Raw genomic sequence first — 84,430 nt, 5'->3', positions numbered from 1 at the left:
GAACAGGACCGTGAAACGCCTTAGCGCCGATGATAGTGTGGCATTCGCCATGTGAAAGTAGGACACCGCCAGACGCCTCATACGATAGCGCCGAGTCCATGCGACTCGGCGCTTCGCTTCGAGAGAAGCGAATCCAGAATTACGCGACAGCGTTCACGTTTTTTCTGGCGACCATAGCGAGATGGTCCCACGCCTTCCCATCCCGAACAGGACCGTGAAACATCTTAGCGCCGATGATAGTGTGGCATTCGCCATGTGAAAGTAGGACATCGCCAGATTCCCGATAAAAAGCCCCAGGCATTAGCCTGGGGCTTTTTGCGTTTCTTGCTCCGGGCTGGGCCGGAGGTGAAATTTTTTGTCGCATCCTGCTGCTGTATATTAATCTGATCTATGAAATGCAGACAGTATTCGATTGCTATCAAATCTGAAATCCGTGTCGGTTTGGCGCGATATCGGTGCGGTAAATCGGGAGAGGCTGCAGGCGGGAAGTTGGTTTGATCATGCCTTTCGGGTGGCGGCGCGCGTGGTTTGATCCGCTTGGAAAGCCTTGCGCTGACTGATTTTGATAGCGTTTAAGTGCTAAAGAATATTTTATATTGTCAAACAAAACTGTCATCTCTTGTATACAATAGACGGTTCACCCGGACGCGAGGCCGGGGCTGCAAACAATATCGGAGAAACCCATGCAATTCGAATCCTTTGCTCATCAGCAGTCCGCTCTGCGCGACGCCATCACCGCCGCTTATCGGCGCGATGAACGCGAATGCGTACAGGCGCTGTTGTCGCAGGCGGCGATGAGTCCCGAGCAGGTCGCATCAGTACAGGACTTGGCACGCAGGCTGGTGACCGAGGTGCGCCGTGAGCGTACCCGCTCCAGCGGCGTGGACGCGCTGATGCACGAGTTCTCGTTGGACAGCAGCGAAGGGATCGCCCTGATGTGTCTGGCGGAGGCGCTGCTGCGCATCCCGGACCGCGAGACAGCCGACAAACTGATCCGCGACAAGATTTCCCGCGGCGACTGGAAGGCCCACCTGGGCAACAGTTCGTCGTTGTTCGTCAACGCCGCGGCCTGGGGCCTGCTGGTGACCGGCAAGCTGGTTTCCTCGCACAGCGCCAATGGTCTGTCGGCCGCGATGACGCGCCTGATCGCCAAGGGCGGCGAGCCGCTGATCCGCAAGGGCGTCGATATGGCGATGCGCATGCTGGGCAAGCAGTTCGTCACCGGCGAAACGATTGAAGAGGCGCTGGCCAACGGCCGCGAGCGCGAAGCGCGCGGCTACCGCTTCAGCTACGATATGCTGGGCGAGGCGGCGATGACTGAGGCTGATGCCCAGCGTTACCTGAAGGACTACGTCACCGCCATCCACGCGATCGGCAAAGAGTCGAACGGCCGCGGCATTTACGACGGCCCCGGCATCTCGGTGAAGCTGTCCGCCATCCACCCGCGCTACAGCCGACTGAAGCATGAGCGGATGATGACCGAGCTGCTGCCGCGCTTGAAGGCGCTGTTCCTGCTGGCCAAGCAGTACAACATCGGCCTGAACATCGATGCGGAAGAGGCCGACCGCCTGGAAATCTCGATGGATCTGGTCGAGGCGCTGGCCAACGATTCGGATCTGAACGGCTTCGAAGGCATCGGCATCGTGGTGCAGGCCTACCAGAAACGCTGTCCGTTCGTGATCGACTTCCTGATCGACCTCGCGCGCCGCACCGGCCATCGCTTCATGGTGCGCCTGGTGAAGGGCGCTTATTGGGACGCCGAGATCAAACGCGCCCAAGTGGACGGCTTGCCTGGCTATCCGGTGTATACGCGCAAGGTGTACACCGACGTGTCTTATCTCGCCTGCGCCAAGAAGTTGCTGGCCGCCCAGGACGCGATCTATCCGCAGTTCGCCACCCACAACGCCTACAGCCTGGCCGCGGTCTACAATCTGGCCGCCGGCAAGGATTACGAATTCCAGTGCCTGCACGGCATGGGCGAGACCCTGTACGACCAGGTGGTGGGCAAGGACAAGCTGGGCAAGGCCTGCCGCATCTACGCGCCGGTGGGTTCGCATGAGACGCTGCTGGCCTACCTGGTGCGCCGCTTGCTGGAAAACGGCGCCAACTCCTCCTTCGTCAACCGCATCGTCGACGAGAGCGTATCCCTTGACGAACTGGTGACCGATCCGGTGGCCGAAGCGGCCGCCTCCGCTGGCATGCCGCACAGCAAGATTTCGCTGCCGGAGGCGCTGTATGGCGACGGCCGCCGCAATTCCAAGGGCCTGGATCTGTCCAGCGAGCACGTGCTGGCCACGTTGCAGCTGGGCCTGCAGACGTCGGAACAGCAGCGCTGGGCGGCGTTCCCGATGCTGGGCGACGGCGATGTCACCGACGGCGAACTGCTGGAAGTGCGCAATCCGGCCGACCATGCCGATGTGGTGGGCAAGGTGTTGGAGGCCACCGCCGCCGATGTGGACCGCGCGCTCGCGCAGTCGGCGGGCATCGCCGCTGCCTGGGCCGCCACGCCGGTGGCCGAGCGGGCCGCCAGCATCCGCCGCATGGCCGATCTGATGGAAACGAATATGCCGGCTCTGATGGGCCTGGCTGTGCGCGAGGCGGGCAAGACGCTGAACAACGCCATCGCCGAAGTGCGCGAGGCGGTGGACTTCTGCCGCTACTACGCGGCGCAGATCGTTTCCGAGTTCGACAACGCCAGCCACCAGCCGCTGGGGCCGGTGGTGTGCATCAGCCCGTGGAACTTCCCGTTGGCGATCTTCATCGGCGAAGTCGTCGCGTCCTTGGCCGCCGGCAACACCGTGCTGGCCAAACCGGCCGAGCAGACCAGCCTGATCGCCGCCTACGCGATTCGCCTGCTGCACGAAGCCGGCATTCCGCGCGCCGCGCTGCAGTTCCTGCCGGGCCGCGGCGAGGTGGTCGGCGCAGCGTTGACCGGCGACGCGCGCATCCAGGGCGTGATCTTCACCGGCTCCACCGAAGTGGCGCAGATCATCAACCGCACGCTGGCCAAGCGCCATGACGATCCGGTGCTGGTGGCGGAAACCGGCGGCATGAACGCGATGATCGTCGACAGCTCGGCGCTGCCGGAGCAGGTGGTCACCGACGTGCTGAGCTCGGCTTTCGATTCCGCCGGCCAGCGCTGTTCCGCGCTGCGGGTGCTGTATTTGCAGCACGACATCGCCGACAAGGTGGTCGCGATGATCAAGGGCGCGATGGACGAGCTGAAAGTCGGCAATCCCGCCAAGATCACCACCGACGTCGGCCCGGTGATCGACGCCGAAGCCCAGGCCGGCCTGCTGGCCCACATCGCCAGGATGAAGAACTCCGCCCGCGCGATGCACCAGACCAAGCTGTCCGCCGAGTGCGAGCAGGGCACTTTCGTCGCGCCGACGCTGTTCGAGATCGACAACCTCAGCGAGCTGAAGCGCGAAGTGTTCGGCCCGGTGCTGCATGTGCTGCGCTACGCAGCGTCGGATCTGGACAAGGTGGTGGCCGAGATCAACGCCACCGGCTACGGCCTGACCCACGGCATTCACAGCCGAATCGACGAAACCATCGCCGACATCTGCGGCAAGATCAAGGTGGGCAACATCTACGTCAACCGCAACATCGTCGGCGCGGTGGTGGGCGTGCAGCCGTTCGGCGGCGAGGGCAAGTCCGGCACCGGCCCCAAGGCCGGCGGTCCGTACTACCTGTACCGTCTGACCCGCGCCGCCTGGCAGCCCAAGCTGGCGGCCGCGCATCAGGCCGCCGATCTGTCCGCGCTGGATGCGCTGGCCGCCGCGGCGAAGGCGCAGGGTCTGTCGCTGGACGGCGTCATCGCCGCCGCGCGCAAGGAAAGCCCGCTGGCGCATAATGTAATCTTGCCGGGTCCGACCGGCGAGAACAATGTCTTGTCCTTCGCCGGACGAGGCCGTGTCGGCTGCGTGGCTGACGACGCGCAGGCGCTGGCCGAGCAATTGGCCGCCGTTTTCGCCGCGGGCAACCGCGCGGTGGTCGCCGATGGCGAACTGGGCCGTCGATTCGCCTCCGCCCTGAACGGTCATGTATCTCTTGTGGCCGATGTGCTGGAAGCGGACGTCGAGGCGGTGTTGTACGCCGGCGCAAAGGCTGAGGAGGCCCGGCGCGAGCTGGCCGCCCGCGACGGCGCGCTGGTTCCGCTGATCCTGCGCGGCGAAAATGGCTACAATGTGCATCGGCTGGTGGTGGAGCGCGCGCTCAGCGTCAATACCACGGCGGCAGGCGGCAATGCCAGCCTGATGAGCATGACCGAATGATCAACTTGCCAGCCTCTGGCCGCGTTGGAATAATGCGGCCAGAGTTTTTACTTTAAGAGCAAGACTGGGATCCGGCCCCAAGCCGGTTGTGTAGAAGCGCGAAGTTGAAGCAACAAGGAAGAGGAACGAAGAGATGCAAGTATCCAAGCTGTCCACCCTGACCCTGGCGGTTGCAGCCGCTGTCGCCCTGTCCGCCTGCGGCAAGAAGGAAGAAGCCGCGCCCGCGGCCGGCGCCTCGGCTCCGGCCCAGGCCAGCGCCGGCGGCGACGTGATCAAGATCGGCTTTGCCGCTCCGCTGACCGGCCCGCAGTCGCACTACGGCGAGGAATACAAGAATGGCGTGACCCTGGCCATCGAAGACGCCAACGCCGCCAAGCCGACCATCGCCGGCAAACCGGTGACCTTCGAGCTCAATGCCCAGGACGACCAGGCCGATCCGAAAACCGCCACCCAGCTGGCGCAGAAGTTCGTCGACGAGAAAGTCGCCGGCATCATCGGCCACTTCAACTCCGGCACCGCCATCCCGGCTTCCAAGATCTATTCCGATGCCGGCATCCCGATGATCGCGATGGCCACCTCGCCGGTGTTCACCTCGCAGGGCTTCAAGAACACCTTCCGCTCGATGACCTCCGACACCCAGCAGGGCAGCGTGATGGGCAAGTTCGCGGTTGAGAAGCTGCACGCCAAGAAGATCGTCATCGTCGACGACCGCACCGCTTATGGCCAGGGCCTGGCCGACGAGTTCGAAAAGGCGGCCCGCGCCTCCGGCGGCGATGTGGTAAAGCGCGAGTTCACCAACGACAAGGCCACCGACTTCACCGCCATCCTGACCTCCATCAAGGGCGCGAATCCGGACGTCGTGTTCTACGGCGGCGCCGACGCGCAGTCCGCGCCGATGGTCAAGCAGATGAAGCGCCTGGGCCTCAAGGCTCCGCTGATCTCCGGCGAAATGACCAAGACCCCGACCTTCCTGCAACTGGCCGGCAAGGAAGCCGACGGCACCATCGCCTCGCTGGCGGGCCTGCCGCTGGAGCAGATGCCGGGCGGCAAGGACTACGAGACCCGCTACAAGGCCCGCTTCAAGGCCGACGTGGCAACTTACTCGCCGTACGGCTACGATGCCACCCGCGCGCTGATCCAGGCGATGGAGCAGGCCAACTCAGCCGATCCGAAGGCCTACCTGCCGGTGCTGGCCAAGATCACCCACCAGGGCGTGACGTCCAGCAACTGGACCTATGACGACAAGGGCGATCTGAAGGATGGCGGCATCACCGTCTACAAGGTCCAGAACGGCCAGTGGACCGTGATGGAAACCGTGGGCGGCGGCGCGGCGGCCAAGGACGCTTCCGCAGCCAAGTAAGCGGATTCGCTTCACGGCAAACGGCGCGGATATCCGCGCCGTTTTTGTTTGCGCGGACAAGCGGCGAGGCGCGCGCTAATATCGTCAACGACACATTCAAAGGGAGGGGCGCATGAAACGGGCAAGCATGGAAACGCCGCCGCCGTCGCCCTGTATTGGCGTATGCCGTCTGGACGACAGCGGGCAGATCTGCACCGGCTGCCGCCGTACGCTGGACGAGATCGCCAGCTGGTCCAGCTACGGCAAGGAACAGAAGGAACAGGTTTGGCAGCGGTTGTTGAAGCTGCCGATGCCGGTGCAGGCCAAGACCTGTCCGCAATGCGGCAATGGCTTCACTTGCGGCGCGGGCGGAGAGAGCGGCGGCTGCTGGTGCGCGGATCTGCCGCTGGAGCTGTCGCCAAGCGGCGCGGACAGCGACTGTCTATGCCCGGTCTGTTTGCAGAAGCGGTTGATATCCGGCAGTTGACGCAAGTTCCATGCGGCGCTTTCTTTGTTATCTCTCGTGTTTTTGCGGCGGCGCGTGCTGTTTGGGCTTGCCATGGATGCGGCGCGCGGATTTAAATGCCATTGTGCTTGATGCGATGTTTCAGAATGGCATGATCGGCTGATCGCAACGGAGATCCCACCATGAAAGCAAGCGGAGCGGAAGCGGGGGCGGCTTGGCCGTCCAGCTTGGAGGCGGCGTTGGATGACAGGCTGGCGATGTTGAGGCGGCAAATACGGGAGCGGGCGCAGGAGATTTCCAGCGCCCAGTCCGGAGGCGGCCCGGCCGCGGTCGAGATGGATGTCAGCGCGCTGGGCCAGGCGGTGGACGAGCTGCTGCAAGGGCGCTCGGTGGCGGAGCGGCCCGGCTTCTTTGATCTGTTTCCCCCTTTTACCTGCGTATGCGCGCTGCTGTGCCTGGCTTTCGCCAGCTTCGGACTGTTGTTTCCGCTGTTCGCCGATTCGGTGGCCGGCGCAGGCAAGGGCTCGGCGCTGGTGGCCGGTTTTCTGGACATCGCCAAGATCTTCGCCGGCGCGATCGTCGGCTCCACTTCTTCCGTTGTGCTTTCGGCTTCGCGCGCGCGCCGTTCCGGCTGATTTCGCTTGGGAAAAAATATGGCTTATCAAGTGTTGGTTTCGGGCGAGCATCGCGCGCTGGAATGGCGTGGCGAGTTGAACGACGCGTCCCAGGCGGTCGAGCTGGTTTCCGCCTGCATCGGCGAAGGCTGCGAACGCTTGCTGATTTCGCATGAGGTTTTGCCAGCGGCTTTTTTTCAGCTGAGCAGCCGCTTCGCCGGCGAATTCCTGCAGAAGCTGCAGAACTATCGACTACAGACCGCGGTGGTGATAGACGCGGAGCGGGACTATGGCGAGCGTTTCGGCGAATACTTGCGCGAAGCCAGGCGCGGACGTTTCTCGCGGCTGTTCCTGAGCCGGGAGGAGGCGCTGGACTGGCTGGCGGCGAGCTGACAGTCGCCGCCGCGCTGCCGATAGATTGGCGCGGGCGCCCGCAAGCTTCGCCGGCGGTTGATTCGAGGCGGGTTGCGCCTGTTCGGCGTGGACGAGCCCGGCGGTTCGGAAGGCTCGATCTTACAACTTGATGCCGCGCCCTGGCGGCGCGGCAGGCACGGAGGCGGGATGCTGGAACGGGATGTGGTGCGCAGCAAGGCGGAGGGCGGCATCGCGCGGCTGGAGCTGAACCGGCCAGACTGTCTGAACGCGATGAACCGCCAGCTGCTGCGGCAGCTGCTGGCCGCGCTGGAATGGGCTGCGGCCGACGACGCGGTGAGGGCGGTGATCATCACCGGCCATGGCCGGGTGTTTTCCGCGGGTGCCGACATCCGCTATCTGAACCGGGCGCCGGCGGCCGAAGTGCGGGAGCTGGCCAGGCTGGCGGTGGCGGTCACCGGCCGGATCGAGACGCTGGGCAAGCCGGTGCTGGCCGCGATCAACGGCGACGCGCTGGGCGGCGGCCTGGAGATTTCTGAGGCATGCGCTTTGCGGGTGGCGGCCTCGCACGCCCGCTTCGGCCATCCGGAAGTGAAGATAGGCGCGGTGGCCGGTTTCGGCGGCACGACCCGCTTGCCCAGGCTGATCGGCAAGGGCAGGGCGGCGGAGATGTTGCTGACCGGCAGGCTGATAGACGCCGACGAGGCCTGTCGGCTGGGCCTGGTCAACCGGGTGGTGGCGGCCGAAGCGCTGATGGCCGAGTCGGAGGCGCTGCTGGGCGAGGTGCTGGCCCAATCGCCGCTGGCGGTGAGGCTGAGCTGGGAAGCGATGCATCGCGGCTTGTCCTTGTCCGAGGACGAATCGGCGCGGCTGGGCGCAGACTACTTCGGCCTGGCGGCGCAGAGCGAGGACTTCCGCATCGGCACCCGCGCTTTTCTGGACAAACGGACGCCCAAGTTCAAGGGGCGGTGAGGAGGCGATCATGAAGCCGCGCATCACCTTGCTGACGCTGGGCGTCGATGATCTGGAACGCTCGTTGGCGTTCTATCGCGATGGGCTGGGGTGGCCGAGCGAAGGCATCGTCGGCGCAGAGTTCGAGCACGGCGCGGTCGTTTTTTTCGAGCTGGAAGGCGGGCTGAGGCTGGCGCTGTTTCCGCGGGATAGCCTGGCGCGCGACGCCGGCCTGCCGCGGCAGCCGGCCAGCGCCACCGAGTTGACGATAGGCCACAATGTCGCTTCCCGCGCGGAGGTGGACGCGGTAATGGCGCAGGCCAGCATGGCCGGCGCGGCCATCGTCAAGCCGGCCCAGGATACGTTCTGGGGCGGCTACGCCGGGTATTTCCAGGACCCCGACGGCCATCTGTGGGAGGTGGCGTGGAATCCGGAATGGAGCGTGCCGGAGTGATCGTCGCTCAGGCTTCGGGCCAGCGGTCCTGGTAAACCAGATCGTCCAGCTTCTGCCGCCGCGCCCAGTTTTCCTGTTCCAGCATCGGTTTCTCGTAAAAGGCCTCGACATGGCCGATGCACAATATCGCCACCGGCCGCGCGCCATCCGGCATGGCCAGCAGGGCGGCGAGCTTGTCCGGGTCGAAGATCGACACCCATCCCAGGCCCAGCCCCTCGGCGCGGGCGGCCAGCCACATGTTTTGGATCGCGCAGGCCACTGAGGCCAGGTCCATTTCCGGCAAGGTGCGGCGGCCGAACACATGGCGCTCGCGGCCGTCCATCAGCGCCGCCACCAGCACTTCGCCGCATTCGAGCAAGCCTTCCACCTTCAGCCTCATGAATTCTTCTTCGCGCTCGCCGAGCGCGCGGGCGGTCTGGATGCGCTCCTCTTCCACCAAGGCATGCAACTGGCGGCGCAGCTCCGCGCCGCGGATGCGGATGAAGCGCCAAGGCTGCATGAAGCCGACGCTGGGCGCCAGATGGGAGGCGGCCAGCAGCCGTTGCAAGGTGTCGGGGTCGACCGGGTCCGGCTTGAAGTGGCGCATGTCGCGGCGTTCGCGGATGGCGCGGTAGACGGCGTCGATGTCGGATTGCGGATAACGGTGAGGATTCATTGCAGAAACAAGCTCGCGGCGGCTAGGGGATTGGACGGAAAGTAGGCGTGAAAATAGCTGGCCAGCAAGCTGCCGCGGCGGTACAGCGCCTCGCCGCTTCCGGCGCCGCTGGCGCGGGCCGCGCGGGCGATAGGCTCCAGCGCCGTCTCCAGCCGGGTGTAGTGAAAAGTGTGGCCGCGCAGCGCGCCGCCGGGGAAGGACATTTTCTGCAATCCCAGCCCGCATAGCCTGTCTTGAAGGACCGCTTGGCCGGGCAGCAGTTCCAGCATCGCCGCGCTGGCGCCGTCGCGCTTGGTCAACCGGTCCAGCAGATAGAGCATGCCGCCGCACTCGGCGTACAGCGGCTTGCCGGCTTTGACGTGTCCATGCAGATCCGCTTTCAGCGCCGTGTTGGCGGACAGCGTTTCAAGATGCAGCTCCGGGTAGCCGCCGGGCAGGTAGACCGCGTCGCAGTCGGGCAGCGCGGCGTCGGCCAGCGGTGAGAAGAAGGCTAGCTCCGCGCCCAACTGGGCCAGCATCTCAAGATTAGCCGGGTAGACGAAGGCGAAGGCGGCGTCGCGGGCGATGGCGATGCGTTGGCCGGCCAGCAGCTTCGGCACGTCGGCTGGCACAGCAGCGGGAAACGCCACCGCTGGCGGCAGCGCGGCCAGCGCGGTGCCGGCGATTTGCGCCGCGGCGCGGTCCAGCCTGGCGTCGAGATCGGCGATTTCCGGCGCCTGAACCAGGCCCAGATGGCGCTCCGGCAGCCGCACGGCCTCGTCGCGGCGCAGCGCGGCCAGCAGCGGCGGATGGGGGGGCAGCTGCTGCGCCAGCATTTCGGCGTGGCGCTCGCTGGCGACATGGTTGGCGATGAAGCCGTGAAAGGCCAGGCTGGGACGGAAGCTGGCCAGGCCATGGGCGACGGCGGCGAAGGTCTGCGCCATGCCGGCGGCGTCTATCACTGCCGCCAGCGGGATGTCGAGCAGGGCGGCCAGATCGGCGCTGCTGGGCGTGCCGTCGAACAGGCCCATGCTGCCTTCCACCAGGATCAAATCGGCGTCGTCGGCGGCCTGATGCAGGCGGGCGCGGCAATCGTCCTCGCCGTTCATCCACAGATCCAGGCCGTAGACGGTATGGCCGCTGGCCCGCTCCAGGATGTAGGGATCGAGGAAGTCCGGCCCGGTTTTGAACACTCTCACCCGGCGTCCCAAATTGCGGTGGTGGCGGGCCAGCGCCGCCGTCACCGTGGTCTTGCCCTGGTGGGAGGCGGGCGCGGTCAGAAACAACGCCGGGCAGGACCGCGGCGTCATCAGAACTCCACCCCGCGCTGCGCCTTGATGCCCTGCTCGCGGTAGGGGTGCTTGACCAGCCGCATCTCGGTGACCAGGTCGGCGGCCTCCAGCAAGGCTTCCGGCGCGTGGCGGCCGGTGACGACCACATGCTGCATCGCCGGCCGGGCGGCGAAGGCGGCCAGCACTTCGTCCAGCGGCAGGTATTCGTATTTCAGCACCACGTTCAATTCGTCCAGGATCACCATGTCGTAATCGTCGCTTTCCATCATCGCCAGCGCCTGCTCCCAGCCCTTGCGCGCGGTGGCGATGTCGGCTTCGCGATCCTGGGTGTTCCAGGTATAGCCTTCGCCCATGGTGTGGAAGTCGCAGTTGTCGAAACCGCCCAGCAGGTCGCGTTCGGCGGTGTGCAGCGCGCCCTTGATGAATTGCACCACGCCCAGGCGCATGCCGTGGCCGACGGCGCGCAGGCCCATGCCGAAGGCGGCGCTGCTCTTGCCCTTGCCGGTGCCGGTATTGACGATGAGCAGGCCTTTCTCGCCGGTGGCGGCGGCTTTTTTCTTCTCGAAGCCCGCCTTGCGCTTTTCGGTCATGCGCTGATGGGAGGCCGGATCGGTTTTCATAGTGTCGTCCTTGTGTGGGGCCGGCGCCGTCAGCGGCGCAGCAGCCAGATGAAGAAGGCGCCGCCGACGGCGGCGGTGCCGACGCCGACCGGGATGTCCTCCGGCGCGATCAGCGTTCGCGCGGCGGCGTCCACCCAGATCAGGAACAGCGCGCCCAACAGCGCGCAGGCCGGCAGCAGGCGGCGGTGGTCGGCGCCGACGCAGCGGCGGGCGATGTGCGGAATCATCAGGCCGACGAAGCCTATCGCCCCGCTGACCGCGACCATGGTGCCGGTCAGCAGCGAGGAGGCGGCGAACACCGCCAGCCGCAGCCGGGTCACGCGTATGCCCAGCGTGACTGCGGTCTGCTCGCCGGCCATCAGCGCGTTCAGCGGCCGCGCCACCGCCAGCAGCGCGATCAGCCCCAGGCACAGCGCGGCCAGCGGCGCCGGCAGCAGCTCCCAGCGCGCCTGGCCCAGGCCGCCCAGCATCCAGAACAGCACCGCCGAGGCCGAGCGATGGTCGCCCAGATACAGCATCAGATTGGCCAGCGCCATCAGCAGGAAAGACACGGCCACGCCGGCCAGCAGCAGCCGTTCGGCTTGCAAGCGGCGCTGGCGCACGGCGATGCCGGTGACCAGCAGGGTAGCCAGCAAGGCGCCGGTGAAGGCGGCCAGCGGCAACGTGGCGCCGCCCAGCACATTGCCGCTGAACAGCAACACCGTCACCGCGCCCAGCGTGGCGCCGGAGCTGACGCCCAGCAGGTGCGGGTCGGCCAGCTGGTTGCGGGTGGTGGCCTGCAGCGCCGCGCCCACCAACGCCAGGCCGGCGCCGACCATGCCGCCCAGCAGCACGCGCGGCAGCCTAAGCTGCCAGATGATCAGGTCCTGGCCCGGCTGCCAGGCCGGCGCCACCGGCAGGCCCAGTTGGTGCAGCAGCACATTGGAGCTGACGGCGAACTCGACCGGCGCGGCGCCCAGGCCGGAAGCCAGCGGCAGCGACAGCGCGAGCAGGGCCAGCAAGGCGCCCAGCAGCGGCCAGGCCGGCGGACGGTTGACGGCGGCGCGGATCACTTGGCGAAGGCCTCCGGGTGCAGGCCGCGCGCCAGCGCGATGATTGCGTCGGCATTGGCGATGCCGGGCGTGGCGCTGTCGTAGGGCAGCACGATGAAGCGCTTGTCGCGCACCGCCGCCATCTTGTTCAGCGCCGGATGGTTTTGCAGGAAGGCGATCTTCTGCTGAGCGGTGACCTTGCCGTAATCGATGATCACGACGACTTGCGGATTGCGCGCCACCACGGTTTCCCAGTCGACGCGGGTCCAGCTGGCGTTGACGTCGTTCAGGATGTTGCGGCCGCCGGCGGCGCGGATCAGCGCGTCGGGCATCGCCAGCCGGCCGGCGCTGAAGGGGCGGTCCTCGCCGCTGTCGTAGACGAAGACCGACGGCGTGGCCTTGCGCTTGGCGACGCGGGCGGCGACGCCGTCCACCTTGGCGCGGATGTCGGTCACCACTTTCTGCGCGCGCGGCTCCACGTCGAAGATGCGGCCGAGGTTGCCGATGTCGCGGTAGACGTCGTCCAGGCTGGCCGCCGGGCGCTTCATCACGTGGGCGCATGATTCGCTGAGCTCGTAGACATTGATGCCCAAGGGCGCCAGCGAGGCCGGCGTCACCGGGCCGCCGACGCGCAGGCCGTAGTTCCAGCCGGCGAAGAAGAAGTCGGCGTTGCGCGCCAGCAGCGCTTCCGACGACGGATAGTCGCCCGCCAGCTCCGGCAGCTTGCCCAGCGCTTGTTTCAACGGCGCGTTCAGCTTGTTCCAGGCGCTGATGCCGGTATAGCCGGCCATGCGGTTCTGCAGGCCCAGTGCCACCATCATCTCGGTCAGGTTGATGTCGTGGCTGACGGCGCGCTGCGGCGCGCGCTGAAAGGTGACCTTGCGGTTGCAGCTGTCTATGGTCAGCGGGTAGGCGGTGGCGTGGGCCTGGGAGGCCAGCAGCGCGGCCAGGCCGCAGGCGATGAGCAAAGGCGGGTTCAGTTTCATGCGTTTTCTTCTTCCAACAGGGTGATGCGGGGATGGCCGGCTTGCGGGTGGCGGTCCACCAGCGCGCGCACGCCGAACACCTCGGCCAAAAGCCGGGGCGTCAATACGGTTTCCGGTGCGCCGCTGGCGACGATGCGGCCGTCCTTGAGCGCGTACAGGCGGTGGCAGAAGGCGGCGGCCAGGTTGAGGTCGTGCAGCGTGGCGACGGCGGAGATGCCCAGCCGGCGCACCAGGCGCAGCAGCGACAATTGGTGGCGCAGGTCCAGATGGTTGGTGGGCTCGTCCAGGATCAGCAGCTGGGGTTGCTGCGCCAGCGCCCGCGCCAGCAGCGCGCGCTGTTTTTCGCCGCCTGACAGCGTGGCGAAGGGCTGGTGCTGCTGCGCCGCCAGGCCCACCTGGACCAGAGCGTCATCGACGATGGCGTGGTCGGCGGCCGATCCGCCGCGCAACAGCGACTGGTGCGGGATGCGGCCCATGTCCGCCACCTCGCGCACGGTCAGGCCGAAGTCCTCCGGAAATTCCTGCAGCACCACCGCCACGCGGCGGGCGAAGGAGGCGGCGGACTGGGACCAGATGTCGGCGCCGTCCAGCCTGGCCTCGCCAGCCAGCGGTTTGTTGAAGCGGAAGGCGCAGCGCAATGTGCTGGTCTTGCCGCTGCCGTTGGGGCCGATGACGCCGACGAACTCGCCGGGCCGGACTGTCAGCGCGATGTCGCGCAGCAGCCTTGCCTCGGGTGCTGTCGCGGCGTCGGGCGACCAGTCCAGGCCGTAGAGTTCCAATGCGCTCACCGCCTAGCTCCAGTGCGCGCCGGTGATGTCGCGCAGCAAGGCCACCACGCGCGGGCGGCTGGGGTGGTAGCCGATGAAGATAAGTTGCGCCTGGCGCGGCGCGGCCAGCGCCTCGTCGAGGCTCAACTCGATGCGGTTGCGCACGCCCTGGGCCAGCAGCCGGCCTGGGCCGTCGGCGCAGGCGGCGAAGCCCTTGATGCGCAGCAGCGGCTCCTCGCGGGCGATGGCCTCCAGCGCGGCGGCCAGCTTGTCGGCGCGCTGCGCCTCTTTGCTGCGGATCATGAACGATTGCCAGCCCGGGTCCTGCTCGTGGAAATGCTTGTGGGTGGACAGCCCGTGGCTGTGCGCGGCCTGGCCGCCGTGGCTGTGGCCGTCCAGCAGCGTCTGGTTGGCCAGCGGCCGCATGGCGAGGCCCGGCATGCTGGCCACCGGGCCGTAGTGGCGGTGGGCTGCCGGCGCGGCTTCGTGCAGATGCAGGCCCAGCGTCAGCCGGGTGTCCAGCTTGGCTTGATAAGCCAGCTCGATGAAGCGGATCGACGGCGCCTGGCGGCGCACGGCTTCCTCCGCCGCCAGCAGTTGATCGGCGGACAGCGCGTCTATCTTGTTCAGCACCACGATGTCGGCGTGGCCCAGTTGCTGGTCGAACAGCTCCGCCACCGCATCGGCCTTGCCCTGGTCTCCCGCCGGCGCGAAATGGCCGGCCAGCAGCAGCGGGGTGTCGACCACCGCCAGCGTGGCGTCCAGCACGAAATAGGGCGCCAGCGCCTCGCTTTGCAGCTGGGCCATCACCGCGCTGGGCAGCGCCAGGCCCGAGGTTTCGATCAGTACGTGGTCTATCTGCTGGCGGCGCTGCCACAGCGCCAGCATGGTGGGCAGGAAGTCGGCGTCGTCGTCGTAGGCGACCAGGCCGTTGGCGAGGTCGTGGATTTCCACGCCGCCGGCGTCGGCGTCGCGCAGCAGGCCGCCGTCTATCGACACCTCGCCGAACTCGTTGACCAGGATGGCCAGCCGGCGCTGCTTGTTGTTCTCCAGCAGCTTGGACAGCAGCGTGGTCTTGCCGGCGCCGAGGAAACCGGTCAATACGGTGACGGGAAGGCGCGGCGCGCTCATGGCTGGCCTCCCTGCGGCAGGGCCGCCAGCACGGCGTCAAAGTCGCTGAAGGTCTGCGGATAGTCCAGCTGAGGCCTATCGATGACGATGAACGGGATGCCCAGCGCGGCGGCGGCCGCGGCCTTGGCGTCGAAGCCGCCGGCCTCGCCGCCGTCCTTGCTGATCACGCAGTCTATGCCCCAGTCGCGCCACAGCGCCTCGTTGGCGGCCTGCGAGAACGGGCCCTGCATCGCGCAGATGCGCGAGCGCGGGATGCCCAGGTCCAGCGCCCGCTGCAAATGCTGCGGGTCCGGGGCCAAACGGACAAACCATTGCTGTTGTTTCTCGGCATCGGCGGCGAGGAAGCGATGCAGCTCCTTGCTGCCGGTGGCGAGGAAGACGCGGCGTCCTTTAGTCATCGCCAGCCTGGCGGCCGCGTCGCTGTCGGCGCAGCGGATGACTGGATGCGCGCTGCCGCTTGCCGGGCGCTCGTAGCGCAGATAGGGCAGGGCCAGCTCCTCGGCCAGCGCCATCAGCTGCTGCGACATTTCGCTGGCGTAGGGGTGGGTGGCGTCGACGATGGCGCTGGCCCGGCTGCCGCTTAGCAGTTCGCGGCGGCGCTCCACGCCCAGCCGGCCGCTGATGGTGGCCACGCCGGGCGCCGCCTGCTGCGCCTGCTCGTTGCCGTAATCGCTGGCGCTGCTGACCACCACCGCGCGGCCGGTTTCGGCGATGGCGCGCGACAGCGCGTTGCCGTCGCTGGTGCCGGAAAACACCCAGGCCGCGCCCGCGGGCAGCGTGTCGGCCTTCACCGTGTCGCTGGTGTTGTCCCAGTTGAAGTAGCCGCGCGGGGTGAACATCCAGTTGCGCTTGCGGCGGGTAAAGCGGTTGCCGATGACGATGCTGGTCAGCATGTCGAAGCGGCGGGTTCGCAGCTCGGCCAGCGTGACGATTTCCACCGCCTGGTCTTCGCGGTAGGCGTTGCGGACGATGCCGCACAGCGTTTCCGGCTTCTTGTGCTCCAGCATGATGTCCAGGATGCGGTAGACGCCTTCCTGGCGCTGGCGGCTTTGCACGTTGTAGAACACCACCGCCAGGTCGGCCTGGGCGATGTGGCGGGCGCGGGTTTCGATCCACTCCCACGGACACAGCAGGTCGGACAGGCTCAGCGTGGCGAAGTCGTGCGACAGCGGCGCGCCGAGCAAGGACGCGCAGGAGTTGGCCGATGTGATGCCGGGGATCAGCTGCACGTCGAAAACATCGTCCTCGCGCATGTCTTCGTAGGCCAGCGTGGCCATCGCATAGACGCCGATGTCGCCGCTGGATAGCAGGGCGACGGTCTTGCCGGCGCGGGCCTCTTCCAGCGCCAGCTGGGCCCGCTCGCGCTCCTGGGTCAGCGGCAGGGTGCGGATGTCTTTGCCGGCGATCCAGGGTTGCACCCAGGTCAGGTAGAGGTCGTAGGAGACGATTACGTCGCTCGCGGCCAGCGCCTGGCGGGCGAGGTCGGGGATCAGTTCGGCGCGGCCGGGGCCGACCGAGACGAGGTAGAGTTTGCCGGTCATGGATGTGTTCTCTTGATTTTGCATTCTGTAATTGTTTTGGCGCTGTTGATGTGTGGTTCCGCCCGGCGGGCGGGTAAGGGGGCTGCGCGGCCAGCCCCCTTACAACCCCAGGCCGCCCCTGCGTCGCGCGAATTCCCGGCAAACATCAGGCTGGCAAGGCGCTGCCGAACTCGCCGTGCGCTAGCGTCGCACGGCTCAAACAAGCGGCAGCTTAAAACCTTGCCAGCCTGATTTTTACCGGCGCGCGACAAAGGGGAGTGGGGGCGCGTCGCCCGTGTTTTATCTTCCGAAATAAAGAGCGCTCTTATGGCATCGGTGGCCATCGTCATGCTCATGCGAGCCATTCCATCCCGTCCTCCACCACTGCCACCGTCACGCCATCCACAGCGGTCTTGGGCACGATCAACCGCCCCCGCGGGCTGGCGATCAACGCGCACGGCTCGCATACGCCGTCGACGCCGACGTTCTGCCGCACCCAGTCCGACGGCGCGCCGGTCCAGCCGCGGGCGGCGACGTCTTCGCGGGCGATGACGCGTAGCGGCAGCGCGTGATGGCGGCAGAATTCCAGCAGGCCGGCTTCGTCGGCCTTCAGGTCTATCGTCGCCACTTCGCGCACGTCGGACAGCGGCCGGCCAGCCAGCGCTTGCAGCACCGCTTGTGCTATGGCCTCGGCGCTTTTGCCGCGGCGGCAGCCTATGCCTAAGGTCAGCGGCTTGATCGCCTCCGTAGCGGTGGTGATAGTCGGCACCGCGCCGGTCAGCCGCGCCGCTTCGTAAGCCAGCGCATTGGCGCCGCCTTCGTGGCCGGACAACAGCGGGATGGCGAAGCGGGCGGCTTCGTCCATCACCACCACCGCCGGGTCGCTGTATTTGCTTTGTGGCAGGCCGTCCAGGTAGCGGACGGCGATGCCGCTGGCCATCACCAGTATCCAGTGGCTGTGCAGGTGGAAGGCGGCGCGGAATTGTTCGCGGCCGCTGGCGTCCGCATCCAGCCACGGCTGGTATAGCTGGGCGTCCAGCGCCGATGCCAGCTTTTGGCCCAAGGGCAGTGCCTCGGCGCGCACCAGCCACACGGCGCGGCTCATGCCTGGTTTTCTTTCTGCAGGCTGGCCCGCTTGGTTTTGCGGTCGTCGCCGTCGCGGAAGATGTGGGTGAAGCCGGCCGCGTACAGGCTGGATTCGACGCCGCCTTCGCGCGACAGAGCCTCGCCGACCAACAGCAGCGTGGTCAGCAGCCAGTCCTTTTGTTTCACCTCGTCCAGCATCTTGCCCAGCGTGCTGCGGTGGACGGATTGGTCCGGCCAGCTGGCGCGGCGCACCAGCGCCACCGGGGTGGCGGGCGGGTAGTGCAGCGCCAGGTCGGCGACGGTTTGTTTCAGCCGCTGGCCGGACAGGAAGATGCACATCGTCGCGCGGTGGGCGGCGAAGCTGGCGATGGACTCCGTCTCCGGCACCGCGCTGGCGCGGCCGCTGGTGCGGGTCAGGATGATGGATTGCGACACTTCGGGCCGGGTCAGCTCGCTGCCCAATGCGGCGGCAGCGGCGGTGAACGAGGACACGCCGGGCACCACTTCGTAGGCGATGCCCAGCGCTTCCAGCCGGCGCATCTGCTCGTTGGTGGCGCCGTAGATCGCCGGATCGCCGGAGTGCAGCCGCGCCACGTCCTTGTCTTCGGCCTGGGCGCGGCGGTACAGCGCTTCCTGCTGGTCCAGGTTCAGCTCGGCGGTGTCGTGGATCTCCGCGTCCGGGCGGCAGTGGCTGAGCATCTCGGCCGGCACCAGCGAGCCGGCGTACAGCACCATGGGGGCTGTGCCCAACAGGCGGCTGCCGCGCAGCGTGATCAGGTCGGCGGCGCCGGGGCCGGCGCCGATGAAATAGACTTTCATGAGTGGCGTCTTTCTCTGGCTGTCTTGCGGATCAGCATGGTGGCGAGGTAGCCGCTGGCGTCGGCGTCCAATTGCGAGACGTCGGCGCACAGCACTTCGCCGGGCAGGCCGATGCGGCGGGCAAAGGCGCACAGTTGGGCGATGCCCATCTGGTTCAATAGCGCCAGCACGTCCGGCAGCCGCTTGCCTATCTTCATCAGCACGATGAGGTCGTGGCTGTCGATGTCGGCTCGCAGCGCTTCCATATCGTCGGGGCAGGGCAGGATCAGGATGCGTTCCTTGCCTTCGCCCAGCGGCCAGGACAGCGCCGACGCGGTGGCGGCGAAGCTGGTGACGCCGGGGAAGGTCTGCGTTTCCAGTTCCGGCAGCATTTCGCGCAGCGCCGCCAGCAGGTAGCCGTAAGTGGAGTAGGTCATCGAGTCGCCTATGGTCAGATAGGCGACGTTGCGGCCGGTTTTCAATTCGGCGGCCAGTTGTTCGGCCAGCGCGCCGTAGTGGCGCGATAACGCGCCGCGGTCCGGATTCATCTCGAACTCGATCTCGCGGAAGCGGCTTTCGTCCAGCTCCAGCCCGGCCAGGCATTGGCGGGCGACCGACACTTCGCTGGAGGTGGCGCGCGGCAGGTAGACGATGTCTGCCTCGCGCAGCGCGGCCAGCGCCGCCACCGGGATCAAGCCGGCCGGGCCGGGGCCGACGCCTATGCCTATCAATCGTCCCAACTTCATGCGGCCTCTCCCAGCGGGGTGCCGTCCATGCTGAACAGCCGCACCGCCACCTGCCGCACGCTGGGCACCTTGGTCGCCATCAGCGCGGCGGTGCGGCGTTCTATCTCCATCCAGTAGCCGCGCGGGTCTGGCTGGCTGCTCATGATCTGCACTACGTTCTCCACGGTATTCGCTTGTTTGATTTGCGCCACCAATTCGGGCGGGTAGCCCAGGTCGGCGGCGACGCCGGCGACGGCGTCCATCGCCATGCCGCTCTTGCCGGAGTGGGTGTCCCAGACGCCGTCCAGCAGCTTGGCGATCTTGCCCGGGTGGCCCAGCACCCACAGCGTGTCGAGGATGCGGCCCTGCTCGATCAGCACCGATTCGGCGAAGTCCAGCGAGTCGCCGACGAAGTTGGCGATCTGCACCACCTGTTTCTTCTGCAGCCCCAGCGTGTCGGCGGCGTAGCCGCGGCCTATCTTGCCGGGGGTGAAGGCGATGGACGTCGGCAGCTCGCCCAGCGCCACCCGCACATAGACTTCGATCGACGCGATCCACGCCGCCTGCGACATCGGCTCGACGATGCCGCTGGTGCCCAGTATCGAGATGCCGCCGACGATGCCCAGCATCGGGTTGAAGGTGCGCTTGGCGATCTTGTCGCCGTCGACGCAGCCTATCGCCAGGTCGAAGCCGGGGTCGGGCCGGCCGGCCAGCGCTTCCTCCACCGCCATCCGCATCATCTGCCTGGGCACCGGATTGATCGCCGGCTCGCCGGGCGGGATGCGCAGGCCAGGCTGGGTGACCATGCCGACGCCGGGCGCGGCCAGAAAGCGCAGCGCGCCGCTGCCGTTGAGCTTTACCTCGGCGAAGATCGTCGCGCCGTCGGTGTTGTCCGGGTCGTCGCCGGCGTACTTCAGCACCTCGGCGCGGACGGTGTCCGCGTCCAGCCAGGCCACGTTTTGCACCGGCACCGCCAGGTAAAAGTCCGGGTCCGGCAAGCTGATGAAGACCTCGTCGGCGTCCACGCCGTCCAGCAGCATCAGCAGCGCCGCCTTGGCGGCGGCGGTGGCGCAGCTGCCGGTGGTGCGGCCGCGGCGCATGCCGTTGGGGGCCGGGGCGGCGAGGTCGTAAGGCTGACGCACCGGGTTCAGACTTCCTGCTGTTGCTGCTGATGGACGTGTTCGATCGCGTCTATCATCAGCGCGTTGACCACGGTGGCCGCCCACGGCGAGCCGCCGCGGGTGCCGCGGTTGGTGATGCGCGGCACTTGCAGCAGCGCGCGCAGCTCTTCCTTGCATTCGCGGGTGCCGACAAAGCCCACCGGCAGGCCCACCACCAGCTGCGGCCGCCAGCCGTGATCGCGCACCAGCCGCACCACCTCGCGGATGGCGGTCGGCGCGTCGCCTATCGCCACCACGCAGTCGTTGCCGAACTTCTGCCAGGCGCGGCGGATGCCGGCGGCGGAGCGGGTGAGGCCGCTGGCTTCGGCCAGCAGCCGGGTTTCCTCGTCGTGCACGCCGCACCAGGTTTCCACTTCCAGCTGGCGCAGCACTTCGCGCTTCAGGCCGGTTTCCACCATGGTGACGTCGGTGACCACGCGGCGGCAGCGCAGTAGCGCGCGCATGCCGGTTTCGCAGGCGCCGGCCGAGAAGAACAGGTCGTCCACGCTGTTGAAGTCGCCGGTGGTATGCACCAGCCGCATCAGCGCGGTGCGCTGCTCGGCGGGGAAGGCCGACCAGTCGCGGCCCTCGTCGATGATGCGCATGCTTTCCGCTTCGATCGGATGCGGGGTGTAGCGCTTCCAGGCCGGCGGCTGATTGGCGGCAGGCTCGCGCTCCAGCAGGCCGCGCACCTTGCCGTGGTGGCCGCGCTGCGGCTCGCCCACCTGCTGTTCGAAGCCGACTATCTGCACCCGGTATTTGCACAGCGCGCAGTTCATCGCGGCGCGGCCTTCCACGCCTTCCTGCGCGCGCTCCAGGAACACTTCGGCCACTTGCGGGTCCGGGCCCAGGTAAGCGGTGCTGAGTACCTCGATTTCCGGATGGCGCGCCGCCAGGTCCGTCGCCGCGCCGTAGATGCGCTTGACCAGCACGCCGTCGAACAGGAAGTAGGGCAGCACCACGATGCGGCGGTAGCCCAGCATGGCGGCGGCGCGCAGGCCGTCGGCCACCAGCGGCTTGGCGGTGCCGGAATAGCAAGTGAAAGACGCGGCGAAGCCCAGGCCTTCCTCCAGCATGCGCGCGAGTTTGGAGATTTCGGAGTTGGCGTCCGGGTCAGAGGTGCCGCGGCCCACCACCACCAGACAGGTGTCGTTGCGCGACACGGTGTGCGGCGACGCGGCTTCGGCCTCGACGATGCGCTGGCGGCACAGCGCCAACAGCCGCGGATGCAGGTCCAGCGCCGCGCCGAAGTGGAAAGTTACGCCCGGATGCGCCTGCTGCAAGGCCAGCAGCTCGCTGGGCATGTCGTTCTTGGCGTGGGTGGCGGCCAGCAGCACGCCAGGCACCATCACCACGGTCTTGGCGCCGGCGGCGATCACCTGGTCCACCGCCTCGTCTATGGTCGGGCGGGCGAATTCCAGAAAGCCGTGGGCGACGGGGCGCTCGCCGGCGCGCGCCTTCAGCGCGTCCACCAGCTGCATGAACTCGTTGACCCCGTCCGGGTCGCGGCTGCCGTGGCCGGCCAGCACGATGGCGTAGTCTGGCTGGCTCATTTGTGGGTCGGCTCGATCTGGCTGTCCATAGGCGCGAGCGTGCGGATCAGCATGATGCTCATGTCGGAGAAGCGCTGCTCGGCGCACTCGGCCAGCGTGCCGCGCCATTCCGCCTCGTTGCGGGTCAGGTTTTCCCACACTTCCACTTGCTGGCCGGCCGGGATGCCGTTTTCCAGCAGATAGGCGGCGATATGCCAGGGCATGAAGGAGCGCGCTTCGTCCCAGGGGCAGGGGATCACGATGGCGTTGCGGCCATCCTGCAGCACGTGCACCAGGTGGCGCTTGAACGGGGTCAGGTCGCCGCGGCGGTGGAAGGTGATGAAGCTGGTCTCGTCGAAGCACACCTTGCCGCGCGAGGCCAGGATCTGCGCCGAGGAGATGCCGGGTATCGTTTCCACCGGGTGGCCGCAGGCGCGCTCTACCCGCTCCAGGTACTGGAAGCCGCTGAAGTGGATGTCGCCCATGAACACCACCACGCACTTCTTGCCGGCATGGTGGCGCTCGGCGACGATGTCCAGCTGGGCCACCTGGTCGCGGTAGCCCATCTGTATCACTTCGGCGCTGTCCGGGATCAGCGGGCGCACCACGTCCACCACCGCGTTGAAGCCGGCCACCACGTCGGCCTCGCGTATCAGTTGGGCCGAGCGCTGCGGCAGGTAGCCGATGTCGCCGGGGCCGGCGCCTATGCAGATGATCATGCGTATTCCTTTGGCTGCAATGTAGTCATTCGATTTTGTTCTACAGGACCCGGCAAAGCCGGGCCTCTTCACTGTGCGAGTTCAGTCGGCAGCCATTTGGGTTCATTCCCAATCCCCCCGCCCTTGCCCTGCAAGGGAGCCTCGCTGCGCTCGAGCGCTGAGGGACTACAGGACGCCAGCGCCACCGTCGGTCCGATGACGATCAGCGCCGGGCTGTGGATGCCGGCCGCGCTCATGTCTTGTTCCAAAGCGCCCAGGGTGCTCAGCACCTGGCGCTGCTGCGGCAGGGTGCCGTTTTCTATCGCCGCCGCAGGGGTGTCGGCTGCGAGGCCGTGGCGCAGCAGCTCGGCGCGGATCAGCGGCAGCCGTTTGACGCCCATATAGATCACCAGCGTCATGCCGCTTTGCGCCAGCGCCTGCCAGTTGGGCTCGTCGCCGTCCTGATGCGGGTGGCCGGAGACGAAGGTGACGCCGTGGACGAAGCTGCGGTGGGTCAGCGGAATGCCCAGCGTGGCCGGCACCGCCAAGCCGGCGCTGAGACCGTTGACGATCTCCACCTCGATGCCGGCCGCTTGCAGCGTCAGCATTTCCTCGCCGCCGCGGCCGAAGACGAAGGGATCGCCGCCCTTGAGGCGCGCCACCGTCTTGCCGGCGCGGGCTTCGTCGATCATCCGCTGCTCGATGGCGGCTTGCGGCGTCGACGGACAACCGCCGCGCTTGCCCACCGGCACGATTTCGGCGTCCGGCCGCAGCATGGCGCGAATGTCCGGATGCACCAGATCATCCACCAGCGCCACGTCGGCCAGTTTCAGGCAGCGCGCGGCCTTCAGCGTCAGCATGTCCAGGTCGCCGGGGCCGGCGCCTATCAGATAAACCTTGCCTGTCATCTCAGCGGCCCAGTCTTTGTTGTATCGTCAATGTCAGCTGCTCGCCGGTGAGGGCGTCGCAAGCCAGGTATTCCGCGCCCAGCGCTTCGGCCAGCTCGCGGGCGCGGCCCAGGCGGACGAAGTCCTGCTCGGTATCCAGCACCAGCGCCGGCGCGCCGGCCAACTGGCCGGCCAGGTCGAGCGCCTGCCGCCACGGGTCGCCATCTCCGTCCAGCGCCACATTGGCGCGGCCGTCGCTGAGGACAACCAACAGCGGCGCGGGGCCGCCTAGCTGGCGGGACAGCGTGTCGGCCGCCAACGCCAGCGCGTGGGCCAGCGGCGTGCGGCCGCCGGTGGGCAGCTCGCGCAGCGCCAGCTCGGCCTGTTCGACGCGGTTGCACGGCGGCAGCAGCAACTCGGCCTTCTGGCCGCGGAAGGCGATCAGCGCCACCTGGTCGCGGCGGCGGTAGGCGTCTTCCAGCAGGCTCAGCACCGTGCCCTTGACCTGTTCCATCCGCTGGCGCGCCGCCATCGAGCCCGAGGCGTCCACCACCAGCAGAATCAAGTTGCCCTGCTTGGCGACGCGGACCTTGTCGTGCAGGTCGGCGCGGGTCACGGCGAAATGGTCCGGATCGCGCAAGATCGCGTGGCGCAGCGTGGCATCCACCGCCAGCTGGGCCGGCTGCGGGTTGGCCTCGGCGCGCACGTAATGGCCGCGCTGGCGGCTGGCGCCGTCGCTGCGGCGGCCGGCTGCGTCGCCAGCCGATGGCGCCTGGACGCGGATGCGGGCGATGTCGCCGGCCGGCGCGGCGGCGAAAATCTGCTCGGCGGCGTGGCCGGGGGGAGTCTGTTCCTGTTCGCCGTCGGCGTCCGGCGGCGGCTGCGTGGCGTCGCCTTGGTCCTGCGTTGGCGGAGGAGGCGGGTTGGACGCCTGCTGCGTCATCTGCTCCAGCTTGTCCTGGTCCAGCCCGCTCTGCTCGAAGGGTTTGCGGCGGCGGCGGTGCGGCAGCACCAGCCGGGCGGCGTCGCGGATGTCCTCGGCGGTGGCGTCGGCGCGGCCGTCCAGCGCGGCTAGCGCGCGGGCGGCCTTGTTCAGCACGATGTCGGCGCGCAGGCTGGTGACGTCGAATTCGCAGCACAGCTCGCTGACGAAGTGGAACAGCTGGTCGCTGAGCCGGGTTTGCGGCAGCAGCGCGCGCGCGGCGGCGATGTTCTCGCGCAGCGCCTCGCTGTCGGTTTGCCACTGGGCGGCAAAGCCGGCCGGGTCGGCCTCGAAGGCCAGGCGGCGGCGCACCACTTCGGCGCGCAGGCTAGGCTCGCGCGGCGCGGCCACGTCCACCATCAGGCCGAAGCGGTCCAGCAACTGCGGCCGCAGATCGCCTTCTTCCTGATTCATGGTGCCGAGCAGCGTCACCCGCGCCGGGTGGCTGACCGTCAGCCCCTCGCGCTCGACGGTGTTGACGCCCATCGCGGCGGCGTCCAGCAGCACGTCCACCAGATGGTCGGCCAGCAGGTTCACTTCGTCGATATACAGCATGCCGCGGTGGGCTCCAGCCAGCAGGCCGGGCTTGAACGCCTGTTTGCCGTCCTGCAGCGCCTTTTCGAAGTCCAGGCTGCCCAGCACCCGGTCTTCGGTGGCGCCGAGCGGCAGGTTGATGAAGGGCACAGGGCCGTCATGCAGCTCGCGCGCGCCGCCGGAACACACCGGGCACAGCGGCAGCGGGTGTTCCGGCTCGCAGTTGTAGCTGCAGCCGGCGGCGCGGCGGATAGGCGGCAGCACGGCGGCCAGGCCGCGCGCGGCGGTGCTCTTGGCGCTGCCCTTGTCGCCGCGCACCAGCACGCCGCCGACGGTGGGGTCCACCGCGCAGATCAGCAGCGCCTGCTTCAGTTGCTCTTGGCCGACGATGGCGGCGAAGGGGTAGATCGGCGTCATGCTTGGTTTTCTCCGCGCGCTTCCAGCAGCGCTTCGCTATCCAGGTGCAGCTGCTTGAGCGCGGCCAGGGTGTCGGGGTCCGGCTCCGCCCACAGCTGGCGCTGGGCGGCTTCCAGCAGGCGGTCGGTGATGGCGTTCAGCGCCCACGGGTTGCTGTCGGCGAAGAACTGCTGCATCGCCGGGTCCAGCGCGTAGCTTTGCGCCAGCTGCTCGTACACCCAGTCGTCCACCACCTGGGCGGTGGCGTCGTAGCCGAACAGGTAGTCGACGGTGGCGGTCAGTTCCAGCGCGCCCTTGTAGCCGTGCTTCTGGATGCCGGCGATCCACTTCGGATTGGCCACCCGCGAGCGGAACACCCGCAGCACTTCCTCCTTCAGCCCGCGCACCGCAGGCGCCTCCGGATTGTGGCTGTCGCCGAAGAAGGCGCGCGGCTGGCGGCCGCTGAGGCTGCGTATCGTCGCGATCATCCCGCCGTGGTATTGCAGGTAGTCGTCGCTGTCGAAGATGTCGTGCTCGCGGTTGTCCTGGTTGTGCAGCGCCACCTCGACGCCGGCCAGCCGGTGGCGCAAGGCGTCGCGCGCGTCGGCGCCGTTGGCCTCGCGGCCGTAGGCGTAGCCGCCCCAGTTGACGTAGGCGGTGGCGAAGTCGGCGTCGTTCTGCCAGTTCTGCTCGTTGATCAGCGGCAGGATGCCGGCGCCGTAGCTGCCCGGCTTGGCGCCGAACACGCGGTACAGCGATTGCGCGTCGGCGTCGGGCAGCTTGCCCAGCAGTTCGTTCTTCAGATCGGCCAGGTAGTGCTTGCGCAGGAAGTTCTGCTCGACAGGCTCGTCCAGCCGCGCCACGGTGTGTACCGCTTCGTCCACCAGCGAAATCAGGTGGGGGAAGGCGTCGCGGAAGAAGCCGCTGATGCGCACGGTGACATCGATGCGCGGCCGGCCCAGCTCGGCCAAGGGGATCACTTCCAGGCCCTGCACGCGGCGGCTTTCCTGCTGCCAGCGCGGCTTGACGCCGAGCAGCGACAGGATTTCGGCGATGTCGTCACCGTGGGTGCGCATCGCGCTGGTGCCCCACACACTGATGGCCACCGATTCCGGATATTGGCCGGTTTCCTTCAGATGGCGGGCCAGCATCTCGCGCGCCAGGCCATCGCCTATGCGCCAGGCGGCGTTGGACGGCAGGCTGCGCGGGTCCACCGAATAGAAATTGCGGCCGGTGGGCAGGATGTGGGCCATGCCGCGCGTCGGCGCGCCGCTGGGGCCTGCCGGCACGTAGCCGCCTTCCAGGCCGCGCAGCAGATTGTCTATCTCCTCGGCGGTGCGGGCGAGCTTGAGGCACAGCTCGGCGCAGACGAAGTTCAGCACCCGTTCCAGATCGGCGTGTGGTTCGATGCCGGGCAGGATGTTTTCTACGGCGGCCGGGATGGCGGCGGCGCCGTAGCCGCGCGCGGCCAGCTCGGCGATCAGCGCGCGCGCCAGCTTCAGCACCGCGTCGTGCGCGTCGGCGCGGGTGATCAGAGCCTGGCCGGCCAGCGCTTGCAAGGTTGTGGGGGCTTCGGCCAGGCGTTTGCCCTGGTCCTGCTGCCACAGTGCCCAATCGCCGCCGCAGGCCGCCGCCACGCTGGCGGGCAGGCCGGGTATGGCCAGATTGGGCAGCCGGGTCAGCGCCAGCAGCATGTCGATCAGCGCCTCGCCTTGCGGGGCGTTGCCCAGCACGTGCAGGCCGTCGCGGATCTGCGCCGCGCCGAGCTCGCACAGGTAGCCGTCTATGTCCTCGATCAGGTGGGCGACGTCCACGCCGTCCATCTTGGCCAGGCTCAGCGGCACGCCGTCTGCGTTCAGCGTGTCGTCCCAGTCGTGGTCATGGTCGTGGTGATCGTGGCTGTGGCCGTGATGATGGTGGTCATGCTGGCCGTGGTGATGGCCATGGTGGTCATGATCGTGGTGGTGGTGCCCATGGTCGTGGCCGGCCTTGGCCGGGCGGTATTTCGCCGCGGCGGCGGCAGGCTTGGCCACCATCGCCGGCTTGGCGGCCTGCGGCCGGTACTTGCCGTGGACGGCGGCCGGCGCGTGCGGGTGGCCGCCATGCGGATGGGCATGATCATGATGATGCTCGTGCTCGTGCTCATGCTCGTGCTCATGCTCATGCCCGTGATCGTGATCGTGGTCATGCTTGAGCATCGCCGCCAGGTCGGTGTCGAGCTTGGCTTCCTTGATCAGGTCCCAGATCTGCTGCTGCAGCAGCGGCAGCTTGTTCGGGTCCAGCAGCTCCACCTGGTAATACTCGTCCACCAGCTGGGTCAGTTGCGCCAGCGGGCCGTAGCTGTCGGCGGTGGTCATCGCCGGCGTCAGGTGGTCGATGATCACCGCGTGGCCGCGGCGCTTGGCTTGCGAGCCTTCGCCCGGATCGTTGACGATGAAGGGGTAGAACAGCGGCATGTCGCCCAAGAGCGCATCCGGGAAGCAGTGCTGCGACAGGCCCACGCCCTTGCCCGGCAGCCATTCCAGCGTGCCGTGCTTGCCGACGTGGACGATGGCGTCGGCCTGCCAGTCATCGCGCAGCCAGCGGTACAGCGCGTAGTAGTGGTGGGTGGGCGGCAGGTCCGGCGTGTGGTAGATGGCGTCCGGATCCATGCCGTAGCCGCGCGGCGGCTGCAGGGCGACGAAGACATTGCCGTAATCCAGGCCGGAAAACACCAGCTCGTCGCCGTCGACGTAGGCACCGCCCGGCGGCTGGCCCCAGCGCTGCAGCATCTTGTCGCGCAGCGCGTCCGGCAGCTCGTCGAACCAGGCTTGATAACGTTGGGCCGGCACGCGGGCGGCGGCGTTCTTCATCTGCTCGGCGGTCAGGTAGTCCTGGTCGTAAGCGCCGCGGTCTATCAGCTCGTGCATCAGCGCGTCGCTGTTCGGCGGCAGCTCCGCCATTTGGTAGCCGCGCGCCTGCATGCCATGCAGCATCGCGTAAAGCGACGCCGGCGAGTCCAGGCCCACCGCGTTGCCTATCTGCGAGGCCTTGCTGTTGGAGTTGGTGAAGATGAAGGCGATGCGCTTGTCGGTATTGGGCACATGGCGCAGCCGCGCCAAGCGCGCGGCGATGCCGGCCAGGCGGCGGGCGCGGTCCGGCAGCGGCGCGTATTGTTCGGCCTGGCCGGCCTTCGCCGGCTGTTTGAAGCTCAGCGGCACGCCTATGATGCGGCCGTCGAACTCCGGCAGCGCCACGTTCATCGCGGTGTCCAGCGGGTTGAAGCCGCGGTCGGACGCTTCCCATTGTTCGCGGGTCATGCTGCTGGTGATGGCCTGCAGCACCGGCAGGTCCAGCTGGTCCGACGCCTCCACCGCCCAGCCGGGCTGGGTGGGGCCGTCGTTGTTGATGTCGCCCATCGCGAACGAGGTGGTGTTGATCAGCAGCGAAACATTCGCGCGCGGATCGGCCAATAGCGCCAGCGCCGCCGGCAGGCCATTTTTTTCTATCGTCCGCAAGGACGAGGTGAACACCGGCAGCGCGTTGACGCTGCGTTCGGCCAGGCAATCCACCAGCAGGTCGATGAAGCGGGTGTTGCCGGACAGCCAATGGGCGCGGTAGAAGCACAGGCCCACGCTAGGCCAGTCCGGATTGCGGATTTCAAGCCAATCGTCCAGCGAGCAGGGCGCGGCCAGCTCCGGGTGGTAGATGCCGTGCTCGGGCAGCGGCTGCGGCGCTTGGTAGCCGAAGCCGGTCAGCAGCAGCCGGTCGGCCAGGCAGCGCATCATCTCGCCCAGGTTGGCGCTGCCGCCGGCTTGCAGGTAGGCGTGGACGTCTTGCTGCAAGGATACCGGCGCGCTGCACAGCGCTTGCAGCTCCGGGTCCGGCTCGCCGGTGCCGCTGACGACGATGACCGCGGCCTGCAGGCGGCGGGCGTGGGCCAGCAGCCTTTCCAGGCCGGGGATGGCGTCGGCGCGGCCCAGCACGCGCAGCACGATGGTGCGGGCGTCGGCCAGTTGGCCGTCCAGCAGCGCCTGCATCGCGGTCTCGTCGGCGATGCCTTGCAGCGCGATGCCGGCGACGGCGGGAAAGTCTTCCGGCCAGCGCGCGCGCGACAGCGCGGCGAGGTCGGTGCCGGCGTGGCTCAATAGGGCGATTTCGGCGCTCATGCTTGTGCCTCCGTTTCGATATCGCCGATGCCGGTTTTATGGAACACCAATTCCTCGACCGGGACGCCATCGCGCAAATGTTGGCAGACGATGCGCTCGATATCGGTTTCGCTCACCTTGCGGTACCAGACGCCGTCCGGGTAGACCACCATCACCGGGCCTTCCTTGCATACGGCGAAGCAGTGGCTGCGGGTGCGCTTGGCGCGCAGGCCTTCGCAGGCGTCTATGGTGCGGCCCAGGTGCAGGAACATCGCCTCGGAGCCCTGGCCGCCCGGCGTGCAGCGCGGGCCGGTGCACATCAGCACGTGTTTGTCGTGGGTTCTCATCGCGCCTCCGGCGTCAGTTGGTCGAAGCGCTTCCATTTGTAGATGCCGGCGGAGGCGAGCCAGGTGAACAGGAAGACGGCGACGATGAAGTAGCCGAAGTGAGCCAGGTCGTCATTCAATGCCGAGATCAGGTCCCAGAAACCGCCGGACAGCTGCAGCTTGTCCGCCAGCAGTCCCAGGCCTTCCAGCCCGCCGATGCCGACGGCGACGACGACGGAGACGAAGGTGATGGTCAGGTTGTACCAGAGCTTGCGCACCGGATTGACGAAAGCCCAGCCATAGACCTCCACCATCATCATGCTGTCCAGCGTGTCCACCAGCGCCATGCCGGCGGTGAACAGCGCCGGGAACACCATGATGTGCCACAGCGCCACGCCGTTGGCGCTTTGCGAGGTGGCGATGGCGAACAGGCCGATCTCGGTGGCGGTGTCGAAGCCCAGGCCGAACAGGAGGCCGATGGGCAGCATATGCCAGCTCTTGGTCACCATGCGGAACAGCGGCTTGAGCAGGCGCGCGATCAGGCCGCGGTTGTTCAGCAGCAGGTCCAGTTGCTCGTCGCAGATGGGTTCGCCGGCGCGGGCGCGGCGGAAGGCCCCCCATACGGCGCGCAGGGACGACAGATTGATCAGCGCCAGGGTCAACAGGAAGAAGGCCGACACGCTGGTGCCGATGACGCCGCCGATCTCCTTGAAGCCGGTGACGCGGCTTTGCAGCGCGCTGGCGGCGAACACGATCAGGGCGACGGCGATGACGACCACCGTCGAGTGGCCCAAGGAAAAGAACAGGCCCACGGCGGACGGCCGGCGGCCTTCCTGCATCAGCTTGCGCACGGTGTTGTCGATGGCGGCGATGTGGTCGGCGTCCACCGCGTGGCGCAGGCCGAAAAGATAAGCGAGCAGGGCGGTGGCGAGCTGGGCCGGATGGTCGGCGAAGGCGGCGAACGCCCAGGCCCAGGCCAGGAGGTTGGCCAGGACCAGCCCGGCGATGATGGGCGCGTGGCGCGCCAGACGGCGTCCGGCGGACGGCGCGGTGGATGGATGCATGGTGCCCTCGAAGACGATTCTCGTCGCGCAAGCGAGGGCACAGTCCGCTGGTTTTCCATGGGCGGCGCATGTGCGTATCCCCCGGTACACCCCGCCCGGTTTCTGCTTGCGTCGACACGTATGACGGCCGGTCTCCTGGCTCGCGCGTCGTCGTCCGGCGCCGCCTTCCCGACCTTGCTAGGGGCCAGTGGCGTCAGGCGTGGACTCTGCGCTTACAGTTGCGGGGGCAGCCGCGGTTTCGCACCGCGTTCCCGTTTCACCCATCAAGGGGCACCGTCATTGATTGGACTGGATCATACGTGACAACGCCGATGCTGTGAACAAGGCGCGGGGTGGATGGCCGATGGCCGGATCGGGGGCGGAGGGCGCTAAGGCATTGGCGGATTTGGCGTTTTGTCCGGGAGTGGGGTATGATCCGGGTCCGCGTCCGCGTCCAGTCCATTTGGCGCGCTTTCCCATCAGAATTACGTTCGCAGGCAAAGGCTTTGTATGTTGGAGATTGCAATCACCCGATAAGTTGACCCGCCCCCGTGGCTGGCTGCTTATCCGTACGCCCATCGTTTCGCATGCCCCTAAGCGGCGCATGCGGTATCGCGTATTGATTTGCCGTTTCCGACAATATGAATCTATCCAAGCCAGAGCAACGGACGCTCCACGTCCTCGCCAAGGGCGGCCGCATTGCGCAGATGCGCGATGACGCCGGCCGAATCCGTTCCGTCGAATGCTATACCCGCGAAGGGTATTTGTTGTCTGACTGCAGCTACCTCGTTTTCACCAAGCTGAAGAGCAAGCGGCTGATCCAGTCGCGCAATGGCCAACCTTACCTGATCAACCGGGCAGGCCTTAGAGCCTGTTTGCGATCTTTTTACGAGCATCGCAGCTCAGCCAGCGGGCCAGATGTAAGGCGGAGGGCGTAGGCCTTGGTTATTCCAAGGCCTAGCCCGACAACGCCGCAGATGGCCTGCTGGCTGGGCTGCCCTTCGGGGCCATTTTCTGCCGGCGCATGGCTTTGTCAAACGTCCCTGGCAGTGAGCGACACTGCGGCGGGCCGTTTTCCGCGCTCTGCATCCGGCAGAAAATGGCCGATGCCGCAAAAAGATCGTAAACAGGCTCTTAGCGCGGTGCGCGCCCAACTCGACAACCGTTAACCCCCGGCCCGCGCCACCGGCGGGTTGCCGCGGCGCGGCCGTTCTCAAGGAACAATCGCATGACCATCATCATTCGCAAGGAACAAACCGCCGACATCGGCGCCATTTTCACGCTGACCGAGGCGGCCTTCCGCGACGAGGCCCATTCCAGCCATACCGAGCAGTTCATCGTCGACGCGCTGCGCCGGCGCGGCCAGCTGACCGTTTCCCTGGTGGCCGACGAAGGCGGCGGCATCGTCGGCCACGTCGCCGTCTCGCCGGTGGCGGTGTCTTCCGGCGCGGCTGGCTGGTATGGGCTGGGGCCGATCTCGGTTTCCCCCGAGCGGCAAAAGCGCGGCATAGGCGGCCAACTGATGCGCGAGGCGCTGCGGCTTCTGCGCGAGCAGGGCGCGCAAGGCTGCGTGGTGCTGGGCGATCCGGCTTACTATGGCCGCTTCGGCTTTCGCGCGCATCCCGGCCTGACCTTGCCGGGCATTCCGGCAGAATATTTCCAGGCGCTGGCTTTCGGCGCGGAAACGCCGGTTGGAGAGGTGGCTTACGATGAGGCGTTCAATGCCGCCGCCTAAGCGCCGTTAACAAAAATCCTGATGCTGCGTTGCGCCGACTTGCCGTACTGCTTGTACTGTCTGCGTCGGCGCGCCTTGCCTCAGGCGTGAAACAGAATTTTGTTAGCAGCTCTAAAGTCTTGAGGCAGGCGGCGCGTCGGTTCAATCGCGGACGGCGTGCCGCCGCCAGTCGCCCAGTGCCTGTTCCAGCCGCACCCAGTCGGCGTCGGTCTTGGGCAGGCCGAAGCGCAGGCTGGGGATGGCTTCGAAATGGCGGGTCAGGATGCCGCGGCCAGCCAGATAGCGGTGCAGCGGCAGGCTGCCTGCGCCCGGCACCCACTGGAACAGCTCGCAGCCGCCGGCGGGCGGCAGGCCGTGCCGCTCCAGGCAGCGCTGCAGCCGCGCGCTGTCGCGTTGCAGCTTGCTGGCCATGGCCCGTTGCCATTCCGCATCCCGCAGCGCCAGCTTCACCGCCTCCCGCGCCGGGCCGGCCACCGTCCATGGCCCCAGCTCCTCGGCCAGCGCCCGCAGCAACTCCGGCCAGGCAAAGACGAAACCGGCGCGCGCGCCGGCCAGACCGAAGAACTTGCCGATGGAGCGCAGCACGATCAGTCCCGGCTTGCCGGCATGCGGCAGCATGCTGTCTTGCGGCGCCGCGTCCAGAAACGCCTCGTCCACCACCAGCCAGCCGCCGCGCGCGGCCAGCCGCTGGCGCCAGTTTTCCAGCAGCGCCGCATCGAAGCGGTCGCCGGTGGGGTTGTTGGGGTTGCACAGCAGCACCACGTCCAGCTGGTCGATGCCGGCGGCTAGTTCATCGGGCGACAAGCGGAGCAACTGGTGTCCGCGTTTCTGCCAGTGGTGCGGGTGCTCGGCGTAGCACAGCGCCAGCATGCCGACGCGGCAGGGCGCGCGCAGCCTGGGCAGCAACTGGATCGCCGGCTGGGAGCCGGCCACGGCCAGCAGTTTGTCGCTGCCGTAATAGTCCGCCGCCGCCGCCTCCAGCCCGTCATGGTTTTGCGGCAGGCGCAGCCAGCTGTCGGCCGGCAGCTGCGGCACCGGCCAGCCGTTGGGATTGACGCCAGTGGACAGGTCCAGCCAGTCGCCGGCGGGAATGCCGTATTCCGCGGCCGCGCGCAGCAGGCCGCCTCCGTGTTCAAGCATGGATCGCTCCGATCAAGATGGCGGCCGCGAACGACAGGCTCGCCCACAGCCACATGCCGCGGTTGACCAGCCGCACCGCGCGGCCGATGTCCTCATGCGTGGGAGTGGGACCGCAACCCAGCGGCGGACGTTCCTTCCACTGGCCGTGATAGCGCGCGCCGCCGCCCAGCGACACGCCCAGCGCGCCGGCGCCAGCGGCCATCACCGGGCCGGCGTTGGGGCTGTACCAGGTCGGGGCCTGGGTTCGCCAGCAGCGCCAGCCGTCGGCGGCCTTGCCCAGCAGCAGGTAGGTGACGGCGGTAAGCCGCGCCGGGAGGTAATTCAGCACGTCGTCGAAGCGGGCGGCGGCCCAGCCGAAGTGCAGGTAGCGGTCGTTCTTGTAGCCCCACATCGCGTCCAGCGTATTGGACAGCCGGTACAGCACCGCGCCGGGCGCGCCGAGGATCAGAAACCAGAACAGCGCGGCGAAGACGGCGTCGCTGCCGTTTTCCAGCACCGATTCGATCGCCGCGCGGGCGACGCCGGCTTCGTCCAGCTCGCTGGTGTCGCGGCTGACGATCCAGCCGACGCGCTCGCGGGCCAGGGCCAGGTCACCGTCGGCCAGGGCTTTTCGCACCACCTCGGCGTGCTGGGCCAGGCTTTGTGCGCCGACGGCCAAGTAGAGCAGGATGACCGGAACGATGATTTCCAGCAGCGGCAGTCTCGCCAGCGCCCAGGCGATCAGCGTGGGTGGGATCAACAGCAGCGCGATGGCCGCCGCGCCGCGCAAGCGCATCCGCCAGACCGGCTCCGCCTGCGGCGCGGCCGGGTAGACCAGCCGCTCCATGGCCTTGACCAGTCGGCCGAAGCCGACCAGCGGATGCCAGCGCGGCGGTTCGCCCAGCAGACGGTCCAGCAATAGCGCGATCGGCAGAAACAGTGCGGAATTCAACGAACAGCCCTATATAATGGCCGGCCGCCGCCTGGAATTATCCAATGCGCAAGTTTATCGCGCCGCTGGCGGCCGGAATGAATCAAGCCGCCATTCTAAGCGTTGTTCGCCATCCATGCGCAGGGAGATCGCCATGACCGCCAAAACCATCATGATCCAGGGCGCCACGTCCGATGCCGGCAAGAGCGCGCTGGCCACCGGCCTGTGCCGGCTGCTGGCCCGGCGCGGCGTGCGGGTGGCGCCGTTCAAGCCGCAGAACATGGCGCTCAACAGCGCGGTGACGGCCGACGGCGGCGAGATCGGCCGCTCGCAGGCGGTGCAGGCGCTGGCCTGCGGCGTGGAGCCGCATACCGACATGAATCCGGTGCTGCTCAAGCCCAATAGCCACACCGGCTCGCAGGTGATCATCCAGGGCCGCGCCATCGGCAATATGGAGGCGCGCGGCTACCACGGCTACAAGCCCATCGCGATGCAGGCGGTGCTGGAGTCGCACGCCAGGCTGGCGGAGCAGTATCAATGCATTGTCGCCGAGGGCGCCGGCAGCCCGGCCGAGATCAATCTGCGCGACGGCGATATCGCCAATATGGGCTTCGCCGAGGCGGTGGACTGCCCGGTGATCCTGGTGGCCGACATCGAGCGCGGCGGCGTGTTCGCCCACCTGGCCGGCACGCTGGCGCTGCTGTCCGAATCCGAGCGCGCCCGCGTCGTCGGCCTGGTGATCAACCGCTTCCGCGGCGATCCGAGCCTGCTCAAGACCGGCATCGACTGGCTGGAGCAGCACACCGGCAAGCCGGTGCTGGGCGTGCTGCCCTATCTGTACGACCTGCACCTGGAGGCCGAGGACAGCATGGGCCTGGACAAGCCGGGCGGCGCTGCGGGTGATGGCGACAAGCTGCGGGTGGCGGCGCCGGCCGCGCCGCGCGTCAGCAATCACACCGATTTCGACCCGCTGCGCCTGCACCCGCAGGTGGAGTTCACGCTGGTGCGCGCCGGCCAAGCCATCCCGCCGGCCGACCTGATCGTGCTGCCCGGCAGCAAGAACGTGCTGGCGGACCTGGCCTGGCTGCGCGAGCAGGGCTGGGAAGAGGCGATACGCCGCCATCTGCGCTACGGTGGCAAGGTGCTGGGCATTTGCGGCGGCCTGCAGATGCTGGGCAAGAAGCTGCACGACCCGGACGGACTGGAAGGCGAGCCGGGCAGCGGCGACGGTCTGGGTTGGCTGGACATGGAAACCACGCTGGCGCCGGAGAAGCGGCTGACGCGGATGCGTGGCCGGCTGACGCTTGATGAGGCCGAGGCTGGCGGTTACGAAATCCATATGGGCATCAGCCAGGGGCCGGCGCTGGCGCATCCGGCTGTCAGGTTTGACGATGGTTCGGTGGATGGCGCGCGCTCGGACGACGGCCAGATCTTCGCCACCTATCTGCACGGCGTGTTGGACGAACCGGCCGCCTGCCAGGCCATCCTGCGCTGGGCCGGGTTGGCGGAGCCGGAGGCGCTGGACTACCCAGGGCTGCGAGAGGCCAATATCGACAAGCTGGCGGACATGCTGGAGAAGCATCTCAATCTGGAACCGATTCGACGCTGGTTGCCTGAGATCGGCTGATAGAAGCAGTTTCAGGGCCGCGTTTGATTGACGGCCTGTGTCGGCGTATTTTGCCTAGGCGCGCAGCGAGTTTGGGACTGTATTTAATCGCCTGGAGTCCGCTCAGCCGCTATCGCCGCCAGCAGCGTCTCCGCCAGCTCCGGCCGGCAGATCAGCAGGTCCGGCATCTTCACGTCCGCCTGGTTGAACGCGCAGGGCGAGCCGTCTATCCGCGAGGCGTGGAGGCCGGCGGCCAGCGCCGCGCCCACCGGCGCGCAGGTGTCCCATTCGTTCATGCCGCCGGCGTGCAGATAGGCATGGGCCTCGCCGCGCAGCACCGCCATCGCCTTGGCGCCGGCCGAGCCCATCGGGACTAGCTCGGCATCCAGCCGGGCGGCGACGCGTTCGGCCAGCGCCGGCGGGCGGCTGCGGCTGACCAGGATTTTCAGCCGGCCTTCCGGCGCGGCGGCAAGCAGGGGGGTGGGCGTGGAGAACAGCTCGCCGCGGGCAGGCAGCGCCACGGCGGAGGCGGCGGGCGCGCCGTCCACCGCCAGCGCGACGTGCACCGCCCAGTCGTCGCGGCCCGGCTCGCAATATTCGCGGGTGCCGTCCAGCGGGTCGACGATCCAGACTCTGCGCTTTTCCAGGCGCCCCGCGTCGGGCGCTGATTCTTCTGACAATATGCCGTCGTCCGGGCGCGCCGCGCGCAGCAGCTCAAGGATCAAGGCGTTGGATTCGGCGTCGCCGCGCGCGCCCAGCGCCTTGCCACCTTCCAGGTGGCGGCTGCGCAGGTCCAGCAGCAATCGGGCGGCCGCGGCGGCGGCGTGGGCGGCGAGTCGATGGTCGTCCGGCATGAGGGGCTCCTGGCGTTGATGCCGGAGTGATACACCGTATCGGCGGACGCGGCAATGGCTGGGGTCAGAAGTATTCCACGCCGGGCTGCGGCTTGGCGTCTGCCTGGCGCAGGATGAAGGCTTCCACCTCGGCGGCCGGCAGCGGCTTGCACAGCAGATAGCCTTGCACCACGTCGACATGGATGCTGGTCAGGAAGGTCAGCTGCTGCTGGGTTTCCACGCCTTCGGCCACCACCTGCAGGCCCATGCGGTGGGCGAGGTAGGCGATGGTGTCGCACAGCGCGCTGCCTTTTTCGTCATTGTTGATATTGCGGATGAAGGACTGGTCTATCTTCAGCGTGTCCACCGGGAAGCGGGTCAGGTAGGCCAGCGCGGAATGGCCGGTGCCGAAATCGTCTATCGAGCTGTGTATGCCCATCGCGCGGAATTGCTCCATCATGGTGATGGACTGCTGCGGCGACAGCATGGTGCAGGATTCGGTGATTTCCAGCTCCAGGTGGCGGGCCGCCACCCCGGTTTCCTTCAGCACGTCGGCGACGAATTCCGGCAGCTCGTGGTCGGTGAATTGCGCGACGCTTAGGTTCACCGCCATTCTCAGGTCGTCCCGGCCCTTGCTCTGCCAGACTTTCAGCTGGCGGCAGGCTTCGCGCAGCACCCAGCGTCCCAGCGGCAGGATCAGGCCCGATTGCTCGGCGATGGGGATGAACTGCATCGGCGAGATCATGCCTTTCTTCGGGTGCTGCCAGCGCACCAGCGCCTCGACGCCCACCACGCGGCCGGTGGACAGCTCGACTTGCGGCTGGTAATGCAGCACCAGCTCGCCATGGTCTATCGCGTGGCGCAGCGATTTTTCCAGCTCGACGCGTTCCCGCATCTGCCGGCCCAGCTCTTCCTCATATACCTGTATCCGGCGGGTGCCGCGCTGCTTGGCCTGGTATAGCGCCATGTCAGCGCGGGTCAGCAGCTCCTGCCCGTCGGCGCCGTGCGCCGGACCCAGGCTGACGCCTACGCTGGCGGTCAGGCTGAGCATCATTTCGTCCACTGGGAACGGTTCGCTGATCGCATCCAGAACTTGTCCGGCGATGGTTTCCGCCTCAGCGGCGTCCGCCACGCTGGTGAGAATGGCCGCGAACTCCACGCCCCCCAGCCGGGCGGCGTGTCCCCGAGTTCCCAGCGTTTGCCGCAGCCGCTGCGCGACATGGCGCAGCAGCAGGTCGCCGATGCGGTTGCCGTACACGTCGTTGATGAACTTGAAGTCGCCCAGGTCCACCAGCAGCGCGGCGAAGGGGTGGCGGCCTCCAGCGATGGCGAACAAGGCGTTCAATTGCTCCAGCAGGCCGCTTTCATTGTGCAGGCCGGTCAAGGTGTCGAAATAGGCGAGGCGGTTGATTTTTTCCTGGGCGGCCACGCGCGAGGAAATGTCGATGTAGCTGACGCGGAGCAGGTGGTCGGTTTCGCTGGGCAGCTTGCTGAGCCGGACTTCGCAGGGAATGGTGCTGCCGTCGGGGCGCTGCAGGATGCGTTCGAACGGCGCGATCTCGCCTTTTTGCGCCCGCTCGGCGTGAAGGGTGACGCTTTCCGCGACGGGCAGGCCGTCGGGCTGCTCCGCCGCGTACAGCGAGGTCGGGCTGGTGCCGACCAGCGCCTGCAGCGTGCGTCCGGTCAGTTTCTCCGCCTGCCGGTTGGCGTCGACGAAGCGGCCGCTGTCCAGGTTGTACACCAGGATGGCTTCCGGCGCCTGTTCGATCAGCGCGCGGAAGCGCTGCTCGCTCAACCTCAGCGATTCGGTCTTTTCTTCCACCAGCTTGCTCAGCCGTTTCTTCAGCCGGGCCAGGTCGAGGTGGGTGTTGACGCGCGCCAACAGCTCGCTGCGCTCGAAGGGCTTGATGATGAAGTCGACCGCGCCGGCGTCGAAGCCGTCGACCTTGGTCTGCGAGTCGCTGACCGAGCTGAGGAACAACACGGGAATGTCGCGGGTGCGCGGGCTCTGCTTGAGTTCGCGGCACACGGCCAGCCCATCCATGTCCGGCATGCTGAAGTCCAGCAGGATCAGATCCGGCGGATGTTTTTGCACCAGATCCAGCGCCTCGGCGCCGCTCTGGGCGGAGCTGACCTGGTAGCCCTGAGTGGACAGCAGGGCTACCAGCATCATCAGCGCGGTCATGGTGTCGTCGACAACCAGAATGTCACCTGGCACCGGCATTCGGCTTCTCCCGCAAATAATTCCACCACATCCAGTCTAGTCGTTTTCAAATCCATTAGTAGTATTGCTGATTGTCTACACTTCAACATCGACATAGCGGCGATCGGGAGAGCGGAGTGAAGCTTACTGTCGGCAAGAACATGGCATTGCTGGTGTTGGCGGCGTTGTTGGGCCTGGCGTTGTTGACCGGGCTGGAGCAATACCTGATGGAGAGGGTTTACGACGGCGCCAATTTCGGCAACGTCAACGCGGTGCCCAGCCTCAAGGTGCTGGGCGAATTGCGCCGCGCCTTCCAGGAGAGCAGCACGCAGGCGGGGCGGCTGGACTACGACGCGGACAAGGGCGAGCGGCTCAAGATAGAAAAGAAGGTTCAGGAGGCGCGCGACGCGGTCAGCAATTCGATCCGGGCCTATGAGATCGATGGCTGCGCCGGAGGCAACTGCTTCGCCGACGAAGTGGACAAGTCGTGGCTGGAGAGGGAAAAGCCGGTCTGGCAGCGCTATCAGGCCAGTTTGGACAAGGTGCTGCAGGCTGGGGGCGGGGGCGAGCAGGGCGCGGCCAAGGCTCACCAGCTGCTGCTGGCGCTGGACCCGATCTCCGACCAGATGCTGGAATTGATCGACAAGCATATTGATTACAATATGCAGATCGCCAAGAAATTTTCCGACGAGGCGGTCGTCATCAAGCGCAACGCCATCGCGCTGACGCTGGTGATCTGCGCGGTGATGCTGGTGGCCATCGCGCTGATCGGCTACTGGACCAGCCGCTCCATTCTGGGGCAGCTGGGCGGAGAGCCGTCCGAGGCGGCAGGGATCGCGGAGAGGCTGGCCGAGGGCGATCTGGCGAGCGACATCCGCTTGCGGGACGGCGACGCCAGCAGTCTGATGGCGCGGCTCAAGAGCCTGATCGAGTCGCTGGAGGACCTGGCCAGCAGGGCTTACGCCATCGGCCAGGGCGATCTGAGCCAGGAAGTGAAGCTGGCGTCGGACAAGGACAGGCTGGGCATCGCCATCAACGAGATGATACGGATGCTGCGCGGCGCCCGCGCCGAGGACGAGCGGCGCAACTGGCTGAAGGATGGCTATAGCCAGATTTCCGCCGCGCTGACCGGGGATCTGTCCACCGAGCAGTTGGCGGATTCCGCCATCGGCCTGATCGGCCGCTATCTCGACGCCGGGCGTGGCGTGTTCTACCTGTATCGCGAGGATGAGCTGCGGCTGGATCTGGTCGGCAGCTATATGTACACCGAACGCAACAATCTGGGCGCCAGCTTCGCGCTGGGCGAGGGCGCGGTGGGGCAGGTGGCGCGCGAGCGCAAACCCATCATCCTGGAAGTCGGCGGCGATGACGCCGCCGCGCCCATCGTCACCGGCACCATGCTGGCCTTGCCGCGCTACACCTATACCTATCCCTTGTTGCACGAAAAAGAGCTGGTCGGGGTGGTCGAGCTGTCCAGCTTCGAGCATTTCGACGAGCGCAAGCTGGAATTCCTGGCCAACGTCGGCGGCATGCTGGCGTCCTTCCTGTTCGTCGCCGAGCAGCGGGTCCACATCCGCAAGCTGCTGGCCGCCAGCGAGGCGGCGGAAAAGGAAATGCGGGAGCAGAGCGAGCAGCTGCGCGAAAGCAATGCGCGGATGGAAGAGCAGCAGCAGCAACTGCAGCAGCAGTCGGAAGAGCTGCAGCAGAGCAACGCGCAGATGGAAGAGGCGCAGCAGCAATTGCGGCAGCAAACCGAAGAGCTGCAGCAGACCAATGCGCAGATGGAGGAGTCGCAGCAGCAGCTGGAACAGCAGAACCGCGAGCTGGAGGAGTCGAGGCTGTTGCAGGAGGCCAGGGCGAAGCAGCTGGACCAGGCCAGCAAGTACAAGTCGGAGTTTCTCGCCAATATGTCGCACGAGCTGCGCACGCCGCTGAACTCCATCATCCTGTTGTCCAAGATGATGGTGAACAACGAGGACGGCACGGTGAAGGATCAGGCGCTGAAGTGGGCGCAGGTGATCCACCGCTCCGGCGAGGATTTGCTGCGGCTGATCAATGACGTGCTGGACCTGTCCAAAGTGGAGGCCGGCCGGATGGACGTGCATCTGGCCACGCTGAGCAGCCGGGATGTATGCGGCGAGCTGCAAGGCATGTTCGAGCATCTGGCGCGCGACAAGGGGCTGGACTTCGTCGTCGACGACAGCCTGAGCAGCGATTTCGTATCCGATCCGGACAAGCTGTCGCAAATCCTGCGCAATCTGCTGACCAATGCGATCAAATTCACCCGCAGCGGCGGCGTCACGCTCTCCATGAGCCGCCATCCGGACGCGGCGCTGCCGATACGCATCAGCGTGCGCGACAGCGGCATCGGCATTCCGGCGGAAAAGCGAAGCGTGATCTTCGAGGCCTTCCAGCAGGCGGACGGCTCCACCTCTCGCGAATTCGGCGGCACCGGCCTGGGCCTCACCATCAGCCTGCGCTTCGCCCAGATGCTGGGCGGCACCATCGAGCTGCAGAGCGAGCCGGGCGAGGGCAGCGAGTTCATCGTCTGGTTGCCTGAGAGCGGCAGGCCAGAAGCGGCGTCGGCCGGACCGGTTTCATTGGAGGTGGAGGACGACAGGGCGGCGCTGCGGCGCGGCGACAAGGCGATTCTGCTGATAGACGACGATCCGGTGTTCGGCCAGATGCTGGTGGCGATGAACCGGCGGCTGGGCTACAAGACGCTGCTGGCGCCGACTGGCGCGGAAGGCCTGGAGCTGGCCGCCGAGCACGGGCCGGCCGGGATTCTGCTGGACCTGGGCCTGCCTGACATGGATGGCACCCAGGTGCTGCACGAGATCAAGACTCGGCCGGCGCTGGCGGACATCCCGGTCTACATCGTGTCGGCGCGAGACCGTGACGAGGCGCTGCTGCAGCAGGGCGCCATCGGCTTCCTGCGCAAGCCTGCCAGCGACAAGCTGCTGGCCGCGGCCGAGGCAGAGCTGGTCAAGGCGGTGGGCGGCAAGGGCGGCGGCATCCTGGTGGTGGAGCGCGGCGGCATCAGCCGCGACGAGGTGTCCAAGCTGGTGGGAGACATCGGCGGCGACATCGTGGCGGCGGCGCCGGACGCCGACTGGAAGGTGCTGCTGGAGCGGCACCGCAGCCAACTGGCGGTGCTGGACCTGGGCAAGGCGGAGATCGCGGACAGCGTGGCCGTCGCCGAGGCCTTGCGCGGCGTGGATCCCGAAATCTCGCTGGTGTTCTACGCCAGCGGCAAGCCGGGGGAGGAGGACGAGGCGGCGTTGCGGGCCTATTCCGACTGCGTGATCGTCAAGACGCCCCAAGCCGGGCAGCGGCTGCTGGAAAACGTGGAGCGCTTCCTGAAGGATGTGCCCAGGCAGCGGGCCGAGCTCAAGGCGCCGATGGCGCCCGCGGGCAGCAAATTGCTGGCCGACCGACACGTGCTGGTGGTGGATGACGATCCGCGCAATCTGTTCGTGATCACCGCGGCGCTGGAGCGGCACGGCGCCAAGCTCAACAGCGCGGTCAATGGCCGGCGGGCGCTGGAATTCCTGCAGCACCAGAGCGTGGACCTGGTGCTGATGGACATCATGATGCCGGAAATGGACGGTTACCAGGCCATCGCCGCCATCCGCGCCAATCCGGCCTGGAAGGATATTCCGGTGGTGGCGATCACGGCGAAGGCGCTGCCGGCCGAGCGCGAGAAGATCCTGGCCACCGGCGCCGACGACTATCTGTCCAAGCCGGTCGATTACGACGTGCTGGTGGCCAAAGTGGCGCAATGGTGCGAGGGACGAGCTAAGTGAGCGTGACGGTGCAGCAGCGCTCCGGCCAGTGCAAGGTCGCCATTCTGGGGCGGCTGGATCGGCAGGAGGACCGCAATGTGGTGTTGGACCTGCTGCGCGCCAATCCGGAGCAGGCGCTGGAACTGAGCTTTTACGATGCTGATTTATTGTGCGTGGAACTGTTGTGCGCGATGGCGGACCGGCTGAACGGGGGCGGCAAGCTGAAGATCGTCGCCTACCATGCCTTGCTGGCGCATGGCCTGACGCGGCTGAATCTGCCCGTGCGGCTGGTGTCCGGCCGGACCGCGCCGGCCGACGCGCGGCCGAATCCGCGGGCGCTGGCGTTGGCCGGGTCCGCGCAAAGCCTGGAGTGCATCCTGTACATCGTCGAGCGGCTGCCGATGTCCGAGATGACGGTCTTCGTCGCCCAGCATGTTCAGGAAAACCAGGTGAACCTGCTCGATCAGCTGCTGAAATCGCGCACCGGCTACAGCGTGGAAATGCCGCAGCACATGGCGCCGGTGAAGCCGGGAACGATCTACGTGGCTCCGCCTGGCCACCACATGCGGGTGGGGCATGGCTATGTTTATCTGACCCGCGACCGCCAGATCCAGTTCGCGCGGCCGTCGATAGACGTGCTGTTCGAGTCGCTGGCCGGCGAGTACGGCGCGGAGGCGATGGCGGTGCTGCTGTGCGGTTTCGGCCAGGACGGCACCGACGGCTGCGCCGCGCTGCGCGCCGCCGGCGCCTGCGTGATCATCCAGGACGGCGGCGAGTGCGCGCCGGCGCGCGTGATGCCGGACGCGGCGCGCAATGCCGGCAATTACGATTACCTGATGAAGCTGCCGGCGATCGCCAGCGTGGCCGCGGCCGCGGCGGCCGGCGCCGGCGCCCAGCCGGAGGGCGAGCTGCTGGAGCTGTTTCTGGCGGCGCTGGTCAGCCATTACGGCTATGACTTCCGCAATTACCAGCGCGACAGCCTGAAGCGCCGCATCCGCAACCTGATGGGGCAGTTCCACATGGGCGGCTTCGCCGATTTCCAGCGCGCGGTGCTGTCCGACGTCGCGTTGTTCGAGCGCCTGTGCGCGGAGCTGCCGGTGGGGGTGACCAGCTTCTTCCGCCATCCTGAGCAACTGAAGCTGCTGCGCGAAGAGATTCTGCCCTATCTGTCCAGCTTTCCGCTGATCAAGCTATGGTCGGCCGGCTGCTCCAGCGGCGAGGAAGCCTATTCGCTGGCCATCGTGCTGGACGAACTGGGCCTGCTGGACCGCAGCCACCTGTTCGCCACTGACTTCAATCCCTATCTGCTGGCCCAGGGCAGCAGCGCGCTGTTTCCCGCCCAGGCGCTGGACGCCAATCGCGCCAACTACCTGGGCAGCGGCGGCAAGCGGCTGTTCGACGCCTACCTGTCCCGGAACGGCCGCTTCCTGCAGGCCGACGATCATCTGCGGCAGCGCATCCTGTTTTACCGCCATTCGCTGACCGACGAAGGCATCTTCAACGAATTCCAGCTGGTGGTCTGCCGTAATGTGTTGATCTATTTCGACACCGAACTGCAGCGCCAGGTGCTGCGGCGCTTCGCGCAATCGCTGCATGCCGAGGGCTTTCTGGTGCTGGGGCCGCAGGACGGCCTGAACCGTCTGGCGCTGGACATGGGCTTCGAGCTCTATCGCAGCGGCAGCCATATCTATCGCGTGGGACGGAGCGCCGCGTCATGAGCAGGAAATTCGTGATACTGGTGGTGGACGACAATGGCAACAACCGCGTCACTCTGCAGGCCTTGCTGGGCCGGCTGGACGATTGCGAGGTGCTGGAGGCGGGCTCCGGCGAGGAGGCCTTGCTGATCACGCTGGAGCGGGAGGTCAACCTGATCCTGCTCGACGTGCAGATGCCGGGCATGGACGGTTTCGAAACCGCCAGCCATTTGCAGATGACAGAACGCACGCGCGGCATTCCCATCGTCTTCGTCACCGCCATTTTCAAGGCCGACGAATTCATCGGCCGCGGCTACGGCCTGGGCGCGGTGGATTACCTGATGAAGCCGCTGGACGACAACCTGCTGCTCAACCGCGTCCGGCTGTACCAAAAGCTGCACGAGCGCGAGACGGCGCTGGAGGCCCGCAGCCACGCCTTGCTGGATGCCAATGCCCAACTGACCGAGGCGCGCGACGCGGCGGAGGCGGCCAATCGCGCCAAGAGCGAATTCCTGGCGGTGATGAGCCATGAAATCCGCACGCCGCTCAACGGCGTGATCGGCATGACCGACCTGCTGCGGCGAACCCGGCTGGACGAGCGGCAGCGCCATTACGTCAGCGTGGTGCATCGCTCCGGCGAGAGCCTGCTGGCCATCATCAGCGACATCCTGGATTTTTCCAAGATAGAGGCCGGCAAGTTCGAGCTGGACAACCGGCCGTTCTCTCTCAATCTGCTGGTCGAGGAAATCGTCGAGCGGTTGGCGCCGGTGGCCTACGGCAAGGGGCTGGAGCTGATGTGCGCGCTGCCGCTGATGCCGGTGGACGTGGTCGGCGACGGCAAGCGTCTGGGCCAGGTGCTGACCAATCTGCTGGGCAACGCGATCAAGTTCACCGAGTCTGGCCAGGTGCTGGCGCGGGTGGACAGCGTGGCGGAGACGTCATCGGAGCTGACGTGCCGGATCAGCGTCCGGGATACCGGCATCGGCATCTCGCCGGAACAGCAGAAGCGGCTGTTCCAGCCTTTTTCCCAAGCCGACAGCTCCACCACCCGGCGCTTCGGCGGCACCGGCCTGGGCCTGGTGATCTCCCAGCGGCTGGTCGGCATGATGGGAGGGAGCATCGAACTGGCGAGCGAACCCGGCGCCGGCGCCGAGTTCCACTTCACGCTGAGCCTGCCGCGCGCGTCGAGCAGCCTGTCGCCGCCGCCTCCGGCCGACGGCGTGGCGCGGATGAGGGTGCTGGTGCTGGACGACAATGTCACCAATCTGGAGATCTTGGAGCAGCAACTGGCGTCCTGGAAGTGCCACATCCACGCCTTTCATGAGCCGGGGAAGGCGCTGGACTGGCTGGCTGCGGGGCATGAGGCGGATCTGATCGTATCCGACATGATGATGCCGGAGATGGACGGGCAGATGTTCCTGAGCCTGGTGCGGGAGCAGCTGGGGACCTCCGCGCCGCCGGCGATCATCCTCAGCTCCGCCGCCGACGACTTCCAGCAACTGAACGGCGCCGCGCAGCTGGCGCGCCAGGTGCTGACCAAGCCGGTTCGCCGGTCCGAGCTGTACAACGCCTTGTTGCAGCTGGGATCGTCCGTCGCCAGGGTGGCGCCGGGGGAAGAGGGCGGAGACGACGGGCAGCCGAAGCTGAAGGGCCGTGTCCTGCTGGTGGAGGACAATCTGGTCAATCAGGAACTGGCGACGGCGATGCTGGGAAATCTGGGTTGCGAAATGGCGCTGGCGCGCAATGGCGAGGAGGCGCTGCGCTTGTGGCAGGACGGCGCGTTCGATCTGGCGCTGATGGACTGCGAGATGCCGGTGATGGACGGCTGGCAGGCCACCGGCGCGATCCGGAAACGGGAGAAGGCGCGCGGCGGGGGCGCGCGCCTGGTCATCGTCGCGCTGACCGCCAATGCCGGCCTGGGCGAGCGGGAACGCTGCCTGGAGGCCGGCATGGACGATTATCTGGCCAAGCCCTTTACCCAGCAGGAGCTAGGGGCGGCGTTGTCCCGCTGGCTGCCTTTGGGAGACGAGGCGCCAGCCGGACCGGAAGCGGCGGCAGGCGATGCGGAGAGCCTCGATGGAGAATGGCTGGACGCCGGCACGCTGGATGCGATCCGGGGGATCAAGGCGGATTTGCTGCCGCGCATGCTGAGCGCCTGGATGGACGAGGGGCCGCGGCTGCTGGTCGACATTCGGCAGGCGGTGGACGCCGGCGATGGCGCCGGCCTATTCCGCGCGGCCCATGCGCTGAAGAATTGCGCCGGCAGCGTGGGCGCCCAGCCGCTGGCTTCGCTGTGCATGACTTTGGAGCGATTGGGCAAAGGCGAGGATCTGGCATCGGCCGTGGATCTGCTGCCGGAGCTGGAGCGGGCTTTCAGTTGTTCGATGGAGGCGCTGCGCGCGCTGGACGAGGGGAAGGCGCTGGATTGACGCGTATGGCGCGCGGCGCGGAAAAGGCGGAGAGGGCTTTGCTGGCGGAGCATGAATGGAAAACGGCGCAGGCATAGCCTGCGCCGTCGGCATCTGCGCAGAACGATGTCCGATATCGATCTATTGGTAATGTTCGTATTAATACCTATAACGGTACCAAAACAGCCCCTTGAAGGGCGGATTCCCACGATTGAGCGCGAGGTGGGCGGGGTATGAGACTAAGCATCAAATCTTTGCTGGCGGCAAGCGCGGGGCTGACGATCCTGCTTCTGTCGCTGGTCCTGCTATGCACTTTTCAACTGCAGCGGGCGTTGGCTACGCAGGCGCGGGCGGAATCGCAACGCTATCAGAGCTACCTGCTGGCCAATGAGCTGAGGCAAAGTTCAGACGACTTGACCCGGCTGGTCCGCACCTATGCCGAAACCGGCAACTCCATGTACGAACGGCAATACTGGGCAGTGCTGGCCATCCGCAATGGCCAGCTGCCGCGTCCAGAGCATTACAACCGCATTTACTGGGATTTCATGGCCGTGGATGGCCGCAAGCCGCAGCCTGATGGCGTCGCGGTGCCGCTGCAGGCGCTGATGGGCCAGGCCGGCTTCACCGACGACGAGTTTGCCAAGCTCAAGGAGGCGCAGGCTAATTCAGACCGGCTGGTGAATACCGAAACGGTGGCGATGAACGCGATGAAGGGGCGCTTTGCCGATGGCAAGGGCGGTTTTACCCGGCAGGGAGAACCGGATCCGGCGATGGCCAGACGCATCTTGCATGATAGCCAGTACCATCAGGATAAGGCTTCTATCATGCGCCCGGTGGACGCGTTCTACCAGATGATGGAGCAGCGCACTAACCGCGCAGTGAGCCAGGCCCAGTCGCAGGCCGGCTTGTGGCTGGCCATCCTGATTGGCTTGTTGCTCGCCAGTTGCGTGTTGAGTGTGCTGATGTTCCGCACCATTTACCGAAAATTGCACCGGATGCTGGGGGATGAGCCGCTGCATGTGTCAGGCATGATGCGGGCGGTGGCCGAAGGAGATTTGACGGTGAACGCGCGCGAGGGCGGCTACCCAGCCGACAGCATGGCCGGCGCCATTGTCCAGACCATCGCGGGGCTGAATGCCTCCATCGCCAGCAGCCAGAGCAGCGCCGGCCGCCTGTCCAACTTGGCGGCGGAGATCAATAGCACTTCCCAGAGCCTTTCTAGCAATACCGGAGAACAGGCAGCCAACCTGTCGGAAGCGGCGGCCTCGCTGGAGGAAATCTCCTCATCCATCAGTCAGACCAGTGACAACGTGACCTTGACGGAAGACATGGCGGCCAAGGCGGCCGTCGACGCGCAGCAGGGCGGAGATATCGTCCAGCAGACGGTGCAAAGCATGAAGCGGATCGCCGAATGCACCATGGTTATCGACGACATCGCCTATCAGACCAATCTGCTGGCGCTCAATGCCGCTATTGAAGCCGCCCGCGCCGGCGAGCAAGGCAGGGGTTTCGCGGTGGTGGCGCAGGAGGTGCGCAAATTGGCGGAGCGAAGCCAGACGGCCGCGCGCGAAATTTCCAGCGTGGCCAATCTGGGAGTGAATATGGCCGGCCGGGCCGGACAACAGCTTGAAGCCAGCGTGGACTCCAGCCGCCGCACCGCCTATCTGATCCAGGAAATCGCCAGCGCCGCCAAGGAGCAAGCCTGCGCGGTCGGGCAGATCAACGCCACGATCCAGCAACTGAGCGCCGCCACGCAGCAGAATGCATGCCTCGTCGAAGAACTGGCGATCATCTCCGAAAAAGGCAATGACTGCGCGGATGAGATGCAAAGGCTGATGCAGCGTTTCCAGACACGCGCCGATGTCGGCGCGATCATCCAAAGTCCGGCTGCCGCCCATTCGCGTGCTGTCGTTATCGGGACCGGTCCCGCATCCCGTATCTGATTCCGTCGCCGGGATAGGCGGCGGACCCGTATCGCAAGGAGCTTCCTCCATGAACAATTTTCGCGGCAATGTCGTGATCAACGGCCTGCTGGTGCTGATCGTGCTGACCTTCATCGGCGTGGTGTATACCTTCATATCCATGCGGCAGGCGGTTGACTCGATGAGCGCCGCCAGCGACAACCGCTACCATTCCTACTTGCTCGCCTCCGAGCTGCGGCAGAGCTCGGATGATCTCACTCGCCTGGGCCGCACCTACGTCGTCACCGGGGATCCATCCTACGAGCAGCAGTACAACCGGGTGCTGGACATCCGCAACGGCAAGGCGCCGCGGCCGCAGGAGTACAACCGCATTTACTGGGACTTTGTCGCCGCGGGCCAGGACAAGCCCAGGCCGGACGGCGAAACCGTGCCGCTGCAAAGCCTGATGAAGCAAGCCGGATTCACCGACGACGAATTCGCCAAGCTCAAGGAAGCGCAGGCCAACTCCGACGGCCTGGTCAATCTTGAAGTGCGAGCGATGAACGCGGTGAAGGGCAAGTTCGCCGACGCGCAGGGCAATTACACGGTCAACGGGCAGCCCGACATGGAACTGGCGCGCAAGCTGGTGCACAGCAAGGAGTACCACCAGTACAAGGCCAAGATCATGAAGCCTATCGACGACTTCTTCGTGCTGCTGGATCAGCGCACCAATACCGCACTGCAACAGGCGCGCGATAGGCTGTCCAATGCGCAGCTGATGTTTCTGGTGACCATCATCCTGCTGGTGGGGGAGATCCTGTTCCTGATTCTGCTGGGCCGGCGTCAATTGAATGTCCAACTGGGCGGCACGGTAAGCGAGATCGAGCAGGTGCTGCAGGAAATCGCCTCCGGCAATCTGACGGTGGCGGTGCCCAATGCGCCGGAACACAGCGCGCTGGGCCAGATCGGGGTGATGAACCAGCGGTTGCGCCGGCTGATCGGCGAGGTCAACAACAATGCAGGCGAGCTGGTGAGCGCGGTGGGGTCATTGCATCAGACCACCAACCGCATCAGTTCGGACGCCGATCAGGTGAACCAGGCGATCAGCTCCAATGCCGCGACCATCGAGCAGATCACCGTCAGCGTGACCCATGTCGCCGATACCACCTCCGACGCCAACGCCATCATTTCCCAGGCCAATGACAGCGCCGAGCGCGGCCGCCACGCGATGCAGCAGGTATCGGCGGAGGTGGGCAAACTGTCCCAGGCGATGGCGACATTGGGCGATACCCTGCACTCCCTCGGCAAGCATTCCGAGGAGATCAGCTCTATCGTCGGCGTGATCAAGGATATTGCGGACCAAACCAATCTGCTGGCGCTGAACGCGGCCATCGAGGCCGCCCGCGCCGGGGAACAGGGCCGGGGTTTCGCTGTGGTGGCGGACGAAGTGCGCAAGTTGGCCGAACGCACAGCGCAGGCGACGACTGAAATCACAACCATGACTCAGGGCATGCAGCAGCAGACCGCCGGCACCGTCAGCAGCATGCAGCAGGCGCGCAGCACCGTGGACCAGAGCGTGGACCTGGCTCAGAGCGCTGCCAATGAAATCGAGAACATTGGCGGGTTGATGGGGCAGGTGGTAGAAACCTTCGCGCAGATCACCCATGCTACCCGGGAGCAGTCCACCGCTGTCGGCAATATCGCCCACACCACAGAGCACATCAACGGCATGACCCGCTCCACGTCGGAAGTGGCGCAAAGCGCTAGCTCCACCCTGGACGAATTGAACCAGCGCGCTAGCAAGCTCAAGAATGTGGTGGAGCGATTCAATATCTGATTTCGGGCAAGCGACGGTGGCTGGAGCTGGTCATCACCAGCATTGTGTGTTCTAAATAGCGACCCCTCGCTGGAATGAGTGGTCAGTTACGCTGGAATCAGCGCCGAGTGGCGTGAAAAAACCGGAGGGGGGCTTTGCTGGCGGGGGCGATTGGCGGGGCATGAATGGAAAACGGCGCGGGCCATGCCGCGCCGTTGGCGTCTTGTAGGGAGTCAAAGTTAGTGAAAAAAGCCTTCCTTGTCCGGTAAGGCTTTTTGCACTTTCTTGTCGGTGTAGCAAGACTGATCAGGTGCAGAGTTCCTGCAAAAAACTAACTTTTCTGCACAGTTGTTGAAAAAATTTGTTGGTCAAGATGTCCCGAACTCTGAAGCGGCCGCAAGTCGGCCTAAGCTGACGACAGAGTGACCGATGAAAATGGCCGCTTTCGCTTAGGAAGTGGACTGTCCCTGAGGCAGTAGACAAATTTCTGCTTCACGCTGCCGCCCGCTCAAAGGCATCGGGGCTGATGCCACCCAGGTAACTATGGCGGCGGGCTTGATTGTAAAAGCTTCGATGTAATCGAATACATCGGACTTGGCCAAGTTGCGGGTTCTGTAAATCCGCTTGCGGATACGCTCCTGCTTCAGACTGCTGGAGCAGGACTCTGCTACGGCGTTATCCAAGCAGTTGCTACGTCGGCTCATTCTGGGTTCAAGATCGTGGGAGAGGCAGAAACGGTGCCAGTCATCTCTGCCATATTGCGACCTTTGGTCTGGATGAACCAGCGAGCGACCAGTAGGTTTGCGCCGCCACAGCATCCTCAGCAGGGCATCCAACGCCAATTCGCGGCTCAATGTAGGTTTCATCGACCAGTCCTCGCAATGCGGATGTAGGCAATGTCCGTTACCCAGGCTTGGTCAGGCTGTGATGTCGTGAAGATGGTTGGGGGCCAACAAAGAGGGGTGCCCAGAGATGGGCCGTGGGGCTTTATAGCCGCGCTGGGCCTTGATTCTGTGTTGCCGCATGATTCTGGCGACACGATGCTTGCCACAAAGCTCCCCGATTTCACGCAGGTCGCCCAGAACGCGGCGGGATCCATAGACTCCGCCACTGGCCCGCCACGAGTCGCGAATCAAACCCAGCAATCAGGCATCTTCTTTGGCGTGGTCTGACTCGGGGCGATGTAGCCATTGATAGAAGCCGGCAGGGCAACTTGCAACAAACGACACATGGTTGTAAGTGACCAATCATGACGATGCTCGTTCATGAAGCGGTACTTCATTCGGACTCCCTAGCAAAGTACCGCGCGGCTTTTTTTTAGAATATCTCGCTCTTCTTCTGTACGCCGCAGTTGCGCCTTAAGGCGAAGGATTTCGCTCTTGGCCTCGATCAGCTCGGTCGCCTGCTTCTCGGAATTATCTGGACTGACCGCTTTGACCCATTTGTAGAGGCTGTGGCTGGAAACCCCAAGTCGGGCGGAAACTTCTGCGACCGAATAACCGCGCTCAGTTACCTGTTTGACGGCTTCTTCTTTGAATTCAAGGGTGAAACGCTGAGTGCTCATGGACATCCTCCCATGCTCAAATCATACGGCAGAATTGCCTACAGGAGCGGGGTCAGTCCAGTTGCCTCTATTCAATATCCGGAGGGGGCGTCAAATATCTTACTTTTCGGTAATTTTAATTGTGAAGGGCTTGGCTTGAAATGCATGTTTTGCTTCATTAGTTTTTACTGCTTTTGGCGGGGGTTCAGAGATTGTAATGCTTGGTAAGGCAAAGTAGATGTCCAGTTGTGATTGAAAAGGTAACCGTTTGGATGGAGTAAGGGTATGTCCGAGAAAGTTTTGATCTAACCGGGTACATTGTGATGTGGAGGGTTTTCTTGGTGGTGCTAGCTATTGTTGGTGATGGGCTTGTGAGTATAGAAAGATAATTCTTTGACTGTTGGGTGTTAAGTGAGGCTCTTATAAAGAATTGAAAAGAGAGTGCTTACTTGTGTCATATGGGGGAAGGTGGCATACATTGATGGTAATTCTTCTTTTGGCTGTTATTTTGGTGATGAGTTTTTTGATCGCCGTTGTTGTGCTTTGTGCTTGTCTGATTATGGAGTTTCATATTGATGGCGGTTTTTAGATTTGAGATTTGTTGCAAAAGGTCGGAGTTCCGTTTTCGATGACCCCATGTTCATGTTTTCTTGTTTTGTAGTTTATCTTTGATTGATTTGATGATGGATGAGGTAGTTATTATATCTTGCTAAGGCGAGGGTTTTGTTGGGATTCTTGGGTGTTTTATATCTCTTGAATAGACGAGAGTTAATTTTTTGAGATGAATTAAGGTGGAGGGATTGGCATTGTAAGTGAGTTTTTGATTGTGCTTTGATTCTGCCGGAGTCTTTGATTTAGGGTGAGAGAAATGATTGTGAGTCATAGTGACTTTAAATGGCTAAATTAAAAAATAGTGGGCGTTGTTATGTTTGCATTTGAAGTGTTCTGTGCTGAGCTCCACTTGAACGTTGTTTCTATCATTGTTGTGTTGATTAGTGCTGGTGTGGTTTATCTTGTTTTTATGATGATACTGTTGCGTAGTCGAATGTAAGAAGTGAGTTGGTGTGAACTGTGAGATCGGTAGGTAGGGATGTTGGGTGGTAATAAGGTTTGTGCTTGGGTGCGAATTTTCACAATGCAGAATTAATAATGTTGTTTGGTGTTTTTGGTGGTGAATTATTCTATTAATTCAGTATTGGTAAGGTTAGTAAGGGATTTTACTGGAACGGAATGAAGGAAAAGGTTTGGTATTGATTTGGGTAAGGTTGTGTCAGAGCAATATTTTTTCACGCAGGTAAGATTGCGTCACTGAAATTAGTTTGTGAGATTTGGAATGTGGGCAAATAAAATTGTTGGGGATATGGTGCTGCCTGAGCTTGGTGGTATGCCGAAAGGCTCCATGCTTTGGCGTAGAAGTGCTATGGAGAAATTGCATTTGGTAATTGGTGATCGAATTGCCAAGTTGGTAAATGATAATTGTAGTGATGTGAAAATATATCGAGTTCATCGTATATGTAGTCATGTTTTGAAGTCGGGAACCATGGATGGTTTTGTTTACTTAACGCAGAGAGAGCAAGACGAAATTATGGATGTGATGAAGCAGCTTGCATTTAAGTCTTGATAAGTTGGAATTGTAGGATTTGATTGCTGGCGAGTGAAAGGTTGAAGTGTTGTGTAAATAAGTAGCAGTTATTTAATTGAATGCTTAGAGGTTTTTTATTTTCTAGCTGTGGTTGATAGATTTTATTCGGTAGGCTTTTGCTTAGAGTATCCTGCACTGGGGAGTACGTTAAAATAGTCTCGATTAGTTTTTAATGTGTGGGGTGATGTAATTCCTTGGCTCTGAGCGAGTCCATTAGGTGTTGGTATGGCCTATGTATTGCTAATTTATAGAAGTAGGGCGTTTATGTTTCATAGCTTGCTATTTATTTCTGTTTGTTTAATTTGGGGGAGTACATGGTTAGCAATGGCAATCGCTATTGAAAGCATTCCACCATTATTTGCAACTGGATTAAGATTTATTTTTGCAGCTCCGTTACTAATGGCATTGGCAAAGTGGCGTGGTGTGTCTCTGAAATTCACTGGCAGAGTTGGATTAAGCTGGGTTGCCATAGGATATTTTGCAATCCCCTATGGCTTGATGATGCTGGCGGAGCAATATGTATCTTCTGGTTTTGCTGCCGTGGTATTTGCAAATATGCCGCTAGTTGTAATGTTGGTCTCTATGATTCAGCTGCGCGAGAGATTCAAATTGTTACAGTATGCCGGGCTCTTGGCTGGAGTAGTGGCGATGATTAGTATCTTACTGGAGGAGACTCGAATTGGAGGGGGTAATTATGTATTGGGTGCCATTTTATTAGGCGGGGCCCTGTTGATGCATGCGGTATTTTATGTAGCAGTACGTGCCCATTTTTGCAAAGTGCATGTTTTGAGCTTTAATGCAGTGCCAAGTTGTATTGCAGGGATTTTGCTATTAATTATAGGCTGGGTATGGGAACAGCCAAATTTATCAACCTTTGGCTTGCCCTCAATTTTTGCTGTTTTGTACCTAGGAGTGATTGCTAGTATTGGTGGCATTGTCGCGTATTTTAAGCTCAATCAATTGAGTTCACCGTTTCAGGCGTCGCTGTGTTTCCTGGTATTTCCTTTGGTTGCTTTATTGCTGGATAAGTTGGTGCGTAATCAGCAGCTGTCTGAACAGTCTTATTGGTTATTGATTCCCTTGTTTATTGGGATTGTATTGTGTAAAGCACCCTCGCTGAGTTGGGCTAAGAATATTTTGATTCAGTTGTTGGTTTTTATAAAATGCAAAGCTTGAACGATATTGCAGCGTGAATGATGCGATGCAAGTTGCCTAATGTTTGGCCTATGTGGTGAGGTTAGTCGTGTAACTGGTTTTTATTGGCTATGTAGCAAGTGTGAGGGGGTGATATTGGTTCTTTAGACTAAAGGATATGCTATTTTTAAGTTGAAATGTGGTAGGTAATTTTTAAAAAATATGAATATACTCCTTGTGCAGTTTTTGTGATAGTGGCTGAGTTGAAGTGAAGTAAAACTAACCAGTTAAATTTTATGAGGAAGTGATTTTGATAAGGCGTGGTGACTTGGTTGATAGTAGTGATTTAAGTAAATTGGTAGGCGGTGTCATGCGTTTGAGCCAGTATTCGGCCATGCACCTTGATTATACTGTCCTGCAATGGCAGAGAAGAATTTTGCCATCAATTAATTTAAATCAATATAGCTACTATGAGGATGAGGATGGGTGGCCCATTGCTTTTTGTAATTGGGCGTTGGTTTCTTCTGAGGTTAGAAATGTTTTGTTAGCTGGTGAGCGTGATCTAGCAGTATCAGATTGGGCATCGGGAGATATTGTAATTATAACGGAGTTAATTGCTCCTTTTGGTAATGTGAGAGCTGTTTTAAATGACTTAAGGAGGCGTGTTTTTTCTGACAAGAAAGGTCAAGTTGGCTATGCCGTTCAAGGGGTGGTTCATGTAGGGAAAGGGTATTTTTCTAGAAAAGTGCGATGGTTCACTGTGTAAAAATTTAAGGTAGGTTGGTTGATATATTATTGTTTGAGACTTTGTTGGAACCGAGGGCGTTGCTGATGGCATTCAAGAAGGAATATGTAATATTGTTAATTTGTGCCACTGTTATTTTGGTGGTGTCTGCATGTGGAGTTTGGCATGAGTTTATCGCTTTTCAATCGGCCAGTGAAATTTTATCAGGTGAGAATGAAGAGCCTATTATGTTGGGTGGCGAATCGAGTGGAGGCCAAGGGTTTGAGGCCATGTGGCGCTGATCTATTCAAGTTAGCATGTCAGCAAATAGGAGAGAAGTCCTAGATTTAAAGATGGGTTAGCCTTTAGTGATTTTTTCTAACGATAACACACTGTACATACCGCTGGTGGTATCCGGAGAATTAGCCTGCTAGGGAGAGTCTGATTGTCATCGCCATGGCTGGTTGCAAAGGCCTGCCTCGCTTCTAGATATGCTTGTCTAGGTCACCGTATGGCCTGACATCAAAGCTTTCTACATGGCTGATCTGCATTGGATGGCTTGATTCAATGCTTGATTTATGTATTGTACGGATCTACCGTAATCTGTATGCGATGTCGTCGAAGTAATCGGTAGTGATCAGGTATTTCAAGCTCGGCCATTAATCAGTTGGCTGCTCAGAAACCATATTCCAAATCTAATTTAACCGCATTGCAGATTGCAATGGCGTACGTACGCCGTTTTACAGGCTCCACACGGTTATGTCGTTGAGCAGTTAGACTTTGTTTGTGATGCAAAGCGAAATTGTGCGTGATGAATGATTGAGTTAATAAGTCCATTTTTCTAATTTTTATGATCATGCTTGATATATGACGCAGCTTTCTTATGAAGATCCCTCCAGTGTTAATGTGAAGCAGGATGCGGCGAGCAGTGCCATTGGTTGCTTAATAATTTTATTTCAGTTCTTAAGACGGCCAGCTAATGATGAGCAATTGCTGAGAGAGCTGGCGGGGCAACCTGTAGATGGATTATTGCTGGTGAGGCTTTGTCGCCAAGTTGGCTTAAAGTCTCGTCGCGTCAAAGCATCTATTCACCAGCTGGAACGTACACCACTGCCGGCGATTGCGGAGCGCCAGGACGGAAGCTTTGTTTTGATTGGCAAAGTGGCCGGTGGCCAAGTGTTGCTTCAAGATGGGCTCAGCGGTGAAGTGTCCATGCAGTCTTTGGAAGCATTTGAGGCTGATTGGAATGGATATTTAATCTTTGCGACTCAACGTGTTCCACTATTGGGGCAAGGGGGGAGTTTTGATCTCGGCTGGTTTATTCCTGCAGTACTGAAGTATAAGCGTCTGCTGGGAGAGGTACTGCTGATGTCATTGTTCATTCAGTTGTTTGCCCTGGTTTCACCGCTGTTTTTCCAGGTTGTGATGGACAAGGTGCTGGTACACCAGAGTATGAGCACGCTTAATGTACTGGTTATCGGCTTGGTGGCGGTGGCTGTGTTTGAGGTAGTTCTGGGGGGCTTGCGCACTTATGTGTTTTCTCACACCGCTAACCGTATCGATGTTGAGCTCGGCGCCAAATTATTCCGTCACTTGCTAAGTCTGCCGATGGCGTACTTTCAGTCGCGTCGCGTAGGTGAAACGGTAGCAAGGGTGCGCGAATTGGAAAATATTCGCGAGTTCATCACCAGCTCGGCATTGACCCTAGTAATGGACTTGCTGTTCACCGTGGTGTTTTTGGCTGTGATGTGGTCTTACAGCCCGCAGCTGACCACCGTGGTATTGCTGTCGCTGCCATGTTATGTGCTGATTGCAGTGCTGGTGACGCCGGTTTTGCGAAGACGGATTGACGAGAAGTTTCGTCGCAGCGCGGAGAGCCAATCGTTCCTGGTCGAGTCTGTGACCGGTGTGGAAACCTTGAAAGCGATGTCAGTGCAGCCGCAGGCTCAGGCGCGTTGGGAAGAGCAGCTTGCTGCTTACGTAAGCGCCAGCTTTCGTGCGGCTAACCTAGGAAATATCGCCGGTCAGGCTGTTCAATTGGCGTCCAAACTTTGCAGCGTACTGATCTTATTTTTTGGTGCTAAGGCTGTAGTTGAGGGGGGGCTGACTGTTGGTCAGTTAGTGGCGTTCAATATGTTTGCCGGGCATGTTACCGCGCCGGTATTGCGCTTGTCCCAAATGTGGAATGATTTTCAGCAAGCACGACTGTCAGTGGAGCGCTTGGGCGATGTACTTAATAGCCCTACCGAGCCGGGGTACGATCCAAATCGTTCCAGCCTGGAGCGGATTGAGGGACTACTTCGTTTCGATCAGGTCACCTTCCGCTACCGCCCTGACAAGCCCGAGGTGCTGCGCCGCATCAGTCTGGAGATTCCCGCTGGGCAAACTATAGGCATTGTCGGTCCGTCGGGCTCTGGCAAAAGTACGCTGACTAAGTTGGTTCAACGCATGTATGTGCCGGAGTCTGGCCGCGTGATGATTGATGGCTTTGACTTGGCGATGGTGGATACCAGTTGGCTGCGCACCCAGGTGGGCGTGGTGCTTCAGGAAAACCTTCTGTTTAACCGATCTGTACGGGACAACATTGCCTTATCCGATCCGGCGATGAGCATGCAGCGGGTGATCGAGGCTGCGAAATTAGCCGGTGCGCATGATTTCATCCTGGCTTTGCCGGAAGGCTACGACACGCAGTTGGAAGAGCGTGGCAGCAATCTATCCGGTGGACAGCGTCAGCGCATCGCCATTGCCCGTGCCTTAGTGACCAACCCGCGCATCTTGATTTTGGATGAGGCCACCAGCGCGCTGGATTACGAATCGGAAAGCATTATTCAAAGCAATATGCGCGCTATTTGTCAGGGCCGGACTGTATTGATCATCGCCCACCGGCTCTCCACCGTACGGCATGCCGACCGCATCCTGACTATTGAAAACGGCCAGGTGGTTGAAGATGGCAGCCATGAGCAATTACTCGCCTTGGGTGGGCGCTATGCGCGGTTATGCGCCTTGCAGGCCGGAGGAGAACTAGAGGAGGTGGCGGGATGCAAGGTCTGATTTCTCAGGCGATGAGACGAGTGGGACGTTTTGTGAGGCTGGCGGGGGCGTGGTTACGCGTTGATCTTCAATCCATCGTTTCAGCATTGCTTTCCTGTTGCCAGCGCTTGGGTGGAGGGCGACTTCGCACAGCCGCCGCGGCGTGGCAGCGCTGGCGCGCCGAACGCCCTCAGCCTTATCAGCGCGAATTCCTGCCGGCGGCGCTGGAAGTTCTGGATACGCCGGCCTCTCCAGCTGGGCGGGCGGTGGCCGGTCTGATCGTATTGCTGTTTTCGCTGGCGCTGATCTGGTCCTGCGTGGGTGAAGTGGATGTTCATGCGGTGGCCAGCGGACAACTGGTACCGGCAGGCGGGGTGAAGTCGGTGCAACCGCTTGAAGGGGGCATCGTTCGTCAGATCAAGGTGGTCAATGGCCAGCATGTGCGTGCCGGTCAGGCCCTGGTGGTGCTGGACAATAACGAACAGCAGGCCGACTTGTCCCAGCTGCAGCGTCAGCGGCAATTGGCGCTGCTGGACATTTCCCGTTTGCAGGCAGCGCTGAAGGGTATGGAGCAAGGCCAGACGCCAGCGCTGTCCAAGCTGACGGGGGATCGGCAAGACTTGAACCAGCAACTTCGCTTGCAACAACAGCTGGGGGCTCATCAAGCGCGTGTTGCCACCTTGCAGGCGCAGTTGGCGGAGAGTCGAGCGGTGCTGGCAGCCAGCCAACTGGAGCAAGCCAAGCTGGCCTCCCGCTTGCCCTTGCTGGCGGAAAAGGCGGAGGCATGGAAGCAGTTGAGCGATCAAAAAATGGGTGCGCGGTTGCAATGGCGAGAGTTTGACAACGAGCTCCATGCCACGCAACAAAGCTGGCAAGTCGAGCGGCAGCGCAGCGCCCAATACCAAGCCAATATCGCCCGCATTCAGGCGGAACTGCGGCAATACCAGGCGGAGGTTCGGCGTCAGACGCTCACCGAACTGGCTGATGCAGAAGACAAGGCCGCTGAAGCGGCATTGAATATTCTTCGTTACAGCCAGCGTGAACAGCAGCGTGTTTTGCGCGCACCGGTCAGCGGCCATGTGCAACAACTGGCGATTCACACGGTAGGAGGGGTGGTGCAGGCTGCGCAGCCTTTGATGGTCATCGCCCCGGACCACGATACCCTGGTGGTGGATGCCAATGTGCTTAATCAGGATATCGGCTTTGTCCGGGCCGGCCAGGCGGTGACGCTAAAAGTGGATAGCTATCCCTACAGCAAGTACGGCACGCTGAGCGGACGCGTCGAGCACCTTTCGCAGGATGCGATCCCCGACGAAAAGCGCGGTCCCATCTACGCGGCGCGTATCCGGCTGTCGGCGCCTGCCGTCAGCCAGACCGGCATTGAACTGCCGCTGCAGGCCGGCATGGCGGTCACCGCGGAAATCAAAACAGACAGCCGCAGAGTCATCGACTACTTGCTGTCTCCCATCAAAGAAGTGTTCAGCGAAGCCATCAAAGAACGCTAAGCCTGACAGCGGCACGCCGTGCTGCAGGCGCTGGCGGCCGCTTTTTCCGAAAGTGGACAAGTGATTAGCAAGCAGAATTTTCTCCATCTGGCGCTGCTGAGCATGCTGGCAGCGCCAGCGGCAGCGTTCGATCTGGTAGATGCCTGGCGCGCCGCGCGCGAATTCAATGCCGAATATGCGGCGGCCAGCGCCGATTTAAGCGCCGGACAAGAACGGCGCGTGCAAGGTTTGGCGGGCCTGTTGCCGCAATTCAATGTTTCCTATCAGCACACCAACACCATGCCGACCACTCCGGCCGCCGCCAGCCCAAGCGCGGCCTACAGCTACGGCGCCAATCTCAGCATACCCTTGTTCGACCTTGGCAAGATGGCAGCCTACCGGAAAGGCGTGCTGGCCAGCGAACTGGCGAACAACCAATGGCAAGCCAAACAGCAGCAGTTGTTGGCGGCCGTGGTGCAAGCGTATCTGGACGTGCTGCACGCCCAGGAGGCCTTGCAAGCCACCGCGGCCAGCAAACAACTCTATCAACTGCAATTGAAGCAGGCACAGCTCCAACTGACGGTGGGCACCGGCACCACGCTAGACCTCTATGAAGCGCAAGCGGCGCTTGATGGCGCCGACGCCAAGGAAATTCGCGAGCAGAACGAGTTGGCGCAGCATAGCCAACGTTTGTGGCGGCTGACCGGCCTGGATGCCTCCCAGGCGCAGCACGCCGGCGACGTACTCGCCGCACCGCCTGTGGATGCCAACCTGGCCGAATGGCTGCGGAGAGCGCATGCCCATAGCCCGGAACTGCGCGCCGCGGAACAAGCTTTGGCGCTGGCCAAGGCGGACGTGACGGAAAAGCGCGGTCTGCACCTGCCGGTGCTGGCCTTGTCCGCGGCGTATAACGACAGCCGTAATCCCGCCAGCTACCCCCTGCGTCAGCGCGGCAGCAGTGTGGGCGTCAGCGTTACCTTGCCTTTGTATGCAGGCGGTGGCCATCGCTCGCAGCTGCGCGAAGCATTGTCCCGGCAGCAAGCGGTGCAGGACCGTTTGCTGGAAACCCAACGCCAGCTGGACGAAGAGGTGAGCAAAGCCTGGCGCAACCTCAATAGCAGCGCCGCCTTGCTGCGCGCGCAGCAGCGGCTGTTGGCGTCTAGCCAAAACAAGCTGGCGTCAACCCGGTTGGGCGTCAAGGTGGGGATTCGCACCAATCTGGATCTGCTGCAAGCGGAGCAGGCTGTTTACGACGTGCAATCCGGCATTGTGAGGAGCAAGCACGGCTATTTAAAAACTCAAGTTGTATTGGCTCAATTGGCTGGAGTCCTTGATGAGGCGGAGTTGGAGCGGATTAACTGGGTGATTCGGCGTTGATAAGAAAGTGAGTTAGTTGTTGATTTTTAAAAAGGGCTTTGTTGCACAAATCTGTTTAAGACCCGCTAACAAAACCTGTCGACAAATCGCAGAAATATCAATGAGAAAGCCAGCTTGAGCAAGGCGTAATGCGTATCCAGCCGCCGCTCGAAGCGGATGCGCAACTTGCCGAAGCCAACTAGCCAAGAATGGGTACGTTCTACGCCCCGAGGTGGCGACCCAATCTCTTGCTCTAGCTGACAGGCACAAGCCATAGTTTGCGCAATAAAACCCAGGGGATAAGGACAAACCAGTGAAGGTTTTCACCTGCTTGTACAGGCTATGGCTAGAAACCCCAAACCAAGCGAAAACCTCGGCCACGGAGTAGCCACGCTCGGTGACTTGTTTGACGGCTTCTTCTTTGAATTCAGGGGTGAAACGCTGTGTGCTCATGGATATTCTCCTAGGCTCAAATCATAGGTCAGGATTGCCTGCAGGAGCCGGATCAGTCCAGGCTTGCCAGTTGATGGTTTGGTACTTGGGAGGGAGGGGCTTGCTCATGCGGCTATTCTACCGAGCGGGTGCGAGCCCTGATTCGTGTAACAAAGCCATAAACAATGGGTAATGAACATTAAGATTGGCTAATGGTTATTCAGTGTGTCTTTAAGGCGATTTGTTTTATGCTGAAGAGGTGTGTTTGATTGCTTTCTTTGCTGAGTTAGTAGTTGGTTTGTTGTATGTGTTTTCTTTAGTAATTTTAGGATCGGTGTCGCGCCACATTGATTCGACGTATCTTTTGAATGGCGTAATTTTAATGGATTAGGAGTGGTTAATAGCATGAGCGAGAAATTTGTACAAACGGTCTCTAGTGTCAACTATAACAATGGCGTCTTTTCTCTCCATTTTGTTGGCCAAGATCAAGATAAGTTGATGTTGGGAAAAATAGAGAGTGGGGATGAGCAACTTGTTTTGAAGCAAACCATTCATCTGCCCGCGGCTGGTTTTATGTATATGGTTTCAATGATTAAAAATATGTTGGAGGACTCGAGAATGGAGAAGGAGTTTGAGCGTTTGATTACTGTTGGCATGATTGGGGCTGCTGATGAGCCGGAGCAAGGAGGCATAGAAATGATGGCTGAATCGAAAAGTGGCCGTCAAAAAAAATGATGATAATGAGGTAGGATGTGGCCGTTATTTTTCATGCGTGTGAACTAAGTCAGACGCAGAGGCAGGCCATGCTGGGTGGGGTGATGTTGTTGAGTCAACATTCCCCATTACACCGTCGTTATTCTGTGTCGGAGTGGTCGCATCGAATTTTGCCAGCGTTTGAATTAGGTCAGTTTTGTTATTATGAAGATAATCAAGGACGCCCAGTTGCTTTTTGCAACTGGGCGTTGGTGTCTATACCGGTACGCAATGTTTTGTTGTCTGGGGAACGAGATTTGATCAGCACGGACTGGCAGTCCGGTGATTTTGTATTTTTTCCTGAAATGATTGCTCCTTTTGGACATGCACGAACTGTAGTGAGGGATTTGCGTCAACGAGTATTTGCTTCTAGGAAAGGCCAACAGGCTTGTACTGTGCGCGGAGCAATTCATGAGGATCAGGATTGCTGCGTGCGTAAGGTACAGTGGTTTTTGATTTGATCGAACAATAAGGGATTTCACATGGGTATGAGTGTATGGAGAAGTGTTCAATATTTTTTTACTGGAAGTTATGTTGCGGATGATGGGGATAATACCATCACTGCAATAGGGTTCGGCGGCGTCATTCACGCTTACGGCGGTGATGACTACATTACTGTCGGATCGATTGGCGCCACTGTCTATACGGGAACGGGCGATGACACTGTTAATGGGGGGGCTGCCTATCTAAAGATAGTTGACGAGTCAGGATGGTTAAAGGTTAGGGGTGCTGCTGGCTATGCGGCAATCGAAAAGACTCAGTCGGGTAATATTGAGTTTCGTGGTTTGAGCGGCGCAACATCCATCGAACACGATGGGCAATATGGAGATGTTGACTATCAAGGCGCGGCATTAGCTAATTTTTTAAAAAGGAGAGGCGTATCCGGTAATATTTTTTTTTCTGGAGCAGGTGGTTACAATCAGATTGACCATCAAACTCAGGTAGGCAATCTGCATTTCAGTGGAGCAGGAGCTGGGAATAAGCTGGAGCGTGGTGGTTTCCAAGGCTATCAAGGTTCGCGCGGTAATGTCGTTTTTTCGGGGGCTGGCTTAGCTAATATTATTAGCTCTCGTGTGGAGTCTGGTGATGTGAAACTCCATGGCGCAGGTGCATATAACAAGGTGCTGCGCCAAGGCCGAGATGGCGATGTCGAATTTAAGGGGGTTGGGGGATGGAATGAATTGTCCCGGCTTCGTCATGAGGAAGATGATTTTACTTCCACTCATGGTGATATTTCTTTTGCCGGGGCGGGAGGGTATAACCGGCTTATATCTGATGTGGCTAGAGGTGATATCCACTTTCAAGGGGCTGGTGGATTCAACCGCATTTCTCGTCAAGGAAGTGCTGCTGCAGACCCTTTTGCCTATGCGGAAGCGGCGTCAGTTCGCCTAATTTCAGCATCCTTGGGTGGCGAGTGGATTACCCAAGCCAGACCTGTGACTGCGGTAAAATCAACCGTCCAGTCCAATACTTATCTGTTTGCCTTCTTTGATGGCACGTATACCAAGGTCAATCAGGTCGAGCTGTTCAATGATCCTTCCAGTGGCGCTTTGCGTTATCTTTCTACCTCCTGGTACCAAGCAGGTAATCATCTCGATCAACTAGCCTCCACGCGTATAGGCGAACAAACTGGCTTTACCTCTACCCAGAGCAATGGTGCTTATCGACTGACAAATCTGGTTTATGAATGTCAAAAAACAGTCCAAGTGCAAGTGGTGGAAAATGAAGTTCAGGCGGGGCGCTGGGTCAGTTATGGCGGGGGGGTGAAGCAGGCGGTACAGAATATGGCTATTACTTCTGCCAAGCTGGGAGGGCGCGGAATTGATCCAGTTGGTGATAAGCTTGATGTTGCCGCCATTAAGTCTCTGACTCAGCCAAACCGTTACATTTTTGCCAAATACTTGGATGGTTACACCAAGCTGGTAGTGCTGGATCTGGTCAATGATGCGGAGACTGGGGAGACTAAATACCGCACTAGCGCTTGGCGTAAATGCGGGAATCATGTGGCGGCTATTGCGGAAGAGACTATTGCAGAAAGCTCAGGTTACAGTGTCGTTAGCAATGATGATTTTGTAATTACTGAAATTCAATACCAACTGAGTTCTGCCCACACGGAAACAGGCCGCCTGCCCGCAACTCAGGAGTTTTCCGCTCAGGATTTGGTGGCAAACCGTCGTCAGACAGGCGATAGTGAAGGGGATATTGTTTTTGAAGGTGCTGGTGGCGGCAACCTGATTGAGTCGGATGTGACTCAAGGTGATATTCGTTTCAATGGCGCAGGTGCGGCCAACATCATCATCAAGAAGGGCCGGCGAGGGGATTTGGTCTTCCGTGGCGCAGGCTTGGCCAATGTGTTGCTGCACTTAGGCGCAGAAGGACGTATGGATGTATACGCCGCCGGCGTAGCTAATGTTTTGATCCGTTACGGTGATGGCGATTATCTTGCACGCCTATTGGCTTATGGCAATATTTCCATCCAGCAGGGTAATGGTGAGAGCCAGGTGCTGATGTTGGGGGGCTTTAATAGCCATACTCATATCGGCCGGGGGCGCGCGCGTTGGTTGGCTGCTGGCGGTTTCAATATCTTGACAAAAGTGGGCGCAGGCCCGGTGGATGCTGTGCTGGCAGGTGGAGGCAATGTGCTATCGGTGCTGGGCGGTGGGGATTTGACGGCCGGGCTGTTAGGGGGCGCCAATGTCATCACTCATATCCATGACGGAACTGGTGCGGCGAATACTCGGGTTATCGCGCTTGGCGGAGCCAATGTGCTGACCAAGCATGGTGACGGCAAGCTGCAGGCATTGCTGGGCGGACAAGTCAATGTGCTGACGCACATCGGGCGTGGCGATACCCAGGCAATCATGCTTGGAGCGGCCAATGTGTTGACCAAGGTTGGCAACGGCGATTTGAGTGCCGTGATGCTGGGCTGGGGTAATGTGCTCACTCATGTGGGTCATGGCCAGACGGTAGGCATTATGGCCGCGGCAGGCAATATTTTCACCAAGGTGGGCGATGGCACATCCATCGCCGCCATGGTGGGGGCTGGAAATGTGTTCACCCATATTGGACAGGGCGATGCTTGGGCGCTGATGGGTGGAATGGTTAACGTCTTCACTAAAGTGGGCGATGGCAAGGCGCTAGCCTTGATGGTTGCCAAAGGCAATATCTTTACCCATATCGGCAACGGCTTGACTGTGGCGCTGATGTTGGCCAAGGGCAATGTGGCAACCAAAGTGGGTAATGGCATGACATTGTCGGCCATGATTGGTGGCGCGAATGTGTTTAGCCAGATAGGCAATGGCGAGACCTTTGCTGTCATGCTAGGCAAGGCCAATGTGTTGACCAAGGTGGGAGATGGCCTGTCAGCAGCTCTGATGGTGGGTAAGGCAAATATCTATACCCAGGTGGGCAATGGGGTCAGCCTGGGCCTGTTTGCCGGCAACCTCAATCTGATGACTAAGGTAGGCGGCGGCACAACGCTGGCGGCAATGTTCGGCAAGGCTAATGTTATGACCCATGTAGGTAATGGCATGACAGGGGTGTTGGCCTTGGGCAAGGCAAATATCATTACCAAGGTGGGGGATGGCTTCCTGGGGGTATTGGCGAAAGCCAAGGCCAATGTAGTGACGCATGTGGGGAATGGTGTCACGGCTGCCTTGTTGTTGGGCAAGGGCAATGTGTTGACCAAGGTGGGGGATGGCGCCACCGTGGGCCTGTTGGTTTCGGATGTGGGTAATGTGCTGACTCAGGTGGGGGATGGCCTGCAAATTGGCTTTGCCAAGGGCAAGGCCAACTTTGTGACCAAGGTGGGCACGGGCAGCCAAATTGCAGCAGCCTGGGGAGAACTGAATGTATTGACGCATATCGGTAACGGCGTGGGAATGCGTGCGGCCAAAGGGCGTGCCAATGTTCTGACCAAGGTGGGGGATGGTGATCAGATTAGCGTCGTTAAGGGCGATGCCAACCTGGTGACCCATGTAGGGGACGGCGACGATTACGTCGGCGCCTGGGGCCGGGCCAACCTGGTGACCAAAGTGGGCGCGGGCCGACAGGTGGTGCTGGCCAAGGGTGATGCCAATATTATCACTCAGGTTGGGGATGGTGATAGTTATCAAGCTTTGTTGGGTCGAGCCAACTTTGTGACCAAGGTGGGGAATGGTATCCACGTCACAGCGGCCAAGGGCGACGCCAACCTAGTCACCATGGTAGGCGATGGGTTAAGTGTGACTGCCACTTACGGCAAGTTCAACTGCAACCTAAAAGTGGGCTCAGGCACCACCGTCAATGTTGCCTGGGGCAATTACAACCTCAATACCCAATGGGGCGACGGCCTCAATGTGGCGGTGATGAAAGGCAAGGGTAATGCCAATATCCAGGTTGGCGACGGCATGATGATTACTGCGGCCTATGCGCGGAATAATGTTGTTGTCAAAGTAGGTAATGGCGACTTCTACTCCCTTGCGGTGGCTAGCAGCAATACCACAAGCAATAAATTGGCCGAGTTGTTTGGCAATATCAAGCAGACATTGTTAGGCCTTGGGGCCAGCCAGGCCATCAATTATTTGGTGCAGGGAGATGAGGGTGCGACCTCAGGTGTTTCCCGTCAGGGCCGGGGTGGTTTCAACTTGCCGGCAAGCTCGAGAAAAGGGTCTGTAAACCAGCAAGGCGAAGCCGGCGGGGAAGAGGAGGGCACGGGTGTGGCTCTGGATGAAGTCCAGCAGCTGCAAGGTTTTGGTTTGGACGAGATCAGCCAGACAGACTCGACTTTGGCCAGCGACTTGAGTGGTCAGATATCCCAGCCTGATACCGTGGATGATGAAGAGCAGCAGGCCAGCCGACTGACGATTGACGAACAGGGAGGGGAAAAAACCAACCTAATCGTCAACGGCGATTTCGAGCAACATGGACATGGCTGGCAATCAACCCATGGTGTTGAAGCCTGGTCTGCCAGCGGCTATGGACTGGCCGCAGAGGAAAAATATGGGCAATTCTCCAGTGAATTGTCCACTGACCGCAATACAACGATTTATCAGGACTTGGAAGGACTGCGTGCTGGTCAGGTCGTGACTCTGGACTTTGATTTTGCACGCCGCTTGCAGGCGGGCCTGGATCACGGTATCGAGGTGCGCTGGAACGGTGTCTTGGTGTTCAGCAACGAAGGGGGCGCGGCTGAGTGGCAGCATAAGCAATTGCAGTTTACCGCGGCGGCGGGAAGCAACCGCCTCTCTTTTAGCGGAACTGGCCCGGAGGACACCTTGGGCTATGTGATTGACAATGTCAGTGCATATGCAGAACAAATGCCTGATGTCGAAGTGCCACAAGCAGGGACGCAGGTGAGCCAGGACCAAGCCGCGGCTGAGCGGGATCGTCAACGCCTGGAGCAAGAGAAATCACGACAACTGGAAGGCATCGAAGCTAGCCGGCAACAACTGGAGGCCAGTGATGAGCAGCAATTGTCCCGTAATGGCGATTGGCTGAGGGGTGCATTGAATAAGGAAGCCGAGGACGCGACATCCCGCTTGCATCAGATGAGGCAAGGGCTGGACGCGGCTGGGGCGAAAGATTATCAGGGCGGCTCCGGTCAAACATGGCGAGATCGTTTTGCTTCTAATTTGCCGGCGGAGGCTCAGGAACAATTAGAGAAATCGCAAACGGCGGCCTCCGGCGCCCTGCAGCAGCTGGATGATCAGCACCAGCGGCAACAAGCAAAGCATCAAGACGCTGTGCAGAAAAGCGAGCAGGGGCGACAGCGCAGCGAGGAAGCGCGACAACAAGGACGGGATCATGTCCAGGAGGCTGTTGCCAACGGGGATACGCAGGGCCGGCAAGCTCAGACTCAGCAACAAGGAGCGACGGCTCGGCAGGATCAGGCGCGCCAGGATGTAGCGCAAGCGAGGCAGGAAGGTGAGCAGGCGGAAAGTGGCAGCCGCCAGAAAGTAGGTCAGGCCCAGTCCGATGCCAAGAGCTTGAAGCAACAAGGCGATGGCAAGCCAGAGCGAGATGTCAGACGTGCAACGGGAGAAGCGTCTCCCCCTCCCCGAGATATTGCAGATGAGCCGGATGAGGCAGTGGAGCATGATGGCGGCGATGAGCTCGACAATGATGTGGACTTGGAAGCCAGTACGGGCTTGACAGAGTCGGAACTAGCCGGCTTGAGCGGCGCCAAGGCCGCGGTTAATCGCTTGCAAATCAATGCAGGAGTGAGAGGTCGGCTTCCTTCCGTCTCGGGGCCGGATCAAACGAGGCATCAAGTACCTGTGTCGCGGTCCAAGGGCATGGCTGAGGGGCACCTGAAGGGTTTGGGCAATGACGGTGAAGCTGGGGAGGCTCAGGCTGGGCAGGAGCTTCCGCCATCATCGTTGTTGAAGCAGGTATCCTCTTTGCAAAACCAAATGGCATCAGAATCGCAAAGCATGCCTAAGGAGTTGAGAATAGGTGTCAGCTTCCGTACCGATGGTAATGGCAAAGCGCATCTGGAACACGACTTGAAGGCTATTGAAGCCTTAAACCAACTTAAGAATAAAGACGGCGAACCACTTTTCCCTTTTAAAATTGTGCCGGTCACCTTGCCGGTGGGGGCTAGTGGAAGTGCTACACCTGATCGCAAGGCTGCGTGGTCCGATCTGGATGGCATTAATTTGTTGTATATCCCCGGTGCGCCTACTGCGAGCGATGTGCAAGTGGGGTCTTCGTCTCCAAGCTCTCCTTCTTATACGGAGGAGTTGAACTTTAATCGACAGATGCGCCCCGAGCCCCCCAGCAAGCCCGACGAACCTGAGGCTCCTGACGCGTCTGCGAGCAAGAAGCGGCAGAATAAATACAATGCGGAATTGGCTCAATACAAGAAGAAGCTGGCCCAGTACGAGGTCCAACAGGGGCAGTTTGAGAAGCAATTAGCCAAATTTGAGCGTATCAATGGTGAGCATCAAAGTCGCAGTGCATATGAATTGAGGCTATTGGAAATCGCGCGGGCGCGTGGTATTCCGGTTATGGCGGTATGCGCGGGCTCCTGGCGTTTGCTAGAAGCCTACGGCGGGGCTGTTCGGACATTGCGGCGTACCAGCAGCCGGGATAATCACAAAGCGAGCGGTCAGAATCCGTGGCAGCTGGAGCACCAACTCCGGCTCATGGAGGGTAAGATTCCAAGCCAGGTAATGGGGTCCCAGGTCGATGCGGATTCGAATGTCGAGGGTGTCAACTCGACTCATTGGGCAGTGCCTGTGCATGAAGATACCCCGGATGGGCCGAAACTACGTGATGGGGCCGGTACTCCGTCGCGCTGGTTGAGTATCTCGGCGGAGGATCCAGACACTAAGACCGTTGAAGCGTATGAGTCGCGCCATGGCGCGCCGGTCATGGGCTTGCAATGGCACCCAGAGGCCTACTTGCCAGGTATGTTGGGAGAGTCGTCGGGTTCGGAAGACGCCCGAGAACTGAGCCGCGCTATTTTTGAATACATGGTGTGGTCTGCACAAACGGCCCAGCAACGAACTGAGCTGGTGGCGGCTATAAAGCGACATATGGCACAGAGTGGCGATGAGGAGTCTCCCTCACGCGGACGTGTTACGGATGACGAGGACTTGGAAGGCTTGGGAGAGCCGCGCCGATCTGAGAGTGGACGACACACTCCTGAAACGGAAAGCCGGATTTTCGATGGCCTGATCTCGCGTGAAGCGTTGCAACGGGAGGCCTCGGTGTTCGCCAAGCGGATGGGACCAGCGTACCGCGCGATTCTGGACGATCTTGAGCGGCTGCCTGCCGCCAGCGGCGACACGCAGCTAGCTGCCGGCTTGGCCTTGCATCAACGCGTCAGCCGTTATCTGGCGGAGCACCCTACTTCTGGACGCAATTCGGCCTTAGGGCGGCTGCGCGCGCAACTCGAAGACAAGATGTTTACGGGCGGGATGCAGGCGCTGCGCGCAGACCTGCTGACAGTGGCGAGAGACAATCCGCAATTGGCCCTGCGGCTATATCAACTGGCTCGGGAAGCGGCACGGAGCGGCGAGGCTGAATTGGGGGCGGAGGTATTGCGTTGGGCGCGTTCCGATCCGGACGCGGCGCTCGCCAGCCTTAACGCGATGATTGACGATGAGTCTGGCAGGACTTGGTGCGCAAGCCGCGAGGAACTCGTTCGTATAGGTGAGACGACGCGGCGGGCTATGGCCTCCGCTAGCAACGATGGTTCAGACCATGATGCGACGTCGTTGGCGGGCTCGGCGTCCGGAGTAGGTGACAGATCTAGTCCTGCGCGTGCTTCAACGGGGCGGTTGGACTTTGTCGAGCAAGTGATGAAGCAGCCGGATGCGGATCTGGAGCGTTTCCTATTGCGCAAGAATCCCGCCTTGAAGCCGGTGCTCGACTATGTATTCCGGGATATTGATTTGCCGGATGGCCGCTTTAGCCGGATTACGGCCAATTTTATATCCAAAGAGCATTTGCTGGCATTCAGCGTGGCATCCAGCCTGGGCAATTTCGCGGTTAGCGCGCGTGAGGCTGGTGGACTGACGTTGGAGCGCTTGGCGGATGGCGCAGCGGCCAAGGGACACGATATTCTGGAAAAAACGGTCAAGGCCAGTTCTTTGGCAGGCGCCTATGGCGAAGAGGAAGGGGCCCGGAAACTGGAGGTGTTGCAGCAGCTGGGGCTGGCGGGACTGGTTGGTCATTGGGATCCGGAAACCAAAGCACTGCTTGGCTTCTATGTCACTAAGGATCTGTATGATCAGCGCGATGAGGCCGATGCTGCGGCGCGAGCCTTGGGGGAACGTGTTCAGAAGGTGGATGCTGACCATTACTATCTCCCAGTGGATGTGAGTGACGCTGAGTCCATGCGCAGTAGTACCGAGACATTGCGCAACAGTCCGCAGTGGCAGCAGAAAATGTATACCGGAGATTACGATCTGCATGACATGCTCAGCTTTAGCGGTCGCGCGCATTCAGTGCCTAGCAGCAGCCGGAGCGAACGTTTCATCCGCGATATGCTGAATGCGGCGGTTGCCGCCAAAGACGAGAGCCGGCCGCTTCGTCGCGGCTCACACCATACGGTGCAGCACGGCCCGCAGGTCAGCTACCCGGCGCATATGGGGGCGCATGAAAAAGGCGTGCCGCTGGTGGGCGCAGTTGCCAATCCTTCATTCCCATTGGCCTTGTGCGATAGGGGGGTCTGGCAACCCGTCATTCATGATGTCGCCCAACTGCAAACGGCTTATCGGAAGATGGGGGCGAATCTGAAAGTGACCTGGCAACCGGGAGAGGACCACCTTCGTTTTGTGCCCGATGGTGATGCTGGTCAAGTGCGGATGGAGCGCCGCCCATCGGAAGAGTCATCCGGAGAGTCGGATGAGTCTAGAACCCCAAGCGGGGCGGAAGGTGAGTTCAATAGATCGCCTGCGGAGGAGGATTCGGCAGATAAAAGACAAGAGCTTGAGGGGCTGGGTGGGGATGGCTTCAAACGCGGAAGTGAATTAGGCAGAGACCATGTACTTACCATGGAAAATGACGGCTCGGCCCCACGGGAAGGCTCCTCGCGTAATCCCATCCGGAATTTCCTCAGCCGTGAACTATTTGGTTCCAGGGAGGCGCGACGTACTGTTGGGGATTTGACGCAGGATCAGGTTCGCTATGGAGTGGACTCGGGGGGGAGTAGCGAAGTGACTTTGCGTGGCGAGGCCGGACGCTTGACGGGATATTATCATCACTCGGAAGGTGATAATCCGGATAAAAAAGTGGTGCTTTTCCTGCATGGTTCCGGCTCTACCTGTGAAGATCAAGCAAGTGATATCGCAGACCACTACCGCCAGCAAGGGATCGATATGCTGGCTGTCAATTTACGAGGCTATGGCAATAGCGATGGTGCTCCGGATGAGGCTGGCTTCTATCAAGATGCACGCAAAATGTACCGTTATCTGGTTGATGAGCGGGGTGTCTCGCCGGACAAAATCATCATCCATGGATATTCCATGGGAGCGCCTATTGCTGCGGACTTGACGCGCTATGCTTCTAAGCAAGGCGAGTCCGTGGCGGGCTTACTGCTGGATAGACCAATGCCTAGTCTGACTAAGGGAATGGCCGCTCATGATGTTGCAGGCCCGGCAGGCGTTTTTGGCGCAGTCGCAAAAAGGGTGAATGGTCAATTCTCCGTTGAAAAAAATCTGGAGGGGATGCCAAAAACAGTACCAATTATGTTGTTGACTGATAGCGAAGGGATGGGAACTGAAGGTGAAAAGCTTAGACAGCGCCTAGTCACGGCGGGCTATCAAGTGAGTGGCGAGTCCACCGTGTATACCCATGCAAACAGTGCTGACTTGATGAAAGACTATGCCGGCGAGATTGTCAAAAATCTATTCCAGGCCGAGGCATCGTCGCAGTCAGGAACTGACGATTCAGTCGACAGCCGACGCTTGAAGGGGCTAGGGACAGAATCGAGTACGTCAGGCTCTGATACGCCGCCCCGCGTGCCTTCCGTAGATAGGTCCACGGCTTTGGATAAATGGCGCACCGAGCCAGTTTCTCCGCGTAGCCACGATACGGCAGAAAGCCGTTTTGACGGCCAGCTGATTTTCCAGATGGAGAACGATCCAGTGGCCGCCAGGGCGGCGGCGCGCTTGGCCGGCAAGCATCCGGGCAAGAGCGTAGTGGTGCAAGTGGGAGAGGATGGCCAATACCGCGTGGTGTATGGAGAATTGTCCCGTCTGAGCGGAAAGCTGCGCTGGCAGGTGGTTGGGCATGGCCGTGAAGCAGGGGCGGATGGATATGACCGCTTGAGCGGCTATGATGCTCAAGCGCTGTCCACACGTTTGCAACAAGTGAGCAATGATATTGCGCGCACTCATAATGTGAACCAGCAACCGGATCATGTCAGCTTGGTTGGCTGCTCTTTGGTAAGCGCTACTAGCCGGGATGGTTTTGCGCGCAGCTTTTTCGAGACGATGGAGCGTACGGTGCCAGGTGTGAGCGTATCGGCGCGTAGTAGCACGGTGGATGTGGACTCCCAGGGCCGCAAACGTACGCGCAATGAACAAGGCGAATGGCTGCATAAGGCTGCGGAGCACAAAGTGGTGTATAGCCGAGGAGATGACCAGCAATTGCAAATGCGGCGTGAGGCGATTCGCAGCGGCGTGGCAGAAGGGGATATCGATCTGGCTCAAGTGGGACGGCCGCGCCGCCCCGGTGCTCAGGGGGCTATCGCCGACAATCAAGAAGTGTTCAAGGCCCCGAAAAAGCGGGCGAGGCCAGAGCAAGAGCAGGCTGGCGGCGCCGATAGCAAGCGCTTGAGTTATTCAGGCAATATCCAGCTACAGCTTGGGGATGGCGAGTTTACCACTGTCAACTGGGGCACCTCCAACCTGGGGATCAAGGTTGGCACCGGTGGAATGAAGTCACTGGTTTTTGGCGATAACAATGTGATGGTGCATATTGGCGATGGCGACAGCCGACATAGTGTCGATATTGCTGGTTATCGCGCCTTGGAAGGAGCGCAGCTTTTTATCGGTAACCGCAACGTCAGCTTCAATCTGGGGCGCAGTAATGACTTGATCGTGATGGCTGACAAGTCCATTCCAACGCCACCGCTGGTGAACCCCTTTGATGGAGCGGCGCGAATAGCGGGTGTTTTGCAAACGATTGCTGGTGATCGCCGCCAAAGCAAATGGCTGAACGCTCAGTGGGAACAGTGGACATTGGCTGGCGCTAAAAAATATCTGGCTGATATGGTGGGTCTGGATCAGGCCAGTAGTGTCGATTATGCCAGCCTGACCGCGCTGGACAGCCAACATGAGCGCAGTAGCCGCGGTCTGAAGAGCGATATCGAGGCGGGTTTGAATAAAAAGTTCAACCAGTGGCAAGCCAGCAAGGGACAGCAGGAGGGGGGCAAGTTGAGCCGGGCTGACAAGCTACGCCAGCTGAATGAAAAATTGGCGTTTAATTTCAGCGTGGGCGGACAGGGCGCGGATATCCAGATCACCACGGCTAACTGGAACTTCGTATTTGGCGATAATCTCCAGTCAATTCTGGATACCAATCTGGGCTCTTTATTTGGCCTGTTGACCCAGCAGTTCACAGCTAGCGGTATGGCCAAGACCACCTTAACCTTTACGCCAACTGATTTGCCGCGCCAGCTGCGCAATCGCCTATTGGGCCGCTTGGCTGGGGTCAGCGGTGACACCACGTTGGCCGATATATTTGGCGTGGATTACACCGCGCAAGGCGGATTGGTGTCCAGAACCGGCGAGGCCATTGACGCGCCCGCCATGCTGCGTGAAATGCTGTCGGTCATCGCTGAGTTTGGCGGAGAGCAGCTGGCTGCATTCACCGACCCCAGCCGTTGGTTGGACGCATTGCAAGCGGGGGCAGCTTTGGGCAAGGATGCTTTATCTTCTTTTGCCAAGACTCATGGTTTGCAAGCGGCCGAACCAGATGAAAAGGATGACGAGAAGCCTGTGAGCGAGTCTGCGGCGACGGAGACGGATCGCAAAGCTTTTGGTCTGAATGCCTTGCAATTGCCAAACCTGTTTGCCACGCTTTTTAGTCAGGATAAGCAGGCGGAGATGAAGCAATTGCTTGAAAACCTCAAGCAAAACTTGAGTGCGGATTTGCTCAATATGCAAGAGCAGACTTTCGACTTCCTCCGTCACAGCGGCCATTTGCAAGGTGATGGCGACCTCCATGTTTCCTTAGGAAACTACAATTTCAACTGGGGGGGCGATGGCAAGGATTTGGGCGCCTACCTGGGGGAAAACAACAACTTCTGGGGCGGTCGCGGCGACGATGTTTTCTATGCCACCGGCACCTCCAACATCTTCTCCGGCGGCGAAGGCCATGATACTGGTGTGCTGATGGGGAGGGAGAACATGATGTTTGGCGGCGCGGGCGATGATGTCGCTGTGCTGGCGGGCCGTGTCAACCATGCGTATTTGGGTGATGGCAATGACCAAGCGTATGTTTTTGGCGAGGGCGGCATGGTTGAAGGTGGGGCTGGGCAAGACTATCTAGTGACCTCCGGCAACTATAATCGTATCGATGCGGGTGACGGACAAGACTTTGTTGTAACGATAGGCAACCATAATCAGGTGAGCCTGGGGCAGGGTGATGATTTTGCCGTGATATTTGGTAATCATAACAATCTACAGGCTGAGCATGGCCGAAATCAGATTAAGTTGATGGGCTACCACGCGGTGATCACGGGTGGAGATGGACGCGACCACCTGATTGCCGATAGCGACTCCAAATTCAGTGAGCTGAATGCGGGCGCGGGTGACGACTTGCTGGTGCTGGGTGGTTACCAGAACCGCTTTGCTGGCAGTGCCGGCTCCGATAGTTTTGTATTTTCGGAGGCGGTGATCGATTGCGAAGTCATTGACGTTGATGGCGATGACTATATTGTTCTGGATGATATTGATCAAAAAGACATCTGGTTCAAGCGCAATGGCGATGATTTGCAGTTGTTGCTGAACCGATGCGATGAGGCTGGGGAGGCTAGCGACCAGGCTCGCTTCGAGCAAACCGGCGTAGCGACTTTTAGCGGCTATTTTGCCGAAAAACGGGCTCAGCTTGTCTTGGAGTTGGGTGAGGTTCAACAGAACGGCTTACGTTCTTACACTGCGCTTAGCCATCAAGCCGTGGATGCTCTGGTTCAAGCCATGAGCGGTTTTACTCCGGAAGCAGGTCAAGCTGGTTTTACCAGCAATATGGATCGGTCCGCTAACAGCGCAGTGCAGACGGCTTGGGGGATGACTGCGCGAGGGGAGAGTAAGCTGATCTTGTAAACCCGTCGTGATACGGAAGTAGAAGGATTTCCTGCCCCTCTGTTTCGGAATGGCTGGTTTGGCATGTGAATGTAGGAATAGCCCTGCCATGGTATATGGCAGGGTTTTTATTATGTTGATTATTTAAACTAGGGAAGGTCAGCTAATTGGGCTTTAAAGTCACGTGCTACTCAATACCGGAGGGCCGTCGCTCTTTGTAGGGCTTAGTGTGAGGCTCACGAGGTATCTGGGAAAGTGGGGGTGGTTCACAGTGAGGTGGTGAATGCATTGAACGCACTGGGTTGCGGCTTTGGCCTGGCAGATGGTGCGCTTATCACTTTGAAGACGGAGTAAGGGGCGACGGGGGAATATCTGGTGTTGGGAGAGCGTGTGGAACTGAAACGAGTGGAAAGGGCGGATGGACAAGTTTGTGGCCATTCCGCGGACCTTCTGCGGCAGGCGATGTGCAGCCTGCATGCAGCAGGCGATGGCGAGAGCGTCTTGCCAAATCCATCTCGTCATAAAGAGGAACTGTCGCTGACGCTGCCTATATAAGTAAGATTATTTGTTGGTAATAGCCCTGTCATGGTATATGGCAGGGCTTTTTTATTGTGCTGATTCTTTAAACTAGAGTGGCATTGATTTTATGTTTTAAATTTGAGTGCTTGCTAAATGCTTGCGGAGGTGCGTGGGTTTCGTGTTTTGTGGTAATTGCTGCTGATTTTGATGTGGGTTTTGTTGCTTCAGATTGGCTGATTCGTGTTCATGTATCTAAAAGTTTTATGTTTTTGGTTTGCTGTTGTGGTTGTTCTCATCTTGGGACCGTGCTTGGTATTGAGTGCTGCTAGGAAATATATCATTGATCGGCTTTGTTGGTGAGTTCACTTTCTTTTCTGTCTGGACCGCACTTGTAGTATTGGTCAGAGGGCCTGATTCGTGATTTTGCATACGACTTTTGCTGGTTCTTTTGGGTGGGATGGGTTTGGCGTGGGCTCATGCGAATTTGCATTGCGCTCTTGTTTCGTCAGGCTTGGTAAGGGTGAGGGGCAGCTAGTAATGATTGTTAATGAAGGCGGCGGAGTGGTAATGCTTATTAATTTTAATATTTCGCTTGGTTTTCGTATGATGTGACTCGTTTCTGATTCGATGCGTTGGCAGTTGTTATGCATTGCCCCTCGTGTGTATGGTAGGCAAGTTGGGATTTCATTTTTTGCTTGTGAGCCTTGTTTGGGAGAGAGAAACATATGAGTGGATGCCAATTCATTGCCTAATGGTTTCAGTTGTTTTGCCTGAGTAGGGTGAGGGCTTGATCTGGTAATTCTTGGAAATTCATATTTAGGTTTTAAAAGTGAACATTTCTCAATTTTCTGGCCGTATTTCACCTGTTGCTAGCATGGGTCCTGATTTGGCTTCTGCGACGGGGCAAACGACTATTTTTTTGCTGGGCTCAAATAATGATAAGGATAAGAAGGAAATAAGTCCTTTGGCAGCTTTGCTGATCCTTTCCGCTTTGGATATCGGGCATCGCGTGAGTTTTCAACAAAAATTTAGCAGTATCTTGTCACACGCTATCAACTCTACAGATCAATCTGGCTTGTTGAATCAGTCATTGAATGATCTGCTTCAGAGACAAACTGCGATGGCGTCATGTGTAGAGCCAGCATCCTCTCTATCCCAAGGGGTTGCAAGTAGCACTGGTGTAGCTGCCTATGCGCAAGTCACTGCTATGGCGACTGCGGCGATTGGTCCGGCGATTAGTGTTAGTGTCTGATTGACTATTTCTCGGCGATGGTCAGCATGCTTCTTAAGTGGCCATTATTATTTGGTTCGGCAGGTGGCGTGGCAGATCAAGCAATGGATCGTGCTGGTATTGAAATGGAAAGCGTGCAGGCGAAGATGCCGCTCTGGGTGGATTAATGCAAAGGTTAAGGTTGTGAAGCGCAATTTCTTGTATTGTTTTTTTTTAGCCGTGCTAATAGCGCCGTTGGCGCGGGCGACGCCGAGCATTGATATCGGATCCATGTATGAATATATGTCGATGTCAAAGCAATTCCTGGTTAAGCCAGTGTGGAATCGAGGCAGCAGTACTGCCTATATCAAGGTGACCCCGGTAGAAATATTTTTTGACGAGGGTGGCAAGGAATATACGTCCAATGATAAAGCCGACGGCGATGCGATTAAAAAGAAAGATGGTTTGCTGGCCAGTCCATCTCACTTGATTGTGCCGGCCAAAGGCCGGGCTACGGTGCGTTTGGTGCATATTGGCAAGCGCGAGCAAGAACGCTACTACCGTATAGGCTTCAACCCGGTGGTGCCGCAAACCCAGGATGAATTCAAGCTGGACGAAGCTGCAGCCGAGCAATATCAGCAATCGTTCAAGGCTGGAGTCACGGTGCTGGCCGGTTACGGTGCGATCTTGATCGTGCGGCCGTTGAGCACGCATTTTGATACCCGCATTGAACAGCGCGATGGCCAGCATATTATTCGCAATAACGGCAATAGCACGGTGTTGCTACAGTATTTCAAAGCCTGTCGCGAGCAACAATGCAGCGGCGAACAATTGATCCATTTGCGCCCCGGCCAGAGCAAGCTAGTGCCTAAGGATGGCCAGCATTATCGCTTTACCTTGAAGGAGGGTGAGCAATCGCGACCATTTGATTTGCATTGAGCTTCAGATCGGTGTTTGAAGAGCAGGAATCGATTGTTGAATGTCAATGGCATTTAAGTGCATCGGTCTGTAGCGTGGATAGGTGTTGCTAATCAGTTTGTCGGCGACCGTCTCTTTCCCTCTTTTGGGGCTGGTCGCTGATGTGCCGCGTAGTCTTGATTTTTTCCCTGCGGCGAGTGGCGTAAAACTCACTTTGGGCATGGATGGTGGTTGAGCCATCCATGAAGAAAAATCTCTTTTTTAATTGTTGTTGAATGAGGAATTTCAAATGATGAACAAGAAATCGATTCTGGCTTCGGCCGTGGCTATGCTGTTGGTGTCGGGTAGCGCTGCAGCTGTTGAGACGGTAACGCACACTTTTAATGTGAGCTATACCGTTGCGGACATAATGACCGTGACTGACCGAAGTAACAACCCTCTAAGTGCAGCAGCTACGGCTATGACATTGGAGCCGAATGGTGTGTTGAAGGCAACGTTTCCCCTGCGCTTTAACAGCAATGCCGGGGTGGTTCGGGCGAGGACGACTACAGTTACTGCTTTGACGTCTGGCAGCAACACCATTGCCTTGGCGGCGGACATTGTGCGCGAAGGAGCACATGCTGCCACCTATACGCTGACTGGCGCTGCTGCGGATGTTGTGGCGGCAGGCGCAATGACTGGTGATGTGCTGACTAACCATGATGTGGACTTGGTTATTCGTTCGGCCAATGCGGTGCAAGCCAACCAAGCGAAGGGTGCTTACGCTGGTGCTGTGGGGGTGGAGTTTACTTCGACGTTGTAAGGCGGAATATGGCCGATGCCACCCTTGCGGGAGGCATCGGCCTCGAGAGCCGCTCGGATGTGGTTTGTCATGACCACGGCGATCCACTCCCAGCCCGCTTTCCAGATATCTATGAACATTTGTCTTCGAACCCTGCGTGATGTCATTCTATTTTCCCCTTATTCCTCTGTTGCTGTTGCCGGCAAGTGCCTTGCTATTGGCGCAGCGTACCGCCGCCGAGCCTGCCGATTGGCGCGAGCAGCTGGCGCGGATGCCAGCGGAGTTCCGCGAGGCTTTGCTGGTGCCGCGTTGGTCCGAGCTGTGGCTGGACGGCCGAAGCCTGGGCGAGGTGGAGGCGGAGTTGGGCAGGGACGGGAGCGTGCGGTTGCTGCCGGTCGTGGACGCGAAAGAAGACGCCGAGTTGGCGCGCTGGCGCGCGTATCTGGCGCAGCCGCGCGCGCTGGGGCCATGCGCGCGCGAGTGTCCGGAGCAATTGCTGGCGTTGGAATACGATATCGCAGAATCCCGGCTCAAGCTGTTGACCGGCCGTGCGGAACTGGCAGCGGCCGGCGCTTTTTACGCCTTGCCGGCCAGCGGTGGCGACGGCTTGTTGCTGAGCAATGATTTGAGTCTTTCCGGTGCCGGGCAGGAGCAACTGACCGGTCGTTATAACCTGGATGTCAGCGGCAGCCTGGGGCAGTGGACGCTGGCCGGCGGCCTGCAACTGGCGCAAAGCGCGGCGCGGCAGCAGCGCTGGCGGCAGACGCTAGGCCACTGGTATGCCCAGCGCGAGTGGCCGCGCCATTTTTTCCGCGCCGGCCGCTTTGCGCCCGGCGCTCAGGGCATGGTGCGGATGCCGGGCCGCAGCGGCGACACGGTTGTGGGGGTGATGGCCGGCAGCTCCGATGCTCTGCTGCGCGATAGTGAATTCCCTAGCCTCAGCCCGATCCAGGTCAGCGCCGAAGCTGCCAGCGTGGCGGAGCTCTATCGTGATGGCGTGCTGCTGTACAGCCAGCGGCTGGATGGCGGCTTGCAAGCGTTGGATACCAAGCGTTTGCCCGGCGGCATTTACCCGGTGGAATTGCGGGTGAGCAAGGACGGCGTCGAACTGATCCGGCGGCGGGAGTGGGTGTACAAACCGCAGCGTTGGGGCGATCCGGAGCGGCGCTGGCGTTACAACCTGTTTGCCGGCCAGCGCAGCCTGGCGGCGGAGGGCCGTCTGCATCAAGGTCATGGCTGGAGCGCCGGTGGCATACTCAATTATCTGTGGCATCCGCGGCTGCTGCTGGGTGCCGCCGCGCTGTGGCAGGGCGAGCGCGGCGAGCTGGGCGCCAGCCTGGACTGGGAACTGGCCGAGCGGCTGCGGCTGGACGGCGGTGTTTTCCTGCGCGATTGCGGCCAGGGCTGGCATGCGCAGCTGGCGCGAACGTTCGCCACGGGCGGCCTGCAACTGGGCATGGAACAGCAATGGCAGCCGCAGGGCCAGGCCCAGAGGCAATGGTCGGCCGCCTGGCAGCGGCAGCTGGGCGAGCGCAACAGCGTCAGCCTGAATCTGCGTCATGAGGCGCGGGGCGGCGTGGGGGTGGACCTGGGCCTGAACCGGCGTCAGCGCTGGAAGGACCGGGATGTCGATTTGCGGCTGACGTTGTTTGATCAGCCCGGCGCCGCCGCGCAGCCGCGACGACGCGGGATGGAGGCGGGCTTGAGCCTGAGCTTGGGCGAATCCAGGCGCAGCGTCAACGTTAGTCTGGGCCGGCGTTCGAACGAGGCCTATGCCGCGGTGAATGTGCAGCAGCAATGGGAGCAGTCGGCGCTGCGCTCGGCCGGCGTCGGCCTGAACGCCGACAGCCGGGGCGTGGGCGTCAACGGCAGTCTCGGCTTTAGCCACGCGCTGGCGGACGGCAGCGCCTATCTGAGCCGCGGCGCCAATCACCGCTTCAGCGGCGGCCTGAATCTGCGCAGCACGGTGGCGCTGGGCGGCGGCGGCGCGGCGTTGAGCGGCGGCCTGGCAGGCGGAGGCGGCGGGATGATTGTGGAAGTGGAAACTGATCAGCCGGACGCGGCCCTGAGTGCTCAGGGCCGCTGGGGCGCGCAGCGGCTGCGGCCGGGGCGCAATCTGGTGCCGGTATCCGCCTACCAGCCGGGGCGGCTGAATTTCAGCCTGGGCCAAGCGGCGGGAGGCGCCGCGCTCAGCCTGCGGCCGGCTAGCGCCGGCTACCACCTGAACCGTGGCGGCGTTGGCTATCAAAAACTCAAGCTGATGCGGGTGGTCACGGTGATGGGGCGCTTGCTGGATGCCGCCGGCCAGCCCTGGGCCGGTGCCAGCCTGGTCAACCATGCCGGGCGCACGCTGAGCGATGTGGGCGGCGTGTTCACCTTGGACGTGCACGCCAGCACGCCGGAACTGAGCGTGGAGCGTGCCGGGGTCAAGCATTGCCAACTGGTTTTCGACCCAGCCACCTGGCCGCGGGACGGCGAGGTGGTGTTTTTGGGTGATATCGGTTGCCCAGAGCAGTTGGCCGGTGGGCAGGCAAATGATCAGGAGAACGCAGGATGAGGAATGGTTTGAATTTTTGGCGTGCTCTGGCTGTTTGGCTGCTACTGGGCATGGGTGGGTTGTCGTCATCGGTGGCAGAGGCTGTAGATGTGGACGTGAACGTAAACTTTAACCCTACCGCAATTAATCCACTTGTATTTAATACGGGTGCGCGTGGGAGGCCTGCATATCAGTGTGGATTGATGACTTGTACTGATACTCAGCGAGCGCGGATGATTGCGCTGGAAGCAGGACATTGGTCTATCGCTTACAATGGACATAATCATCCAACAGCTTATGGGGTAAGGCTTGTAAATAGAACCAAAGCTGTGGTTTTCAATGCAGGCGTTCTCCCTAATGGTTCAAATGCTATGTTGAATGTCACTATTAACTCAGTTGGAGGGACATTAGAGCGAAATGAATCTGATTTTTTGAGCACAGTCTCTACTGGTTGTACAGTGAGTGCAGTAGGGAATACTGCTGGTAGGGTCTATTTCTTATGGAATTTTGGTCAGGGTGTAAATCAGTGCACTAGTGATAATTTACCTGCAGGGAATAGGTATGGGTTACTTTCTCCATTTTTGGAGTATCAAGTTGCTCATGCCAACTTGGATGACTTGCCAGCCGGTACCTATAGAGGACGGGTTTCTTTCTTGTTAACTCAGGAAGGAGCAGGAGGAGACATTATATTTACTACTCCTGGTTATAGAACCCACTCACATAGGCAGTTTGATCTTTATGTTATCTTAACGGTTCAACGAGATTTAGTGGTTCAAGTAGAAAATACAAACGTCAACTTGGAGAGAGAAGATGATGGCACCTTATTTGGGCGTGTGCCACTGGCCTTGGCTAGCAATGCCCCATTTAGCATTCGGTTGGGTGCTTGTACCGCAATAACGGGTCAGGCGGGTAATCAGTATACGCAGAACTGCCCATTGGTGAGGACGGGTGATAATAGCCACCATGCGCCGTTTACGGTATCGGCATCGATTCCAGGCTACAACAATGGGACATTAACGCGGGTGCGCAGGGACCAGGCGACGCGATTTGACTATACAGGAACTGCTGCTTTTCAACGAGCGGTAAACAATGCCGAATTGCAATTCCAGGTGGACAGCAATACGCGTGCCGCGATGGCGGCGGGGGAGTACCGCGGCGCGGTGACGGTGACGTTTGATACTAATCTTTGATATGAGTTATCTACGCATCATGAATGTGCGGTTAATTTCTGATATTTTTTATTGCAAAGTGAAATATTTGTTGATCGTAACTGATCCCCTTTCGAAAAAACGTAGCGGTAAGATGTAGAGATTTCTGACAAATTTAAGCCCACCTGGGCAGGAGGTTTGTTATGAAAAATCGAAGTTTACCGAAGAACAGATCGCCTTCTCGTTGTGGCAGGCGAAATCCGGCACCATTGTCGCCGAGGTCTACCGCAAGATGGGTATCTCCGAAGCCACCTTCTACAACTGGAAGAAGAAATCTGGCGGCCTGGGCGTCAGCGAACTGCGCCGCCTGAAGCAACTGGAAGAGGAGAACGCCCGCCTCAAGCGCATGGTCACCGACCTGAGCCTGGACAAGCAGATGCTGCAGGAAGTCATCCAAAAAAAGCTGTGAGGCCGGCCCGCAAACGCGAGTTGGCCAACTTCCTGATTGACGCGTACCGCGTCAGCATCCGTCGCGCCACTGCCGTCGTTCAACTGCGGCAAGCTAGCTATTTTTATCGCCCACATCCGCGTGATGATCGTGCCGAGCGGCAGCGAATCCGCGAGATCGCCGCCACCCGCATTCGTTACGGCGCGCGCCGCATCCACATCCTGCTGCGGCGCGAGGGCTGGTTGATCAATCAC

54 protein-coding genes, 1 rRNA gene, 2 pseudogenes and 1 riboswitch (1 of these 58 running past the window's edge) are annotated in these 84,430 nt (G+C 61.4%); of the genes and pseudogenes, 32 read left to right on the top strand and 25 right to left on the bottom strand.

Translation table 11 applies throughout. The features are described 5' to 3' along the window. Window positions 1-163: 163 nt before the first annotated feature. From rrf to VA599_RS10655, 8 genes are all read left to right on the top strand, one after another. Window positions 164-278, top strand: a 5S ribosomal RNA gene (gene rrf, locus VA599_RS10690). 405 nt (window positions 279-683) lie between these two features. Further along, window positions 684-4,277, top strand: a complete 3,594-nt coding sequence (putA, locus tag VA599_RS10685) for a trifunctional transcriptional regulator/proline dehydrogenase/L-glutamate gamma-semialdehyde dehydrogenase (protein ID WP_346788553.1) — start codon at window positions 684-686, stop codon at window positions 4,275-4,277. Window positions 4,278-4,410: 133 nt separating this feature from the next. Continuing rightward, window positions 4,411-5,637 carry a branched-chain amino acid ABC transporter substrate-binding protein gene (locus tag VA599_RS10680; RefSeq protein WP_021477158.1) on the top strand — a complete coding sequence of 409 codons (1,227 nt, stop codon included), beginning with the start codon at window positions 4,411-4,413 and terminating at the stop codon, window positions 5,635-5,637. Window positions 5,638-5,749: 112 nt separating this feature from the next. After that, window positions 5,750-6,103 carry a cysteine-rich CWC family protein gene (locus tag VA599_RS10675; protein ID WP_346788552.1) on the top strand — a complete coding sequence of 118 codons (354 nt, stop codon included), beginning with the start codon at window positions 5,750-5,752 and terminating at the stop codon, window positions 6,101-6,103. Window positions 6,104-6,264: 161 nt separating this feature from the next. Then, window positions 6,265-6,717 (top strand): hypothetical protein, encoded by a 453-nt coding sequence (locus tag VA599_RS10670; RefSeq protein WP_346788551.1) that lies wholly within the window; start codon window positions 6,265-6,267, stop codon window positions 6,715-6,717. An 18-nt stretch (window positions 6,718-6,735) separates the two neighbouring features. Further along, complete coding sequence (locus tag VA599_RS10665; RefSeq protein WP_346788550.1) at window positions 6,736-7,089, top strand: DUF4180 domain-containing protein; 354 nt, start codon at window positions 6,736-6,738, stop codon at window positions 7,087-7,089. A 168-nt stretch (window positions 7,090-7,257) separates the two neighbouring features. After that, window positions 7,258-8,040: an enoyl-CoA hydratase/isomerase family protein gene (locus VA599_RS10660; protein WP_346788549.1), complete on the top strand. Its 783-nt coding sequence runs from the start codon at window positions 7,258-7,260 to the stop codon at window positions 8,038-8,040. 10 nt (window positions 8,041-8,050) lie between these two features. Beyond that, a complete protein-coding gene (locus tag VA599_RS10655) occupies window positions 8,051-8,473 on the top strand; it encodes a VOC family protein (protein ID WP_346788548.1) in 423 nt (140 codons plus the stop codon). A gap of 7 nt (window positions 8,474-8,480) precedes the next feature. Here the strand turns inward: VA599_RS10655 and bluB are convergent, their stop codons facing one another. From bluB to VA599_RS10560, 19 genes and pseudogenes are all read right to left on the bottom strand, one after another. After that, window positions 8,481-9,128: a 5,6-dimethylbenzimidazole synthase gene (gene bluB / locus VA599_RS10650; RefSeq protein WP_346788547.1), complete on the bottom strand. Its 648-nt coding sequence runs from the start codon at window positions 9,126-9,128 to the stop codon at window positions 8,481-8,483. Then, window positions 9,125-10,417 carry a cobyrinic acid a,c-diamide synthase CobB gene (locus tag VA599_RS10645; protein WP_346788546.1) on the bottom strand — a complete coding sequence of 431 codons (1,293 nt, stop codon included), beginning with the start codon at window positions 10,415-10,417 and terminating at the stop codon, window positions 9,125-9,127. The genes bluB and VA599_RS10645 overlap by 4 nt, the downstream gene beginning before the upstream one ends. Further along, complete coding sequence (gene cobO, locus VA599_RS10640; protein WP_346788545.1) at window positions 10,417-11,019, bottom strand: cob(I)yrinic acid a,c-diamide adenosyltransferase; 603 nt, start codon at window positions 11,017-11,019, stop codon at window positions 10,417-10,419. The genes VA599_RS10645 and cobO overlap by 1 nt, the downstream gene beginning before the upstream one ends. Window positions 11,020-11,048: 29 nt before the next feature. Beyond that, window positions 11,049-12,071 carry a FecCD family ABC transporter permease gene (locus VA599_RS10635; protein WP_021477148.1) on the bottom strand — a complete coding sequence of 341 codons (1,023 nt, stop codon included), beginning with the start codon at window positions 12,069-12,071 and terminating at the stop codon, window positions 11,049-11,051. Then, complete coding sequence (locus tag VA599_RS10630) at window positions 12,068-13,036, bottom strand: ABC transporter substrate-binding protein (protein WP_346788544.1); 969 nt, start codon at window positions 13,034-13,036, stop codon at window positions 12,068-12,070. The genes VA599_RS10635 and VA599_RS10630 overlap by 4 nt, the downstream gene beginning before the upstream one ends. Before the next feature lie 254 nt (window positions 13,037-13,290). Further along, window positions 13,291-13,824: pseudogene (locus VA599_RS10625) on the bottom strand (ABC transporter ATP-binding protein); the annotation flags it as partial. Window positions 13,825-13,827: 3 nt separating this feature from the next. Next, window positions 13,828-14,934: a CobW family GTP-binding protein gene (locus VA599_RS10620; protein WP_346788542.1), complete on the bottom strand. Its 1,107-nt coding sequence runs from the start codon at window positions 14,932-14,934 to the stop codon at window positions 13,828-13,830. Continuing rightward, window positions 14,931-16,475: a precorrin-3B C(17)-methyltransferase gene (gene cobJ, locus VA599_RS10615; RefSeq protein WP_346788541.1), complete on the bottom strand. Its 1,545-nt coding sequence runs from the start codon at window positions 16,473-16,475 to the stop codon at window positions 14,931-14,933. The genes VA599_RS10620 and cobJ overlap by 4 nt, the downstream gene beginning before the upstream one ends. A 331-nt stretch (window positions 16,476-16,806) precedes the next feature. After that, a complete protein-coding gene (locus VA599_RS10610; RefSeq protein ID WP_346788540.1) occupies window positions 16,807-17,559 on the bottom strand; it encodes a cobalamin biosynthesis protein in 753 nt (250 codons plus the stop codon). Further along, window positions 17,556-18,359, bottom strand: coding sequence for a precorrin-4 C(11)-methyltransferase (gene cobM / locus VA599_RS10605; RefSeq protein ID WP_346788539.1), 804 nt, complete (start codon window positions 18,357-18,359; stop codon window positions 17,556-17,558). Before cobM ends, VA599_RS10610 begins: the two co-directional genes overlap by 4 nt. Then, a complete protein-coding gene (gene cobI / locus VA599_RS10600) occupies window positions 18,356-19,084 on the bottom strand; it encodes a precorrin-2 C(20)-methyltransferase (protein ID WP_346788538.1) in 729 nt (242 codons plus the stop codon). Before cobI ends, cobM begins: the two co-directional genes overlap by 4 nt. Beyond that, window positions 19,081-20,205, bottom strand: a complete 1,125-nt coding sequence (cbiD, locus tag VA599_RS10595; RefSeq protein WP_346788537.1) for a cobalt-precorrin-5B (C(1))-methyltransferase CbiD — start codon at window positions 20,203-20,205, stop codon at window positions 19,081-19,083. Before cbiD ends, cobI begins: the two co-directional genes overlap by 4 nt. A gap of 5 nt (window positions 20,206-20,210) precedes the next feature. Continuing rightward, entirely contained in the window at window positions 20,211-21,776 is a 1,566-nt protein-coding gene (locus VA599_RS10590; RefSeq protein WP_346788536.1) for a precorrin-8X methylmutase, read from the bottom strand. After that, window positions 21,773-22,474 carry a cobalt-precorrin-7 (C(5))-methyltransferase gene (locus VA599_RS10585; RefSeq protein WP_043611910.1) on the bottom strand — a complete coding sequence of 234 codons (702 nt, stop codon included), beginning with the start codon at window positions 22,472-22,474 and terminating at the stop codon, window positions 21,773-21,775. Before VA599_RS10585 ends, VA599_RS10590 begins: the two co-directional genes overlap by 4 nt. A gap of 68 nt (window positions 22,475-22,542) precedes the next feature. Further along, the gene (gene cobA, locus VA599_RS10580; protein WP_346788535.1) at window positions 22,543-23,361 is read right to left on the bottom strand and encodes a uroporphyrinogen-III C-methyltransferase; all 819 of its coding nucleotides are present in this window, start codon (window positions 23,359-23,361) and stop codon (window positions 22,543-22,545) included. 1 nt (window position 23,362) lies between these two features. Further along, window positions 23,363-25,273 (bottom strand): putative cobaltochelatase, encoded by a 1,911-nt coding sequence (locus tag VA599_RS10575; protein WP_346788534.1) that lies wholly within the window; start codon window positions 25,271-25,273, stop codon window positions 23,363-23,365. Continuing rightward, window positions 25,270-29,400 carry a cobaltochelatase subunit CobN gene (locus tag VA599_RS10570; RefSeq protein WP_346788533.1) on the bottom strand — a complete coding sequence of 1,377 codons (4,131 nt, stop codon included), beginning with the start codon at window positions 29,398-29,400 and terminating at the stop codon, window positions 25,270-25,272. Before VA599_RS10570 ends, VA599_RS10575 begins: the two co-directional genes overlap by 4 nt. After that, window positions 29,397-29,726: a (2Fe-2S) ferredoxin domain-containing protein gene (locus VA599_RS10565; protein ID WP_346788532.1), complete on the bottom strand. Its 330-nt coding sequence runs from the start codon at window positions 29,724-29,726 to the stop codon at window positions 29,397-29,399. Before VA599_RS10565 ends, VA599_RS10570 begins: the two co-directional genes overlap by 4 nt. After that, on the bottom strand, window positions 29,723-30,769 hold the full coding sequence (locus tag VA599_RS10560; protein ID WP_346788531.1) for a HoxN/HupN/NixA family nickel/cobalt transporter: 1,047 nt from the start codon (window positions 30,767-30,769) through the stop codon (window positions 29,723-29,725). The genes VA599_RS10565 and VA599_RS10560 overlap by 4 nt, the downstream gene beginning before the upstream one ends. 108 nt (window positions 30,770-30,877) lie before the next feature. Then, a riboswitch (cobalamin riboswitch) is annotated at window positions 30,878-31,062 on the bottom strand. Between the two features lie 327 nt (window positions 31,063-31,389). Between VA599_RS10560 and VA599_RS10555 the strand changes: the two genes are divergently transcribed. After that, the gene (locus VA599_RS10555) at window positions 31,390-31,686 is read left to right on the top strand and encodes a YjhX family toxin (protein ID WP_346788530.1); all 297 of its coding nucleotides are present in this window, start codon (window positions 31,390-31,392) and stop codon (window positions 31,684-31,686) included. A gap of 290 nt (window positions 31,687-31,976) precedes the next feature. After that, the gene (locus tag VA599_RS10550; protein WP_346788529.1) at window positions 31,977-32,483 is read left to right on the top strand and encodes a GNAT family N-acetyltransferase; all 507 of its coding nucleotides are present in this window, start codon (window positions 31,977-31,979) and stop codon (window positions 32,481-32,483) included. A 141-nt stretch (window positions 32,484-32,624) separates the two neighbouring features. Here VA599_RS10550 and cobD read toward each other — a convergent pair whose 3' ends face one another. Next, window positions 32,625-33,623, bottom strand: coding sequence for a threonine-phosphate decarboxylase CobD (gene cobD / locus VA599_RS10545; protein WP_346788528.1), 999 nt, complete (start codon window positions 33,621-33,623; stop codon window positions 32,625-32,627). After that, window positions 33,616-34,554 (bottom strand): adenosylcobinamide-phosphate synthase CbiB, encoded by a 939-nt coding sequence (gene cbiB, locus VA599_RS10540; protein WP_346788527.1) that lies wholly within the window; start codon window positions 34,552-34,554, stop codon window positions 33,616-33,618. The genes cobD and cbiB overlap by 8 nt, the downstream gene beginning before the upstream one ends. Window positions 34,555-34,687: 133 nt before the next feature. Between cbiB and VA599_RS10535 the strand changes: the two genes are divergently transcribed. Beyond that, entirely contained in the window at window positions 34,688-36,160 is a 1,473-nt protein-coding gene (locus VA599_RS10535; RefSeq protein ID WP_346788525.1) for a cobyric acid synthase, read from the top strand. Between the two features lie 83 nt (window positions 36,161-36,243). On the opposite strand, the gene VA599_RS10530 is transcribed toward VA599_RS10535, so the two are convergent. Next, window positions 36,244-36,993, bottom strand: coding sequence for a 3'(2'),5'-bisphosphate nucleotidase CysQ (locus tag VA599_RS10530; RefSeq protein WP_346788524.1), 750 nt, complete (start codon window positions 36,991-36,993; stop codon window positions 36,244-36,246). Window positions 36,994-37,057: 64 nt separating this feature from the next. Continuing rightward, the gene (locus VA599_RS10525) at window positions 37,058-39,196 is read right to left on the bottom strand and encodes a two-component system response regulator (RefSeq protein ID WP_346788523.1); all 2,139 of its coding nucleotides are present in this window, start codon (window positions 39,194-39,196) and stop codon (window positions 37,058-37,060) included. Between the two features lie 116 nt (window positions 39,197-39,312). Between VA599_RS10525 and VA599_RS10520 the strand changes: the two genes are divergently transcribed. The 5 genes from VA599_RS10520 (at window position 39,313) to VA599_RS10500 (ending at window position 50,800) form a co-directional block, all read left to right on the top strand. Further along, entirely contained in the window at window positions 39,313-42,981 is a 3,669-nt protein-coding gene (locus VA599_RS10520) for a response regulator (RefSeq protein ID WP_346788522.1), read from the top strand. After that, entirely contained in the window at window positions 42,978-44,678 is a 1,701-nt protein-coding gene (locus VA599_RS10515) for a chemotaxis protein CheB (protein ID WP_346788521.1), read from the top strand. The genes VA599_RS10520 and VA599_RS10515 overlap by 4 nt, the downstream gene beginning before the upstream one ends. Beyond that, window positions 44,675-47,083: a response regulator gene (locus VA599_RS10510; protein WP_346788520.1), complete on the top strand. Its 2,409-nt coding sequence runs from the start codon at window positions 44,675-44,677 to the stop codon at window positions 47,081-47,083. The genes VA599_RS10515 and VA599_RS10510 overlap by 4 nt, the downstream gene beginning before the upstream one ends. A 212-nt stretch (window positions 47,084-47,295) precedes the next feature. Then, on the top strand, window positions 47,296-49,005 hold the full coding sequence (locus tag VA599_RS10505; RefSeq protein WP_346788519.1) for a methyl-accepting chemotaxis protein: 1,710 nt from the start codon (window positions 47,296-47,298) through the stop codon (window positions 49,003-49,005). 49 nt (window positions 49,006-49,054) lie between these two features. Then, window positions 49,055-50,800, top strand: coding sequence for a methyl-accepting chemotaxis protein (locus VA599_RS10500; protein WP_346788517.1), 1,746 nt, complete (start codon window positions 49,055-49,057; stop codon window positions 50,798-50,800). A 471-nt stretch (window positions 50,801-51,271) separates the two neighbouring features. On the opposite strand, the pseudogene VA599_RS10495 reads toward VA599_RS10500, so the two are convergent. Then, window positions 51,272-52,343: pseudogene (locus tag VA599_RS10495) on the bottom strand (IS3 family transposase). Window positions 52,344-53,655: 1,312 nt separating this feature from the next. Here VA599_RS10495 and VA599_RS10490 point away from each other — a divergent pair. From VA599_RS10490 to VA599_RS10460, 7 genes are all read left to right on the top strand, one after another. Further along, the gene (locus VA599_RS10490; protein WP_346788515.1) at window positions 53,656-53,943 is read left to right on the top strand and encodes a hypothetical protein; all 288 of its coding nucleotides are present in this window, start codon (window positions 53,656-53,658) and stop codon (window positions 53,941-53,943) included. A 246-nt stretch (window positions 53,944-54,189) separates the two neighbouring features. Then, on the top strand, window positions 54,190-55,140 hold the full coding sequence (locus tag VA599_RS10485; protein WP_346788514.1) for a DMT family transporter: 951 nt from the start codon (window positions 54,190-54,192) through the stop codon (window positions 55,138-55,140). 286 nt (window positions 55,141-55,426) lie between these two features. Continuing rightward, the gene (locus VA599_RS10480) at window positions 55,427-55,864 is read left to right on the top strand and encodes a toxin-activating lysine-acyltransferase (RefSeq protein WP_346788513.1); all 438 of its coding nucleotides are present in this window, start codon (window positions 55,427-55,429) and stop codon (window positions 55,862-55,864) included. A 65-nt stretch (window positions 55,865-55,929) separates the two neighbouring features. Next, window positions 55,930-56,124: a hypothetical protein gene (locus VA599_RS10475; RefSeq protein WP_346788512.1), complete on the top strand. Its 195-nt coding sequence runs from the start codon at window positions 55,930-55,932 to the stop codon at window positions 56,122-56,124. A 565-nt stretch (window positions 56,125-56,689) separates the two neighbouring features. Then, window positions 56,690-58,873, top strand: a complete 2,184-nt coding sequence (locus tag VA599_RS10470; protein ID WP_346788511.1) for a type I secretion system permease/ATPase — start codon at window positions 56,690-56,692, stop codon at window positions 58,871-58,873. Beyond that, window positions 58,861-60,357, top strand: a complete 1,497-nt coding sequence (locus VA599_RS10465; protein ID WP_346788510.1) for an HlyD family type I secretion periplasmic adaptor subunit — start codon at window positions 58,861-58,863, stop codon at window positions 60,355-60,357. Before VA599_RS10470 ends, VA599_RS10465 begins: the two co-directional genes overlap by 13 nt. A 60-nt stretch (window positions 60,358-60,417) precedes the next feature. After that, entirely contained in the window at window positions 60,418-61,713 is a 1,296-nt protein-coding gene (locus VA599_RS10460) for a TolC family outer membrane protein (RefSeq protein ID WP_346788509.1), read from the top strand. 12 nt (window positions 61,714-61,725) lie between these two features. Here the strand turns inward: VA599_RS10460 and VA599_RS10455 are convergent, their stop codons facing one another. Beyond that, window positions 61,726-62,145: a transposase gene (locus tag VA599_RS10455; protein WP_346788508.1), complete on the bottom strand. Its 420-nt coding sequence runs from the start codon at window positions 62,143-62,145 to the stop codon at window positions 61,726-61,728. Window positions 62,146-62,529: 384 nt separating this feature from the next. Between VA599_RS10455 and VA599_RS10450 the strand changes: the two genes are divergently transcribed. The 9 genes from VA599_RS10450 to VA599_RS10410 all read left to right on the top strand — a co-directional run. Further along, window positions 62,530-62,859, top strand: coding sequence for a hypothetical protein (locus VA599_RS10450; protein ID WP_346788507.1), 330 nt, complete (start codon window positions 62,530-62,532; stop codon window positions 62,857-62,859). Between the two features lie 17 nt (window positions 62,860-62,876). Further along, window positions 62,877-63,338, top strand: a complete 462-nt coding sequence (locus VA599_RS10445) for a toxin-activating lysine-acyltransferase (RefSeq protein ID WP_488153980.1) — start codon at window positions 62,877-62,879, stop codon at window positions 63,336-63,338. 21 nt (window positions 63,339-63,359) lie between these two features. Next, window positions 63,360-76,637 carry an MARTX multifunctional-autoprocessing repeats-in-toxin holotoxin RtxA gene (rtxA, locus tag VA599_RS10440; protein WP_346788505.1) on the top strand — a complete coding sequence of 4,426 codons (13,278 nt, stop codon included), beginning with the start codon at window positions 63,360-63,362 and terminating at the stop codon, window positions 76,635-76,637. A gap of 1,327 nt (window positions 76,638-77,964) precedes the next feature. After that, a complete protein-coding gene (locus tag VA599_RS10435; protein ID WP_346788504.1) occupies window positions 77,965-78,387 on the top strand; it encodes a hypothetical protein in 423 nt (140 codons plus the stop codon). Between the two features lie 90 nt (window positions 78,388-78,477). Beyond that, window positions 78,478-79,284: a hypothetical protein gene (locus tag VA599_RS10430; RefSeq protein WP_346788503.1), complete on the top strand. Its 807-nt coding sequence runs from the start codon at window positions 78,478-78,480 to the stop codon at window positions 79,282-79,284. Window positions 79,285-79,552: 268 nt separating this feature from the next. Further along, complete coding sequence (locus tag VA599_RS10425; RefSeq protein ID WP_346788502.1) at window positions 79,553-80,065, top strand: hypothetical protein; 513 nt, start codon at window positions 79,553-79,555, stop codon at window positions 80,063-80,065. A gap of 139 nt (window positions 80,066-80,204) precedes the next feature. Then, on the top strand, window positions 80,205-82,601 hold the full coding sequence (locus tag VA599_RS10420; protein WP_346788501.1) for a CS1-pili formation C-terminal domain-containing protein: 2,397 nt from the start codon (window positions 80,205-80,207) through the stop codon (window positions 82,599-82,601). Continuing rightward, complete coding sequence (locus VA599_RS10415; protein WP_346788500.1) at window positions 82,598-83,770, top strand: hypothetical protein; 1,173 nt, start codon at window positions 82,598-82,600, stop codon at window positions 83,768-83,770. Before VA599_RS10420 ends, VA599_RS10415 begins: the two co-directional genes overlap by 4 nt. 124 nt (window positions 83,771-83,894) lie before the next feature. Further along, window positions 83,895-84,430 (top strand): IS3 family transposase gene (locus VA599_RS10410; protein ID WP_429838634.1). Its coding sequence is split into 2 segments (ribosomal slippage): window positions 83,895-84,192 and window positions 84,192-84,430, totalling 1,128 coding nucleotides; it runs 591 nt beyond the window's last position; the frame shifts between segments, so codons are not numbered across the junction.

Origin of the sequence: Chromobacterium indicum (assembly GCF_039708975.1) — a bacterium.
Lineage (GTDB): Bacteria > Pseudomonadota > Gammaproteobacteria > Burkholderiales > Chromobacteriaceae > Chromobacterium > Chromobacterium piscinae.
Note: the sequence above shows the minus strand (reverse complement) of the source record. Positions and strands in the feature narration are given on the sequence as shown.

Excerpts from the sequence above, each read along its gene's own strand:
- putA (WP_346788553.1), top strand. The coding sequence starts at position 684 with ATGCAATTCGAATCCTTTGCTCATCAGCAGTCCGCTCTGCGCGACGCC.
- VA599_RS10680 (WP_021477158.1), top strand. The coding sequence starts at position 4,411 with ATGCAAGTATCCAAGCTGTCCACCCTGACCCTGGCGGTTGCAGCCGCT.
- VA599_RS10675 (WP_346788552.1), top strand. The coding sequence starts at position 5,750 with ATGAAACGGGCAAGCATGGAAACGCCGCCGCCGTCGCCCTGTATTGGC.
- VA599_RS10670 (WP_346788551.1), top strand. The coding sequence starts at position 6,265 with ATGAAAGCAAGCGGAGCGGAAGCGGGGGCGGCTTGGCCGTCCAGCTTG.
- VA599_RS10665 (WP_346788550.1), top strand. The coding sequence starts at position 6,736 with ATGGCTTATCAAGTGTTGGTTTCGGGCGAGCATCGCGCGCTGGAATGG.
- VA599_RS10660 (WP_346788549.1), top strand. The coding sequence starts at position 7,258 with ATGCTGGAACGGGATGTGGTGCGCAGCAAGGCGGAGGGCGGCATCGCG.
- VA599_RS10655 (WP_346788548.1), top strand. The coding sequence starts at position 8,051 with ATGAAGCCGCGCATCACCTTGCTGACGCTGGGCGTCGATGATCTGGAA.
- bluB (WP_346788547.1), bottom strand. The coding sequence starts at position 9,128 with ATGAATCCTCACCGTTATCCGCAATCCGACATCGACGCCGTCTACCGC.
- VA599_RS10645 (WP_346788546.1), bottom strand. The coding sequence starts at position 10,417 with ATGACGCCGCGGTCCTGCCCGGCGTTGTTTCTGACCGCGCCCGCCTCC.
- cobO (WP_346788545.1), bottom strand. The coding sequence starts at position 11,019 with ATGAAAACCGATCCGGCCTCCCATCAGCGCATGACCGAAAAGCGCAAG.
- VA599_RS10630 (WP_346788544.1), bottom strand. The coding sequence starts at position 13,036 with ATGAAACTGAACCCGCCTTTGCTCATCGCCTGCGGCCTGGCCGCGCTG.
- VA599_RS10620 (WP_346788542.1), bottom strand. The coding sequence starts at position 14,934 with ATGAGCGCGCCGCGCCTTCCCGTCACCGTATTGACCGGTTTCCTCGGC.
- cobJ (WP_346788541.1), bottom strand. The coding sequence starts at position 16,475 with ATGACCGGCAAACTCTACCTCGTCTCGGTCGGCCCCGGCCGCGCCGAA.
- VA599_RS10610 (WP_346788540.1), bottom strand. The coding sequence starts at position 17,559 with ATGAGCCGCGCCGTGTGGCTGGTGCGCGCCGAGGCACTGCCCTTGGGC.
- cobM (WP_346788539.1), bottom strand. The coding sequence starts at position 18,359 with ATGAAAGTCTATTTCATCGGCGCCGGCCCCGGCGCCGCCGACCTGATC.
- cobI (WP_346788538.1), bottom strand. The coding sequence starts at position 19,084 with ATGAAGTTGGGACGATTGATAGGCATAGGCGTCGGCCCCGGCCCGGCC.
- VA599_RS10590 (WP_346788536.1), bottom strand. The coding sequence starts at position 21,776 with ATGAGCCAGCCAGACTACGCCATCGTGCTGGCCGGCCACGGCAGCCGC.
- VA599_RS10585 (WP_043611910.1), bottom strand. The coding sequence starts at position 22,474 with ATGATCATCTGCATAGGCGCCGGCCCCGGCGACATCGGCTACCTGCCG.
- cobA (WP_346788535.1), bottom strand. The coding sequence starts at position 23,361 with ATGACAGGCAAGGTTTATCTGATAGGCGCCGGCCCCGGCGACCTGGAC.
- VA599_RS10575 (WP_346788534.1), bottom strand. The coding sequence starts at position 25,273 with ATGACGCCGATCTACCCCTTCGCCGCCATCGTCGGCCAAGAGCAACTG.
- VA599_RS10570 (WP_346788533.1), bottom strand. The coding sequence starts at position 29,400 with ATGAGCGCCGAAATCGCCCTATTGAGCCACGCCGGCACCGACCTCGCC.
- VA599_RS10565 (WP_346788532.1), bottom strand. The coding sequence starts at position 29,726 with ATGAGAACCCACGACAAACACGTGCTGATGTGCACCGGCCCGCGCTGC.
- VA599_RS10560 (WP_346788531.1), bottom strand. The coding sequence starts at position 30,769 with ATGCATCCATCCACCGCGCCGTCCGCCGGACGCCGTCTGGCGCGCCAC.
- VA599_RS10555 (WP_346788530.1), top strand. The coding sequence starts at position 31,390 with ATGAATCTATCCAAGCCAGAGCAACGGACGCTCCACGTCCTCGCCAAG.
- VA599_RS10550 (WP_346788529.1), top strand. The coding sequence starts at position 31,977 with ATGACCATCATCATTCGCAAGGAACAAACCGCCGACATCGGCGCCATT.
- cobD (WP_346788528.1), bottom strand. The coding sequence starts at position 33,623 with ATGCTTGAACACGGAGGCGGCCTGCTGCGCGCGGCCGCGGAATACGGC.
- VA599_RS10535 (WP_346788525.1), top strand. The coding sequence starts at position 34,688 with ATGACCGCCAAAACCATCATGATCCAGGGCGCCACGTCCGATGCCGGC.
- VA599_RS10530 (WP_346788524.1), bottom strand. The coding sequence starts at position 36,993 with ATGCCGGACGACCATCGACTCGCCGCCCACGCCGCCGCCGCGGCCGCC.
- VA599_RS10525 (WP_346788523.1), bottom strand. The coding sequence starts at position 39,196 with ATGCCGGTGCCAGGTGACATTCTGGTTGTCGACGACACCATGACCGCG.
- VA599_RS10510 (WP_346788520.1), top strand. The coding sequence starts at position 44,675 with ATGAGCAGGAAATTCGTGATACTGGTGGTGGACGACAATGGCAACAAC.
- VA599_RS10505 (WP_346788519.1), top strand. The coding sequence starts at position 47,296 with ATGAGACTAAGCATCAAATCTTTGCTGGCGGCAAGCGCGGGGCTGACG.
- VA599_RS10500 (WP_346788517.1), top strand. The coding sequence starts at position 49,055 with ATGAACAATTTTCGCGGCAATGTCGTGATCAACGGCCTGCTGGTGCTG.
- VA599_RS10490 (WP_346788515.1), top strand. The coding sequence starts at position 53,656 with ATGTGGGCAAATAAAATTGTTGGGGATATGGTGCTGCCTGAGCTTGGT.
- VA599_RS10485 (WP_346788514.1), top strand. The coding sequence starts at position 54,190 with ATGGCCTATGTATTGCTAATTTATAGAAGTAGGGCGTTTATGTTTCAT.
- VA599_RS10475 (WP_346788512.1), top strand. The coding sequence starts at position 55,930 with ATGGCATTCAAGAAGGAATATGTAATATTGTTAATTTGTGCCACTGTT.
- VA599_RS10470 (WP_346788511.1), top strand. The coding sequence starts at position 56,690 with ATGACGCAGCTTTCTTATGAAGATCCCTCCAGTGTTAATGTGAAGCAG.
- VA599_RS10465 (WP_346788510.1), top strand. The coding sequence starts at position 58,861 with ATGCAAGGTCTGATTTCTCAGGCGATGAGACGAGTGGGACGTTTTGTG.
- VA599_RS10455 (WP_346788508.1), bottom strand. The coding sequence starts at position 62,145 with ATGAGCACACAGCGTTTCACCCCTGAATTCAAAGAAGAAGCCGTCAAA.
- VA599_RS10450 (WP_346788507.1), top strand. The coding sequence starts at position 62,530 with ATGAGCGAGAAATTTGTACAAACGGTCTCTAGTGTCAACTATAACAAT.
- rtxA (WP_346788505.1), top strand. The coding sequence starts at position 63,360 with ATGGGTATGAGTGTATGGAGAAGTGTTCAATATTTTTTTACTGGAAGT.
- VA599_RS10425 (WP_346788502.1), top strand. The coding sequence starts at position 79,553 with ATGATGAACAAGAAATCGATTCTGGCTTCGGCCGTGGCTATGCTGTTG.
- VA599_RS10420 (WP_346788501.1), top strand. The coding sequence starts at position 80,205 with ATGTCATTCTATTTTCCCCTTATTCCTCTGTTGCTGTTGCCGGCAAGT.
- VA599_RS10415 (WP_346788500.1), top strand. The coding sequence starts at position 82,598 with ATGAGGAATGGTTTGAATTTTTGGCGTGCTCTGGCTGTTTGGCTGCTA.